Annotated in this window: 93 protein-coding genes, 1 tRNA gene and 1 pseudogene (2 of these 95 cut by a window edge); 49 read left to right on the forward strand and 46 right to left on the reverse strand. The window is 45.6% G+C overall.

Annotation, left to right across the window (positions count from 1 at the left end; translation table 11 throughout):
- The 5 genes from NGM44_RS01395 to nrdB form a co-directional block, all read right to left on the reverse strand.
- Positions 1-262, reverse strand: the 5' portion of a protein-coding gene (locus NGM44_RS01395) for an integrase arm-type DNA-binding domain-containing protein (RefSeq protein WP_253223907.1). Its footprint begins 935 nt before the window's first position; only the first 262 of its 1,197 coding nucleotides appear in the window; it begins with the start codon at positions 260-262; its stop codon lies beyond the left edge, outside the window.
- Positions 263-435: 173 nt separating this feature from the next.
- Positions 436-522: transfer RNA gene (locus tag NGM44_RS01400), tRNA-Leu, on the reverse strand.
- A gap of 267 nt (positions 523-789) precedes the next feature.
- On the reverse strand, positions 790-1,533 hold the full coding sequence (locus NGM44_RS01405; protein ID WP_253223908.1) for a hypothetical protein: 744 nt from the start codon (positions 1,531-1,533) through the stop codon (positions 790-792).
- A gap of 2 nt (positions 1,534-1,535) precedes the next feature.
- A complete protein-coding gene (locus tag NGM44_RS01410; protein WP_253223909.1) occupies positions 1,536-1,862 on the reverse strand; it encodes a 2Fe-2S iron-sulfur cluster-binding protein in 327 nt (108 codons plus the stop codon).
- Positions 1,863-1,947: 85 nt separating this feature from the next.
- Complete coding sequence (nrdB, locus tag NGM44_RS01415; RefSeq protein WP_253223910.1) at positions 1,948-3,078, reverse strand: class Ia ribonucleoside-diphosphate reductase subunit beta; 1,131 nt, start codon at positions 3,076-3,078, stop codon at positions 1,948-1,950.
- 264 nt (positions 3,079-3,342) lie between these two features.
- Here nrdB and NGM44_RS01420 point away from each other — a divergent pair, with 264 nt between their 5' ends.
- Positions 3,343-3,768 carry an adhesin gene (locus NGM44_RS01420; protein WP_253223911.1) on the forward strand — a complete coding sequence of 142 codons (426 nt, stop codon included), beginning with the start codon at positions 3,343-3,345 and terminating at the stop codon, positions 3,766-3,768.
- A 72-nt stretch (positions 3,769-3,840) separates the two neighbouring features.
- On the opposite strand, the gene NGM44_RS01425 is transcribed toward NGM44_RS01420, so the two are convergent.
- Positions 3,841-5,091: an O-succinylhomoserine sulfhydrylase gene (locus tag NGM44_RS01425; RefSeq protein ID WP_253223912.1), complete on the reverse strand. Its 1,251-nt coding sequence runs from the start codon at positions 5,089-5,091 to the stop codon at positions 3,841-3,843.
- A gap of 331 nt (positions 5,092-5,422) precedes the next feature.
- Here NGM44_RS01425 and NGM44_RS01430 point away from each other — a divergent pair, with 331 nt between their 5' ends.
- Positions 5,423-6,469 (forward strand): sulfate ABC transporter substrate-binding protein, encoded by a 1,047-nt coding sequence (locus NGM44_RS01430; protein ID WP_253223913.1) that lies wholly within the window; start codon positions 5,423-5,425, stop codon positions 6,467-6,469.
- A 182-nt stretch (positions 6,470-6,651) separates the two neighbouring features.
- Complete coding sequence (locus NGM44_RS01435) at positions 6,652-7,704, forward strand: sulfate ABC transporter substrate-binding protein (RefSeq protein WP_253223914.1); 1,053 nt, start codon at positions 6,652-6,654, stop codon at positions 7,702-7,704.
- 60 nt (positions 7,705-7,764) lie between these two features.
- Here the strand turns inward: NGM44_RS01435 and NGM44_RS01440 are convergent, their stop codons facing one another.
- The 4 genes from NGM44_RS01440 to dcd form a co-directional block, all read right to left on the reverse strand.
- Positions 7,765-8,334 carry a DUF4126 domain-containing protein gene (locus NGM44_RS01440; protein ID WP_253223915.1) on the reverse strand — a complete coding sequence of 190 codons (570 nt, stop codon included), beginning with the start codon at positions 8,332-8,334 and terminating at the stop codon, positions 7,765-7,767.
- A complete protein-coding gene (gene dacB / locus NGM44_RS01445; protein WP_253223916.1) occupies positions 8,331-9,809 on the reverse strand; it encodes a D-alanyl-D-alanine carboxypeptidase/D-alanyl-D-alanine-endopeptidase in 1,479 nt (492 codons plus the stop codon). The genes NGM44_RS01440 and dacB overlap by 4 nt, the downstream gene beginning before the upstream one ends.
- Before the next feature lie 2 nt (positions 9,810-9,811).
- The gene (locus tag NGM44_RS01450; protein WP_253223917.1) at positions 9,812-10,108 is read right to left on the reverse strand and encodes a polyhydroxyalkanoic acid system family protein; all 297 of its coding nucleotides are present in this window, start codon (positions 10,106-10,108) and stop codon (positions 9,812-9,814) included.
- Between the two features lie 151 nt (positions 10,109-10,259).
- Positions 10,260-10,835 carry a dCTP deaminase gene (gene dcd / locus NGM44_RS01455; RefSeq protein WP_253223918.1) on the reverse strand — a complete coding sequence of 192 codons (576 nt, stop codon included), beginning with the start codon at positions 10,833-10,835 and terminating at the stop codon, positions 10,260-10,262.
- 260 nt (positions 10,836-11,095) lie between these two features.
- Between dcd and NGM44_RS01460 the strand changes: the two genes are divergently transcribed.
- The 5 genes from NGM44_RS01460 (at position 11,096) to NGM44_RS01480 (ending at position 17,493) form a co-directional block, all read left to right on the forward strand.
- Positions 11,096-12,907, forward strand: coding sequence for a DUF294 nucleotidyltransferase-like domain-containing protein (locus NGM44_RS01460; protein WP_253223919.1), 1,812 nt, complete (start codon positions 11,096-11,098; stop codon positions 12,905-12,907).
- A 12-nt stretch (positions 12,908-12,919) separates the two neighbouring features.
- Positions 12,920-13,534, forward strand: a complete 615-nt coding sequence (locus NGM44_RS01465; protein WP_253223920.1) for a 3'-5' exonuclease — start codon at positions 12,920-12,922, stop codon at positions 13,532-13,534.
- Positions 13,535-13,921: 387 nt separating this feature from the next.
- Complete coding sequence (locus tag NGM44_RS01470; RefSeq protein WP_253223031.1) at positions 13,922-14,914, forward strand: IS110 family transposase; 993 nt, start codon at positions 13,922-13,924, stop codon at positions 14,912-14,914.
- Between the two features lie 545 nt (positions 14,915-15,459).
- On the forward strand, positions 15,460-15,717 hold the full coding sequence (locus NGM44_RS01475; protein ID WP_253223921.1) for a DUF4212 domain-containing protein: 258 nt from the start codon (positions 15,460-15,462) through the stop codon (positions 15,715-15,717).
- A 3-nt stretch (positions 15,718-15,720) separates the two neighbouring features.
- Entirely contained in the window at positions 15,721-17,493 is a 1,773-nt protein-coding gene (locus tag NGM44_RS01480; protein WP_253223922.1) for a sodium:solute symporter family protein, read from the forward strand.
- Positions 17,494-17,687: 194 nt separating this feature from the next.
- On the opposite strand, the gene folD is transcribed toward NGM44_RS01480, so the two are convergent.
- From folD to NGM44_RS01505, 5 genes are all read right to left on the reverse strand, one after another.
- Positions 17,688-18,542, reverse strand: a complete 855-nt coding sequence (folD, locus tag NGM44_RS01485) for a bifunctional methylenetetrahydrofolate dehydrogenase/methenyltetrahydrofolate cyclohydrolase FolD (RefSeq protein WP_253223923.1) — start codon at positions 18,540-18,542, stop codon at positions 17,688-17,690.
- Between the two features lie 71 nt (positions 18,543-18,613).
- A complete protein-coding gene (hpt, locus tag NGM44_RS01490; RefSeq protein ID WP_253223924.1) occupies positions 18,614-19,150 on the reverse strand; it encodes a hypoxanthine phosphoribosyltransferase in 537 nt (178 codons plus the stop codon).
- A gap of 45 nt (positions 19,151-19,195) precedes the next feature.
- Positions 19,196-20,461, reverse strand: a complete 1,266-nt coding sequence (locus NGM44_RS01495) for a serine hydrolase (RefSeq protein WP_253223925.1) — start codon at positions 20,459-20,461, stop codon at positions 19,196-19,198.
- 31 nt (positions 20,462-20,492) lie between these two features.
- Positions 20,493-21,386, reverse strand: coding sequence for a MaoC/PaaZ C-terminal domain-containing protein (locus NGM44_RS01500; RefSeq protein WP_253223926.1), 894 nt, complete (start codon positions 21,384-21,386; stop codon positions 20,493-20,495).
- A gap of 82 nt (positions 21,387-21,468) precedes the next feature.
- Positions 21,469-22,839, reverse strand: a complete 1,371-nt coding sequence (locus NGM44_RS01505) for a 3-oxoacyl-ACP reductase (RefSeq protein ID WP_253223927.1) — start codon at positions 22,837-22,839, stop codon at positions 21,469-21,471.
- A 276-nt stretch (positions 22,840-23,115) separates the two neighbouring features.
- On the opposite strand from NGM44_RS01505, the gene NGM44_RS01510 reads away from it, so the two are divergent.
- Entirely contained in the window at positions 23,116-24,402 is a 1,287-nt protein-coding gene (locus NGM44_RS01510; protein ID WP_253223928.1) for an acetyl-CoA C-acetyltransferase, read from the forward strand.
- 63 nt (positions 24,403-24,465) lie between these two features.
- Here NGM44_RS01510 and hemE read toward each other — a convergent pair whose 3' ends face one another.
- The 9 genes from hemE to NGM44_RS01555 all read right to left on the reverse strand — a co-directional run bounded on the left by hemE (position 24,466) and on the right by NGM44_RS01555 (position 42,616).
- Entirely contained in the window at positions 24,466-25,536 is a 1,071-nt protein-coding gene (gene hemE / locus NGM44_RS01515) for a uroporphyrinogen decarboxylase (RefSeq protein WP_253223929.1), read from the reverse strand.
- 72 nt (positions 25,537-25,608) lie between these two features.
- Positions 25,609-26,739, reverse strand: a complete 1,131-nt coding sequence (gene proB, locus NGM44_RS01520) for a glutamate 5-kinase (RefSeq protein WP_253224591.1) — start codon at positions 26,737-26,739, stop codon at positions 25,609-25,611.
- Positions 26,740-26,748: 9 nt separating this feature from the next.
- Positions 26,749-27,963 (reverse strand): Obg family GTPase CgtA, encoded by a 1,215-nt coding sequence (cgtA, locus tag NGM44_RS01525; RefSeq protein WP_253223930.1) that lies wholly within the window; start codon positions 27,961-27,963, stop codon positions 26,749-26,751.
- 337 nt (positions 27,964-28,300) lie between these two features.
- On the reverse strand, positions 28,301-28,912 hold the full coding sequence (locus NGM44_RS01530; protein WP_253223931.1) for a hypothetical protein: 612 nt from the start codon (positions 28,910-28,912) through the stop codon (positions 28,301-28,303).
- A gap of 87 nt (positions 28,913-28,999) precedes the next feature.
- Positions 29,000-29,743 (reverse strand): IS21-like element helper ATPase IstB, encoded by a 744-nt coding sequence (gene istB / locus NGM44_RS01535; protein WP_253223932.1) that lies wholly within the window; start codon positions 29,741-29,743, stop codon positions 29,000-29,002.
- 5 nt (positions 29,744-29,748) lie between these two features.
- Positions 29,749-31,386 carry an IS21 family transposase gene (gene istA / locus NGM44_RS01540; RefSeq protein WP_253223933.1) on the reverse strand — a complete coding sequence of 546 codons (1,638 nt, stop codon included), beginning with the start codon at positions 31,384-31,386 and terminating at the stop codon, positions 29,749-29,751.
- 768 nt (positions 31,387-32,154) lie between these two features.
- Positions 32,155-32,298, reverse strand: a complete 144-nt coding sequence (locus NGM44_RS01545) for a hypothetical protein (RefSeq protein ID WP_253223934.1) — start codon at positions 32,296-32,298, stop codon at positions 32,155-32,157.
- Positions 32,299-32,673: 375 nt separating this feature from the next.
- Positions 32,674-33,009: a hypothetical protein gene (locus NGM44_RS01550; RefSeq protein ID WP_253223935.1), complete on the reverse strand. Its 336-nt coding sequence runs from the start codon at positions 33,007-33,009 to the stop codon at positions 32,674-32,676.
- A gap of 10 nt (positions 33,010-33,019) precedes the next feature.
- On the reverse strand, positions 33,020-42,616 hold the full coding sequence (locus NGM44_RS01555) for a hemagglutinin repeat-containing protein (RefSeq protein WP_253223936.1): 9,597 nt from the start codon (positions 42,614-42,616) through the stop codon (positions 33,020-33,022).
- 376 nt (positions 42,617-42,992) lie between these two features.
- On the opposite strand from NGM44_RS01555, the gene NGM44_RS01560 reads away from it, so the two are divergent.
- The 3 genes and pseudogenes from NGM44_RS01560 to NGM44_RS01570 all read left to right on the forward strand — a co-directional run.
- Entirely contained in the window at positions 42,993-44,036 is a 1,044-nt protein-coding gene (locus tag NGM44_RS01560) for a ShlB/FhaC/HecB family hemolysin secretion/activation protein (RefSeq protein ID WP_253223937.1), read from the forward strand.
- 26 nt (positions 44,037-44,062) lie between these two features.
- Positions 44,063-44,716, forward strand: coding sequence for an IS1595 family transposase (locus NGM44_RS01565; protein WP_253223938.1), 654 nt, complete (start codon positions 44,063-44,065; stop codon positions 44,714-44,716).
- An 87-nt stretch (positions 44,717-44,803) separates the two neighbouring features.
- A pseudogene (locus NGM44_RS01570) lies at positions 44,804-45,640 on the forward strand (ShlB/FhaC/HecB family hemolysin secretion/activation protein); the annotation flags it as partial.
- A 420-nt stretch (positions 45,641-46,060) separates the two neighbouring features.
- Here NGM44_RS01570 and NGM44_RS01575 read toward each other — a convergent pair.
- Positions 46,061-47,413, reverse strand: coding sequence for a glyceraldehyde-3-phosphate dehydrogenase (locus NGM44_RS01575; RefSeq protein WP_253223939.1), 1,353 nt, complete (start codon positions 47,411-47,413; stop codon positions 46,061-46,063).
- Positions 47,414-47,663: 250 nt separating this feature from the next.
- Entirely contained in the window at positions 47,664-48,695 is a 1,032-nt protein-coding gene (locus tag NGM44_RS01580) for an NUDIX domain-containing protein (RefSeq protein ID WP_253223940.1), read from the reverse strand.
- Positions 48,696-48,925: 230 nt separating this feature from the next.
- On the opposite strand from NGM44_RS01580, the gene hemP reads away from it, so the two are divergent.
- On the forward strand, positions 48,926-49,093 hold the full coding sequence (gene hemP / locus NGM44_RS01585; RefSeq protein ID WP_253223941.1) for a hemin uptake protein HemP: 168 nt from the start codon (positions 48,926-48,928) through the stop codon (positions 49,091-49,093).
- 96 nt (positions 49,094-49,189) lie between these two features.
- On the opposite strand, the gene NGM44_RS01590 is transcribed toward hemP, so the two are convergent.
- Both NGM44_RS01590 and NGM44_RS01595 read right to left on the reverse strand, forming a co-directional pair.
- Positions 49,190-54,232, reverse strand: a complete 5,043-nt coding sequence (locus NGM44_RS01590; RefSeq protein ID WP_253223942.1) for a translocation/assembly module TamB domain-containing protein — start codon at positions 54,230-54,232, stop codon at positions 49,190-49,192.
- Positions 54,233-54,342: 110 nt separating this feature from the next.
- Positions 54,343-57,135, reverse strand: a complete 2,793-nt coding sequence (locus NGM44_RS01595) for an autotransporter assembly complex family protein (protein WP_253223943.1) — start codon at positions 57,133-57,135, stop codon at positions 54,343-54,345.
- A 262-nt stretch (positions 57,136-57,397) separates the two neighbouring features.
- On the opposite strand from NGM44_RS01595, the gene NGM44_RS01600 reads away from it, so the two are divergent.
- The 3 genes from NGM44_RS01600 to NGM44_RS01610 all read left to right on the forward strand — a co-directional run bounded on the left by NGM44_RS01600 (position 57,398) and on the right by NGM44_RS01610 (position 62,116).
- Complete coding sequence (locus NGM44_RS01600) at positions 57,398-58,726, forward strand: MFS transporter (RefSeq protein ID WP_253223944.1); 1,329 nt, start codon at positions 57,398-57,400, stop codon at positions 58,724-58,726.
- A gap of 177 nt (positions 58,727-58,903) precedes the next feature.
- A complete protein-coding gene (locus NGM44_RS01605; RefSeq protein ID WP_253223945.1) occupies positions 58,904-59,731 on the forward strand; it encodes a M48 family metallopeptidase in 828 nt (275 codons plus the stop codon).
- A gap of 198 nt (positions 59,732-59,929) precedes the next feature.
- Complete coding sequence (locus tag NGM44_RS01610; protein ID WP_253223946.1) at positions 59,930-62,116, forward strand: triacylglycerol lipase; 2,187 nt, start codon at positions 59,930-59,932, stop codon at positions 62,114-62,116.
- A gap of 94 nt (positions 62,117-62,210) precedes the next feature.
- Here the strand turns inward: NGM44_RS01610 and adk are convergent, their stop codons facing one another.
- From adk to NGM44_RS01640, 6 genes are all read right to left on the reverse strand, one after another.
- Positions 62,211-62,867, reverse strand: a complete 657-nt coding sequence (gene adk, locus NGM44_RS01615) for an adenylate kinase (protein ID WP_253224592.1) — start codon at positions 62,865-62,867, stop codon at positions 62,211-62,213.
- A 238-nt stretch (positions 62,868-63,105) separates the two neighbouring features.
- Positions 63,106-64,365 carry a c-type cytochrome biogenesis protein CcmI gene (gene ccmI / locus NGM44_RS01620; RefSeq protein WP_253223947.1) on the reverse strand — a complete coding sequence of 420 codons (1,260 nt, stop codon included), beginning with the start codon at positions 64,363-64,365 and terminating at the stop codon, positions 63,106-63,108.
- A 9-nt stretch (positions 64,366-64,374) separates the two neighbouring features.
- On the reverse strand, positions 64,375-64,875 hold the full coding sequence (locus tag NGM44_RS01625; RefSeq protein WP_253223948.1) for a cytochrome c-type biogenesis protein: 501 nt from the start codon (positions 64,873-64,875) through the stop codon (positions 64,375-64,377).
- A 9-nt stretch (positions 64,876-64,884) separates the two neighbouring features.
- Entirely contained in the window at positions 64,885-65,463 is a 579-nt protein-coding gene (locus NGM44_RS01630; RefSeq protein ID WP_253223949.1) for a DsbE family thiol:disulfide interchange protein, read from the reverse strand.
- Between the two features lie 2 nt (positions 65,464-65,465).
- Complete coding sequence (locus NGM44_RS01635; protein WP_253223950.1) at positions 65,466-67,469, reverse strand: heme lyase CcmF/NrfE family subunit; 2,004 nt, start codon at positions 67,467-67,469, stop codon at positions 65,466-65,468.
- Between the two features lie 121 nt (positions 67,470-67,590).
- On the reverse strand, positions 67,591-68,913 hold the full coding sequence (locus tag NGM44_RS01640) for a hypothetical protein (RefSeq protein WP_253223951.1): 1,323 nt from the start codon (positions 68,911-68,913) through the stop codon (positions 67,591-67,593).
- A gap of 308 nt (positions 68,914-69,221) precedes the next feature.
- Here NGM44_RS01640 and NGM44_RS01645 point away from each other — a divergent pair, with 308 nt between their 5' ends.
- The 18 genes from NGM44_RS01645 (at position 69,222) to NGM44_RS01730 (ending at position 86,624) form a co-directional block, all read left to right on the forward strand.
- Positions 69,222-69,671: a hypothetical protein gene (locus NGM44_RS01645; protein ID WP_253223952.1), complete on the forward strand. Its 450-nt coding sequence runs from the start codon at positions 69,222-69,224 to the stop codon at positions 69,669-69,671.
- Positions 69,672-69,770: 99 nt separating this feature from the next.
- Positions 69,771-70,370: a 16S rRNA (guanine(966)-N(2))-methyltransferase RsmD gene (gene rsmD, locus NGM44_RS01650; RefSeq protein WP_253223953.1), complete on the forward strand. Its 600-nt coding sequence runs from the start codon at positions 69,771-69,773 to the stop codon at positions 70,368-70,370.
- Positions 70,371-70,396: 26 nt separating this feature from the next.
- Positions 70,397-70,588, forward strand: a complete 192-nt coding sequence (locus tag NGM44_RS01655) for an NF038104 family lipoprotein (RefSeq protein WP_253223954.1) — start codon at positions 70,397-70,399, stop codon at positions 70,586-70,588.
- Between the two features lie 221 nt (positions 70,589-70,809).
- On the forward strand, positions 70,810-71,241 hold the full coding sequence (gene rplM, locus NGM44_RS01660; protein ID WP_078254213.1) for a 50S ribosomal protein L13: 432 nt from the start codon (positions 70,810-70,812) through the stop codon (positions 71,239-71,241).
- Between the two features lie 9 nt (positions 71,242-71,250).
- On the forward strand, positions 71,251-71,637 hold the full coding sequence (rpsI, locus tag NGM44_RS01665) for a 30S ribosomal protein S9 (RefSeq protein WP_078254214.1): 387 nt from the start codon (positions 71,251-71,253) through the stop codon (positions 71,635-71,637).
- Between the two features lie 588 nt (positions 71,638-72,225).
- Positions 72,226-72,810 (forward strand): ubiquinol-cytochrome c reductase iron-sulfur subunit, encoded by a 585-nt coding sequence (gene petA / locus NGM44_RS01670; RefSeq protein WP_253223955.1) that lies wholly within the window; start codon positions 72,226-72,228, stop codon positions 72,808-72,810.
- Positions 72,811-72,833: 23 nt separating this feature from the next.
- The gene (locus tag NGM44_RS01675; RefSeq protein WP_253224593.1) at positions 72,834-74,039 is read left to right on the forward strand and encodes a cytochrome bc complex cytochrome b subunit; all 1,206 of its coding nucleotides are present in this window, start codon (positions 72,834-72,836) and stop codon (positions 74,037-74,039) included.
- Positions 74,039-74,764, forward strand: coding sequence for a cytochrome c1 (locus tag NGM44_RS01680; RefSeq protein WP_253223956.1), 726 nt, complete (start codon positions 74,039-74,041; stop codon positions 74,762-74,764). The genes NGM44_RS01675 and NGM44_RS01680 overlap by 1 nt, the downstream gene beginning before the upstream one ends.
- A 136-nt stretch (positions 74,765-74,900) precedes the next feature.
- Positions 74,901-75,530, forward strand: coding sequence for a glutathione S-transferase N-terminal domain-containing protein (locus tag NGM44_RS01685; RefSeq protein ID WP_253223957.1), 630 nt, complete (start codon positions 74,901-74,903; stop codon positions 75,528-75,530).
- Positions 75,527-75,946 carry a stringent starvation protein B gene (locus tag NGM44_RS01690; RefSeq protein ID WP_253223958.1) on the forward strand — a complete coding sequence of 140 codons (420 nt, stop codon included), beginning with the start codon at positions 75,527-75,529 and terminating at the stop codon, positions 75,944-75,946. Before NGM44_RS01685 ends, NGM44_RS01690 begins: the two co-directional genes overlap by 4 nt.
- A 47-nt stretch (positions 75,947-75,993) precedes the next feature.
- Positions 75,994-77,439 carry a TolC family protein gene (locus tag NGM44_RS01695; protein WP_253223959.1) on the forward strand — a complete coding sequence of 482 codons (1,446 nt, stop codon included), beginning with the start codon at positions 75,994-75,996 and terminating at the stop codon, positions 77,437-77,439.
- Positions 77,440-77,475: 36 nt separating this feature from the next.
- Entirely contained in the window at positions 77,476-78,633 is a 1,158-nt protein-coding gene (locus tag NGM44_RS01700; protein WP_253223960.1) for an HlyD family secretion protein, read from the forward strand.
- Positions 78,634-78,674: 41 nt separating this feature from the next.
- Positions 78,675-79,868 (forward strand): ABC transporter permease, encoded by a 1,194-nt coding sequence (locus NGM44_RS01705; protein ID WP_253223961.1) that lies wholly within the window; start codon positions 78,675-78,677, stop codon positions 79,866-79,868.
- On the forward strand, positions 79,865-81,016 hold the full coding sequence (locus tag NGM44_RS01710) for an ABC transporter permease (protein ID WP_253223962.1): 1,152 nt from the start codon (positions 79,865-79,867) through the stop codon (positions 81,014-81,016). The genes NGM44_RS01705 and NGM44_RS01710 overlap by 4 nt, the downstream gene beginning before the upstream one ends.
- A gap of 63 nt (positions 81,017-81,079) precedes the next feature.
- The gene (gene metG, locus NGM44_RS01715) at positions 81,080-83,143 is read left to right on the forward strand and encodes a methionine--tRNA ligase (protein ID WP_253223963.1); all 2,064 of its coding nucleotides are present in this window, start codon (positions 81,080-81,082) and stop codon (positions 83,141-83,143) included.
- Between the two features lie 114 nt (positions 83,144-83,257).
- A complete protein-coding gene (locus tag NGM44_RS01720; RefSeq protein WP_253223964.1) occupies positions 83,258-83,962 on the forward strand; it encodes a TIGR04219 family outer membrane beta-barrel protein in 705 nt (234 codons plus the stop codon).
- A 57-nt stretch (positions 83,963-84,019) separates the two neighbouring features.
- The gene (gene dinB, locus NGM44_RS01725) at positions 84,020-85,081 is read left to right on the forward strand and encodes a DNA polymerase IV (RefSeq protein ID WP_253223965.1); all 1,062 of its coding nucleotides are present in this window, start codon (positions 84,020-84,022) and stop codon (positions 85,079-85,081) included.
- A 232-nt stretch (positions 85,082-85,313) separates the two neighbouring features.
- On the forward strand, positions 85,314-86,624 hold the full coding sequence (locus NGM44_RS01730) for an MFS transporter (protein ID WP_253223966.1): 1,311 nt from the start codon (positions 85,314-85,316) through the stop codon (positions 86,622-86,624).
- 156 nt (positions 86,625-86,780) lie between these two features.
- Here the strand turns inward: NGM44_RS01730 and ndk are convergent, their stop codons facing one another.
- The gene (gene ndk / locus NGM44_RS01735; protein WP_253223967.1) at positions 86,781-87,212 is read right to left on the reverse strand and encodes a nucleoside-diphosphate kinase; all 432 of its coding nucleotides are present in this window, start codon (positions 87,210-87,212) and stop codon (positions 86,781-86,783) included.
- Between the two features lie 143 nt (positions 87,213-87,355).
- Here ndk and NGM44_RS01740 point away from each other — a divergent pair, with 143 nt between their 5' ends.
- From NGM44_RS01740 to NGM44_RS01790, 11 genes are all read left to right on the forward strand, one after another.
- Complete coding sequence (locus tag NGM44_RS01740) at positions 87,356-88,009, forward strand: IS1595 family transposase (protein WP_253223938.1); 654 nt, start codon at positions 87,356-87,358, stop codon at positions 88,007-88,009.
- A gap of 451 nt (positions 88,010-88,460) precedes the next feature.
- A complete protein-coding gene (locus tag NGM44_RS01745; RefSeq protein ID WP_253223968.1) occupies positions 88,461-88,796 on the forward strand; it encodes a DUF485 domain-containing protein in 336 nt (111 codons plus the stop codon).
- Positions 88,797-88,843: 47 nt separating this feature from the next.
- Complete coding sequence (locus tag NGM44_RS01750; protein ID WP_253224594.1) at positions 88,844-90,508, forward strand: cation acetate symporter; 1,665 nt, start codon at positions 88,844-88,846, stop codon at positions 90,506-90,508.
- Between the two features lie 144 nt (positions 90,509-90,652).
- Complete coding sequence (gene ychF, locus NGM44_RS01755) at positions 90,653-91,744, forward strand: redox-regulated ATPase YchF (protein WP_253223969.1); 1,092 nt, start codon at positions 90,653-90,655, stop codon at positions 91,742-91,744.
- Between the two features lie 168 nt (positions 91,745-91,912).
- Positions 91,913-92,449: a hypothetical protein gene (locus tag NGM44_RS01760; protein ID WP_253223970.1), complete on the forward strand. Its 537-nt coding sequence runs from the start codon at positions 91,913-91,915 to the stop codon at positions 92,447-92,449.
- A gap of 192 nt (positions 92,450-92,641) precedes the next feature.
- Positions 92,642-93,358, forward strand: a complete 717-nt coding sequence (locus NGM44_RS01765; protein ID WP_253223971.1) for a TetR family transcriptional regulator — start codon at positions 92,642-92,644, stop codon at positions 93,356-93,358.
- A 281-nt stretch (positions 93,359-93,639) separates the two neighbouring features.
- Entirely contained in the window at positions 93,640-94,467 is an 828-nt protein-coding gene (locus NGM44_RS01770; protein ID WP_253224595.1) for an exodeoxyribonuclease III, read from the forward strand.
- Positions 94,468-94,774: 307 nt separating this feature from the next.
- Entirely contained in the window at positions 94,775-95,731 is a 957-nt protein-coding gene (locus tag NGM44_RS01775) for a glutamate/aspartate ABC transporter substrate-binding protein (protein WP_305884152.1), read from the forward strand.
- 82 nt (positions 95,732-95,813) lie between these two features.
- On the forward strand, positions 95,814-96,560 hold the full coding sequence (locus tag NGM44_RS01780) for an amino acid ABC transporter permease (protein WP_253223972.1): 747 nt from the start codon (positions 95,814-95,816) through the stop codon (positions 96,558-96,560).
- Positions 96,553-97,218 (forward strand): ABC transporter permease subunit, encoded by a 666-nt coding sequence (locus NGM44_RS01785; protein WP_253223973.1) that lies wholly within the window; start codon positions 96,553-96,555, stop codon positions 97,216-97,218. The genes NGM44_RS01780 and NGM44_RS01785 overlap by 8 nt, the downstream gene beginning before the upstream one ends.
- A 108-nt stretch (positions 97,219-97,326) precedes the next feature.
- Positions 97,327-98,055: an amino acid ABC transporter ATP-binding protein gene (locus tag NGM44_RS01790; RefSeq protein ID WP_253224597.1), complete on the forward strand. Its 729-nt coding sequence runs from the start codon at positions 97,327-97,329 to the stop codon at positions 98,053-98,055.
- Positions 98,056-98,164: 109 nt separating this feature from the next.
- Here NGM44_RS01790 and thiI read toward each other — a convergent pair whose 3' ends face one another.
- From thiI to mtgA, 4 genes are all read right to left on the reverse strand, one after another.
- Entirely contained in the window at positions 98,165-99,616 is a 1,452-nt protein-coding gene (thiI, locus tag NGM44_RS01795) for a tRNA uracil 4-sulfurtransferase ThiI (protein ID WP_253223974.1), read from the reverse strand.
- Positions 99,617-99,798: 182 nt separating this feature from the next.
- Positions 99,799-100,287: a YchJ family protein gene (locus NGM44_RS01800; RefSeq protein ID WP_253223975.1), complete on the reverse strand. Its 489-nt coding sequence runs from the start codon at positions 100,285-100,287 to the stop codon at positions 99,799-99,801.
- Complete coding sequence (gene ppk1 / locus NGM44_RS01805) at positions 100,284-102,377, reverse strand: polyphosphate kinase 1 (RefSeq protein ID WP_253224598.1); 2,094 nt, start codon at positions 102,375-102,377, stop codon at positions 100,284-100,286. The genes NGM44_RS01800 and ppk1 overlap by 4 nt, the downstream gene beginning before the upstream one ends.
- Before the next feature lie 321 nt (positions 102,378-102,698).
- Positions 102,699-103,379, reverse strand: coding sequence for a monofunctional biosynthetic peptidoglycan transglycosylase (gene mtgA, locus NGM44_RS01810; protein WP_253223976.1), 681 nt, complete (start codon positions 103,377-103,379; stop codon positions 102,699-102,701).
- 123 nt (positions 103,380-103,502) lie between these two features.
- Between mtgA and NGM44_RS01815 the strand changes: the two genes are divergently transcribed.
- The 3 genes from NGM44_RS01815 (at position 103,503) to NGM44_RS01825 (ending at position 107,765) form a co-directional block, all read left to right on the forward strand.
- Complete coding sequence (locus NGM44_RS01815; protein WP_253223977.1) at positions 103,503-103,883, forward strand: hypothetical protein; 381 nt, start codon at positions 103,503-103,505, stop codon at positions 103,881-103,883.
- 667 nt (positions 103,884-104,550) lie between these two features.
- Positions 104,551-106,305 carry an L-lactate permease gene (locus NGM44_RS01820; protein ID WP_253223978.1) on the forward strand — a complete coding sequence of 585 codons (1,755 nt, stop codon included), beginning with the start codon at positions 104,551-104,553 and terminating at the stop codon, positions 106,303-106,305.
- Positions 106,306-106,556: 251 nt separating this feature from the next.
- On the forward strand, positions 106,557-107,765 hold the full coding sequence (locus tag NGM44_RS01825) for an alpha-hydroxy acid oxidase (protein ID WP_253223979.1): 1,209 nt from the start codon (positions 106,557-106,559) through the stop codon (positions 107,763-107,765).
- 123 nt (positions 107,766-107,888) lie between these two features.
- Here the strand turns inward: NGM44_RS01825 and NGM44_RS01830 are convergent, their stop codons facing one another.
- The 7 genes from NGM44_RS01830 to rsmG form a co-directional block, all read right to left on the reverse strand.
- Positions 107,889-108,875 (reverse strand): DNA polymerase III subunit delta', encoded by a 987-nt coding sequence (locus NGM44_RS01830; protein ID WP_253223980.1) that lies wholly within the window; start codon positions 108,873-108,875, stop codon positions 107,889-107,891.
- A 10-nt stretch (positions 108,876-108,885) separates the two neighbouring features.
- On the reverse strand, positions 108,886-109,659 hold the full coding sequence (kdsB, locus tag NGM44_RS01835; RefSeq protein WP_253223981.1) for a 3-deoxy-manno-octulosonate cytidylyltransferase: 774 nt from the start codon (positions 109,657-109,659) through the stop codon (positions 108,886-108,888).
- 136 nt (positions 109,660-109,795) lie between these two features.
- Positions 109,796-110,905, reverse strand: a complete 1,110-nt coding sequence (gene lpxK / locus NGM44_RS01840) for a tetraacyldisaccharide 4'-kinase (protein WP_253223982.1) — start codon at positions 110,903-110,905, stop codon at positions 109,796-109,798.
- Positions 110,906-111,131: 226 nt separating this feature from the next.
- Positions 111,132-112,166, reverse strand: a complete 1,035-nt coding sequence (locus NGM44_RS01845) for a ParB/RepB/Spo0J family partition protein (RefSeq protein ID WP_253223983.1) — start codon at positions 112,164-112,166, stop codon at positions 111,132-111,134.
- 57 nt (positions 112,167-112,223) lie between these two features.
- Entirely contained in the window at positions 112,224-112,751 is a 528-nt protein-coding gene (locus NGM44_RS01850; RefSeq protein WP_253223984.1) for a DUF4573 domain-containing protein, read from the reverse strand.
- Between the two features lie 8 nt (positions 112,752-112,759).
- Entirely contained in the window at positions 112,760-113,536 is a 777-nt protein-coding gene (locus NGM44_RS01855; RefSeq protein ID WP_253223985.1) for a ParA family protein, read from the reverse strand.
- Between the two features lie 48 nt (positions 113,537-113,584).
- Positions 113,585-114,259 (reverse strand): 16S rRNA (guanine(527)-N(7))-methyltransferase RsmG, encoded by a 675-nt coding sequence (gene rsmG / locus NGM44_RS01860; RefSeq protein ID WP_253223986.1) that lies wholly within the window; start codon positions 114,257-114,259, stop codon positions 113,585-113,587.
- 233 nt (positions 114,260-114,492) lie between these two features.
- Between rsmG and NGM44_RS01865 the strand changes: the two genes are divergently transcribed.
- Positions 114,493-115,343, forward strand: the start of a protein-coding gene (locus NGM44_RS01865) for an ATP-binding protein (protein WP_253223987.1). It continues 1,531 nt past the right edge of the window; the window shows 851 of its 2,382 coding nt (coding positions 1-851); it begins with the start codon at positions 114,493-114,495; its stop codon lies beyond the right edge, outside the window.

Consider the following 115,343-nt stretch of genomic DNA (forward strand, 5'->3'; position numbering starts at 1 on the left):
GATCGATATTCTGAGCAAGTAATGATAAACAATCAGAGCGTACTTGCCTGGCTTGAGATAGGGATACCTCTGGGTAGCGTCCTATTTTATACATATCTTCTTTAGACTCATAGGGGCGCCGATATTTTAAATACCAAGTTTTGGTACCTGATACAGCAATAGAAAGCAATAAACCATCGCCATCATAAAGCCGATAGGGTTTATCTTTGGGTTTTGCGTTCGCAATCTCGGTAGCAGTGAGCGGTTTTGTCGTCTTAGCCATAAGGGTAAAAAATTTGCCGGTGATAAGGGTAAAATAGCTTTTACCCTTAATTTTACCCTTATTTTTACGGGATTACTAGGGGGTAAAAAGGAACCCACCGGACAACAAAAAACCCTTAAAGCTATATACTTCAAGGGTTTTTGTGTATTTTCGAATCCTATCGGACTCTTAAATGGTACCAGTGGTCGGACTCGAACCGACACGCTTTTAAGGGCAACGGATTTTGAATCCGTCGTGTCTACCAATTTCACCACACTGGCATGTATGGTTAAGCTCATTGGCTTATGAGTGCGTATTATACACGAAGATTTTGGGGTGTCAAGCATATTTTTGAATTTTTTATTCAAGATTTTCATATTGGAAAAATTTGCCTTATCCATCCTAAAATCTCTTTATTTTCAATAGATTAAGCCCAATTCTTTTTTTTTGCTTTATCAACCATTCAAGCATTTAACCACTTTCAAAATCATCCCACTGCACGAACCTTCATCATCATTGATAAAAAGTGACTGGCAGAATAAACCCCACTATACCACCCCTTCCACGATCTGCTGCAGCACATCTATCAAAAGCTGGCGATCCACAGCCTTAGTATTGATCACATAATAGCGATCTTTGGCAACTAAAGTTGCGCTATGGTACACCACACCCTTTTTATCGGTAAATCGTTCAAGACTGACAGGTACACCAAGCACTGATTCATTCAGCGTCTCAGCAATCATCTCCACAGGCCGATCTGCCGTGATTCGTGTTTCAAAAATCTCAATGCGTGCTTTATTTATAGGATTTTCGAACAATCGGTACAGGCTTTGATATGCACCATTAATAAGATTACCTTCATATTCTCGCCCTGTAAGCACAAAACCCTGACTTGTCAATATTGCAGGTCGCACAGGCTCAAAAGCCAATTTTTGCCGCCTGCCAAAGCGATAAGTCATCTTGGCATGAGTGGCTTGTTTAAACTGTGTGGTCAGCACACCTTTTAGACTGCCTACAGCATGTAATCTCTTGATGTCATCAGCAGTGATGGCATAATTTTGCGCCGCATTTGCCAAAGCCACATAATGCACATACACAGGCTCGGTGCTTTCAGGTGCTGTTTGCAAGCTTGTCACCACAGGCTCAACCACGAGCGGCGCATTGTCCGCCTTACCCCCGCGCCAAAATACCACGCCAGAGACACCGACCACCGCGACCGCCACGCCAAGCGCGATGGCAAGTTTTTTATTACTGACCTTTGGGACGATATCAGTTTTGGGAAGTAATTTCATGCTCAGTCATCCATCGGCGAAGGCTTGGCAAACAGCGATAATTGCTCGGTCGGCGGCAGGTAACTGACCTGCAAACTGCCCGATGCCACACAGCAGCACGCCAACACTTCATCATCAGCCAGCTGCACCAAGGGCGGTAGTCGATGATAAAATCCACCCGTCTTGGCAGTCACTCGCATCCGACACGCGCCGCAATAGCCCTGCCGACATTCATAGCGCACCTGCTTATGCTCGGTGCGAATCATGCCGTCCAGCAAGGTTTCGTTCTCATGCAGATAAAATCGCATCTCGTCTGTAAATACCCAGCCCATGCCCATGCCTATTAACATCAAGGCGCACCAAATCACAACACCCTATCGCGAATGTCACACATTTGGCACGCCCAAGAAAATTTAATTTTTTAGTAAAATTTAATTATAATTCAAAATCATCCAAATCCACATCGTCCAAATCGGCATCAATCTGACCGACCAAATAAGTGGTGATTTCGGTTTCTTGAGGCGCAACCTGCACATTGTCCGATGACAGCCACGCATTAATCCATGGAATCGGATTGCTCTTAGTCTCAAAAATCGCAGGCAAGCCAATCGCCGCCATACGCGCATTGGTGATAAACTCAATATATTGACACAAAATATCGCGGTTTAAGCCAATCATCGACCCATCTTTAAACAAATAATCCGCCCATGCTTTTTCTTGCTCGGCAGCACTTTTAAAAATCTCAATCGCTTCATCTTGACAAGCCGCCGCGATCTTAACCATCTCAGGGTCATCTTTGCCTTGACGCATGAAATTGATGATATGCTGCGTACCATTTAAATGCAAAGCTTCATCGCGTGCGATCATCTTGATAATCTTGGCATTGCCTTCCATCAATTTACGCTCAGCAAAGGCAAAGCTACAAGCGAAAGATACATAAAAACGGATGGCTTCTAGCACATTCACCGCGACGATGCACAGGTACAATTGCTTTTTCAGATTTTTTAGATTGACTTCATAAGTGACGCCATCGACAGTATAACTGCCTTCGCCGTGCAAATCGTACAATTTGGCACAAGTATGCAAATCATCATAATATTTGGCGATGTCAGTGGCGCGCTCTAGGATATATTTATTATCAATAATATCATCAAAAATCTTGCTTGGGTCATTGACAACATTGCGGATAATATGCGTGTAGCTGCGCGAGTGAATGGTCTCAGAGAACGACCAAGTCTCAATCCAAGTTTCAAGCTCAGGAATAGATACCAATGGCAATAGCACGACATTCGGGCTGCGACCTTGGATGCTATCAAGCAGCGTTTGATATTTTAGATTACTTAAAAAAATATGCTGCTCATGCGCTGATAATTCCGCAAAATCAATGCGGTCTTTTGAGACATCAATCTCTTCAGGTCGCCAAAAAAATGACAGCTGCTTTTCGATCAATTGTTCAAAAATCGGGTGCTTTTGTTGGTCGTAGCGTGAGACATTGACAGGCTGACCAAAAAACATCGGCTCTTTGAGCGCATCGTTTTTATTTTGGCAAAAAATAGAATAATGCATGGCAAAAATCCAAATATAATTAAATTCCCAATGCCAAATAATGGCGATTTATGACTTTTTTAAACCGATAATCTTACCACAAAATAGGGTATTTTTTCCAACCTGTGACAGATTTTTCTTGTGTGTCAAATTAGCGGATAAACTTGCAACATTCGTTTACATTTATGCCACTAAAGAGCCAAATATTCTTCTATACAATAAACTTACCAAATATGATTATTATTCTTGTTTGGTAAATTTTCTCAATTAAATAGGTGATTAACAATGAAAAGCGTTATTAAATTTATCCCTGTAATCGCGCTTATGCTTGGCAGCACAGACGCTCTAGCAAACACCGCACCACATTCTGATGCCGATCAAGCGCGCAAAAGTGCAGTTAAAACTCGCACAGTCAATTACACTTGCCAAAATGGCGAAAAAGTGTCGGTCAAATACGGCTTTAACAAACAAAACCTACCGACTTACGCACAAGCTTCATTAAATGGCAAAACTCGCTTCATGCCAATCAACCCATATCGCACCGATGATGTCGGCACTGTATTCGGAGATGAAGACAATTTCAGTCTGAGTGGCGGCGTTGATGCCAATGCCCTAGCCCTAACCTACAAAAATATCCGTAAATCAAGCATTAATGTTTTAAGCCCAGCTTCAGAAATCATTCATAAAGGATGCCATGCGGTTAAGAGATAATCGCCTACATATCAATAAATCAGCAAAAAAAGGTTTGAAAGGTAATTTCAAACCTTTTTACATAACTAAAGCTTAAAGCGTATCCAATCCACGCGCCAAATCTTTGATAATATCTTCAGCTGCTTCAAGCCCCACAGACAGGCGAATCAAGCCATCATTCACCCCTGCTTCTTGTCTGGCTTCAGGCGTCATACGAAAATGCGTGGTCGTCGCAGGGTGCGTGATGGTTGATTTTGCATCACCCAAATTATTAGTAATACTAATCACTCGTGTGCTGTCGATCACCTGCCAAGCTGCCGTTTGATCAGCAACTTCAAAGCCAATAATCGCACCGAATGCGCCTGTAATCGCGCCACCACTGACATGATTCAGCGCGGTGTGCTGACGCTTAGCGACTTCATGGCTAGGATGCGTCGGCAAACCTGAAAAATGCACGGCTTTAACCTTTGGATGATTGACCAAAAATTCTGCCACACGATTGGCATTTTCGCAGTGTGCTTTCATGCGAAGCGATAGTGTTTCCAAGCCCTTTAATAGCACCCACGCATTAAATGGCGATAAGCTAATACCACCTGTGCGCACCACGCCAAAGGCTTTTTCCATCAACTCATCTGAGCCAACCAACGCACCGCCCAATACACGCCCTTGCCCATCGATGTATTTGCTCGCCGAATGAATGACCACATCCGCACCCAAATCCAGTGGCTTTTGGATCGCAGGGGTGGCAAAGCAGTTATCGACGATCAACAGTGCATCATGAGAATGTGCAAGATTACTTAAAAATGATAAATCAGCAATTTGCGCCAATGGGTTCGATGGACTTTCACAATACAGCACGCGCGTATTTGGCTGAATTGCCGCTGCCCATGCATCGTTATCAAAGCAATCCACATAGCTGACTTCAACGCCAAAAGCCTTAAAATAAGTATCAAACAACGCCACCGATGAGCCAAATAACTGCTTGGCACACAGTAAATGATCGCCTGCTTTTAGATAAGCAAGACACATAGTCAAAATCGCCCCCATGCCGCTTGCAGTCGCCACACAGCGTTCACCATTTTCAAGCAATGCTAAACGACGCTCAAAAGCGCGCACGGTTGGATTGGTATGGCGGCTATAGACATTGCCTTTTTTATTGCCATTAAAATGATCGGCAGCATCGGCGGCAGATTTATACACATAGCTACTGGTGGTGAAAATCGCTTCGCCATGCTCGCCTTCATCCGTGCGATGGTAGCCACCACGCACCGCCAAAGTCTGCTCAAAAAAACCAAGGCTTGGGTCAAGCGCATCAGATTGCCAATTTGGGTCTAGCTGTGTCATTTGTTATCCTTATTTTGTCAAGAATCGGTGATAAAATCGCCCCTAGCATATCATATTTTTGGCAAAATAAGTAGCCAGACAAAAAACCACAACAGCCACTTTTAAGCCAATAAATCCAATCACTGTCCGCTTAAAGCATTTATACAAAATTTCCATCACTGATTCATTCATCCATAAATTCCTGAATGGAAAATATAAAGTCAATTTTGTTGTTAGAATTTCATATTGATTTTTTGTACAGTATGCTTGTTTGTTGTGCCAGTGCTTTATTAATGTTTATTTATCAGTACTCAGCTCAATATTTCCTATTCAATATTTTAGGAGAACTACAATGACAACTTTAAAAAATGGTAAAATTCTAGCCGTCGCTTTGGGTGCAAGCCTTGCCCTAGCTGCCTGCTCAAAAACCGAACAAAAAACCGAAACCAGCAGCACAGGCGGTATTGAGCTATTAAATGTATCTTATGATGTGGCGCGTGATTTTTATAAAGATTATAACGAAATCTTCAAAAAGCACTACACCACCACCCATCCTGACGCCAAAATCGAAATCAAACAATCGCATGGCGGCTCAAGCAAACAGGCTCTATCTGTTAAGAATGGCTTACAAGCCGATGTCGCAACCATGAACCAAGGCTCTGACATCGAACTGCTTGCCGATGCCAAATTGGTCGATGCCAACTGGCGTCAAGCCTTCCCAAATAACGCCATTCCATTTACGAGTACCATCGTATTTTTGGTGCGTGAAGGCAATCCAAAAGGTGTAAAAGACTGGAGCGACCTTGCCAATCAAGGCACAGAAATCGTCATCGCCAACCCAAAAACCACAGGCAACGGTCGCTATGCTTTCCTTGGTGCGTATGGCTATGGCTTGCACACTTTCAATAAAGACGAAAATAAGACCAAAGAATTTGCCAAACAGTTATTGGGCAATGTCAAGGTATTTGAAAATGGTGGACGCGCAGCGACGACGACTTTTGCTCAGCGTGGCATCGGCGATGTGCTGATCACCTTTGAAAACGAAGCCAATGTCATCAAAGGTAAATTTGGCAATGTTGATATTATTTATCCTAGCTACACAGTCAATGCTGAGAACCCTGTCGCGGTGGTAAAATCAGTCACTGACAGCAAAGGCACGACCGAAGCAGCGACCGAATATCTCAACTACCTATACAGCGACGAAGCGCAAGAGCTTGCGACCAAATTCTACTTGCGCCCAAGCAATCCTGATATCCTAGCCAAGCACAAAGACAAATTCCCAGAGATGACTACTTTCTTCCCAAATGATGTCTTTGGTGATTGGGCAAGCATCATGAGCACCTACTTCAGCGAAGGCGGTATTTATGATCAACTTGCTGTCGCATCACAAAATAAATAAGTAGCAAATCTTTAGAATCAGTCAGGTGAAAATCTGGCTGATTTTTTTGCTTGCGCAAATCTCGTTATTCTTATTTTGAATAATCATTGCAAGTTTCTGCGTTTTGAAAATCTATAAATTTTCGCTAAATTAAGCACATCAAATGACCACTAATCTTAGTGATGATTTTTAAGGAAACCCGTATGAAATTTGCCAAAAGTTTCACCATTGCCGCGCTGAGCCTTGCAAGCTTATTTAGCATCTCTGCCTGCTCAAATGCCGACAGCAAGACAGCTAATGCAGGCTCAACTGTCGCTGATCGCATTGAACTATTGAATGTCTCTTATGATGTTTCACGAGATTTTTATAAACAATTCAATGAGTTATTCATCGAGCATTATAAAACGAGCAATCCAAATATCACGGTTAGTATCAAACAGTCACACGGCGGCTCAAGCAAACAAGCGCTATCCGTAGCAAATGGCTTGACTGCCGATGTCGTTACCATGAACCAAAATTCAGATATTGAGCTCTTGGTTACTAAAGGGCTCATTGAGAATAATTGGCAAGATAAACTGGATAATAAAGCCGTGCCTTTTACCAGCAGCACCGTCTTTTTGGTGCGCAAAGGCAATCCTAAAGCCATCAAGGACTGGGCAGATTTGACGCGCCAAGATGTGCAGATTATCCTACCTAGTCCTAAGACTTCGGGCAATGGTCGCTATGCATTTTTGGCAGCCTATGGCTATGGCTTGCACACATTTAATAATGACACCGCACAGACAGATGCTTTTGTCAAAACGCTGCTTGGTAATGTCGCGATCTTTGATGGTGGTGCGCGTGCTGCGACAACGACTTTCACGCAGCGCGGTATTGGCGATGTGCTGATCACACCAGAAAACGAAGCCAATCACATCGCCCATCAGCTTAATCAAGGTGAATTTGAAGTCGTATATCCAAGCTATACTGTCGCTACCGAAAATCCAGTCGCCGTCGTCGATCGTGTCACTGCCAAAAAAGGCAGTGAAAAAGTTGCGCATGATTATTTAGCATATCTGTATAGCGATGCAGGACAAGAGCTTGCTGCACAGCTTTATTTACGCCCAAGCAACCCAAATATCCTTGCCAAATATCAAGATCGCTTTCCTGCCATCACCACTTTCTTGGTCAATGATGTCTTTGGTAGCTGGGATGATGTGATGACGACCTATTTTGCCGATGGCGCTAAGTTTGATCAGCTGGCGTTGCAGAAGTAAATTATCAAAGCAAACAAAAACCGCACCATTGAATGATGCGGTTTTTTTAGTTGGTATAAATTATTGTGCCATTTTCTTTTTAATGCGCATTCCAAGCCAGATCAAGCCAAAAAACGCAATCAGCACCGCAATAAAGCCCAGCACAGGCACAAAGATCGATAGTGCCGATAGTCCAATCGCCGCAGTAGTTTCAGCCGCGCCGAATGCTGGATTTGCCACGCCTGCCGTTGTCGCGGTCGAGACTGCGCGCGTCGCTGCTGATGTCGTCTTGATCGTCGCTGCCGCCCCGCCGCCTGCAACGATCGCAAGCGCCCAAGTCATTGCAGGGCTAAAGTCTGTCAATGTGCTTGCCATCACCAAAGTCCCCGCCACGCCTGCCAATGGCACAGCAATGGTATCAAGTAAATTATCCACCACAGGCACAAGGTAGCCCAAGGCTTCGATGACACTTGCCACGCCCAAAATCACTAATGCCGACAAGCTGCCCACCCACATCCAATCTTCATTCAGCGGAATGATGCCAAAATACGCCGCCAAAGACAGTCCGAACAGTGGTACAAATACGCGAAAACCTGTACTCGCCGCAAGTCCTACGCCCAAGCAGATACTGATCAGCATTTCTATGGTCATGGTGATTCCTTGTGTGTTGTTGATTGATTTGGATAATTGGCGATGCCGTTCAGCACTTCATCAAGCGCCAAAATCACATCATATGTCATCTGCGAACTCGGCGCATTGATCATCGCACTCACCGCATACCATTCGTCATTGGCATCTTTGGCAAAGCCTGCGATCGTATGCACGCCATCTAAAGTACCTGTTTTCATCCACGCGCGCCCGATGGCTAGGCTTTGGGGTTGGCGTTTGGCAAACTCTGCCATCGTGCCTGTCTGACCGACCACAGGCAAGGACGCCAAAAACGGCTCAAAATTCGGTGAATGATAAGCAAAATTTAACAAACTGACCATCGCACTCGCACTGACTTTACAGTCGCGGCACAAGCCTGATGCGCGCGTCATCTCAGGCGGTGTGGTTGATAATTTGCTTTTCCACCACGATGTCAAAAAGGCAAACGCTTGTGGATAATCCGACTGCTTAGCACCTTGAGTCAATGGCAAACTCAGTGCCATCTGCTCGGTCATGACATTATTAGAATACAGATTAATGTCTGCGATTAAGCTTTTTAGCGATTTAGAATACCAAGTGACAATCGGTAAATGCGCACCGCCCTGCGCCTTGATATCCCAAGCTTGCTGTGCGATAATGACTTGACCTGTGAAAGCTGGATCAATTATTTGCCACTCGCCCTGCGCCGCTTTAACGGCAAGTGCATTGGTATCAGCAAAGGCAAGCCAAAACTGACTGGCGGCACATTGATTGGACATCACACCGCGCACGCTGAGTGCTTGGGTAGTCAGATCAAAATTGGGTGAATTTGCCTTAGTACAAGTCGCAGATACCATCGGCATCTGCTCAGGTGCAGTGAAATTTGCTAAGCTTGGCTTAACAGTGATGCTGGCTTGGGTGTTGCTCTTTGGTGTGACAGAGACTTCGATCGTGCCAAAATTCACAAGCAAGGCATTGGGCTGTGCATTATACGCGCGCAGTGCTTGCCGATCGAACGATGCAGTATCAAATGACGCACCTTTAAAAGCAAGATTATCAATGATGATATTGCCATGAATGTGCTTAATACCGCGCTGCTTGATTTTTTCAAATAGGCTTGTCAAAGCATCATAAGTCAATGCAGGATCGCCTGCGCCAACGATGATCAAATCACCATACAAAGTACCGCCCATCACCGCCCCATGCTGATACACGCGCGTCTGCCAACGATAGTCCGCACCCAATGTATCTAGCGCGGCAAATGTCGTCACCAGTTTCTGAGTCGATGCCGGCACCATCAGTGCCGAGTCCCGATGACGAATGCGCAGCTCACCCTTACCAAGCGGCTCAACCACCAAGCTCATGGCGGCATCATCCACGCCTGCCGCTTTTAGCCGTGCGCTGATATTGGCAGGTAATTCTGCCTGTGCACTCGTACCAACCACCATCGCCATGATCAGTGGCAGCATGGCAATACGGCAGCGCAATTTATGAATCATTTTCATGCTGCACTAACAAAATACTTCTGCAAACCTTCACCAATGCCTGAGCTAATGGCAGATTTTAATGGCTTGGCAAAAAAGCCCAATGACGCTTCAAAAACAATCTTATCAGCAGTCAAAGTTGCCTTAGCATCAACACCCGCCTTTGAAATGCTCGCGGTATCAGCTGTCTCACCTTCGATATAATCAGCCTTTAGCCCAAATTGCGACTCAGCTTCGCTCAGCCATTTTTTGGCTTGTGCGCGTGCGGTGGCAAAATCAAAACCATGGGCTTGTTCAATGCGAATATCTCTCATAATTACTCTTTTGTATGTAAATAAAATTTGCCCTATTTTATAGCATCGATGGTAAATTTTCCGTGGCATTTTGTAACTGTTACAATATTACAAATAAAAAGCCCTGTAAAAACAGAGCTTTAGCAAGTGCTATTTGTCATCAAGCCGCAGATTAAGTCTTTGGCAAAGTCACACCCGTCTGCCCTTGATATTTTCCGCCGCGATCCTTGTAAGAAGTCTCGCAGACATCATCGGCATCCGATTGGAAAAACAGCATCTGCGCCACGCCTTCACCAGCATAAATGCGCGCAGGCAAATTGGTGGTATTACTAAATTCCAAAGTCACATGACCTTCCCATTCAGGTTCAAGCGGCGTGACATTGACGATGATGCCGCAGCGTGCGTAGGTCGATTTGCCAAGGCAGATGGTCAAGACATCGCGCGGGATTTTGAAATACTCAACCGTGCGTGCCAGTGCAAATGAGTTCGGTGGAATGATACATTCATCACCGACGATGTCAATAAAGCTTTTTTCGTCGAAATTCTTCGGATCAACGATCGCTGAATGTACATTGGTAAAGACCTTAAATTCATTGGCGCATCGGACATCATAACCATAGCTAGATGTGCCATAGCTGACCAGCTTATCGCCCTTTTCATTATAGCGCACTTGATTTGGCTCAAATGGCGCGATCATGCCGTGTTCTTCGGCCATTTTTCGGATCCAGCGATCGGATTTGATAGACATGGTTGTACTCTTTAGATAGTTTTCTAGATGGCTATTATAAGGCATTTATCAGCATTTGAGTAGTGGCAATTGCATTTGAAATTTGGCAAAATTTGACGCTGAATTATCAATGGATCTTTTAAATTTATCACCGCCAAAATTATTTATCCTTGATTCAAACTCTTGGAAAATTGCTTATACCACTTGGCTTCATCTTGATAATTTGCTAACATAAGACTTATTCATTTGCTACAAAAATTGTTGTAAAAAAGGATGTTTCGATGAATCGTTTTGACTTTAGCACCGCGCCTTATAATGCACTCACCACCAGGCAGCGCACCAAGCTTGAAAAAGCCACTGACATCGTCTTTTTTGACGATCATGCCACAGTCATCAGTCCCCAAGACGCCGTCGAAACGCTCTACATCATCATCAAAGGCATCGTCCAAGAAGTCGATGCCGATGGCGAAGTGCTTGCCATTTATCACCCATCGGACAGCTTCGATACGCGCGCGCTGTTTGAGCAGTCGTATCGCCACAGCTTCATCGCCGCCGAACAAAGCCTGCTGTATGCCATTCCAAAAGCCGTGATTCGTGAATTGATCGAGAAAAACAGCGAATTTGGCGCGTATTTTTTCGCCAATATCGCCGATAAACTCAAAGCACAAACCGGCAATAAGCGCGAAAATGAACTGGCTGGACTGTTCACCGCCAAGATCAAAGACGCCTATCGCCCTTATGATGAGCTGCATTCAGGTGAAATAAGCCTGATCCAAGCAGGCAAAATCATGCAAGAAAATAAGAGCAAATCGCTGCTAATTCATCATAATGGCAAAATCGGTCTGGTGGCAGAATCGCTGTTTCGCGATGTGATGATCCAAAGTGGTGATACGCTCGATCCGCACGCGCCCATTCATCAGTGGGCGTGCTTTGAGCTGATCAGCGCTGATGTCGATGATTTTATGTTCACCGCACTGCTTAAGATGATGAATCATCGCATTCAGCGCGTCGTCGTCACCAAAAATGGCGATCCCATCGGCATGCTTGAGCAGATTGATATTTTAGCATTTCTATCCAATCACAGTCATCTTATCGCGGAGAAACTGGAAGTTGCGACAAGTCTTGGCGAGCTTACCCGTGTCGCCACACAGATGAATGCCACCATCGCTGCTTTATTTAGCAATGGCATGCAGGCTAAGCAGCTGGCTCAGCTGATGCAAGTACTGAACGCGCGCCTATTTGAAAAAGCTTGGCGATTGATCGCACCTGAACATATCATTGATAAGTCTTGCTTGATTGTCATGGGCTCTGAAGGTCGTGGCGAACAAGTGCTAAAAACCGATCAGGACAATGCGCTGATTTTTGATGATGATTTAACCCTTGAAGAAGTAATGCCTTATACGCAGGCATTTTCGGCGGTGCTTGATGATTTTGGCTATCCGCCTTGCCAAGGCAAAATCATGGTCAATAACCCCAGTTGGTGTAAGCCTATTAGTGAATTTAAACAAATGGTCGGCTCATGGTGTCGTACAGCAAGCGGTGAGAACATGATGAATCTTGCGATTTTTATTGATGCCAAACCCATCACAGGCAAGCAAGAGCTTTTCTATGAAGTTAAGGATCATTTACAATTTTATCTACAAAATGATGTCGGTATGCTGATGAGCTTTGCGCGCGTGGTGAATCAATTTAATGAAGATGGGCAAGGGTTTTTTGCGCAGATTCTGGGTCAAGAAAAGCGCAAAATGGACATCAAAAAAATGGGTACTTTCCCCATCGTGCATGGCGTGCGCTCCTTGAGTTTACAGGCGCGTATCACTGAGACCAACACTTTTGAGCGCATCAATAAGCTTGCTGAGATGGGAATTATCGAAAAGCAGCTGAGCCAAGATGTCGCCGAAGCACTTGCTTATCTGATGCACACGCGACTAAAAAATGGCTTATTTTCTATTAAGCATGGCTTAGAAGTGCAGCCCAACCAAGTCGCCACCGAAAACCTCTCCACGCTTGAGCGTGACCTACTCAAAGACGCCCTGCAAGTAGTCAAACGCTTCAAGCACATGGTCAATGCGCATTTTCATTTGAGCAACTAAAGGGGCGATTTGATGAAGTTTTTTGACAAATTGCGCCACAGTTATTATCGCAAACAGCTTAAAAATCCTGATTATGATTTTTTGTACCAAAGCCATCCTGATGAGCTCGTGAGTTTTGATTGTGAAACCACAAGCCTAAATGTCGCCGAAGCACAAATCATCTCCATCGGCGCGGTAAAAATTCGCGGTAATCGCATTTTGACCAGTGAAGCTTTTGAGATTCTGATCAAGCCTGAAGGCATGATGGAAGCGACCAATGTCACCATTCATGGACTTCGCCCCAAGGATCTGAGCAGTGGCGTGACGATTGAAGCGGCATTAGAAGAATTTCTGCACTTCGTCGGTGGTCGTCCGCTCGTTGGGTATTTTTTGGAATATGATGTGGCGATGGTGAATAAATTCTTAAAACCGATGCTTGGTATCATCCTGCCCCAAGAGCAAATCGAAGTCTCGCGGCTGTTCCACGCCCAAGAAACCAAGCACAAATATTATGATGCAGAAGTGGATTTGACCATGGCAAATATGGTGAAAACCCTTGGCATTCCTGACTTGCCACGCCATGATGCACTCAATGATGCCATCAATGTGGCAATGATGTATCTTGCGCTCAAGCATCGGCGTGTGTAGTTTGTTGCTTTTTTTAAAAATCCCACTCTGGCTATAGGGTGCGTTCAACGCACCAACAAGCAACTTAGTGTCAATTTACAAAACTACTTAATATAAAATCAGACACTTTTGATGAATTACCATGTGGGACGCGCCTTGCTTTTTGTGACAAAATGGTGCGTTCAACACACCCTTGTATCTTACCACCTAAGACTAGCTATCTTGGTGGTAGCATGGTAGATTATACCATCAACCTAAGTTACTTGTGAGTTTTTACGCACCCTAAGTACTTTGATGCTGTTTTGTAGATTAAACCCAAGTAACTTCCTTTTCATCGTAAATCTGAATGGTATCCAAGCACTTGATTGTCATACAATTAATGATGCTGAATGAACAAGGATAGATGCAATGACTTATTACATCGGTGTTGATGTCAGTAAACATAAACTGGATGTGGCTTGGCTCAAAGACTTATCAAGCATGAAAGTCAAAACCAAAATCTTTGACAACACACTTGAAGACTTTATACAGCTTAGCGATTGGCTAGCAGACAATTTGGGTTCTGATGTCAGTTTTAACGACATTCACATCGTCCTAGAAGCCACAGGAGTATATCATGAAAACCTAGCCTATTACTTATATGACTTAGGCTTTCAGGTGAGTATTATTAATCCTGCTTTTGTCAAACACTATGCTGACAGCTTGGGTGTTAGACAAAAGACCGATAAAAAAGACAGTATCATCCTTGCCAAATACGGTGCAACCACACAGCCCGATATCTGGATTGCCCCAAGTCATGAAGCTCGTCATTTAAAATCTCTGCTGTCTCGTCTTGATGCGTTACATGAAGACTTACAACGAGAGGAAAATCGTAAAGAAAAAGCAGAGGCAACTGACACACCAAAGGCAGTCAAAGATTCCATTGATGCGGTTATTGCCTATCTGAAACAAGCCATCAAAGCATTAAATGACGATATAGATAATCACATCAAACGCCACCCCAAACTCAAAGCTGATCAGGCGTTACTACAAAGCATCAAAGGTGTAGGACAAGTCATCTCAAGACAAATGCTTGCTTTGTTTAATACCAAACAATTTAATAATGCTAAGCAAGTATCCGCCTTTTTAGGACTAATTCCCAAGCAGCAAGAATCAGGCTTATTTAAGGGCAGGTCAAGACTGGCTAAAACCGGCAATTCAAGCATTCGTGCCAAATTATACATGGCAGCAGTGGTGGCTACTCAATACAATCCTGATATTAAAGACCAGTATGAACACTTACAACAAAATGGCAAATGCAAAATGCAGGCTTTATGTGCGTGTATGCGTAAATTGGTTCAAATCTGTTTTGGTGTGATTAAGCACCAAACTCCCTACCAACCACAAATTCAGGCAATTTAGGGTTTGACTTTGGGGTTGGGAGATGGTATCTACGCATTTTTTTAATTTTATTAAATTACTTCATTAAAAATTCATCTTAAAAATTGCTAAAACCCATCATTACCCCACCCCTGTGTCTTGCACAATCTACATAACTTAAAAAATTTCTGCATAATTCAAGTATTGATGTTATAACTTCCTAAAATATTAACTCATTGATAAATAAGAATATTTTTATAAATTTTCTCATTACAACCCGTTACAAATTGGCAAGTTTTAACAATTTTTCGATACAAATGTATTGCAATTGCCACAAGTTGTGTTATGCTATAAACATCCGTTTTTGTATAATCAATCTTTATGAATGAGTTATCAAGTGCTGGTTCAGACTGACTGATTGTTGATCAATTTTTTCACCACAATGATGGAATATGATGTTCTTGAGTGTGTTGTTGTTATTGAATGATTAAAAGCGGATCGACAACAATGGAATAATTTGCAGGGATTTGCAATTCACTTCACCGTTTTGGTTCCAAATCCCTGCGCTTTCATAAGGAGTGATTTTTATGTCACAACATGATGCACAAGGATATTGGAAAGCCAATGTTCGCTTAATTATCCTTTGCCTTGTTCTTTGGCTACTTTGCTCGCACGGCTTTGCCATTTGGCTACGCCCGATGCTTGCCGGTATCCAAGTAGGTGGTTCTGATTTGGGCTTTTGGTTTGGTCAGCAAGGCTCTATGATTGTCTTTATTTTATTGATTTTCTTCTATGCATGGCGCATGGGCAAAATCGATAAAGAATTTGGCGTGACGGAGGACTAAGCCATGAGTCAGTTTTGGATTAATATTCTATTTGTTGGTGCGTCGTTCGCGCTGTACTTCGGTATCGCGATTTGGGCGCGCGCTGGCTCTACCAAAGAGTTCTATGTCGCTGGTGGTGGCGTACACCCTGTGGTCAATGGTATGGCAACAGGCGCTGACTGGATGAGTGCGGCTTCGTTCATTTCGATGGCAGGTATGCTTGCCATGGGTGGCTATGCCGCATCGGCATATTTGATGGGTTGGACAGGTGGTTTCGTACTACTTGCGCTACTACTTGCGCCGTATCTGCGTAAATTCGGTAAGTTCACCGTACCTGATTTCATCGGTGATCGCTTTTATTCTAAGACCGCGCGCCTTGTCGCTGTCGTGTGCTTGATCCTAGCGTGTACCACTTATGTTATCGGTCAGATGACTGGTGCAGGCGTTGCGTTCTCGCGCTTCTTAGAAGTTGATAGCACCACAGGTCTATTGATCGCGGCTGTCGTTGTACTTTTCTATGCTGTACTTGGTGGTATGAAAGGCATCACCTATACTCAGGTGGCGCAGTACATCGTTTTGATGATTGCTTATATGGTGCCTGCGATTTTCATCTCGCTGAACTTAACTGGCAACCCAATCCCACAAATCGGTATGTTCGGCACAGATGTCGCAAGTGGTGTACCGCTGCTACAAAAGCTTGATATGCTGGTCACCGATCTTGGCTTTGATCAATACACCGCTGATGTGCCAAATAAGCTTAATATGTTCCTACTGACCATGTCATTGATGGTGGGTACTGCTGGTTTGCCACATGTTATCATCCGCTTCTTTACTGTACCAAAGGTCTCTGATGCGCGTACTTCGGCGGGCTGGACACTGTTCTTCATCGCCCTACTGTATACCACAGCCCCTGCGGTCGGCTCTATGGCGCGCCTAAACATCATCAACACCGTCTATCCAGAAGGTCGCGATGCCCCTACGCTTGTCCATGCTGAGCGTCCTGAGTGGATGACCAACTGGGAAAATACTGGTCTATTGAAGTTTGAAGACAAAAACGGCGACGGTCGTATCCAGTACTATAATGACAAGAACGAAGAGTTCAATAATACTGTCGCTGCCGAAAAAGGCTGGGCTGGTAATGAGCTAACCGTAAACAACGACATCTTGGTACTAGCAAACCCTGAAATTGCAAACCTACCAAGCTGGGTTATCGGTCTGATTGCTGCTGGTGGCTTGGCTGCTGCACTATCTACCGCTGCAGGTCTGCTACTTGCGATCTCATCTGCGATCTCGCATGACTTGATCAAGAAAACCATCAAGCCTGATATTACTGATAAAGGTGAATTGATGGCGGCTCGTATCTCAATGACTGTGGCAATCGCTGTTGCGACTTACCTAGGTATCAACCCACCAGGATTTGCCGCTCAGGTTGTTGCTGTTGCCTTTGGTATCGCAGGCTCTACCCTATTCCCTGCCTTGATGATGGGTATTTTCTCAAAACGCATCAACTCTGCAGGCGCAACAGCAGGTATGATTGTTGGTGGTGCGATTACTTGTATCTATGTATTCTTGTACATGGGCTGGTTCTTCATCCCTGGTACCAACACCTTCGAAAACGTCGAAGCAGAATGGATCATGGGTATCTCACCACTATCATTTGGCGCTATCGGTGCTTTGATCAACTTCGTGGTTGCGTTCATCGTGTCATCTATGACACCACCGCCACCAAAAGAAGTACAAGACCTAGTCGAAAGCGTCCGCTATCCAAAAGGTGCTGGTGCTGCTGTTGATCACTAATCAACCTACCCACCTTCTCAAAAGTCGTCCACTTGGGCGGCTTTTGTTTTTGGTGACTAAGTCGCAATTATTACTATCACATCACCCAAAAGCATAAATCAAAACCAATCCAGCCAAAAAGACAACGACACAGATAAGTTGCAAAAAATGCACCCAATTGATTGAGTGCATGGATCATCACAACAAAATGATGATTAAGCCAATCCTGCTTCTTTTTCGGCAGCTTCGACTGTTTGGCGAATCAGAGTGTTGATCGTCATTGGACCGACACCACCTGGTACTGGTGTGTATGCCGATGCCACCGCTTCGATACCACCCAGCTCGATATCACCGCAGCCGCCTGTATCCGTCGGGTGAAAACCTGCATCCACCACCACAGCACCAGGCTTGATCCAGTCTTTTTTGATTAGCTCAGGCACGCCGACCGCACCGACGACGATGTCAGCATTGGCGATATGGCTTGGCAAATCTTTGGTCTTAGAGTGGCAAATGGTAACGGTGCAATTGGCGTTCAGCAGCATCATTGCCATTGGCTTACCAAGAATGGCACTACGACCGACGACGACAGCGTGCTTACCAGCCAACTCAACATTGTAGTGATTCAGCAAGTGCATGATGCCCTGCGGTGTGCATGAACCATAAGCAGGCTCACCCATCGACATATTACCAAAACCTAGACAGGTCACGCCATCGACATCTTTGGCCAAGCTAATACGGTCAAAGCACGCACGCTCATCAATCTGAGCAGGCACTGGATGCTGTAGCAAAATCCCATGCACATCACGGTTGGCATTGAGCTCATCAATCTTGGCAAGTAGTTCTTCAGTCGTCGTGCTTTCAGGCATCTCGACACGAATGCTGTCCATGCCCACGCGCTTACAGGCATTGCCCTTCATGCGCACATAAGTCGCTGATGCTGGGTCGTCACCCACCAAAATCGTCGCCAAAATCGGCGTACGCGCAGTCTTTGCCTTATAAGTCTCAACACGCGATTTTAATTCATTTTCAATCTGTGCTGCCAATGCTTTGCCGTCTAGTACCAATGCCATAGCTCACCTGTATAAGTTTGGGTTAAAGATTGGGAAATTATAGTCAATTTGAGGGAAATTTGCTAGTCGTATCACAACCCAATCTCACCAATGAAAGGTAGATGGCGATATTTTTGGTCATAATCCAGACCATAGCCCACGATAAAGCGGTCTTCAACTTCAAAACCCATAAACTTGACAGACATCTCAATCTCACGGCGTGATGGCTTACTCACCAAAGTGCATAGCTCAATTGAATTTGGCTCACGAGTTTGTAGGATTTCCACGACTTTTGACAAGGTGCGACCAGAGTCGATGATGTCTTCAACAATCAGTACATCTTTGCCTTTGATTTCGCTGTCCAAGTCTTTGATGATTTTAACATCGCCACTTGAGACAGTACTTTTGTTAATATAACTTGATACAGTCATAAAATCAATTTCATGTGGCTTAGTGACTTCACGGCACAAATCCGCCATAAAAATCACCGAACCACGCAGCAAACCCACCAAAATCAGCTCTTTATCACTGTCTTTGTAATGAGCATTGATCTGCTCGCCCAATTCTTTAACACGCTTTGAGATTTCTTCAGCAGAAATCATGACATTCATCTGACGCGGTTCGCTCATGGCTACTCCTAAGATAAAATTGTGATACTTATAAATTAAGGTGAATCATTGTGCAATACCCAATGCCATCTCTGATAATGCAAATTGGCGAATATCATTAAGCATCGTGGTATCAAAATTATGAATAAAAACAAAAGACAGCTTGCGAGTAGGGTCACAAAACGCCACCGAGCCATTATAACCCATGTGTCCATAGGCGGCGTCGGTGTTTTGTAGACTAAACACACGATGAAAACCCATTCGCCAACGCATATTAGCAGGCATGACCGCATCAAATCCATCGGTATGCACCGTGCGCATCTGTGATAAAGTATCAGCATCGATCAGCACCTTATCATCCACCACGCCATTATTGGCGTGCATGGCGTAGATTTTGGCAAGTGCATTAGCGGTAGAGACGCCGTTTGCCGCAGGAATACACGCCATCAGTACATCGGAGCGGTGATATTCTAGCCCATCGCGACTGTTTGGCATGAGTGCATTTTTATAATTGGCAAGGTTCATGCGACTGGTGTCAAAGTACAAGCGATTCACCGCAGCAGTGCTGATCGGCGCATCACCGAGTGCAGGCTGCCAAAGCTGTGCTGCTGGCAAATGCGCAAGGGTCGCAAGCGTCTCTGGGCTATCAGGCTTCAGTACAGGCTTGCGGCGCGGTGTGTTTTCGGTTGGCAATTCATAAAAATAGCGTTCTGGCTTGGCAATCTGTGCCACCAACGACTCAGGTACACCATAAAACAGCTCGGCCGATACGCCCAAAGGCTGTGCCAAATAAGTATCCAGTGCATCATTGACGCTCATGCCAGTCACGCGCTCGACCACACCGCCCAAGACCCAACCTGAGACCAAAGCACTGTACGCGCTGGCATACTGCTGCTCCGCTTGTCCGCGTGGCACACCCACAGGCATGGCGGCGATTTTACTTGTCATACCTTGCCAATCAAGCAAATCATTGGCATCGGTAGTGACGCTTGTGATGTCAAATAAGCCTGCGCTATGAGTTAAAACATCTTGCAGGCGGATGTCTTGCTTGCCATTTTGGACAAAGTCTGCCCAATAAGTCGCAATCGGCACATCATAGCGCACAAGCCCACGACTGACCAAAACCGCGATCAAAGTCGCCATCACGCCTTTACCGATCGAAAAATTCACCGATAAAGTTGATGATGACCACGGCAGCTCAGGCAGCGCTTGACCCACAGCGGTATCGACGACTTTTTTGCCTTGATGATAAATCACCAAAGCACCGCCAGCAGGCGCATCGTCGAGTTGTAATTTTTTTAAAATATCTTCAAAATCTTGCCAATTTGACATAATCTATTCTTTTATTATTATTTACAATCAATCACAAAAAAGCGATGCTGCCGACCAAATGCGGCTTATCGCTAGAGACGGCATACAGCCCAAATTCAATGCCCAAATCACACGGCACATCGCTGATCAGCTCAGCTTTCGATGGCAAAAAGACAGGCTGCTTGAACGCCACTTCCACCGTATAAGCAGCAGGCAGTTTATAGGCTTTGGATAGCAGTGCCAGTGATTTGGCTTTGGTCCACATTCCATGCGCGATCGCCTTTGGAAAGCCGAACGCACGCGCTGACAATGGGTGTAGGTGAATTAGGTTAAAATCCCCTGAGACAAACGCATAACGGCGACCGATGTCTTCAGGTACATCAACCACAGTATGCAGTCCGCCTTCGATCACTTCAGGCTTAGGGTTGGCTGTCTCAGGCTTGGCAGGATTGGCAGCGCGTTCTTGCTTGCTCTTTTTTTGGCGCGACAGATAAGTCGATACGCCTTGCCAAATCACTTCATCACCAATCGATACCGTGGTGATAAAGTCAAACTGCTGCCCCTTATCATGTGCCTTAAGATTATCCAATCGTACCGCCATCGACACCGTCTCGGTATCGAAAATCACGCGATGCTGCGTAACGCTGTTGTGGATATGCACCAGTCCTAGCATCGCAAAAGGAAAATCAGGCTTTGCCATCATATTCATCTGCAAAGTCTGCGACAGCACCGCAAAATAAGTCGCAGGCACACGCCCATCATCCATAAAGCCGCAAATCTTGCGATACTCGCGCAGATTACCCTGGTCGATCACCAGTTTCTCGACGCTATACACCGCCGTCGGCAACTCGCTTGCCTTGCTGTCACCATGCGGCAATAGGCTTTTGATGACATTGGCATAAGTTGTGTGTATTTTTGGCAATTCTTTAAATTGCAAATCTGACATAACACTTCCTTTTGGCTTTTGATCGTGCTGATTATATTAAGTGTATTAGCATAATCAGCACGATTTATTTATAAATACTAAATTATGCACCCAATAGGCTCTGACCACAGACGCGGACGATGTTGCCATTGATGCCGCCTGCTTGTGGCGCGATCATCCATGCGATGGTCTCAGCGACATCCACAGGCTCACCACCTTGGCTCATTGAGTTCATACGACGGCCTGCTTCACGGATGGCAAATGGGATTTGACCTGTCATCTTGGTCCCGATAAATCCAGGGGCGACAGCGTTAATCGTACGCGCCGAATCAGCAAATAGCTTGGCGGTCGCTTCCACAAGCCCAATCACCCCAGCCTTACTCATCGCGTAGTTGGTCTGACCCAAGTTCCCTGCAATGCCTGAGATGCTTGACACGCAGACGATGCGCGCAGCGTCAGATAAGCCATTGGCATCAAGCAGATGCGCATTGATATTGGCGATGGCAGCAAGGTTGATATTCATCACCAGATCCCACTGTTCATCACTCATCTTCGCCAAAGTCTTATCGCGCGTCACGCCTGCATTATGCACGACGCCATCCAGCACGCCGCACGCTTTGATGATTTGGCTACCCGCATCTGGATCGGTGATGTCAAGCGGCAATGCAAAACCGCCAATCTCGCCTGCCACCGCTTGCAAATCTGCCAAAGCTTGTGGCACATCTAGACAATACACCTTCGCGCCATCACGCGCCAGCACTTGGGCGATTGCTTTGCCGATACCGCGACTTGCGCCTGTGACTAGCACCTTTTTGCCTGCCAAAGTATCACTTGTGGCTTGGGCAGATTTTTTGATCACCACCGCTTGACCTGAGACATAGGCAGATTTGGCTGACATGAAGAAATTCAGCGTATGCGCAAGCTCAGATTCCGCGCCTTTTTGGACATACAGCACTTGGGCGGTGATGCCTTTTTTGAACTCTTTGCCGATCGATTTGACAAAGCCAAGCAGTGCGCGCTGAGCCATCGCAAAGCCAATGTCTGTACCTGTGCAGCACTCGGGACGCGCAATGACAATCACTCTGCCTGATGATTTGATCGAACGGGCGATCGCGTGGAAAAATTCATAAGCCTGCTTAAGCTCGGCTGCCGTGCGGATATTGGTCGCATCAAAAATCGCCACTTTAAAGCGCGCGTTCTCATCCGTCAATCGCTCGCTTAAACTACCTGCCTTAGCGGTGAAAATATCAGCCTGATTACAAGACACCTTGGCATCATGCCCTGCCAAAATACGCGCCAACTCATCGCGCACACTGCTGTCATCACCAAGTGACAATCCCAACGCCACTTCGCCGCGCACCACAGGCTGTCCCAGCTCATAGCGGTCAAGCTTAATCGGCATCGGCAGGCCCAGATTTTTGGCTACTTTTCTGCCGATTGATGACTGTACCAATTCACCATAACGATCGCTCATATTTTGCTCCTTTGTTATTAAATCGCCCTTTACCGCCAAGGCTGATCGATGTTTATTCTTGATAAATTACAAATAATAACTGTTTATTTTATCACAGTTAAGCCCTATTATTACAAAAATCTTGACGATGTACAGCCAAAATTCATACCTATAAAAATTTGGTTTATAAAACTCAATTTTTCATAACTATTTATTATAATAGGTGAAAACTTTTCGCATTTAAGCAGTAAAGGTGGTATGCTTAGGATATTCAATCATTTTTTAAGGAAGAATCTCATGAGCCAAATCAAAAAAGTCGCCATCATCGGCGGTAATCGCATCCCTTTTGCGCGCAGTAATGGCGCGTACGCTGACGCAAGCAATATCGATATGCTCACCGCTGCCTTGGATGGCTTGATTGAGCGATTTGATTTGGCTGATAAGCCAATCGGTGAAGTGGTTGCAGGTACTGTACTTAAGCATAGCAATGATCTGAACTTGACGCGTGAAGCGGTGCTGAACACGCGTCTGCCTGCCACCACACCCACTTATGACATCTCGCAAGCGTGCGGCACAGGGCTGCAGTCTGCCTTTGCTGTCGCGAATAAAATCGCGCTTGGCATCATTGACAGCGGCATCGCAGGCGGTACAGACACCACATCGGACGCACCGATTGCACTCGGTGATGGACTGCGCAAAGCCTTGATCCGCCTTGGCAATGCCAAAACTGCCAAAGATCGCTTGACGGCACTTGCCAGTATCAATCCAAAAGACTTAATTGCCTTTCCACAAAATGGTGAGTCTCGCACACAGCTATCCATGGGTGAGCACCAAGCCATCACAGCACTAGAATGGGATATCAGCCGTGCCGATCAAGATAAGCTTGCCTTTAATAGCCATCAAAATTTGGCGCGTGCTTATCAAGAAGGGTTTTTTGATGATTTGATTACGCCATATAAAGGACTGACTCAAGACAATAACTTGCGTGCCGATACCACGCTAGAAAAGCTTGGTACGCTAAAACCTGCTTTTGGCAAAAAGAATGCCAATCCAACCATGACCGCAGGTAACTCCACACCGCTGACCGACGGTGCCTCTTGTGTACTGCTATCTAGCGAAGCATGGGCGGCGGAGCATGGCTATGAACCACTGGCATATATCACCCATCAACAGACAGCTGCAGTGGATTTTATTGGTAAAAATCGTCTTACCGAAGGTCTACTCATGGCACCTGCCTATGCCGTACCGCAGATGCTTGCCAAGGCGGGTCTGACACTCCAAGACTTTGATTTTTATGAAATTCATGAAGCTTTTGCGTCACAAGTACTATCCACACTGGAAGCTTGGGAAGATGAGAATTTTTGCAAAACTCGTCTAGGATTGGATGCACCGCTAGGGGCGATTGACCGCAGTAAGCTGAATGTCAATGGCTCAAGCCTAGCTGCAGGACATCCATTTGCAGCGACTGGCGGTCGCATTTTGGCAACTGCTGCCAAGCTACTTGCCCAAAAAGGCTCGGGTCGTGCATTGATTTCTATCTGTGCAGCTGGTGGTCAAGGCGTGACTTGTATTTTGGAGCGTTAAGATATTTAACCCACAATAAAAAAAGACTTGGCACATACCAAGTCTTTTTTAGTCCGACGCTGTTTAAATCTGATAGTCATGCACCGCATCGATAAAGGCTTTGGCATGATCAGGATTTGACCACTGAGTGATGCCATGCCCGAAGTTCGCCACATAACCTGTCTTATCCAGCACATAAGCATCATCCAGCATACGCTTGACTTCAGCTCGGATGGCATCAGGTGTGCCGTAGATGGTCGCAGGGTCTAGGTTGCCTTGTAGGGCTTTTTTGGCGTTCAGTGCTGATAGTGTATGGCGTGCCTTATCCAGTGGCATCGTCCAGTCCAGTCCCAGTGCATCGGCTTGGCTGTCGGCTTGGATATCTAGCCACAGCCCACCGCCTTTGGTGAATAGTACCACAGGCACTTCAGGATGGATGGCTTTTAGACGCTTGACGATATCTTTGTTGTAGCGATGGCTAAATTCGGCAAATTGGTGATGACCAAGCGCTCCACCCCAGCTATCAAAAATTTGCACAATCTGCGCCCCTGCACGGATTTGGGCATCCAGATAATCCACCACCGCATCAGCAATCTTGGTCAGCAGTGCGTGCAGTAGCTCAGGTGTGGCATACATCATCTGCTTAGTATGACGAAACTCACGGCTAGAACCACCCTCGACCATATAAGTCGCCAATGTCCACGGACTGCCCGAGAAACCAAATAACGGCACTTGACCATTCAATGCTGTGCGAATGCTTGTTACTGCTTTCATCACATAATCCAGCGATGAATTCATATCAATCTTTGGCAAGGCGGCGATGTCCGCTTCGGTGCGGACGGTCTTTTTAAGCTTAGGGCCTTCACCTTCGGCAAAATATAGACCCAAATCAAAGGCATCAGGAATCGTCAAAATATCACTGAATAAAATTGCCGCATCCAACTCAAAACGACGCAGCGGCTGCAAAGTCACTTCGGTTGCCTTATCAGTGTCTTTACATAGACTCAAAAAATCCCCAGCCTGCGCGCGGACTTCTTTGTACTCTGGCAAATAACGCCCTGCTTGACGCATCATCCACACAGGTGTCGTATCCACAGGCTCAAAGCGAATGGCACGCAGTAGGCGGTCATTTTTTAGTGGAGCAAATTCGGTCATAGCTTATCCTAAATTAGCAAATCATTGGTGATCATTAGCAAGTGTTAATTTTAAAATTTCTCAACTCAATCGTTATAAAATCGCCATCTCATCTCGATGCACCATCACGGATTTTTCATCGATATGCGGTAAAATGGCCTTGATTTGGGCGGAGTTTTTTTGGATGATTAATTTAGCATCCTCTGATGAAAAGCCGACTTGACCGACAGCAATGCGAGTTTTGGCAGTATCGACGATTTGCACCACACTGCCTGCATCAAAATCACCCTGCACCTCGATCACACCAATCGGCAACAGGCTCTTGTGATTGGTCGTGATGGCGGTTTTTGCCCCATCATCGATAATCAGCGTACCTGCCATGCGGATATGTGCAGCCAGCCATTGTTTTTTGGCAATCAGTTTATCCGTGCTATCAGTCGTCAGTAGCGTGCCGATACGCTCGCCACGAGCCAAGCGGATAATCACATCATCCACCTTGCCACTGGCAATCACGGTTTGGCATTGACTCATCGCAGCTAGACGTGCGGCACGGATTTTGGTCAGCATACCACCACTACCCCATTTACCACCATCACCTGCGACATCGAACAAATAATCCGCCATCGCGCACTCTTGCTCGATCAGCTTAGCATCAGGATTGGTGCGGGGATTGTCGGTAAATACGCCATCTTGGTCAGTCAAGATGATATACAAATCGGCATGAATCATCGCCGCTGCCATCGCCCCAAGACTGTCATTATCCCCAAACTTAATCTCATCATAGCTGATGGTGTCATTTTCGTTAATCACTGGCACGACACGCCACTCCATCAGCTGAGCGATGGTCTGTGAGATATTCAGATAACGAGAACGATGGGATAAATCATCATGGGTCAGCAGTACTTGTGACGACTGCACGCCTTTTTGGATCAATGCTTGCCACCAAGTCTCAATCAGCCCCATCTGCCCGATGGATGCACACGCCTGCAAGGCTTCTAGCTTTTTGGGCCGCTCAGGCAGATTCATTCGCACCACCCCTTCAGCCACCGCACCGCTTGAGACCAGTAGCACTTCATGACCGCTGTTTTGTAGCTCGGCGATTTGTCTTGCCCATTCATAAATCGCCGTGCGATCTAGCCCCCGACCGTTGTTGGTCAGAAGTGATGAGCCGATTTTTACGACGATGCGTTTGGTGTTCATGCGCTTATCCATCATGCCATCCATCAAGCCCAATCAGTACGGTGCGTACTCGACTTTGACATCATAATCATCTTCATTAAAATCGTCATCGTCATCATCACTGATGCCTTCACGCTGTGCTTTACGCATCGCACGATAGGCTTCTTTTTGGATTTCGGTGTTGTGACGCACTTCTTCTTCAAGACGACGGAAGCGTTCGGCCTGCGCTTCGGCAAAGATTGGGTCTTCGATTTCACGCTCACGCTCTTCTTCGATGGCGCTCATCAGATGAAACTTCACTGCATCCACACCATCCCCAGTCAGGGTCGATGTGCGAAACACCATACCCGTCCAGCCTAGGCGAGCGACGATGTCGGTGCAGACTGCATTTTGTTCTTCTTCAGGGATTTGGTCAATTTTATTCAATACCAAAATCTGCGGTAGCTGTGACAACTCATGCGAGAATTTCTCAAGTTCATTTAGAATAATCTCAGCGTTCGCTACAGGATCTGAGCCATCAATCGGCTGTACATCGACGATGTGGAGCAGGCGACGAGTACGCGCCACATGCTTAAGAAAACGAATACCAAGACCTGCGCCATCGGACGCACCTTCAATCAGACCTGGAATATCCGCCATCACAAAGGACTGGTGCGTGCCGACATCGACCACGCCAAGATTTGGCACAAGCGTGGTAAATGGATAATCTGCTACTTTTGGGCGAGCTGCCGACACTTGACGGATAAAAGTTGATTTGCCAGCATTTGGCAGACCAATCAAGCCGACATCAGCGACGACTTTTAGCTCAAGCTTGATGTTTTTGGCTTGACCTGGGAAGCCCGGTGTGGCTTTCCGCGGTGCTTGGTTGGTACTGGATTTAAAGCGGGTATTACCAAATCCGCCGTCGCCCCCTTTGGCGATGAGAATTTTTTGGCCTTTTTCGGTCAAATCACCAATCACCAAATCCAAATCGGTATCAATAATCGTCGTACCAATCGGCACCGCCAAATAAATATCATCCGCGCCTTTGCCTGAGCAGTTTTTGCTGCCGCCATTTTCGCCACGGCGAGCTTCGAATTTACGGGTATAACGATAATCCACCAACGTATTGGTATTATCATCAGCGATGGCATAGACATCACCGCCTTTGCCACCATCACCGCCATCTGGCCCACCTTTTGGGACAAATTTCTCACGGCGAAAACTCACAATCCCATTACCGCCATCACCTGCTTTGACGCTGATCACAGCTTCATCAATAAAACGCATATCTTTTCCAACTAACTAAATTCTGACTAAATAAAAAATCTTTCGCCCGTGCGACCACCCACCGCACAAAATTTGGGCATAGTAATGTATTTTAGCACAGTTTGGCAGATTTTGGGGGATTATTGAGCAGACAAAGCAAAACCACCAAATTGGGGTATTTGGTGGTTTTATCCAGCCATTAAAATCGCTTACTTGATACACTAAATCAGGATTAATTTTTTCTTAAAAAAACTACACCTTTTCAAAAGCGAACTTATTATTTTCCAACTTTTCTTAAAGATACCATTATAAAACAAACAAAGGAGAGATTTTTCACCTCATCACATATTGTTTAATTTTAATTCCATCCGCAAGCATGACCTGCAACCAGCCAATTACCTGTGCCATACTGGTCACGCAATCTCACTTGGCAAGTACTTGCTTCGCCTGAAATCATTGACGAATAAATAACTTTAAATTCTAAAATATTTTGAGCGGGTTTTTTGAATCCACCCATGCTTTGTGCAGTTGCACAGCGATCTTTTGGATGGTGTGGCATTCTAGACAAAACACCCTTCCAACCCATCATTTGCTCATCAGGCGATTGAATAGCACCAAAATTAAGATTCCAATTATCTGAACAGGACGCCAATAGCATCATTTGAGCGATATTTTCTTTAGCCTCATCCAAACTTTTATCCACTTCAGGAACGCCAGAGCGAGTCATAGCAACTTTAACAATTTGCTCAACCTGCTCATCAGTTGCATCTGCGAATACACTATCAGAACTTTTGCTTGCAGCCTGTGTAGTGGAAGCTGTGCCACTCACAGCACCTAAAACCTGACCAACCTTTCCAAGCCCCTTATTTAATTTATCCAAAAAATTTGCATGAGTCGCATTTGGTAGCATCAAAACAGATGACAGAATCAATGTTGCAAACTCTCCTCCTAAATGCCCGCCCATTCTCATTTATCGTGCCCATATACTCGCATTCGTTGTGATCAGGTATTCTCATATAACATGACCGGCAAATTGTTCATCTACCGGTCATGTTGATTATTTTGTATGCTTACGAGTGGTGTGTCGTTTTCTTAATGATTCCCCCTGTAATTGCACTCGATGTGCTCGATGCACAATTCTATCCAAAATGGCATCTGCCAAAGTTTTATCTTGAAATAAACCATGCCAAGTTTCAATTGGATACTGGCTTGTGATAATCAAGCCACCGACAAAGGATTGCTTCTCAATGATGCTTAAAAGCGCCGTACAAACATTTGCTGGTATGCCACCAACACCAAAATCATCAATGATAAGCACTTGTGCCTTGGCATATTTTTGTTGGGTTTTAAGCAAAGTACCATCCATTTGCGACAAGCTGATATCCTCAAACAGCTCGTGTGCACTAATAAATAATACTTTTTTAAAATTTCTGCATGCTTGGTTGCCCAAAGCGCACGCAAGCCAAGTCTTACCAGTGCCTGTGGCACCCAGTATGGCAACAGCTGCACACTCACCAATCCAATAATCATCAAATAAATAATCAATTTGTGCTGTTTTACCAGCATAGCCGTGATGCATTGATTCAATGGATGCGTTGGGGTAGCAGAATTTTGCAGCTTTGATCAGCTTTTTGATTGTATTATTGCGCCTAGCAGTGATTTCGCAGGTTAATAACTCATCCATAATCTGCATTGGATTCATTTGCTGTTTTATCATACGTGCATAATGGTTATCAAAATAGCGTGCCATATGGCTGAGTTTCAAACTTCTTAATTGCTCAATAATCTGTTGTTTTAACATGGGCATTAGTCCAATTTAAATTCATGATTGTAAGGCATAATATCGGCATAATAACCCGCACCTCGCAGATTATCATGAGTCTGGGCTTTGTGACCGACGCCCAGCTTGGATGTATCATCCATCGCATCCAGGGCAGTGCTATGTGATGTGCCAGAGAACCCGCTTTTAAGATATGCTCTTTGTTTAAACAGATTAATCACTCTGTCAATCTGTGTAATCCGACATTCATGCGCATATACAAATCCTTGCTCAATCAGATTGTAAGAAAGGTTATTATCTATCAAATAACGCTTAAGCTGATTGAGCTTTTTAAGATTACTGGCATAATTGCGATGATTGTGCAAATAATTATCGATGGATAAGTGGGTATAATGACCCACCTGCGCCGCCCAGTGCAATAAGGCTTCTGGTTGCATCTGCTGAGACAGCTGATGGTTTTTGGGCATATGCTCAAACAAGATACTACTGCCACTGGCAAGCTTACGATGTGTTGCAACACAAATACCATGGTGATAAAGATACACTGTAGAGCAGGTGATTTTAGCATCCACTCGACTACCGATTAAGGCATGGGGTACAGAATACTCTGCTTGATTGATAGTAACGGTATAAAACTCGCTCACGCGCAGGTCGTATTGCCAATGACACACCTCATATGCTTGTGTAGGCAAAGGGTTTAGATGCATTTTTTCAAACGCATCAAAGTTGTGTCGCCGCCCCTTAGGGTAGGTTTTGGTGATTTTGTTGTTGAGTTGCTCTAGCGGTGCTTCTATGGCACGATTGAGCTCGTCTAAGCTAAAAAATCTACGGTCTCGCATCATTGCCAAGATATTTTGCTGTACAGCCTTAACAGCAAGCTCAACCATGCTCTTATCCTGTGGCTTTCTAGCTCTAGTGGGTAAGACAATGAATTGGTAGTGATTGGCAAGCTCTGCAAATGATGCATTGATGATTATTGTCTCTCGATTATTTTTGATGACCGCTGATTTTAGGTTGTCTGTCACCAGTTTTAATGGCACGCCACCAAAATACTCAAACATACGGATATGACACAGTTGCCAGTCTTCAACGCCTTGTGAAGCAACGGCAGTACAAAATATCAACCCTGAAGCTGGCAATACGCCGACAAAGATTTGTGCCGATATCGTGACACTGCCTGCCTTGGCATCATAAATGGATATGACACTCCCGCAAAAGTCCACTTGCGCCATGTCGCCTGCGGTATAATGTTGTCTTTGTGAGAGTTTTAAGGATTTTTTGTGTTTGGCGTAGGCCTTACAAAATTGCGAATATGAAATACCGTCTGGATGAGCCTGTCGGAATTCCTGCCATAGTCGCTCTAACGTGACATTGGGTCTGTGCATCTGTTCATGGATGTACTGCCAGTCTGGATGGGGTTTGATTTGATGCAAAGTGCGAGCATTGTTTGAGACTGCCAAGCCAAGCTTCTCACGCAATTTTAACTCATCCAAGCTAAGCAAATGCTCATAATCTACCTGACCATCATAGCTTTGCTCACATAGCCGTCGTACTTTGCGTGCTGTATTGGCAGAAATCATCAATTGACGACCGATTGCACGATTGCTCATACCAAGTGCCAACTGTCTGATGATGTTTTGAATCTTCTTTATAGGGAGTTTCATTACATATCCTTAGAATTAATTAATACATAAATTCGCTTTTTTAAGGATACAAAAGCCCCAACAGGGCTTGACAAGTCAAACACTGTTTGGGATAATGAAACTGTCGCTTCAGACAACTTCATCATAAAAACGCTACCAATTGCAGTTGGTGGCGTTTTTGCTGTGTATCCATCACTGTTTTATAACTAAGTCATGGCGAGCTCCTTGTTTTTCTATCTGAAAAAAAATCAATCAAAGCCAAGCATCAATGCGGCTCTGTAATAAACCATAGTTCTTTTGAATATTAGCACAAAGCGTTAAGTAAATAAAGGGTAAAATTAATTTATATTAGTTTAAATAATTTAAACTCAAAAACACATAAAATTACTAAGGATACATAGTAACCCATGATCTTAACCCAAAATTCCTTAGCTACTGATGTATAATGAGTTTTTTAATTATTAAATAAACTATATAATTAAACACGAGGTTACTATGTATCCCTAAACCGCTTGATCAAAAAAAACAAAAAACCACCATCGAAAAGATGGTGGCTGTGTACCGGCCAACTATTTTCAAACAACCCCTATCAATATCAAGCTCTATTCTCGCTATATCAATAAACCTTGCATGCAGGTTGATTAATATAGAGTTCATGGGTACAAACACCTCCTTTTAACGGGCCGCTATGTTTATAACCCAATTTTTCCATGCATTGATTTGCTCGTATGTAAGCGTCTTCCGTCATGTAAGCTGTATTATTTGAAGTGTTATTAAAACCACATTTTTTCATATCATCTGCAACAACCTGAAAGGAAGTGTCATTTTTTTATTTTTATAAAACATCTCCCATGCATAAGGTGGCGGCTGCATGGCTCTTGGCAAACAACCAGTGATTAATAAGATGCTTGTAAGCATAATTAAAATTTTCATGGCTTGTCTCCTTATGACTGACTAACTAGATTTACAAGTCTAGTTGGTGTTATTACACTTTTGCTTATCGGTAGATGATGAGTTTGTACACAAACTAGGGTTTTGTGGTGTAGTTGGTGTGGTATCTTGTTCTGATTTGTAGACAGGCTCCCATTTCATTGGCTTACCGTTTTCAAGCAAGCCCTGCTGTTTACAATCGTCAGTTCCCACCCATAACAGTTATGAGCGGTAGTTTCTTTACCTAAAATACTTCTACCAGCTTCTTTGATAACTCCCAAAACATTATTTGGCTTGGTTGTACCGCCTGTACTTGAGTTTAACAACTACGGTTTAACTGCCTTGCACCGTGCATCATGCATACGGAAGCAGCAATTATCAATCTTTAGCACAAGCCATTTGGTTTTGATACACCTCATGAGTACAAATGCCTTTTGGGTAAATCAAATGCTTGAAACCACGAGATTCCATACATTGGCTAGCTCTGATATAATTATTTATATCATTAGCACGCATCTCCGTGTTATCTTTTGAACTAGAGAATCCACAGCTTAGCATGTTATTTTCAACAAGCTTTTGCCGTTTGGTGGTTGTCGGTTTTTTATTGTTGTATGTCCACTGCTTCCAAGCAAACGGATATCCAAAAGAATATTCACCAAGTGTTGAACATCCAAAAAGCATAAGCAAAAGAACTGAAACGATGATAATTCTCATGATAACTCCTTTATTCATTGTTTAAGCTGGGTTTGTAAACTGGTACCCATACTGGTAAGTTGTTCTCATTTGACACCTCAGTATTCCAGTATTTTTTATCACCACAGTCAGCATTCCCTACCCCATAACAACTATGCACCGTAGCTGGATTACCAATCATATTTTTCCACTCACGAATGGTTGAGGTGCCTTCGGAGTTATTGCCACCTGTCGGCTTATTCCATCCAATGACCGTGTGAACAAAATCAGATTTATGTCCTTGCACATGAATGCTCATGTCTGATTTTTCAGCTTCTGTGTAAGCGGGCTTAAATTGCGCTGTGTCATTCATAGGGTCAGTGCTAAGCACTTCACCATTTCTACCTTGTAGCTCTGCCAGTTTGTCGTCTGCATTTTTGACATTGGCAGCAGCACCGACCATGTCGGTGCGTAGGTTGCTGTATTTGCCAGCATCGCCATCATTGAGTAATGATGAATAGGCATTGGTGATGGTGAGTGTACCACGACTATGCCCATCGATTTGCAGGCTTTCAGAGCCACGCTCTTTGATGATGGATTTGATTTCTTGGGTGGCATTGGTTAAGCCCAGTGTATCACTTTCTAGATATTTTTGGTAGGCAGCAACCATCATCTCCGATATAAAATTGTTGGTTTTTGGGAAATGGACGAAATAAATCGGAGTTTCATTCAAATCAATCTCTTTGCCCACTTTCTCATTATCCTTTTCTCTGCGGTTTTGTATCGCATATTTGCCTGCTGCTTCAATGCCATTAAAGATACCGTTGGTGAAAACGCGCGGTGAAGTGTCTTTCTCACTAAGCAAGTTTTTCTTTTCTTCTCCCTCAATTTGAGTGTAAACAAAATTGCCTTTTTCGTCTTTGGTGACACGATATAGAGGTGCTTCTGCGATAAACATCTTACGATGAGCTTCATCGCTGTATTTAAACAAGGTGTCAACAGTCGCATCTTTGATGAACTGCTGCGCCTTGGCATCCGCCATCATCTCATCAATATTGGCAGGTGCGATATATCGATGCGCATTCGCCGTGTCATGACTGATGGTATTGAGGCGTGCTTGCGAGTCCGTATCTTTAGCAACCAGCTCACCGTCTGCAATGGCGCTGATGGTCTGACTTGTCTCATGATGATTGACATCGCTACCTTGATTGCCTACCGTATTGGCAATTATTGTCTTGGCTAGTGGGTAGAAGTTACCCGAGAATGCCTGGCTATCGATTCCATAGCTTTTCACGGTGCTTTCTGCTTCACTGATATTGGTGATGTTAGCAGAGCTAAAGGCAGTGGTTGTAAGCCTGTTTTTGTCACGCGTGGCGTCGGAGGCAATCACAGCACCCAAAAGATCTGTATTGCCACCAACAGCAATATCAAAACCGCCTTTACCAGCGTAGATGCCACTTTGTTCACGCACAGCCTGGTAATTGACTTGGCTGTCGCCTAGCTCTGCACTTACACTACCACTAACAGGCATTTTAGCACCAAGACTCACATTAATTGAGCCACCATATTGACGCTGCTTACCTTCAAGCTGATAGTTATCTGACCGACTGTGGATGTTTAGATCGCCGCCTGCACGAGCAATCACTTGTTCAGCTTTGGCAGTAGCGCCCTTGATATTGGTATCATTAGCACTATCCAAGATCAGCAGATTTCCTGCCAAAACTTGGCTGTTTGTTTGTGTTTCACCGTTAGAGTCAGTATTGCCACGACCAACACCACCTGAGGCTGTAAAGCCAAAGCTGGTGTCTGCACCAACACTGACATAAGCACCAACACCGGCGCTATGGTTTTTATTATCACTGTCGCTATATTTTAGCTGTGTACTAGATAAGATATTGATGTCATTGTTGGCCAATAGAGAAGTGTTATCCTTGGATATCACTTGGCTACCAACAATGTTTATATCGCCATCATTATCGCCAAACGCATGCAATGTAATATTTTCTGCTTTGACACTTGAGGCTTTATTGGATTCTTGGTAACTGATTGAGTTAGCTTGGCTGGACTGCGAACCAATGGTTGCGGCGACCTTAAAATCAGTCAGTGTATTATTACCTTTTTCACCCCTGTTTGGATTATTGACTTGCGTCTTTTGTTCCTGATATTCAGACCAGGTCATCCAACCATCACCGGCGACGGATAATGCCGCTAGTCTCTTGGAACGTTCATCATCTGTTTGCTCAGCTGCTTGATACATGTTGTATGCCTGCATACCCAAGTCAACGACAGGGTTGCTGATGGAAACGCTCACACCACTTTGCTTGAACCTAAAGTCATTGGTGGTGGTTTGTGAATCAGTGGCATTCTCCACATTAATTGAGCGTGCAAAGATATCAACATTACCACCTTCTGATGCAGTTCGCTCCTGAATGGTCTGAGCGTTTGTGTTATCAGGTTTGAAGGCTAGGACATCACTGCCCGTTTGCTGATAGGATTGATTTGCGACAATGGTAACATCACCGCCTAGCGCTGCAACTGTTGAGCCTGTATGTGTTTTCAACTCAGCCTTATTGGTTTGATCTGTGGTTTGGCGACCAATAGTTACACTGGTTGGACTAATATCTACCAATCCAGATTTTTTGACAGCACTTTGCTGATGGATGGTTTGATGATTCACCCCAGCATCAATAGAGATCTTGCCATCAGACACCAAAGTTACATCACGGTCCGCCAAGACTTTTGTTGCCACAATCTGCATATCCCCACCTGATTTCATCAGTACAGTCTCACCACCCACCATACTTTGAATACCGCTATTGCTATCCATCTGATAGGCGGTTTGGGTGGTCTTTTTGCTTAATAAGCCTTTGTCGGTGAATTTACTTGCGGTATCCAGGCTTTGGGTAGCACGGCCTTCAGTGATGCTGATATCGCCTGTGGCAATCAGTGCTGTGGTGCTAGTGGCATTTAGATGTGAGCCTTGAATGTTAATACCAGCCCCTTTACCTGTTGTGGCTATCGTTAGATTGCCAGCACTGGTGATGGTTGAACCCACATCGGTGCTTTGGCTGTAGTTAAAGTAGTTATTGGGATCAGCGACAGCATTGATGTGATTGCTTGTGGTGAGGGCTGTGATGTTGATGCCGTTTTGGGCGGTGATTTGGGTATTACCGCCGCTATGGATATTGCTACCTTGGTTTAGGACATAGTTACCCGCTTGGACGCTAAGCGTGGTCAATGGATTGCCATTGTCATCTGTTTGGTCTTTTAATCCATCTCCCACACGGATGGTGGCGATGCGTGTGATGGCGGTGTTGGATGAAGTGCTTTGCCCTTGTTTATTGTGATGGGCAGTAGTTTGGCTTTGGCTGGTGATGTTATTGCCAGCACTTAGCGTCATGGCAGCGTTGGCAGCAAGCGCCCCACCTAAATTATTAATATCTTTGGCAGCAGTGATGGCAACAAACTCACCTTGGATACGATTGGTATTGGTGATGGTGTTGGCATCAATATTGACAGCGTTATGGGCGACAAGATTGCCATTGTTATCCAAATTGCCAGTCAGCTGTATATCCATGCTTTTGCTAGACATGGCAGCATATCTACCATCAGGAGTAAGCGCACCTGTAGCGATATTGGCAGAACGCAGATACAGCTTGGGTACCAGAACATCTTGGGTTTTGGTGATGCTATTGCCATCTTTGTCTTTGGTGGTATAGGTAATAGGCTGTTTAACCAGCCAAACGATGTCAGTGGTTAAGTTTGCCATCTGCTCGGCGGTGAGTGCGGTGCCAAGCGTGTAGCCGAAGGCTTTGGCTGCCGTGATGCCATTATCCATTAAGGTTTTGTAGGCTTCTTCGTTACTGCGGTAATCGGTATTGATATGTCTGCCTGTCAGTAGATAGTACTGATCTTTAATACGCTCTTGTTCACCATAACCATCAGATAAGCGTTTGTGGATGTGATTTGGGTCTGATTGTAGTGCTTTTAGCATATAATCAGACGATAGCCACTGTTTGTAATCGGTGAACGCAGGGTCAGTTTGAACCAGTGGTAAGTTGGGGTCGTCGGCATTGATGATGTATAAGGCTGAGCTAGGGATAGTCAGCTGTGATAGGCCTGAACTTATCACAGAGGCTGGTTTGGCATCAACGCTTTGAGACAATGCTTTGGTCAACTCTGATAAGATTGCTTCATCAACAGCTTGTCCTTGCTCTTTGTCAGCAAGTAGCTTTGATAGCTGTTGCTGAGCATCAAGGGATAAAGCAGCTTGATTGGCTTTTAGGGCAGCAAGCACCGTCTCCACATCACCACTGGCTAGGGCTGATTGGTCAATTGTCATGACCGATGGGGTTTTGTTGATGGTGGCGTTTAAGATGGGGAGCTCATACGTTGCTAGTGGTGCAAAGGATTGCGTAAAGCTACCACCACCAATTGCTCTGCGCTTGTGGCGGTTAATTCCCGAGGGAAATACGCTATATCGGGTAAAGCGACCATTTTCAGTGACTTTGGTTTTTTCACCATGCAAGCCATTGTCAGGTGTTTGAATGACAGTATCGCCAATCACTGCAAAGCCTGCGCCTGCATTCATTTGGCTTTTATCATTAATCAGAGTGTCGCCATGTATGACAAGATTTTGTCCTGCTACCATACGAGCTGGGTCAGAAGCTAGGGTTTTATCTTCATAGACGACAAAGTCAGTAGTAATGACATCTACCTCTTCGGTAACAAAGTGGAAATTACCATTGGCGTCTTTGACATACAAAGCACCATCTGGCGCACCTTTTTTGCTGGTTGGTCCAAGTTTTGCTTCACCGGTGGTGTAGATATTTAGGGCTAAATCAACATCGCTTTTATTTGTGGTAAATTGGCGATTATACTCCCTGATAGCCAGTTCTAATGATTCAATGGCAGCGGCATTGTCCTCTTCCCATTTTAATAAAGGACCCATGACCTTGGTATAATTGGCCAATGCTTCATTATACTGTGTGCAAGCTTGGTTGCTTGCCTCTGCCAACGCACAACTTTCAGCGGTTTCATTCTCTGGCAAGTCAGGCTCATCCAAGCGGTTTTCGACAGCAATGACTGGTGCAGGCTCAGCTGGTGCTGCAATGTTAAAGTACGACCAAATTGTAGAGTCATAATCATAATTGACAATACACTCACTACCTTCAGGGCAGTCAAATAAACCCGCCATTGGCTTGTTGCCCAAATCAGCAACATCAGTGCTTTTTTGGGCGGTGGGGATGGTGTCCGCTTGTTTGTGAGCACGGTAAAGCGTTTGTTCATAAACAGATTCTGCTTCTACCTTAACCGTATGCTTTTTAAAGTCAGCATTGGTGTTTAGCAAAGTTTTGGTGCTAACCTGCATCTGTCCTGCTGATTCAATCGTCGCACCTTTATTGACCACCGTCTGTGCTTTGCCTGTGGCGTGATGGTTGTCATCTAGACTGCCGCCAATGTGCAGACTGCCAAGACTTGTGATTAAAGCTTGATTGTCGAAATCTTCGTTGAATTTGCCTGCTCTGTCAGGGTTGGGGTTGTTGTTTAGGGTGTTAACACCAATGTCCAGACGCTCTCTTGCGGCAATCACAGGGCTTGTATGATGGTCATTTTCTTGATTGGTTTGTTGGTTGGCAGCTTTTGCTGGCGTATTATTCAGCGTGTCAGCTTGGATGGCAAGATGTGTGCCATAGATACGGCCACCAGCAAGATTGTTGATGGTATTTGTGGCTTTCACAATGGTCGTATCACCATTAATTAAGCCTTGGTTTGTGATGTTTGTTTGGCTGGTAATCTGTGTGTGATTGCCGCTTGTAATGGTGGCATCTTGGTGGTTGTGGATGCTGGCTGCTGTGAGCGTCAGGCTGTCTGTTGCCCCAAAGCTGTGCTGATTGCTAAAGTTGCCTTGAGTGGTGAATGTCAGCGTATCAGCAGTTAAGGTATCATCACTGGTATGTGTATAATCCTTAGTTTGGCTAATCGTCAGTTCTTTGGCGGTGATAACCCCACCATTTTGTAAAGATCCAGTATGGATATCTACGGTTTTAGCTGTCAGATTGCCCGCTTGATTGCTTAAAACGCCTTGGGCATTGTTGATGCGGATGTTTTGTGCAGCCAAGCTTGTGGCGGTGTGATGGGTGATATCCCCTTGGGAGTCATAGCTGATGCTGTCTGCTTCATTGTGTGAGTCAGTCAAATCAAGCGTGGCAGCAGTGGCGCTAAAACGATTGCCCACCAAGGCGTTACCATGATGGCTGAGGTGTCCTTGGCTGCGTAGTGTCAAATCCGTACCTGCATACAGACTGCCTGTCGCACGGTTGTTCAGTGCATCCTTAGCATGAATACTGGTTGCTTCTTGACTGCTGATGCTACCGCTATTGTTGATGGTATTAGCATCTACAGTTAAGGTTTTGGTGCTGATTTGTCCTGTATTATCCAACGTGTTGACACTGATGGCCAAAGCGCCCAGTGTGGTAATGGTGGCGGCTTGTGTATCGGCATTGGCATTAACATTGCTATTGCCATTGGTGTTACTTAAATTGCCAGTTAACGCAATGCGGCTTTGTGCTGTTTCATCAGTAGCAAATACGCTGCCTTGATGGTTGTTAAGTGCTTTGGCATCCATAGTAAAGCCGCTTGCTTGAATGATGCCTTGGTGGTTATTGATGTCATCTTGAGTGCTCAAAGACTGATTGGCAGTGCTAAGTAGCTTGCCTTGGTGGTTATTGATACTTTGAGCACTGATTGCTAAAGCATCTGCTTGAATGATGCCTTCAGAGTTATTAATATCTGTAGCCACCGTAAGACTTTGATTACCAGTGCTAAGTAGCTTGCCTTGATGGTTACCTAGATGCTGCGTACTCACAGTAAGCGTACTGCCTGTATGAGCAATACTGCCTTGTTGGTTGTTTAAAGCGGCTGTACCTGTGTTGATATCAAGTACCTGGCTGTTACTGCTGATACTGCCTTGGCTGTTGTCCAGACCTTGATTGAAGCTTAATGTCAGCGCCTGTGTACCGCTATGACTGATATTGCCTTGATGGTTGATGAGTTTACTGCCATCAAACACTAGCTGTTTGGCGGACAATTGCCCTTGGGTGTTATTGAGCTGACCAGGCGTGCTGATGTGTAGTGTATCAGCAGCAATGGCGGTAGCATTGGTGGTATTGACATCAGTTTGGCTATTTAGGTTGATATTGACCGCTTCACTATGGCTGTCGCTTAAGTCAAGCATGTTGCCTGTCATCACCATCGCTTGGGTGGCAATGTGTGTGCCTGTGCTGACTAGATTGCCTGTGCTTTGGATGCTAAGATTGGCAGGCTGTCCTAATTTGCCTTCACGGTCCATGCCAGCGATGATGCTGCCGGCATGAGTGATGGTATGAGCACTGATGGTGGTATCACCACCGCTGGCAATCAGTCCTGTTTGACTGTTGCTTAGGGTCTGTAAAGCAGTCAGGGTGGTGCTTTTACCCCCATAAACCTGACCGCTGTTTGTCAAATCTTGGCTATGGGTGGTTAGGTGTTGATTACCAAAGATATTGCCATCATGATTGCTCAATGCTGTCCCAACGCTCAATGTGGTATTAGCTTGTGCAGAGATGACGCCTTTATCATTAGTTAACTTATCTTTGCTGGCAACGGATACATTGCCAGTACTCATGATAGTACCAGCCTGATTATTCACACCATCAGCACTGATAGCAGTATCACCACCACTTGTAATCACCCCTTGGGTATTATCAAGCACGCCAACAGCAGATAGCGCCACAGTATCAGTAGCAGATAATTGACCACCTGTATTGATCATATCAGAACCACTGTCAATCACCATGCCATTTCTGGCAGTGATACTGCCTTTGCTGTTATCAAAGCGAGTTAATTGCCAGTTGATATCATCTAAGGCGATTTTACTGTCGGTATTGACAAGGGTGTTGGTATTTAGGCTTTGTACATCAATCGATGCTTGCTTGGTGTTACTGGTTTGATTAGCACTGATACCAATATCACCTGTGGCGGTGATGAGTGCTTGATCGCCTGTGTTGTGAATACTGTTGGCAGCAATGATATGACCACGAGCAGTTGGGATGGGTTTGGTTTGTGCGTTTGCACCAGAGTCACTTAAAGCAGGTGGCTGTAGGTCTGTCCCCACATTACCTGTACTGCCTGCTGTATTATCTGCCAGCTCACTGCTAATACTGCCAGCACTTTGATCGCTACTTGGGGTAGAAGGTGTAGGTACAGTGGTTTGCCCATACAGACTTTGACCGATAACCGCTTTATCAGTGTTGATCAGTGTATCGGTGGTGATATCAAGCTTGCCTGTACCAGTTTGGATAAGCTGACCGGTGTTATCAAGCTTATCCGTATGAACTTGCAAAACACCGCCATAGACACTGCCAAGGTTTTCAATCGCTTGTTTGGCTGCAATCTTGGCAGTTTGGGTGCTGTGAATGATGCCTGCGTTATTGAGTTTGGCTGTGCTAATAGCAATATCAGCTTGTTCACTTAACAGGGTGCCGTCGTTTTGAGCAGTGTTATCATGGGTGTTGATGGCGACAGCATCTTTGGCTAGGATTTTACCAGTATTAACAAGATTGCCTTGACTGTCCAAGGTGAGTGTACCTGTGCCAAGCGGTTGTCCCTTGCCAGTTGCTGTGATGACCCCTTGGTTATTAACCCCAAAGCCTTTATCCGTACCAATCAGATGGATTTTACCTGCATACATTCCGCCAAGATTTGAGATATCTAATGCCAGTGTTGGGGCGGTACCTGTTTGGTTGGTGCTGCTGACACCATTGTTTTGATGAACGGCTGATAACTGATTGAAGTTGCCATCTTGTAGGCTGACCTGATTTTCACCCAGGATAACATCAAGTTGTTTGCCTGCATAAATCTCATCATTGATTTGGGCAGTCTTGGCAATGAGTGTGGCATAATCCGTGCCTTGTAGGTTTAATTTGCCATGGGTGGCAATATGACCTGTGCCAACTTCATAACCTGTTACTTGTCCTTGATTGACCTGGCTGTTTGCTGCTGCCAGATGCACATTGCCAGCATTGATAAACCCAGCACCATTGATTACTAAGCCTGATGGATTGGCAATGATTACATCCGCCTTTTTACCTGCCACTTCAATAAAGCCACCCAAATGGCTTGGATTATTGGAATTAACCTGGTTTAAGATGGTAGAAGCTTCCCCACGAGCCATATAGGGGTTGGCTGCCACAAAGCCTGCGATCTGGGTACCCACTGCTTTACGGTTGTTATTTAATACAGCACCTGTACTACCGACATCAAACTGGCTGTAATGGTTATTGGATAAGCCACGAGCATTAGGGGTGGCGATATTAACAGACACAACACCACTTGCGGTATTTAATACAATCGGCTGTAAGGCTTTATTGGCGGATTTATCTGCAATGATGGTGGTGGGGGTGTTGGCATGGGCTGTCAAGCCTAGGCTAAGAAGAAGCGATAATGAAAGAGTTTTTAAGCCAAAGCCCAAACCCCATCTTGACGATGATGTTGTGCTACCACCCACGCTTGGGTTGTCAGATTTGCCTTGCGTTCTTGTCTTTTCAGAAACCACCACAAGTCTTCCAAGACTTTTACTAAAGATCACACGATAACAAAAACGGTTCATGGCAAACCCCACCTTTTATTCCAAGTTTATATCCAATCTAACTCAATTTCATCCGCCAAATTGCCAATTTACAGCAACAAAGCAGAAAGATTATCAGGATATTAGCACAGATTATTTGTGATAACAAGAAGAAGTATATTACTTATTGTTAAGTGGTAGAATATGGCATTTTCGATGAAAGGCGGAGTGGTGTAAAAAAGGATACATTGTATCCTATTGAAAATCATTAGGATTAATTTGGTGTACCATGTAACCAATCAATCAGCCTAAAAGCCCATATCAAATTTTATCATGATAAAAAACTACACAAATAGCACTTGCAATCATTGGGATGAATAGTTACAATCTAGTAACTTTAAACCATCAATGGATGACCATGACACGCTTTTGTTTAAACCCGTTAACCCTAACCACTTGGATTGCTTTAGGAGTTATCCCACCAATCAATACCGCACAAGCGGCGGATGATTTCTTGACCACCAACACCACCAACCAAACCCTAATCCAAGCTCAAGATGCTCGCAATCAGGCATTGCTAGAGCAATTGGTGCCAAATCCAAGCGTGGTGGTGGATACAGTTTCCACTGATACCACCACCCAAACCCAAGAACAACCAACAGCAGATAACGCCATTTGCTTTGATATTCATAAGATGGGTTATTCGGTGTTATCACAGGATGATATTGTCTTTGCCGACAAGCTTGGCTTTGCACTTGTGCCTGAAATCATGGGCGGCAGCAGTGTATTGGGTAAGTGTATGACAGTCACTGACATCAATGCCATTGCCACTCGTGTGCAAAACCGCTTAATTGAACAAGGCTATGTCACCAGTCGTATTATGGTAGGTGATCAGAATTTGGCGGATGGTGAGCTAAGATTAACCCTAATCCCAGGTAAGATTGCTCAGGTGGTGGTGAATACAGCGGATAGTAAAGTGCCTGTCTATGTTAAAAACACAGTCAAAGACACAGCCAATCAGTCTTATCCTGTTATCTTAGACACAGCACTCACCACACAACCAGGCAAGCTATTAAACATCCGTGATTTAGAAACCACGCTTGAGAATTTTAAACGCGTGCCAAGTGCTGATGCTACTTTTAAGATTGCACCGTCTGATGAGTTACAAGTGATTGGCATTGGCTTTAGTGATATTTTAATTGATTATACTCAACACCGCCGCATTCGTGGCAGTCTAAGCATTGATGATTCAGGCTCTAAATCTACAGGGAAATATCAAGGCGTGGCAACGCTTAGTGTAGATAATTTGGCAAATTTAAACGATTTATTCTATCTTAGCTTTGGGCGAGATTTGGGTAATCAAATCAATGATGACAAAGACTATCCGTCTGATAAGAGCAAAGGCTCTAAGAATTATGGCATTGGCTACGTTATTCCAATAAAAAATAGGGGGCTGTACTAGATTAGCAACAATGCTATACTAGTTTTATGAAGATAACCCGTTGTAAATTAAGTAAAAAAGTTCAAGTTAAACTGCTTGAATTTTTTGTGCTTGAAGTCACCGCAAGATCAGCTGCTGATTTGTTAGAGATACATCATAATTCAGCTGCTTTGTTTTATCATAAAATTCGCTTGGTGATTGAATATCGCTTAAACCTTGAAGCTTGTGAATTATTTGACGGTGAAGTAGAATTGGATGAAAGCTATTTCGGTGGCATTCGTAAAGGCAAGCGTGGGCGTGCTGCTGCTGGCAAAGTTGCCGTATTTGGTCTTTTAAAACGCAATGGTAAGGTTTATACTGCCTGTGTTAAAGATACCAAAGCTAAGACATTAATGCCTATTATTGCCAGTAAAATCAAACCTGATAGCGTGGTTTATACAGATAGCTATCGAAGTTATAATGCTTTAGATGTGAGTGATTTTAAACACTTTAGAATTAATCATTCCAAAGAATTTGCAAACAATCATAATCATATTAACGGCATTGAAAACTTTTGGTCGCAATCCAAACGCATTCTAAGAAAATATAACGGTATTGACAAAAAGCATTTTCATTTATTTATCAAAGAATGCGAGTTTAGATTTAACTATGGCACACCATCCAATCAATTAAGATTGTTAAGAAAATGGTGTGGGGTTTAGGGATTTATCTAGTACAGCCCCAAAAATAGTTTATTACAACTAACTGCCAATCGCTACACCTATCATCAAACCGTAGCAGGTAGCACCCAAGATTATATCTATGGTGGTAAATCCAGTGGGTACAGCGCCAAGCTGTCTCATCTGGTACACAGAGATGCTCATAGCAAAAGCTATGTATATGCTGGTGGTTATGTCAAATCCCAAGAAAGTGATATTGATGGCACAATCATTGATGTACAAACCCGTAAAACCGCAGGTTATTTATTTGGCATCAGCCATGAAACTGCTTTTGGCAAACAAGCCAATCATAGCCTAAGCACTGATATGTCTTATAAACGTGGTACCGCTGCTTTTAATGCCTTACCCTCACCAGAAGAGCTGTTTGATGAAGGTTCAGCCCGTGTTGGCATTTATCAATTAAACGCCAATCTAACAAGTAAATACAACCCAAGTATTAACAATAAACCACTGCCCATCATCCACAGCACCACACTCAAAGCCCAATATGCCACAGACAGTCTAACACCAGATTTAAAGATGGCCATTGGTGGCAGATACACCGTCAGAGGCTTTGATGGGGAGCGTTCATTATCTGCGGATAATGGTATCTTGGTAAGACAAGACATCAGCTTTTATCCAAGCTTTTTAAATCAGCAAAAAGCAAACAGCCAATCCAATCATGCCATTTATCTAGGATTGGACGCAGGCTACGTCACCAACCACGACAAGAGCCAAAATGAGCTATTACTTGGACAACACTTAGTAGGTGCTGCCATAGGTATCAAAGGACAATACACACCAAATACAAATAACCCCTATCTAAGTTTTAATTACGACATTTTCACCTCAAAAGCAATCAGTGAACCCACGGGTTTTTCAAACAAAGATTGGGTCAGTGGTGTAAGTTTGGGGGTGAGTTTTTAAAAGCAAGTTGACATCAAACCAATCAATCAGAAAACCATCAGTTGAGCAAATTGGCTTGACTGGTGGTTTTTTTATGGGTGGTCAAACAAGAGTGGAATAAGTGGTCACGTGAAAAGTGGAATGGGTGATCATTTGGAGTGGAATATGCACAATGTAGCAGAAATTGAATTAAACTTCATTTTATTCATGATAATTCTCCTATATTGGTTTAGAAAAAAACTTGAATTATATTAGCACGCCATTTAGGATAATTTCAATAAGCTTTCATAAAATTCATTTTATTTGCTCAAATTATAAACAATTTATTAGCTCATTGTATTATTGCGGCACACGTATCGCTTATAAAAAAACTGTATTTATTTAAAAACCACCAAACAGCTTTAGCCATTTGGTGGTTTTTGTTAATTAGCAATTAAGCGATTAGTAACGCACGCCTGCCATTTCTTCAGCGACACGGATAACTTGGGTGCTATAGCCCATTTCGTTATCGTACCAGATGTACATAGTCGCACGATTGCCATTGGCGATGGTTGCTTTGGCATCAAAAATCGCCACTTTTTCAGAACCGACGAAGTCCGTTGAGACTGCTTCTGGTGAATCTGAGTAGTTGATTTGCTCTTGCCATTGTTCGCTTTGGGCGACAGCTTTCATAAAGGCATTGAGATCATCAGCGGTGCCGACTTCTTTTTCGAAGTTCAGGTTCAAGATTGCCAATGAGACATTTGGTGTCGGTACACGGATGGCATTGCCTGATAGCTTGCCTTTTAGCTCTGGGATGGCTTTTGAGACAGCAGATGCCGCGCCAGTAGAAGTCATCACCATGTTCAGCGGTGCAGCACGGCCACGGCGGTCGGCTTTGTGGTGGTTATCCACTAGGTTTTGGTCATTGGTGAAAGCGTGAACCGTTTCCATATGACCATTGACCACACCAAAGGCATCGTGTAGTACTTTTAGTGTTGGGGTGATGGCGTTGGTGGTGCAGCTGGCTGCTGAGACGATTTTGTCATCGCCGATGGTGGCATGGTTCACACCATAGACCACATTTTTGATGTCGCCTTTGGCGGGTGCGGTTAGTAGTACTTTTGCTACGCCTTTTGAGGCTAGGTGCTTTCCTAGACCTGCTTCATCTTTCCATTTACCAGTGTTGTCGATGACCAGTGCATTATCAATACCATAAGCGGTGTAGTCGATTTCGCTTGGGTCAGCTGCATAGATGACTTGGATAAAGCGGCCATTGGCGATGATACCGTTATTGGCTTCATCGATGCTCACGCTACCATCAAACCAACCATGTACTGAGTCACGCTCTAGTAAGCTTGCACGCTTGGCAAGGTCGCCTTCACCTGCTGGACGCACGACGATGGCTTTTAGTTGTAGGCCTGCTGATGATGCAGGACGGCTCATCAATAGACGCGCTAGGATACGACCGATACGGCCAAAGCCATACAGTACGACATCTGTCGCCGCTGCTGTGCCTTGAGCGAAATCTGCTGCTGACTTACCTGCTTTGATGGCTTGACCTAGGTCAATACGAGTAGTCGCCGTACCCTGTGCAACCAAGCTTTCTGCTAGTGCCAATGATGCAGCCACATCCACGCCGTGCTGATCATGCAGTGCCAACACCTTGGCAACAGACAATGCCACACGCTCACCAAAGAACGATACGGTTACATCTTTTGCTGCCAACAAGCTTAACGCTGCAATAAGCTTGGCTGCGGTTGCTTCTTGGGCTTGGCGAGTTGCCAAATGAGATTGGTACAAATTAGCAGACATACGACCACCTTGTTGTAAAAATATAGTTAAAATCACCGATTTTGTTATATAATTCCAAAATATACAAAAATCGACCGCGAAATTTCCAAATCTAGATGATTGTAAAACAAAATAACCGTTTTCGCAATTTTAATTTATTTATAAAATGGCAGTATTTATATAAACTATGTGATAAAGTATTGATTTGCTTGAAATTTATGCAAAATTTCTGCTTTTATTTAGATAATATTTTCATACAATTTAAAATAATTTATAAAAAGCCACGAATACCGCTGATGGCGATCGCGCCGTGCTGTTTTGCGGTGATATTATCACACAAGGATAACCCACCTAGGGCGATCGCAGGCATACTTAATTGACTTGCCAATTTTTCAAAACCATCCCAACTCAGTGCAGGCGCATCAGGATGGCTTAAAGTCGGCAGCACAGGCGAGACTAAGCCAGCCAGTACGCGCGCGTTAACCGCCAAGCGATTAGCGCGCTGCACTTCTACTTCATCATGCACACCCAGTAGCAATCGCACATCTTGTGGTATGTCTTGTGGTATATCTTGTGTTAAGCCAAACGCCACATCTTCACATTGCGCCAAAGTCTTAGCAGATATTTTCACCACCACGCCTGCCATCTCATCTTGATAAGCGCGGTACAGCCCATCACCGGCAATCATCTGCACATCAGCGCGCTTACTTCTCATCGCGCGATAAATCTGCATGGTGGTCACAAGATCAGCCTGTGGTCGCAGATAAAACCATGCATGATTTGGTAGCTTATCTACATAATAATTAATAAATTCATCAATACCTGCAAAGTGCGCTAATGCGTGTGAAATGATGATCTGTGATGGCATGGATAACCAATCTATAATCCGAACATTTGCCTTAGGCAGCCTATCAGCACTTGCTAATAATTCTGATAATCCAAGCCAATGCAAACTTTGCCCTTCTGTGCCATGTGTGCGATGTCGAAACTCTTGGTATTGATGATTATTTAAATTCGCTTGATAAATATGCAGCTCAACAGATTTATCAGGATAATCATGACGAATAACGCCAAAACGAACCAACTGGTCGGTTTGCAAATCCAAGCCAATCTCTTCTTGCACTTCGCGGATGAGTGCTGATGGTGCTGATTCGCTCTGTTCAATCTTGCCGCCGACAAATTCAAGCTTACCGCCTTGGTGCTGATGAGCCTTGCGCATCGCAAGCAAAAACTCATCCTTATGGCGAATGACTGCCACTGCGACACGGATAATTGGGTTAGTGTGGGGATTTTGCAATTTCATAAATACTTTAAATTCAATAAGTTATAGACTTTTTTGATAAATTTTCTCAATAATGGCAATTTGGATTTGCAATTTATCAAAAATCTGCTATCATAAACAAAAATGATAATTATTATTGTTTGATAAGATTTATCATGAACAATCGCAAGAATCTGCTTAATCAGCAGCAGTTTTAGTTTAGCTTTTCGGCTTGGGAAAATACCCAATCCCCGTACACAAGGAAATTTGCCATGACTATCTCTATCGCGCGTTATTTTAGCAATCGCACGCACAGCCATTTGCCGACGCTGTATTCACAAAATCTGTTCGCCATGACCAAGGAAGTGCGTATCGAACATCAGGGTGAAGAATATCGCTTGCGTTTGACGCGCAACAATCGCTTGATCTTGACCAAATAACCATTTGATTTATATAAACTTTCTCCAACTTAAAAAGCACTGCTTGCATGGGCGGTGCTTTTTAAGTTTTGGGTTTTGGAAAAATGAATTTTTGGGTTAAAACTTCCAACGATAAATCACATCCACCATATTTTCAGCAGCACTGGTCGCTTCGATATATACACGGCGCGTCAGCTGGTAGCGCATCGATAGACTGGATTCGGCATTGAACACGCCAACGCCATAGCGGATGTACAGATCAGGCGTGATATAGCCTGTGACATTGACATTGGTATCGCTTGCGCTGCCTGATGCATCGATGGTCAGGCTTTGCAAGCCAAGCGCTTGACCGATTTGATTGGTTAGATTGCGCGTGCCAGATAGCCCTAAGCTTAAGCCTGCTGCCGCGAGCTGATTGGTGACTTGTGAGCGGAAACCCTGCTCGGTGATTTGTGAGTCGGTGGTTTCGTTAATCCGCCCTGTCACCAGTGCATTCATCGCTTGCTGTTCGGTCAAACCTGCGTCATTAAACACCGTAATATCAGGCTCATTCGCCGTGCCACGGATACGCACACCAATGGTCTGCCCTTCGATTTCTTTTTCACCTTCGATCGACAGATACGGATTGAGCATATCGCCATTAAAGCGAATCTGTGCGTAGTTGAGCTCAAGGTTTTGCCCAATGCCATCAATAGTCGTACGCTTGGACACCTGCACCACGCCCAGCGCACGCATCGCACCTTGTCCTGACTGCGTCAAATGCAGCGCACCCGCCAAAGGCAGCGTCGCGCCAAGTCCGCGAAACTCCACTTGACTGCCCAGATCGACACCGATATTGGCATTAATATTCCACGGCTCAACCACTGACAAAATCTGCTCGACATTGCCCGTGATACGACGGTCAAGCACGGTCACATCAGGCGATTCGCTGACGATGTCGGCTGTGGTCTCAGGCGGTCTCAATGTCGCTACAGGGATACTGATCACCCCTTGTACATCGACATATTTGGATAATGGCTTGACGATGATCTCAAGATCAGGATCGATCTGTGCCACCACCAATGGCGGCTGTGCGATGGATAATTTCTCGCCAGAGATGCCCAGTTTGGCTTGTACTTCATCCGCCCAATCCAGCGCACCATCAAGCCTGCCCGTGCCATCACCACCTTTAAAGCTGCCTTCTAAAGTCGCATTAGTGCCGCGAATATTCATCACTGCATTGATGTCAGTCAGTGGCAGTGGCACGCCTGCGATGCTAAGCGCGCCATTGTCTAAATTGGCATTACCAAAGAATAATGGCTTGGACAAAGTACCGCCCAGACCGCCAGCGAGTGCCACTTTACCTGTCAAGGTCTGAATACTTGGGAAAAATGGTCGCAATACCGCAAGGTTCAAATCATCCATCACCAGTGCGCCAGAGATCGGCTTATTCTCTTGATAGGGATTGATCACGATATCGGCATAGCCCTTACCTGCTGTGCCTGTGACATCGGTGCGGATTTTTAGCCCTTTTGCGACGCTTTGGGCGATGATCGAGAAGCGTTTATACGGCATCTCGACATAGCCTGTATCTTCTTGGGTCAGCCCTAATCGCCCATCATCCGAGTACAGCACGGCATCAACCACAGGCTCAGCGCCTTGTCGCCATGATACCTTAGCATGACCATTCAGCATCGATTGCCATTCGATGTCACTTGGCAAGGCAGCTGAGAATACTTGAGTGTCAAGATTTTGAATCACGACATTGACATTGCCTGATGTCGGTGTGTAGCTCAGCGTATCTTGTAGGCACAGTACGCCCACGCCATCATCAGCAATATGCGCCGACTGCCAACAATGCGCCGCTATTTTCAGCGCGCCATCATTGAGCCCATAGCGAAACTCGGCAGGCTGTCGCTGTGCCATCGTGCCAAAACGACTGGTGATATGGCTATCATCCAACACCCCTGTATAAGCCATAGTCTCGCGATCAAACGAGCCATGCACTTGGCTTGCTGCTTCGATGTCGCCGCTCTGGGTCTCGACAGACAGCAGATGATCACTCTCTGTGCCCGAGAAATCAAGGCGCGCAGATTTGATCACCTTACCCATGACAATGATGTCATTACCCTGCATGAGTAGCTGACTTGGGCTATTGCCAAGGTTATTGATTTTGCCGATCGCTTGTGCATTTTGGATCACAAGGCTTGGCGCGCGCACTTGGGCGGCACTGACATCGATGTATAAGGTTGGCAAGGCATTGTCATCATTGATCAAAATCACGCCGCCTTGGATACGCCCTGCTGCTTGGTTGATGATTTGGGACAAATCAACGATATTGACACTGGTGGTCAGCTGTGACTCATCGCCATTCATTGCCACATAGTTTTCGCCGATTTGTACTTTTAGATTATTGGCGTCAAGTTTGCGGATGATGCTTTGGGTTTGGCGCGCGTTATTATCAATGCGATTACGCAAGCTGATCAACTCTTCGCGCGTGCGTGGTCGGCGACTGGTTTGTTTAATGCGATCGATGTAGCCTTGGATGTCTTTTGGCAAGGCAAGCTCAGCATACAGCGAGCCTGTGGCAGATAGTGGTCTGCCATTGAATACACCTGTGATCGCCAAATTCTCAATCTGCACAATCTGACGCACACTGCCCCAATCGCCCGACAAGCGTACTTTGCCTGTCATATCACTGTCGATACCTTGGACGAACGCCCCAAGATCGAGCGCCGCCATGTCTGCATCCAGTGCCCATGCCGCGCCATTATTCAGATCAAGCCAACCGGTCGCATCAACACGCCCTGCATCACCATCATGATGTAAGCGTTTGATTTCAAAGCGGTTATTCTTACCTGTCGCATTAAAAGCAAGCGTACCTGCTGGCAGTTTATCATTGATCACTTGACCATCAAAGCTCAGCGCCACATCTGCTAAGGTCTCATTGCGATACACACCGCGACTTGCCACATCACCGCTGATGATCGCTGCCAAGCTTTGATCTGTAACCAAGGCTTTGGTATTGACTTCATCTAGGCGACCTTTGATATCCCAACTGATACCATCGCGTAAGCCGACATCACCTGCGATCGATACTTTGCCTTGATCATTGACAAGGGTCGCACGGCTAAAGCTTAGCTTATTCAGATCACCTGCCACGCTCACACCGATGTCTGCCTTGCCAAGCTGTGGCAGATAAGCTTGGGTCAATTGTCCATCAAAATCCGCTCGCAGCGCGGTGATCTCACTACCATTAAGCACCAGTTGCGATGTACCCGCACCGCTTAGCTGCACCGTCTCACCTGTCGTCATCACCGCCGTCAGATCACTGTCGGTGATGGTGATGTCATGTAGGCTGTTCTTGCCATCATCACGCATGATACCGCGTGCGACCACTCGCCCTGTCACTGTGTCAAATGGCGTCTGTTCAGGTGTATCAAAATAAGCATTGGGCTTGATCGGCTCTGCGATGGCATCGATCTGCCAAGTCATCGGCTTGGTCGTGGTGGCAAAGTCAAGCTGACCTGTGCCGCGCAGCTTACCGATCACTCCTTGATAATCAAAGCCTGTCAGATAAACGCGCTCACCTTTATCGATATTCGCTGCCAAGACATAATGACCAGCAGGCGCGGCATTGAGCGCATTGATATTTGCATCAGCTGTGATGAAAGTACGCCCTTCTTCTAGGCGCAAGCTTGCCTGTCCGATGCGACTGTCGATCACACCGATCTGCGGAACATCGCTGCGTTTGAAATTCAGCCAATTGGCATCGATCAGCCACGGCATATCAGGCGATGATTGATTTTGGCGCAAGGTGGCACGCACGATCTCGCCATCTTTTTGGGCAAGGCCAAATTCAAAGCGCGTCTCATTATTGGTCGTATCAAGCAGGCGGTATTTGACACCGAGCGTGCCATCGAGCGACTTAGGTAGATAAGCTTGATAATCGCGGTATTCAGCAGGCATCGCCGCGCGCACATCAAAGCCATTACCTGCGATGGTCGCATCAAGCTCATATTCATCCGACCATTCCATCTTACCTGTGGCGGTGAGTGCGCCATTTGGTGTATCGGCGTGCAGATAAGGAATGTCCATACCGCCATCACGCACGATACCGCGTCCACGATACCGACCAGACGGTATGTCTTTGGCGCTTAGATCGGTATTGATGCGCAGTTCGATATTTGACACCACGCCATCAGCAATGATCGTGCCATTAGACAAGGTGATGTGCTGCTCTTCAGCATAGGGCAGCAACACTTTATCAAAATCTAGGCGCGCAGAAAATGGCGAGTTCTCATCTAAGCCCTGCGCGATGAAGCTGCCTGTCACTGCTGATTGATTGTACTTACTGCTCAGCGTGCCGACCGTGCGCTTGAGCGTGCCTGTCGCCTTGACAGATAAAGTATCAAAATACACAGAATCCAGCGCGTGAATATGCACATCAGCGTTCAGATTCAGCGGATATTGTCCTGATAATTCGATCTCACCTGTAGCACGACTGACATCAAGCACATCGCCATAGCGAAGCTTGCTGTCTTCTAAAGTGATCTTCTCACCTGCCCAGGTGCCACTTTGGATATGAATATCGCTAAGCACTACAGGTTCGGCGGTGGCTTGCAGATAGCGCACTTGTCGCACGCTAGAATTTTCTAGGCGGATATCCACGGGCAGGCTGATGGTCGCATAATCAAAAGGCTCGCCTGTCGGTGGTTTTTTGTTAATGACTTCAACGGTATCAATATCTGCATTGACCAAATGCACTTGGCGCGCCAATACCGCACGCCAGCCCATCTCAATATAAGCGCGGTTAATGCTGACGGTAATGTCTTCACCTTGGGCGATCTTGACATCACTCACCCACAAGCCATCACGCAGATTACCTTCACCATAAGTCAGCGTCGTGCCAGTCTCTAGCGCGATTTTTTCGACCAAAAACTTCGTGCCCTGATCCGTGCCTGCCATATAAAATAACGCAAGCAACAAGATCATCACCGCCACCAAAGCCGCGACAATCAGACGCAGTAGCCAAATCATCCACGATGGCTGTGGACGCTTGGGCGGACGCGCATTCGGTGAGCTGCCTTGCGCACTGTTCGGTGAATTGGCGGCGTGACTTACCGCATCAGTACCGCCATCGGACTGAGTGTGTGTCGCCAAACTGTAAGCCATCGCCATAAAAATCCTTGAAATTGAATAAATTTACCAAACCTGCACGCATCACGCACAAAGTGTATTTAAATTATGTCTAAATCATGCATTCAAACCATGCATTGTAACCGATTCGTCTAAAAAGGTGAACCGATAAAAAAGTGCAGCTTAATCGGCGTGTCGTCTTCATTGACCCCTGTGGCGACATCAATACGCAACTGACCCACAGGTGATGCCCAGCGTACGCCCACGCCTGCACCGATCTTAGTATCGTTACTAAAGTCCTTATTATACGCATTACCGACATCACTAAACACCGCAAGGCGCAGATCTTTCATCACTTCATAATTATACTCAAAGCGACCCACTGCCAATGCCTGACCACCGACCAGATAGCCTGTATCTGATAATGGTGATAAGCTGTTATAATTATAACCGCGAATGCTCTGATCACCACCTGCGAAGAATCTGAGCTTATACGGCACTTTATCAAAATCCCTTGCCCAGATATAACCTGTGTCAATCCCTGCGATCAGCTGATGCGCGCGATCTTTGCCATAGGCATTATCCCCAAAACTATAAATACCACTGATACCAGCACGCGCGATCGCAAGATCTGTCTCACTGACCACACCATCTGCGCCTGCTTCGAGCGAATAATACTGCCGATAGCCGCGCATCGGATTGACCAGATCATCGGCGACAGTTTTATTGATTGCAACGCCTGCCAGCAGCGCTTCTTGGCTGACACCCCCTGCGACATAATCCACAGGTAGATCCTGCCAAGTATCTTGTGGCGCGCGACTTTCAAGCTCATCCATGCGATAGCGCAGTGAATATGTGCGATTCCAGCCGTTTTTGGTGATGATATTACGCGCCACGCCCTGCTCTAGTGTGCGCGATTTCAGATCGTATTTGCCGATTTGATCCAATGTTTCTTCGCCATAGTTCAATGACGCCACCAAGCGATCGTTCAGCGGATGGCTCAGTGGCTTAGAGCCGTAGAGTTTCACGCCTTTATCTTTTTGGGATAAGCGCACTTCTGTCCCTGCTTGATAGCCGTCGCGGTTGATCAGATTGTGCTCAAACTTGGTAATCGCACGCGCACCTGTATCTGACCCCCAACCCAGACCGATCTGTGCATCGCGCGGCTTATCACTGGCGACGAAGACATACAGCGGTACTTTTTTGTCTTGATATACTTGCTGCGGGGTTTTGCGATTGGCAAGTTCAGGTCGCTTACCATCTTCGTTTAACAGATCAAGCGTGGTGTCATCTTTGGTCTCATCAGGTAAGATGGCTTTGGCGATGCCTGAGACTGCATCACTGATACGCGCAAGGATCGACTTATCCTTCTCGGCAGTATCGGTCGGCAGCACGCGATCATCAGGCAGGTTATACAGCATATTGGCTTTTTGGGCGACTTGATCAAGCTTATCGCGGATCGCTTGGGATGCACTGAACTCAAGTGGCGCGATCTCAACGCTGATACCATCACCAAGATCCACCGTCTCCGTCACAGGTGCTGTTGGCTCTGGGGTGTCTTTGGGTGTATTTTCAAAATTCACTTCATCTTGCTTGGCAAACTTCTCAGGATACACAGGTTCGGTATTAACCGCATTAAAATACCCTGTGGCAAGCAGATCATTGGACAGTTGGCGCACCGCTTGGCGATTATAGGCATCGCCCATCTCGAAAGTCAGTAGCTTTTCTAGAAGTTTGGATTTGACAGGCAATTTATCAGGATCAGTGGTCAGTTCGCCTGTATCAGGATCAATGGTGAAAAAGACCACTTGGTCAAACTGATATTGCTGACCTGTATCATACACCAAGCTGACATCAGCGACATTATCCGGCAAGACCACATCCACCGAATTATTCAGCCAACGCCCATCCAGATAGCCTTCCTCGCCGCTCACCGTCTCGATGGCAAGCTTACTTGCTTCATACTCGCCGTGATGGAATACATCACCTGCTTGTAAGGCATTAGAATTGACCACCGCTTGATAATTTTGATTGGCCGTGCCATCGCCGCGCACTTCGATGGCGCGATTCTCGACACGCACAGGCTCGCCCAGATCATCGATGATGACATTGATCTCGCCTGCTTGCACCTTGGTGATGTGCAGCTTGACATCATAATAACCGACCGCGCGCGCTGCAGCTTGTGCCGTCTGACGCAGGCGTGCTTGCGATCCTTGAAAATCACGCACCGACTCAGCGGTGATGTCTTCTAGCGCAGCTTTGATATTTTGGTATGGTTCGTACTTGACATCTCGGCGTGACAGCTTATCTTCATTGCCTTGGTTATCGCTCAAGATGACATTGACCTTCAGGCGTGGCACTTTACTCACGCCATCATTGAACAGTCGATCATAAGTGCGGCGAAGCAGATTGGGCTTGACCACTTCATCTTCGACGATGACCACTTCATCGCCTGTCGTACGCCCTGTATCGACATATTCAGGAATGTAGTCATCAGGATTGGTGGCATCAGCATTCGCCTGATCGATGCCCAATGTCGTCAAGCTGTTCGGCGTCGGCGCAGTATTGGCGATCAGCGCATCCAGTCCGATCGGCGGCGTACCATCATCGATACGCGACACAGGCGTGTCAAGTGCGGTAGTATCATCGAAATTCGTCGGACGCAAGATTCGCTCTGGCGACTCGCGGCGCACATCACGCAGCCGCTGCTCGATCTGCTCAGGGGTCAGTAGCGATATATCCAGTGTCTGTGCGGCACTGGCATTTGTGCCGATAGCAATGCTTGCCGCTGCACCTGCCACCTGCTCTGTGCGATGACTGGCATCTACGCCTGCTGCTTGCGCTTGACTGATCGCAGACAAGCAGGCAAGCCACAGCAGCGCACGCGGTGATGGTGGCGATTTGATCGGAAACGCAAAAGTCGTATTGACAAGCTTTGGCGGCATGATACACTCACAAAAAACACAAAAGTTAAAAAATGTCAATGTAAGATTTGCATGACAATTGTCCACAATCCTTAGTAATTTTGCAAATCTAGTGACATTTTCGCTGTAAATTCCTGTATTATAACAAAACTCAAAAGGGGTTGGTTGATATTCGCCAAAAATAACTTGCTTAAATACAAGGTGTAAATCACCAAATCACTGTAGCATATTTTCACCCCAATTACACCCCGAAAACCAATTTTAGTTCCAGCAAAGTAATTTTATGGCAAGTCAGCTCTCTTTGTTCCGTCGTCGTGCATTCAACTCGATGTTTTTTACCCAATTTTTTGGGGCGTTTAATGACAATGTCTTTAAACAAGCCTTGATTTTGATGCTCACCTACAGCGCGGCTGCCAAGCTTGGCATGGAAGTCAGCTTACTCAATAACCTTGCCGCTTTGCTCTTTATCCTGCCGTTTTTTTTGTTTTCGGCATTAGCAGGTCAAATCTCGGACAAATACGAAAAATCTTGGCTGACACGCCACATTAAGCTGCTTGAAATTATCATCATGAGCATGGCGGCGATTGGTTTTATTTATGAGATTTATTGGCTGCTATTCGTCTGCTTGTTCTTTATGGGTGCGCAGTCCACTTTCTTTGGGCCGATCAAATACGCTTATCTGCCCGAAGCCATGCCAAAAAATGACCTAGTCGGTGCCAATGGCTTATTCCAAACCAGTACAAGCCTTGCCATCTTGACAGGCATGATGACCGCAGGCGTGCTGACGCAGTTGTACTTTTTAGAATATTGGCTCAGCGTTTTGACGATTTTCATCGCCATCTTAGGCTATATCGCTGCGCGACAAATCCCCGTGACCACCATCCATGCCGCCGATCTAAAGATTGATTGGAATATTTTTCGCACCAGCTTTGACATCATCAAATACTTATACAGCTTACCGCTGTTGTTTTTCATCATCATGGGTAACAGCTGGTTTTGGTTCTATGGCGCGACTTTTTTGACGCAGACACCTGAAGTGACCAAGAGCATCTTGCACGGTGATGAATCGGTGGTGATTTTCTTACTAACTTTATTTTCAGTCGGTACGGCGATCGGCTCGCTACTGTGCAAGACTTTGACCAAAAACCAAGTCAGCTTCAGGCTATTACCTGTCGGTATCGCAGGTTTGTCCATCTTTGCGGCGGCATTGTATTTCTCACTGGGCAATCTGAGCATCAGCGCCGATGCACCGATGACGCTGGATATGCTGTTTAAGATCGATGGCGTAATGCCTGTCTTTGCTGAATTATTCTTGCTTGGTCTAAGCGGTGGTCTGTACATCGTGCCACTGTACACCAGTATGCAAGCCTATGCACCAATTGAGCATCGCTCGCGTGTCGTTGGCGCGAACAACATCTTTAATGCCATTTATATGGTTGTCTCAGCGGTATTTGCGATTGTGATTTTGACGATTTTGGGCTTAAGCTTGGGTCAGCTGTTTTTGATCACTGGTATTGTAAATTTGATCTTTGGTGTGATTTTATACTTGAAATTACAACAATACAAAAACAGTCTGCCGATCAGTGCCGATGATACGCCGATGCTTGGCTAAAAGCATAAAATCGGTAAAAAAATCAACGCAACATCGCCGCATGGTTACAATAGGGATACAAACTTAAAGCGTGTTGTATAAATTTTTTACCCCATTGGCTCAAAAAATCTGCTATGATTTGAGCCAATTTATTTTTTCTTTTTTATCCTATTTTTCTAAACCGATGGACTTTATTTTATGAAAAAATTGACACTATCTCTTGCGCTTGCAGCCTTGACCACTTCAGCAGTTGCAGCGACTGGCACCTACCAAAGCCCTGCACTACGCGGTGAAATCACCCAAGCCATCAAGCCACAAGACACCATCAATTTGCTTGAAAAATCTGTCAAAGGCTTGCCAGTGCCAAGCATCAGCGTCAGCGAAGTTAAGACCATCCCAACTGTCGCTATCCCTGCCAACACATCAGGCAGCACCATTTTGGATGTCACTTTGGTCGATGAGCTGCTTGACGATGTCGCGCCAAATGCTCGCCACTACCCAACCAATTTCCCAACGCGCACCAGCGAATATTTGGTGAAACAAAACATCAAGCACCTATCTGACTGGATCGAACCATATGCCAGCGCGCCTGATGCATCGGCAGAAACGCTACTACGCGCCGCAAAAATCAACGGCATGGCGCGTAACCTAAACCTAGGCAACGACTACACCGTACGCGCAGGCAATCATATGCAAAAGCTACTACAAGTCGATCCGAACCACACCGAAGGTAACTTCCTATTTGGTATGATGCTGTCAGAATCGGGCGCGTTTAAAGAAGGTCGCAAATACCTAGACAAAGCGGTCGCGGCAGGCTACACCGAAGCAGAACAAAGCATCGCACAAGCTGAACTACTGGGCGATAACCGTTCTGGCGCACTAAAACGCCTACAAAAGCTGGCAGCAGCCCACCCTGACAATGCACAAATCGCAGAGCAAGTGCGCATCGTTGAAAATGGCGGCTACTACATTTGGAACATTCCAGATGCCAATCTGAACATCAAAGCGCCACAAACAGCGAAATAATGCGAAATCAGCGGTAAACTGATACCGTTTTTCCCAAACAATCCGTGCAGCTGCTTGTGCGGATTGTTGGTTTTTGGGCTTTTGGTTTATAATGAGAAATTGGCACTTGTCATTGGCAAGTCATTGACGCATGATCAATTTATACTCAAGGCAAAAAAAAAAGCAAAAATGGATGATGATATGAAAAAAGCAAACAGGATGAGTATGGCAAAAAAGACATTAGCAAGTGCGATATTCTTGGCACTGTGCGGCAGTATGAGTGCGTGTAGTCATTTGGCATCACCCAAACAAAATGTCTCGCAATTCGTCGAACAAGCGCGCAGCAGTATCATCACCAGTTATTCGGTCAGCGCGCTGTCGCGCAGCGCTTTGATTAATGCAGGTTTCAACCAAGACAGCTGCATGAGCGATTTTGATGCTTGCATCAAGGGTATTCATGACAGCACCTTTGAGCACAATCGCCGCGAAAATCTCTCCGTTGTTGCTGAGCTTCACTATGCCCGCGCACAGGCTTTGGCACTACAAGATGCCTGCCGCACTGAGCTTGACCGTCCGCCGATTGACCCATATTATGCCAATGCACCAAAATCCCCCGATGAGATCAAAGCCTATAAACAAGCCAAAATAAACTGCGCCAGTGAGTACCGTGAAGCCTTGTACCAGACACTGCGCTACAGTTATGCTTATCTGTTTTATCCTGAGCTTACTGGTACAGCGCGCGGCAATAGTTTTGCTAGCGAGTCCGATGTCCGCGCCCAAGATCTGTATCAGCTTGCAGTCAATGACATCATCGCGCAAGTCTATCGCTTCAAACAAGGCGCGTTCGGCGGGGCGATCGAGACGGTGTATAATCTTGACAAGCCAATCATCGAGCCGAAGTTTGATCAAGTGATCGTCGCAAAACTCACCAGCACCCAAGCCAATCAGCAAACTGATTTGATCGTGTCGATGGATAATAATCCGTATTACATCGCCAAGGTCAATGAAGGTCGTCAGCAGACCTTTTCTGAGCTGATTCCTGCTTATGATCCGCGCTTGTCCAAGCTTGATATCACATCACGGCGTGCAGGCTTGGGGGTGAATTTCGTCGGCTCAATGCAAGATCGCTACATCGCTAGCATCGCCAATAAGCTTGAAGCCAATCGCACAGACACTCTACCATCACCAGAAGACCCCAAGTATCAATCGCGCATTCATCAGCTTGGGCATATGCTGATCACTGCGGTGATCCTGCCCGAAGGCAAAAGTATCGATGAAGTGCTGCACAGTCGCAAGTTTCACGCGCATCTATTCGACCCACTGCGCCATCAGAGCATCGATGTACTTGGTACAACTCAGCCACTATCCGCCAATTTCTCAGCAGGCTATGCGCTGTGGCTGTCCGAAAATCAGCTTAAGCCGCTCAGTATTTTAAATATGCTGGCGCGCCACGAAAACGCCACACTGCCTGATCTGTATATGCTAGAGCCGTACAATCCGAACAAAAAAGTCATCATCATGCTGCATGGCTTGGCATCCAGCCCTGCCACTTGGGTGAATCTGACCAACACCCTGCTGTCCGATCCTGTGCTGGGTGCAAATTATCAAGTCTGGCAAGTGGCATATTCGACCAATTTGCCGATTTTAGAAAATCGTTATCAGATCGAAAATCTCATTCAAGCCGCCTTCAACTCAGTCGATCCGCACGCTCAAGATACCGCAAGTCACAACGCCCTGCTCATCGGTCATAGCATGGGTGGTGTCATCTCGCGTCTGCTCGTCTCTGATGATGATTTGGTGGATAAATTACAAACGCTCGATAAGACCAAAGAATACCGTCTGATCAGTAAGCTCAATGACGATCAGCAGCACGCCTTGGCATCACGCCTAAAACTATCGCGCCTGCCACAAGTCGATGAAGCGGTGTTCATCTCTGCGCCGTTTCGCGGTACAGACTATGCCGATCGTTGGTTTACGCGCACGGCACGGCGGATCATCAGCTTGCCAATTGGTCTGACCCAAAAAACCATCGATGCACTCGATAAGGTCAGTAACAGCGCGAATAAAGATGGCTTGGTCGGTTCATTATACCTACAAAATGGTGCAAGTCAGCTGTCGGATCGCTCGACATTCGTCGCATTGACAGGTGATGTCAAGATCAATCCTGCCGTCAGATATCATACCATCGTCGGCGATCATAAAGGCGTGATGGATGGTGATTTGATGTCGTCAGGTGCGGCGGTCAGTGACAAAATCTCTGATGGTATCGTGCCTTATAGCAGCTCACATTTGGACGGTGCTGCGAGCGAAACCATCATCACAGGCAGTCACAATATCCACGAAAGCCCAAAAACCGTGCTACAGCTGCGTAAGATCCTGTATCAGCACATCAAATCGCATGAATGATATATAAAAAGCTGATTTTTATCAGTTTATCAAAACCAAAAAAAATCCCTAAGCCATTGACAAGCTTAGGGTTTTTTATTAATTTGATAAAGGATTATTTGCTTTTTAATACCGCAAAAATCTCATCACGCACGGTGTCGATAGCTTTTGTGCCATCAAAGTCGTGATACGCAGGGGCGTTCTCGCCTGATTGGGCGACTTGTTGATAATGACCAATTAGGGTTGCAGTCTGTGTATGATAGACCGACAGACGGTCACGCACGACTTCTTCTTTGTCATCGTCACGCTGTACCAGTGGCTCACCAGTCACATCATCGACGCCTTCGACTTTTGGTGGGTTATACACCACATGATAAGTACGACCTGATGCAAGGTGCGCACGGCGACCCGACATACGGCTGACGATTTCATCATCAGGCACGCTGATTTCGATAACAAAATCAATATCCACGCCTGCTGCCGCTAGTGCTTCTGCTTGTGGAATCGTACGCGGAAAACCATCAAAAATACAGCCGTTAGCACAGTCTGGCTGACTGATACGCTCTTTGACCAGATTGATAATCAGCTCATCAGACACTAGCTGACCTGCATCCATGACACTCTTGGCAAGCTTACCAAGCTCCGTGCCTTCTTTGATGGCGGCTCGTAGCATATCCCCTGTTGAGATTTGTGGAATGCCGAACTCTTTTGAGATAAGCTGTGCTTGAGTGCCCTTGCCTGCACCTGGTGGGCCTAATAGAATGATACGCATCATAATAATTCTCCGAATGTTGTCATGAATGGCGGATAGTCGCCCGATTGCCCTAGCTACTATAAAGCACGATGCCAAATTGTTCAAGTAATTTTATGACAAAATCTAATAAAGTGTGCGATTTTTGTGAACTTATCAGTTTATAATAAATATATGTTATAAATAATAAAAAACTTGCACCATTTGGCGCAAGTTTTATTGATTACTCAAATCTGCAAATCACATCAGATTACCAAGATTATGGCACGACCTGCGAAATCGTCAAGGACACCGCCGACTGCTTATCAAGCACCACCGGATTGGCTGACAAATCACCCGATTGGGCGATGGCATTGCCTGAGCTACTGATGCGTGCATTGACCACCAAGACCTTGCCCGATGCACGGCCACTTGAGAGTGTGCGTGATGGCATCATCGCATCCAAATCGCTAAGACTCACCACCACTTGATTGGCGCTTAGCTCACTGGCTGATAGACGCTTGACCGCATACGGTGCACCGCCTGTCTGCTCGCCAATTGACACGAACAGCACATCTTCAGGCTTGATTTGTGATACCATTGCTGGGCTGATGGCGACAGTCACCGCCACACCTTGAGCGATTTGTGCTTCTTGGGCATCGATATTTGCCACAAGCTTATCAAGGCTTGCCAAGGCTTCAGAGCGGTCGCCCGAACTTGCCACCAAGCTTGAGCGTAGGCGTGCAATCCATGCTTTGGCCTCGCTAAAGTTACCTGCTTTGGCTTCACCCATTGCCATCATCATCAGCGCACCTTCGTGGGTTGGTGTTTTTGCCAAAATGCTAAGTAGTGCATTTCGTGATGCTGTATCTAGCTTACCATCATTAACAAAAAAACTGGTCTGAGCAAAGGTCAGCGCAATCTCATCATTATCAGGCTCTAGGCGATTGGCTCGTGCCAATGCTTCCATAGCCTGCGGCTTGGCATCAAGCATCATAAACAGCTCGGATAGACGCATCCAGCGATTGGCATCATAGGCATGATGATGTACATTGGTCTGCATGGCAGAGATGAGCGCCGCTGAGTCTTTGGTCGCCCATTCAGGCGGTGTATCAATCTTACCGGTCAATAAATCATCTGCCACTTGCCCTACCGTATCTTGAGCTTGCCATAGCGCAAACACAGGCGTACGGTCAGCTGTCGTCAGATACGCCACCGCCGCCAAAATCGGTATCCAGATCATCACAATGGCACGACCTTTTGCGCCGACTGGCGCATGGCTTTCGGCGACTGTCTGTGCATCGAGTAGCTGGCGTTTTAGCTCGGTGATTTGCGCTTGATAATGTGCATCATCAATCAGCCCTGCCGCCTTGTCCGCATCAAGCTCGGCGATACGCTCGCCAAAGACCTTGACATTGACCGACATCAACTGATTGTCTGTGGCTTTTTTTGCCTTGAGCCAAGGAAAAATCACCACCAGTGACAATAGTACCGTCAAGACAGCACACAACGAAAAAAATAAAACCAAACTTTGTGTCATATACTGCCCTTATTGTTGTTTGTCATCAGTCTTGCCGCCATGCTGAGCCAAAATCTTGGCAAGCTTGGCTTCTTCGCTACTACTCAAGGCCTGTGTATCATCAGCTGACAGCTGACTGCGACCTTTACGCGCCTTATAAATCCAGCCTAGAATCAGTAGCACCAATAGCACAGGCGGGAAAAACCACAAAATCCAAGTCGATGGACGCACAGGGGGTTTATAACTGATAAAATCCCCATAACGCTCAAACATATAGTTACGAATCTCGGTATCACTGCGACCGTCTTTGACCATTTCATAGGTTTTTTGTTTTAGGTCTTGGGCGATGGGTGCATCTGAGCCTGCGAGATTTTGGTTTTGGCATTTTGGACAGCGGAACTCTTCAATCAGCCCACGATATTGCGCTTCTTGTTGTGACGAATCAAATTCATAAATATCAATACTTGCCATCGCCATCGTACTGATACTCATGCCAAGTAGTAGCGCCATGATTGAGTGATTTAATTTCATCTAGGACTCCTACTCACACGCTGCCAATTTAGCATCTTTGGTCAATGATTCATCAGCCACACTTGTCATACACGCCTGCAGACTTGGCCAATTTTTCTCACCAATCTCACCCAACACATGCTTATATACCACGCCATCCGTGCCGACAATCATACTTTCGGGCGCACCTGTCAGACCCAATTCCAAGCCATATTTGCCTTCATAATCTTGGATGGTATAGATAAATGGGTTTTGGTATTTATCAATATAAGCCAACGCATTGGCAAGTTCATCTTTATAATTCACGCCAATCATCGGCACGCCTTTTGCGTGTAGCTCCATCAAAAATGGATGCTCAACATAGCAAGTCTGACACCACGAACCCCATACATTGAGCAAAAATGGCTCTTTTGGCAAATCACTATTGGTCATCGTGCGTGCAGGGTCGGACAGCAGTGGTAGGCTAAAAGCAGGCAACGGCTTACCCACCAGCTGACTGGTCTGCACATCAGTTTCTTTGCCTAGTCGCATAAATAGCATGATAATCAATCCGACAAAGATAACAAGCGGAATGATAAAAGTAAGCAAGCGTTTGTTTGACTTTGCCATATTTATGCTCCTTGATTGATGTGTTTTGCTTTTGATTTGCCAAGACGATAACGCTTATCAATGATGGCGATAAACGCACCGGCAGCCATGATAATCGCACCGAGCCAAATCCAGCGTACCATCGGCTTGACATAGACACGCACCGCCCAAGTGTTGTTATTGATTTTGCCTTTGGCATCAGTGATGGGCTCGCCGAGCGCCACATAGACTTCTTTTAATAAGCTTGGACGCATACCGACTTCGGTCATAGGCATCATGCTGACGACATAATCACGCTTTTGTGGATACAGTGTGGTGATAAGCTTGTCATTTTCTTTGACAGTGATGGTTGCTTGAGTGGCATCATAGTTCGCCCCTTTCACCTGTTCAAAAGCTTGTAGATGAAAATCATAACCTTGTACATGAACACTGTCACCGACCGTCATGGCGACATCTTTTTCGATACTCATACTGCTTGTACCCGCCACACCAAGCACACAGATTAGCACGCCTAGATGGGCAATTTGCATCCCCCAGTAGCTTGGTGATAGCTTGGTTAAGCCTTGAGCGATACCACCTTTGTTGTGCTTAAGCTTATCTTTGATGTCAAACACCATAAAGGCAAGCACCCACACGCTAAGAATACCTGTCACATACACGCTATAATCAAATGTTGGCTCTTCGGCTAGCTGCGACATCAACCACGCCACCGATGCACCAAGCACCAAAGCACTGACGCCATACGCCATCATTGTCGCTAGTAGCGGACGGCTGTCATATTTATAGCGCATCACTGCACCCACACCCATAAAGCCAAGCAGCAGCCAAGTCAAAGGCACAAACAGTGCATTAAAATACGGTGGGCCAACAGAAACTTGACCAAGCTTAAAGAAATCAGCGATGATTGGATATAGCGTGCCAAGTAGCACGACAAGCGTTGCCACAAGCAAAATTAGGTTGTTAATAACCAGCACGGTTTCACGAGATTTTAGCTTATAGCTACTCTCCACGGTCAATTTCCAACCACGCAAAGCAAACATCAATAAGCCAAAGCCAATCACCACCGCCAAAATCGCAAGCACTGCCAAACCACGAGTTGGGTCAGCGGCGAACGAATGTACCGAAGTAATCGCCCCCGAACGCACCAAAAAAGTACCCAGTAGGCTTAGTGCAAACGAAAAAATCGCCAGCATAATCGTCCATGCCTTGAACACGCCACGCTTTTCGGTTACGGCAAGCGAGTGAATCAGCGCAGTAGAAGCCAGCCACGGCATCAATGAAGCATTCTCAACAGGGTCCCAGAACCACCAACCACCCCAGCCAAGCTCATAATACGCCCACCAAGAGCCAAGTGCGATACCCAGCGTCAAAAACGCCCAAGCGGTCAGCGTCCACGGACGACTCCAACGAGTCCATACGGCATCAAGTCGCCCTGCCCACAGCGCCGCCATACAAAATGCAAACGGCACAGCCAAGCCCACATAGCCCATATACAGCATCGGCGGATGGAAAATCAGTCCCGGGTCTTGAAGTAGTGGATTTAGGTCAGCGCCATCGACAGGTAGATTTGGCAACACTCGGTCATAAGGCGATGAAGTAAAAATCATCATCGCCAGCATCATCGTCTGCACCGCACCTAGAATCGACAGCACACGAGCACGCATATCCAGGGGCAAGCCACGACTAAATACCGCAACGAGCATACACCAAGTCGCCAAAATCGTCATCCATAATAGTAGCGAACCTTCGTGCCCACCCCAAGTCGCTGACAATTTATAATACCAAGGCAGCAGACTGTTTGAGTGCTTGGCGACATAAACCAAGCTAAAATCATTGTACAAAAACCCTGCAATCAGTGCGCCAAACGACACCATCATCGCCAAAAATTGCGCCGTCGCTAGGCTTGGTGCCAGTCGTTGCCACTGCCCTTGGTGCTTGATTACGCCAATGGCAGGCAAAATCGCCTGTAATATCGCGAGCACAAACGCAAGCAATAGCGAAAAATATCCAAGTTCTGTTATTAACATCGTAAATGACTCATGTTACTGTTGCAAATTACTGTGCAAAGTTTTTGCAGTGTTTTATAAATGGCTCATTGATGTCATGCATCAATTAAGCAAAAGACTTGGTTGGTCAGATACCATTTTCCTAAAAAAACACCATCACCAAGTGCAACCAACCTGCCAAAAAGCCCGTAATCCCCCCAAGCACAATGAGCGTCATCTCATCTTCTTGGAAAGCAGGTCTTAGCAGATTTTGAAATTCTTTGGGCGTCAGCGCACGGATTCGCCCTTCAAATAACCCAAAAATCTTACTCGCTCTAGATGTATTGAGCTTAGGGTCACGGATAGGTACCATCGTCGCATCGATGGATTTATCCAAGATGGTATCTTTAAAATCATCCAAAGTACGCTCATCCATACCCACCTTGAGCGTCGTTGCCACCACAGGCGACTCCAGCATCTCATACAGATGCGATTTCATCAGCTCACGGGTCTTATGCGCTCGTAGCCCATACATCATCTCATGCATGATATTCTCAAGTGTTACAAGCTCATTGACGACGATTTCGGCAAACACGCTTGATACTTCATCTTGGCGTTTCATAAAACCGCCTTGCCATGAATAGCGATGCCAATGCGGACGCATCCACACCACTTTTTTGGTATCGCCATCCATCTCATAGCGGAATAGACGAATAAATGGCACATGGCGTGGCTCAACAGGATTAAACACCATCCAAATCGCAATCCAGTTGGTCAAAGCGCCCCACACCATCGCAAAAAACGGTACTGTCCAATGCTGCGGCACAAAATAAAACAGCACCATCTGCACCACACCAAAGCCAAAGCCAATCAGCGCACTAATTTTCCAAATAAAGTTAATCTCTTTTTTACCAACTCTTAGAAACATATCCACCATCAGCTTGCGGTCTTTTTCCATCTTGCTGACAATCATCGCACGCATATCGACCAGTTCTTCGACATTATAAGTCAAATCCATGACAAGCGATTTCATGATATCTGGTAGCTTGGCGTGCACATGGGCGTAGATACGACGGCGAATGGCATACGGCATATGCGTCCACAGGGCATACGAACGCTCAAGCATGATTTCATCAATCAAGCTTTCTAGGTTCTTATCCACCGTCGCCGTGATAAATTCCGCCATCTCTTCAGGCTCCATTGCCTGAAAAAATTCATCGAGCGAACCAAGCTTTGAGAGCGTCTGGTCAACAATCACGCCCGAGATTTTACCTGCTTTGGCAGGCACAATCCCCTGCCAGCCCAAGCCTTTGAGCCCAAATGGCATATTTTTGATGGCGATGCCCCAAAACTTAATCGGACGAAACAGCATCTCAAGCGCCATCCACACATGCGCCCAAGTGACAAAAGCCGTCACAGGCGGAATGGTCAGCATGGCGATAAATTCAGGATGTTCGGTCAGTGTTTGCCACAGGGTCGAAAACATGGGTTTGGTACAATCTTTGTGAGTATATTAAATGGCGATAATTTTAGCATAGTTTTTGTAAAGATGGTTGCATTCATTTATCCAAAGCAGGCTCAAAAGGCGCTCAAGACAGGTTTTGTAAATAAATTGATACATCTATTTGGGTTATAAAAACATTTCTAGCAATTTTTGCCAAGCTTGACTATAATAAACCGCATTGATTTTGCAAGTATTTATCAAAATCAGCACCTTAAGCTTTTTGGATGGCTTATTGATGCAGTTGGTAAAATGACTGATGAACAACTGATTAACAAAAGGATACGACAACAATGATGTTTTGGGAAATTTTGGCAACCGTATTTTCAGGGTTTTTGTTTGCAGGGCTTGTACTGCCAATTCGATTGTTTTATAAAAAAACGCCAAAATGGATTGTGCCGGCTGCTGCAGGTATTGGCATGATTTGCTTTCAGGTGTATAGCGAATACACTTGGTTTGATGATACCAAAGCCAAGCTACCCGCAGGCAGTGTCATAGTCGCCGAAGTCCCAAAAAGCACTTGGTTTCGCCCTTGGTCGTATATCAAGCCACAGGTGTTTCAGTTTGTTGTGCTCGATACCGCCAATGTCAGCACCAATGGTACGCTAAAATCAGCCAATTTGTATTTTTTTGAGCGTCGTGCACTGGCTTATCCATTGGGTATCAGTGTTGATTGTAGCGCGCCCAAGCTTGAATTTGACCCCAAGATGAATGATGCGATTGTCAAGGCGTTGTGTCAATAATTGACGGCGTGATTTTGCAAATCATAAAATACACTGCTTTACAAACTGTACAAGCTGTATAATGTATAAACAGTTATAAAAGCCAAGATTTAGCCATTTATGAAAACCAAAAAAAATAACGACAAAAAAACCAATCAAGTACGCATCATCGGCGGTGTGCATAAGCGCCGCCTTTTATCCTTTATTGATGCCGATGGACTGCGCCCAACACCTGACCGCTTGCGGGAGACATTGTTTAACTGGCTGATGGGTGCGCTTACTGACGCTCGTGTACTTGATGTCTGTGCAGGCAGTGGCGTGCTTGGCTTTGAGTGCATTTCTCGTGGTGCAGGCAGTGCTGTCTTAATCGAAAAAAATCCCATACAGGCTAAACAGCTCACCGCCAATGCCAAGCTACTTCACATCGATACCACAACACGCATTATCAATGGTGATGCGCTGGTAGTGATTGAGACATTGGGCACGCCTTTTGATATCATCTTTATCGACCCGCCCTACGCTGCGATGCTGTGGCAACCACTGATGGATGTACTACAGGCTCGTCAGCTCATGCATAGCGATACGCTGATTTATCTTGAAGCGGATAAGCCGATTGATACCGTGCTCAACGAACAAACACTTCAGCAATTTGACACCGTCAAATACACCAAAGTCGGACAAGCGCACGCCTATTTACTCACGCCTGTTGCCACGCTATAATAGCATAGCACATCATTGGATAATTTATGAAAACCATCTTATTAATCAGTTTATTGTCAAGCGCACTATTATTACAAGCTTGTGTTCATAAAGTCGTCACTGTACCCGCCAAAATCGCCTACAAAACCACCAAAGGCGTCATCAAAGGCACTGTCGCCGTCGGCAAAGCCATCATCCCAGGTGATAGCGATGATGACGATGATGACAAGAAAAAGTGATACCCAATCACGGTATTTATATCATTTATCAGTGACAAATCTTGACAAAAAAAGTTTATCAAATGCCAAATAGCACTTGCATTGGTGCTATAAAATTTGGTAAAATGGGGACTGTTTTTTGAGAGCCCTTCGTTTCCCCAACTTAAAAAACAAATAAAATCAAGCTTATGGCTTGAGATTTTTATTTGTCTATCTCTCAAACTCAACTAAATAGGTTTTATATGACTACTACTATCAGTGCCAAACCCGCTGAAGTTGTACATGACTGGTATGTCGTGGACGCTGAAGGCAAAACACTAGGTCGCCTAGCTTCTGAAATTGCTTCTCGTCTACGTGGCAAACACAAGCCATCGTACACTCCACACGTTGATACTGGCGATTATATCGTTGTGATCAATGCTGACAAAATTGCTGTAACTGGCAAAAAAGCTCAGGACAAGAAGTACTATCGCCACACTGGTTATCCAGGCGGTATCAAAGAGACTAACTTCACTAAACTTCTAGCACACAAGCCAGAAGATGTGTTGCACAAAGCTGTAAAAGGCATGCTTCCAAAAGGTCCTTTGGGCTATGCAATGATCAAAAAGCTAAAACTGTATGCGGGTACTGAACACCCACACGCAGCTCAGCAACCTAAAGTACTAGACATCTAAGGAGACATTATGGAACGCAATTACGGCACTGGTCGCCGCAAGACTTCTACCGCTCGTGTCTTCTTGTCTAAAGGCACAGGTAACATCGTTGTAAACGGTAAATCACTTGACGAATACTTTGGTCGTGAAACTTCTCGTATGGTTGTTCGTCAGCCACTAGAACTTCTAGACCTATCTAACAGCGTTGATCTATACATCACTGTTGTTGGTGGCGGTATCAATGGTCAAGCAGGTGCAATCCGTCACGGTATCACTCGTGCATTGATCGAACAAGACGAAACTTACAAGCCTGCACTAAAAGCAGCTGGTTTCGTTACTCGTGATGCTCGTGAAGTTGAACGTAAAAAACTTGGTCTACGCAAAGCACGTCGTCGTCCACAGTTCTCAAAACGTTAATTTTACGATTATCGTTCAAAAAAACTCTCGATTGTTATCGGGAGTTTTTTATTATCCAGTTTTGATAATTTACCTTACAAGAGTAACTTATCAAGTACTACTAAAATCTCAAATGACACGCTTAATTTATTTCCATTTATATTTTTAACAGCTTGTAAAAATTTAGTTAGTATCACTATAATTATTTTGGTTATCTATAAATCAATTAATTTATATTTTCTAATAACAAATCGTCAATTTGTCTAATTTTTACACAATTTTGGCTTAGCAAAGTAGAAATATTGGCGAAAATAAAGTAACATATGAGAGATGAAAATTGGCTTATTTTTTATGATTGTTCTATAAATTATTAAACAGTGATAATTATAGATTAACAAAAGCCACTTTTTTGTTAATTCATTAAAATTTTTGCGACTTTTTTTCGAAACTTTGTAAGAGAAGAATTTATTTTATTACAAAAATAGCTTAAAATAGTCATATTTAGCAAAATAGGCACAGCAAATGTGGCATCTATAATAAAATTGTTTTATTATAAATGCCACACACCCAGTATGGGATACTCCCATTCTTTTTCTGGAGGAAGTTTTAATGAGCCATGCCGAAGGCGTGAATGTTAAACGCCGTAGAGTACTAATCGCAACCACTGCTGCCATCGGTGCAGTCGGTGTGGGTGCGATTGCCACCCCATTTGTGCGTTCTTGGTATCCAAGCGCCAAAGCGGAAGCCGCAGGTGCTGCTGTCGTTCAAGACATCGCTGGTGTTGAGAACGGTCAAATGATTACCGTGAAATATCGTGGCAAACCAATCTTTGTCGTAAAACGCACCGAAGAAATGGTGGCAAACCTTGAGAAAGTAACCCCTAAACTAAGCGATCCAAATTCTGAGCTATCGGTTCAGCCTGAAGAATGCAAAAATGCAACTCGCTCTTTGACTCCAGAGGTTCTGGTGGTTGAAGGCGTTTGTACGCATCTAGGCTGTGCACCGACATTCCGCCCAGAAGTGGGCGCTGCTGATCTTGGTGGCGCTGATTGGTATGGCGGTTTCTTCTGCCCATGCCACGGTTCGCTATATGACCTAGCTGGACGTGTTTATAGCGGTGTTCCTGCCCCTACAAACCTACCAGTGCCAATCTATAGCATCAGTGGCACTATCTTGACCGTTGGGGAGGCATAATCATGAGTATCGCTAAGAAGTTTATGAGCTGGGTGGATGCACGCTACCCTGCGACTGAGACTTATGAATATCATATGTCGAAGTACTATGCGCCAAAAAACTTTAACTTTTGGTACTTCTTCGGCGTATTGTCAATGGTCGTACTAGTGAACCAATTGGTTACTGGTATTTGGCTAACCATGATGTTCAACCCAAGCGCAGAAGGTGCGTTTGCATCGCTTGAATACATCATGCGTGATGTCAAAGGCGGTTGGTTGATTCGCTATATGCACTCAACTGGTGCATCGGCATTCTTTATTGTCGTGTATCTGCATATGTTCCGTGGCTTGCTATACGGTTCTTATAAGAAACCACGTGAGCTAGTATGGCTAATCGGTATGGGTATCTACCTATGCTTGATGGCTGAAGGCTTCTTCGGCTACCTACTACCATGGGGTAATATGTCATACTGGGGTGCACAGGTTATTTTGAACCTACCTGCAGCGATTCCATTCATTGGTGATGGTTTGGCTGAATGGGTTCGTGGTGACTACCTAATCTCTGGCATCACACTTAACCGTTTCTTCGCCCTACACGTAATCGCTATTCCGCTAGTGTTGGTTGGCTTGGTATTTATGCACCTAGTTGCACTGCACCATGTCGGCTCGAACAACCCAGACGGTATCGACATCAAGAAACTAAAAGACAAAAACGGCGTGCCACTAGATGGCGTACCTTTCCACCCATACTACACCGTGCATGACATGGTTGGTATCGTGGTATTCTTCATCTGTTTCTTCGCTGTGGTATTCTTCGTACCAGAAGGTGGCGGCTACTTCCTAGAAAAACCAAACTTCGAAGTTGCTAACGGTCTAAAAACTCCACCACACATTGCACCAGTTTGGTACTATATGCCATTCTACGCAATCCTTCGTGCTGTACCGCACAAGCTAGGTGGTGTTATCGCGATGGGTGCTGCGATTGCTGTATTGTTCGTACTACCATGGCTAGATCGTTCACCTGTACGCTCTATCCGCTACAAGGGCATTCTATCAAAAATCGCTTTGGTGATTTTCGTAATCAGCTTCATTATCCTAGGCTACCTAGGTGGTACAGCTGCTAGCCCAACAGCGACGATCGTTGGTCGTATCTGTACTGTACTTTACTTCTTGTACTTCCTATTGATGCCGTTCTACACATCAATTGAAAAATGCAAACAACCACCTGAGCGTGTTACCGGAGGTCACTAATGAAAGCTTTTAAAACTCTAGCCAAATTTGGTGCAGGTGCCGCTCTTGCGACCGCTGCCGTAATGGCAAGCCCAAGCGCAATGGCTGCAGGTGGTGCAGGCTGTGGTACTTATACTGAAGCTGACGGCACAGTGACGACACTTCAGTGCAGCACAGCACCGATTGACCTGACCAACAAAGGCTCGCTACAACGCGGTGCGGCAATGTTCATGAACTACTGTGTTGGTTGCCATACCGCACAGTATGTCCGCCACTCGCGTCTGGCTCAAGACCTTGAGATTCCACCTGAGTTGGTTGAGAAGTATTTGATGGTGACATCTAATGCCATCGGTGATCACATCACTGCAGGCATTGATCCTGAACTACAAGCCAGCTGGTTCGGTGCACCTCCACCAGATCTATCACTAGAAACGCGTCTGCGTGGTGATGACTGGGTATATACTTACCTACTAAGCTTCTATGAAGACCCAAGCCGTCCTTGGGGTGCGAACAACTTGGTACTAGCAAACGCTGCAATGCCACATGTACTGCACAATATGCAAGAGCAGCTTGGTCAAGAAGAATACGAAGCACGCGTTGGTGATTTGGTGAACTTCATGGCATGGATGGCTGAGCCAGTCCGCCATGACCGCAAAATCTACGGTGCATTTGTCGTGCTATTCCTACTTATCCTACTAATTCCTGTTTACCTGTTGAACAAAGAATTCTGGAAAGATGTGAAATAAGCACCGATTCCGTATCAAAAAGACCGATTGCTTAGCAGTCGGTCTTTTTTTTATTTGGCGATTTATCAAAGATATTTTTTACACATAACAACAAAATTTTGCTAAACTAACAGCGTATTTATCCAAGCAGTGTCCAATGGAAAATTTATCGCAACTCCCACCAACACAATTTATCCTATATGCCGACCAAGGGTTGAACAGCCACTTGGTGCGTCTGTTGTTAGAAGAAAAGCGATTAAACTACCACCTGCATCCGATTGATGATGAACGCCCTGAAGAGCTTAGTGAGCTCAATCCATACCGCACCCTGCCCGTACTTGCCAATCGCGATGTGGCACTGTATGAGATCAATGTTATCTTTGAATATTTGGAAGAGCGTCATCAATTCCCAAGATTGCTACCCATCACACCCAAAGAACGTGCCCAAGTTCGCCTACTGGCTTGGCGATTACAAAAAGATTGGCTGTCTGAAGCTTATACCCTACTTACTCACCCTGACAGCTATGACGACCAAAAGGCTGCCAATGCCAAAAAATCACTATCAGACTCACTCATCACGCTTTCGCCCTTATTTGGGCATAAACCCTATTTTATGTCCGATGACTTTGGGTGGTGTGATGTGATTTTACTACCTTTATTATGGCGACTGCCGCAAATGGGAATTGAACTTCCCCAGCGTCTTTGCCGTCCACTCATTGAATATCAACAGCGTCTATTTGACCGAGAAAGTTTTAAAGCCAGTTTGGTTTTTAAGGATTATCCATGACCACACCCAGCCCAAAACGTCCTTATATCGTCCGTGCTTTTCATGAATGGCTAGAAGATAATGATTTCACCGCCTATATCATGATTGATGCTACGCACGCAGATGTCGTCGCACCACTTGAATACGCCCAAGATGGCCGTTTGGTGCTTGCTTGCTGTTATCAAGCGACGCATAATCTTATGATTGATAATGATGCCATCAGTTTCTCTGCACGCTTTGGTGGCGTCTCACATGAACTGTGGATACCGATGCAGGCGGTGATGGGCATTTATGCCAAAGAAGACCCTGAGCATGGGGCATTTTTTGACCCGGCAGAATACGACGGCTATCAAGCCGAGCAAGCAGATAGTGCATCTGATGACGATACCGGCAACGAATCATCAAGCAAAGGTACAACCTTACGCATCTTGGATTAGATTATGCTTATCGTCTGTATTGAAATTTCATTCAAGTGGTGAGAGTTATGCGGCTTTGTGCACAATTTATTGGTGTCCTAATTGGCATTGCAAGCTTATCGACAACAGCGTACAGTTATAGCTTTGAGCAGGCTGAATCCGACTTGCTCACACAGTCAAATCGTGTACAGGCATCGGCATTGCTTAGCCAAGCTAGCGAACAAGAAGTCAAAGCCGTGCAGGGTTTAGGCAGGCCGACGGTATCGCTTAATATGCGAGCGCTTAGCTATCATCAGACCGCTGACATCTCAACGCAAGCACTCAAAAATCAGCTGGCTCAAGATATTGGTCAGCAGCTTGATCAACAAAGCGCCAATCTTGGCAATCTTGGTCTGGACGCAATCAGTGCAGAAATTGTCAATACCACAACACATACGCTACTAAATCGTGCCGTCTCTCGCCTGCCAAACGAAGTACATCTTGATGCAAAAGATAGCTCATTCACACCAAGCATCGCTGTGACCATGCCAATCTATACAGGTGGTGCGATTCATAGCAGTCAGCAAATCGCCAAACTTGGTGCGCAGCGTCAATCATTGTCTGAACTTGAGCAAATTTCGCTTGAGCGGCTCAATCTGATTCGCTTATATTTTGGTGCAAAATTACAACAAGCATTACAGCACAGCGCAAAAGCACAATATGATGCGATGCAACTTCATGTCAATAATGCACATCAACTTGAGCGAGTGGGTTTTATCAGTCGTGGTCAGCGGATGCAGTTTGAAGTAGCACGCAATCACGCTCAGCAGCTGTACCAAAATAGCATTCTAACTTATGAACAAAGCCTGTTTCAATTACAAAGCTTATTAAACAGCCAGCACATCAGCGCACTTACGACGCCATTATTTATCAATCACACCCTACAGCCAAATTGGGATAGCTTGGTAAATAAGTTCAACACCAATGCGCCCACCAGTCAAAAACTTGCCAAAGACATCGAGCTTGCCAACGAGCGTGCTAGTTTGGCAAAATCCGCCAAAAAACCCAAAGTGTTCGCCCTAGGTGAATACACACCTGATGACGGTGACTGGTTCGTCGGTATTGCTGCCAATTACACGCTATACTCTGGGCTTGATCGTGATGCCAAAATTCAAGCAGCCAACCTGCAAGCACAAGCCGCTGCCTTAAGCGCCACACAAGCAACAACCGACCTAACAAGCGCCATGCACCTATCTTATCTAGAGCTACAACATGCGCAGCGCACACAGTCGCTACTTGCACAAAATAAATCAGCAGCCATCGAAAATCTGCGCATCCAAAGACTTGCTTTTAAAGAAGGATTTGGTACTGTCGCTGATGTCGTCGATGCCGAGACTCGATTACAACAAGTTGAAAGCGAGATGGCGACGAATGCTTATCGCTATGTGATGGCATTAGCAAATTTACTTCATCACACAGGCGAGCTTGATCAGTTTAGCCACTATCTACATCAGGCCGATGTCATCACCTTATAATTATCATACACTATATAATTATCATACACTATCGCCATGATCAAAACACCCAAACCTTCAAAGCAGACAGACGAAACCCAAATCACTGAGTATAGCGAACCGCAAGCAGCTGATGCCACTTATAAAAAACGAAACAAAAAACCCATCGTGATTTTATTAGTGGCGGTCTTGATCGCATCGCTACTACTACTCATTGCTTATGGGCTGCTAAAAAGCTATGAAGATACTAGCACTGCACCACACCCAGCCAATGAATCTAATAGGTTTATCGCCAAAACCAAAAACAAACTCGTGGGCGATGATATCATCACCTTACAAGGGGAAGTTGATGGTGAAACCGTCAACCTTAGCACCAAGCTACCAAGTCGCATCGATGCCATCTATGTCAAAGAAGGACAAATGGTGAAAAAAGGCGAAATACTAGCCAAACTCATTAGTCCAGAAATCGAAGCCAAAAAACAACAGGCTGATGCCGCCTTGCAATCTGCACTCGCAGCACAGCAAGCAACCATGCGTGGCACTCGCCAAGAAAATACCGATAGTCTATATGCCAATTGGCAAAGTCTGCAAGCCCAAGCCAAGCTCGCTCACGAAACTGCCAATCGGGGAGAATACCTATATCAAGAAGGTGTCATCAGTCGTCAGCGTCGTGATGAGATGATGGCAGCCAAGACATCATCGGCTGAGATGAGTGAAGCTGCACACCAGCAGTATCTCAAGGCAAAACATGGTCGTAGCGATGAAGCCAAATCCAGTGCCGATGCGCAGGTGCAAATCGCCAAGGCCGCTGTCGCTGAAGCACAAGCGCTCGATGCAGAGACAACGCTCATCGCCCCAATTGATGGTACGATCAATAAAATCTATGCCAAACCAAGCGAGCTTGTCGCCATCGCCGTCCCTGTGATTAGCATGATTCACCCAAGCGAACATGTGCTGCTAAGCGTGCGTGAAGACTACCTACCGAGCATCCGTAGTACCGACACTTTGACAGGATATATCCCTGCGCTGGATAAAAAAATCGATTTTCGCATCAGTCATATCGGCGCTGAAGGAGAGTTTGCTACCATCAAAAGCAACAAGCAAACCGGCGGTTATGACATCAGAAGTTTTGAAGTGACACTCACACCAACCACGCCAATCGATGGACTGATCACAGGCATGAGTGTCATTTTTGATATTCGACTAAATCGTTAGAATCAAGTACATCAACATCATGGTCGCCATTTAGCTTTTTTATGACATACCCACCCAAGCCATCCGCATTTTCTCGATTTTTGACAGGATTTTGTGACAGCTTTTTTCGTGAAGTGCGCAAAGTCTCTGATAGCCGTTGGGATTTGTTTGCGCTATTTGGCATACCACTATTGGTGATTGTGCTGTTTGGAAGTATGTTCATCCATACCAAAGCCGAACATCTACCCATCATGGTCATCGATCGAGATCAAAGCGAGCTAAGCCATCATATTGTCCGCCATATCAGCCATCATCAATCGCTGGATGTCGTCGCAGTCAGCCAAAATCCACAAGATGCAGAGCGTGCCATCAACACACTTGACATCGGTGGCTATCTATATATCCCAAAAAATGCCGAAACTCGTTTGGTCAATGCCGAAGATCCTGGACTGCTTTTGGTTTACAATCAAGCCTTATACAGCATGGGCAGTGGTAGCGCATCAGCGATGTCATCCGCTGCATTATCAGGTGTAGAGTCGTTTTTAAGTGAGTCGTATTTGGTTAACACCCTACCGTCGTTGCACTTAGCATTACCTACTGTTAAGGTGACAATTTTATTCAACCCCACACTAAGTTATGAGCTATTTTTATCGCCGTTTGTGGTAGCGGCAGTATTGCATCTACTCTTAAGCTGTTTGGTGGCGTATGCCATAGGCATTGAATTTGCCGACGGTACAGCTAGCGATTGGCTCAAGGCTTCACCCATTGCCGCTTTGCTTGGTAAAGTAAGTCTTTACACGCTAGTGATAATCCTATGGGCGGCGATTTGGCTTACTTGGATGATTTGGGTGCGCCAATATGCCATCGCAGGTAGCGCACTGTGGTTGATGATGGCGCAGGTGCTATTTTATGGTGCTTATGCACTATTTGGTGCTATGGTTGCTCTAGTTGTTCGTGATGCAAACAAAAGCTTTGGGCTGCTCGCGGTCTATGGCGGCTCATCGATGAGCTTTGCCGGTGTGTCATTACCGCTCAATAATGCGCCGACATTTACGCAGTTTTGGTCAAACATCATTCCATTTACTAGCTTTGCCAAGCTTCAAACCCAAAGCTGGATTGTTGGCAGTCCTTGGCAGTCTATGTTGCCAAATTTACTCATCTTACTGCTATTTGTCTTTCTCTTTGGTAGTATCTGCTTGATACTGGTGTGCAAAATTGCCAACAATCTAGTCACCAATACAGGCGCATCATCATGAAGCAAGCGATTTTTACACTATTTCAAGACTGTATTGCAACTTTTCTTGCAATACTAAAAAACCGCTCTATTTTATTGACGATGGTGCTCTCAATCGGCTTTTATGGCATTTTTTATCCCACCGCTTATCATGCCGAGCATGCACAGGCACTCCCCCTAATCATCGTCGATGAAGAACAAAGCGCACTCAGCCACACCATCATCCGCACTACATCACACAGCCCAAATGTTGAAGTTATTGACATCACAAACAGCCTACCCCAAGCGCTAAAACAAGTACGAAATATGCACGCTGAAGGGATTTTATACCTACCAAAGACACTCAGCCAAAGTATCCATCATGGCGAAACTGGTGGTATCGGACTGTATCTGAGTGGGGCTTATCTGCTTAGAACACAGACAGTAAGCACAGGTCTGATCAGCTCGCTTGAACAAGTGCTTTTTGATGAGATGGCTAAATTTACCCAAATCAGCCATCTACAGCTGCCGACACTTATACACAGACAGCCACTATTTAATACCACAAGCGGGTATGGTAGTTATGTTTTTCCCGCCATAGCCCCTTTGATTGTTCATCAGACGCTACTACTTGGTGTCGGTATGCTTATTTGCGGTTTTCAACAAACACATCAAAGACTACGCATCAGCCAACTCATCTCTGTATATCTCGTAGCGGGAATGATTGGCACTTTATCAAGCTGGTATCTGTATGGCTTTGTGTTTTGGCAGCAGGACTATCCCCGTGGTGGCAATTTTTGGGGCATGGTGCTTGCGACACCGATTTTTGTCGGTGCTGTCATTGCCATCGCATCAGCACTGTCATCATTTTTTGATCGCTCTGAGCGAGTTGGGCAACTGTTGATTTTTTCATCTGTGCCACTGTTTTTATTATCAGGGCTTGCCTATCCTTTTGTTGGTATGCCAAAGTTGCTTGTCAGTTTTGCCGAGCTTCTGCCGAGCACACAGGGTATTCAGATGTTTGTACAGCTCAATCAAATGGGCGTCCCTACCCAGCTCATCGCACCCAAGCTGTTTTATTTATTTGCCGTCATGCTCATCATGAGCCTACTTGCCCTATGGCGGCTGTGTCTTAAGCCAAGTCTTAAACCAAATGATCAACAACCAACCATGCCAACGAATTTTAGATGATTTTTCTACCGATTTACGGTATGATAGAAAGATTTTCATTTGAATAATTTTTGGGGTAAATTCATGAGCGCCAATCGCAAAATTCTTGTTACCAGTGCCTTGCCTTATGCCAATGGCCCGATTCACTTAGGGCATTTGGTGGAATACATCCAAACCGACATTTGGGTGCGAGCCATGAAAGCCATGGGTCATACCGTCACCTATGTCTGCGCCGATGATGCGCACGGCACTGCCATCATGCTAAAGGCTGAAGCCAACGGCATCACCCCCGAAGAACAAATCGCCACTATCAAAGCATCGCACGAAAAGGACTTTGCAGGCTTTCATATCGGTTTTGATAATTATTACTCGACGCACAGCCCAGAGAATGAGCAGTTCTCCCAAGAGATTTACACCAAGCTTGAGCAAGGCGGCTATATCTTTACCAAAGATGTTGAGCAATTATTCGACACCGAAAAAGGTCTATTTCTAGCCGACCGCTTTGTCAAAGGCGAATGCCCTGAATGCGGCGCAAAAGACCAATACGGCGATAACTGCGAAGTCTGCTCAAGCACCTATAACGCCACCGAGCTGAAGAATCCGTATTCAACACTCAGCAATTCAACGCCTGTGGTCAAATCATCCAAGCACTATTTCTTTGATTTGCCAAAGTTTGAAGACTTTTTAAAATCATGGACAAAAGGCGACAACCGCTTGCAATCAGCGATTTATAATAAGCTGTCTGAATGGTTTGACGCAGGTCTTGCCCCGTGGGACATCAGCCGTGATGCACCGTATTTTGGCTTTAAGATTCCAAATACGCCAGCGGGCGAACCTGATAAATATTTCTATGTATGGCTAGATGCCCCTGTTGGCTACATGGCAAGTTTTAAAAACTTGTGCGAGCGTACAGGGCTTGATTTTGATGAATATTGGAAAAAAGACAGCACAACCGAACTGTATCATTTCATCGGTAAAGACATCGTTTATTTCCATGCGCTGTTTTGGCCTGCAATGCTTGAAGGCGCTGGGCTTCGCACACCGACAGCGGTCAATGCACACGGCTTTTTGACCGTCAATGGTGAGAAGATGAGTAAGTCGCGCGGTACTTTTATCAAAGCAGAAACTTATCTTGAGCATCTGAATCCTGAATATCTTCGCTATTATTTTGCCAGCAAACTATCTGCAAGCGTCGAAGATCTTAACCTTGATCTTGATGACTTTATGCAAAAAGTCAATTCGGACTTGGTCGGTAAAGTAGTGAATATCGCCAGTCGCTGTGCAGGCTTTATCCACAAGAACAATGGCGGTAAACTTGCTGACAGCCTTGCCGAACCTGCCTTGGTGCAAGACATCATTGACGCTGGCGATGAGATTGCCAAAGCTTATGAAGCGCGTGAATTTGGTCGTGCGACGCGTCTGATCATGGCGTGCGCGGATAAGGCGAATGAGTACATCGATCTGCACAAGCCGTGGGCATTGAACAAAGAAGGCAAGAGCGATGAAGTACAGGCAGTATGCAGCGTTGCGCTGAATATTTTCCACAAGCTTGTGATTTATCTTGCGCCGATTTTGCCTGTTTTGTCAGAAAATGCACGCACTTTCTTGAATATCGATAGCCTTGCTTTTGATACGCGTCACACCAATCTTTTTGGTCATACCATCAATGCCTTTAGCCCACTGATGAGCCGCGTTGAGAAAGACAAAATTGATTCTATGGTGAGTAATTCTAAAGAATCACTGGATACCAAAGCCGCCGATAAATCAGCTCAAAAGACCGATAAAAAAGCCGATAAAACCAAAAAAGACGCCACCGATGGCGAGTACATCGGTATTGATGACTTTGCCAAAGTGACCATGAAAGTTGCTCATGTCATCGAGTGCAACTCTGTCGAAGGTGCGGATAAGCTTTTGCAATTCACTCTAGATGTCGGCGAAGACAAGACGCGTAATGTCTTTAGCGGTATTGCTAAGTTTTATAAACCTGAAGAGCTGACAGGCAAAAAAGTCGTCTGTGTGACCAACCTTGCACCGCGTAAGATGAAATTTGGCATCTCTGAAGGCATGATCTTGTCCGCAGAAAAAGACGGTAATCTCACCGTCATTACCCTGCCGAACACCATGCCAGTGGGTGCAACTTTGGCATAATGTCCATGAAACCATTTGCAAGCTGATGGTGATTTTTGGCACTTTTTCAGCTTGCAGATGGTTTGCAGATCAACTTTGTAAAATAATTTTTTAACAACTTTTAAGATATAAATTATGAAAAAACTACTATTATCAAGCCTAATCCTAGCCACTGCCGCGACCACCGCCCATGCTGATACCTTGTACGGCCTATATGTCGATGGTAACTATTGGCACACTTCTGCTGACATCACCGATGATGGCAAAGATCGCAATTTCGATGACAAAGGCAACTTTATGGCATCGGCAAGCTTTGAGCATGGCGTGCCACTTGTGCCAAATGTCCGCGTGCGCTATGCGTCATTGAACAGCACTGAGCCGACTTTGACCAGTAGTAATGAGATTGATTTTACCAGTACTGACGCCATCGCTTATTATGAACTGCTGGACAATGTGGTGAGCCTAGATGTCGGCTTGGGTGCAAAGCGCATCTCAGGTGATGTTAAATACGCAGGCGGCAGCACGATGGATTTGGACAAAACCATGCCAATGGCATATGCATCTGTGGGCGCAAAATTGCCATTCACTGGCCTGTCTGCCAAAGCCGAACTGGGCGTGGGCGTGGGCAGTAATGTCAAAGCCACTGATGCGCAAGCTGAAGTGAAATATGACTTTATCAAAACTCCAGTATTTGACCTAGGTCTAAAAGGTGGCTATCGCATCTTGTCAGTTGATTATGACGAAACCAAAGTTAAGTATTTAGGCAGCATCTTTGGTGAGCAAACTCCATACAAGGCGGAGTTCAAAGGTCCTTATGTCGGCTTAGAAGCACATTTTTAATCCCATTTCTCATCAAGCGTATCGATTATGATACGCTTTTTGCTAATGGCGCGTTTTATGCGAAAAATCATTCACATCGACATGGATGCATTCTTTGCCAGTGTCGAACAGCGCGACAATCCAGCACTGCGCGGTAAGCCCATCATCGTCGGCGGCGACCCTGATGGGCGTGGTGTCGTCGCTGCCGCCAGTTATGAAGCGCGCCGATTTGGCATTCATTCGGCGATGCGCTGCAGCCAAGCGCGACAGCTGTGCCGTCATGCCATCTTTGTGCGTCCGCGTTTTGATGTGTATCGCACTGTCAGCCGCCAAGTACAAGCCTTGATGCACGCCATCACCCCACTGGTCGAGCCTGTCTCACTCGATGAAGCTTATTTGGATGTCAGTGCAGTTTGGCAGGATTTTGGCTCAGCCACCGCCCTTGCTGAACGCTTGCGAGCAGACATCCATCGCACCACAGGTCTGACCGCGTCCGCTGGCGTCTCGCACAATAAAATGCTTGCCAAAATCGCATCAGACATCAACAAGCCCAACGGTATCACCGTCATTCCACCTGAACATGCCCAAGCACTGATTGACAGCCTACCGATTGAGCGGTTTCATGGTATCGGTCGTGCTAGTAGTGCACGCCTGCACGAGATTGACATTCATACAGGGCGAAGTCTTCGCATGATGCCACTTGAAAAGCTTGTTGAGATGTTTGGCAACAAGCGCGGTCGCTATTATCACGACATCGCGCATGGAATCGATGAGCGTATCGTCAATGCCGAACGCATCCGCAAATCCATCGGCACTGAAATTACCTTTGGTGAAAATACCCAAGACGACGCCGTGATTTTATCCACGATTCATAAGCAAACCTATGATGCCTTTGCTATCTTAACCGAGCGAAAACTCACCGCACATACCGTGACACTGAAGCTAAAATTCGCCAATTTCACCCAAATCACCCGTAGTCACAGCCAAAAACAAGCCTACAGCAGCGCTGAGCAAGCCTATGAATGGCTCACAGCATTATTCAGTGATGTCGATCGCACACTTGCCATTCGCTTGGTTGGTGTGACCTTTTCAAATTTCGGCGATCAGAATGACGCCCAGCAATTAAGCTTATTTGAATAATTTATCAAAAATTTTCGTTTTTTATATTTACAAAATTTTTAAACTCTGTACAATACCAAGTTATATTATTTCAAGAGCAACAGGGATGTTTGCTGTGCTCTGCTGGTTTTTTAGCTGGCAGGCGTTCGTTTGTCAGCAGTTTATTGTACGGTTGTCAAGCCAAGAAATGCACTCGTGCATTCCACTGTTTGATGACCAAACCGCCTACAAACCCACACAAGGAGTTTAGTGTATGTCTCAAACCATCAATGTCAATGAAGTGATTGACAACGCAAGGTTTCAGCCTTTTCATTGGCAAGTTCTGTTTTGGTGCTTATTGGTCATCATCTTTGATGGCTATGATTTGGTCATCTATGGTGTCGCCCTACCACTACTGATGGAACAGTGGTCATTGACTTCGGTTCAAGCAGGGATGCTGGCAAGTTCTGCCTTGGTCGGCATGATGTTTGGTGCGATGATTTTTGGTGGCCTTGCGGATAAATTCGGCCGCAAAAAAATCATCATGGTCTGCACGGCATTTTTTAGCGGCTTTACTTTCTTAGGTGCGTTTGCGCCATCACCGACCGAATTTGCCATCTTGCGCTTCTTGGCAGGCTTAGGTATCGGTGGCGTTATGCCAAACCTAGTCGCACTGACATCTGAATACGCCCCGAAAAAATCACGCGCCACGATGGTCTCGATCATGTTCAGCGGCTATGCGGTCGGCGGTATCATCTCAGCTTTGCTTGGCTCATTCTTGGTCAAAGACTATGGCTGGGAGATCATGTTCTACTTAGCAGGCATTCCATTGGCAGGTTTTCCGCTGATTTGGAAATTCTTGCCTGAGTCACTCACCTATTTGGTTAAGGACAACAAACAAGGGCTTGCACGCCACATCATCAAAAAAGTCGAGCCATCACTTACCGTTAATGATGATGCTTTGCTAATCCTAGCAGAATCAAGCGCACCGCCTGCAAGCCAAGGCAGCTCATCGTTCAAGCAGCTGTTCACCGAAGGTCGCGCCTTTGGTACGCTGATGTTCTGGGTGGCGTTTTTTATGTGCCTATTGATGACTTATACGCTGTCAAGTTGGCTGCCTAAGCTGATGCTATCAGCTGGTTACTCATTGGGCGCAAGTATCCTATTCTTATTCGCGCTGAATATCGGTGCGATGATCGGCGCGATCGCAGGCGGCTTCTTGGCAGATAAATTCCACCTAAAGCCTGTCATCGTCACCATGTGCGCCCTAGCCGCACTGTCGATCTCGGCATTGGCGTTCAACTCACCGCCATTTATCCTATATAGCCTAGTCGCAGTCGCAGGCGCAACCACCATCGGCACATCGATTCTGCTGTACAGCTATCTTGCGCAGTTTTATCCACTACATATCCGTACCACAGGTATCGGTAGCGCATCGGCGGTCAGTCGCATCGGCGCGATCGTAGGTCCGATCATCACAGGTTTCTTGTTGTCATTGAATCTGCCGCACGCATGGAACTTCTGGTCAATCGCCATCCCTGCCCTGATTGCAACGGTAGCGATGGCTGTGCTAAAACGCGCGTAAATTTTACCGTTAATTAAAACAAAAGCAGCTTGATATGATATTTGATGGGTTATTCAAGCTGTTTTTCTCACCCCTTATTCTTGCAATAAAAAATCCCTTAAGTATCACTACTCAAGGGATTTTTAGTAATTTATAATTTGATCAACAAATAACAAATTAACGAGTGCGTGGGAAGATCTCGTCTGCACCGAAGAAGTAAGCGATTTCACGCTCAGCTGAAGCTACAGAGTCAGAACCATGTGCCGCGTTCTCGTCGATGCTTACTGCGAAATCTGCACGGATAGTGCCAGCAGCTGCTTCTTGTGGGTTGGTTGCGCCTAGGATGTCGCGGTGTGCAAGCACTGCGTTTTCACCTTCTAGTACAGATACCACAACTGGGCCTGAAGTCATGAAAGCTACTAGGTCAGCGAAGAAGCCGCGCTCTTTGTGCTCAGCGTAGAAACCTTCTGCTTCTGCTTGAGTTAGGTGCTTGTATTTCATCGCAACTGGCTTAAGACCAGCTTTTTCAAAGCGAGCAACGATTTCGCCGATGTGGTTTTTGCCAACTGCGTCTGGCTTGATGATAGATAAAGTGCGTTCGATAGCCATGGGATCATCCTTTTGCTAAATGGTTAAGGGGAAAATTATCACAAAGATTATAGCAATTTTTTTGAACAATTTACAGTCCTGTGCGTGCTTTATATAAAAATAATGGGGCTGTACTAGATTAGCAATAATGCTATACTAGTTTTATGAAGATAACCCGTTGTAAATTAAGTAAAAAAGTTCAAGTTAAACTGCTTGAATTTTTTGTGCTTGAAGTCACCGCAAGATCAGCTGCTGATTTGTTAGAGATACATCATAATTCAGCTGCTTTGTTTTATCATAAAATTCGCTTGGTGATTGAATATCGCTTAAACCTTGAAGCTTGTGAATTATTTGACGGTGAAGTAGAATTGGATGAAAGCTATTTCGGTGGCATTCGTAAAGGCAAGCGTGGGCGTGCTGCTGCTGGCAAAGTTGCCGTATTTGGTCTTTTAAAACGCAATGGTAAGGTTTATACTGCCTGTGTTAAAGATACCAAAGCTAAGACATTAATGCCTATTATTGCCAGTAAAATCAAACCTGATAGCGTGGTTTATACAGATAGCTATCGAAGTTATAATGCTTTAGATGTGAGTGATTTTAAACACTTTAGAATTAATCATTCCAAAGAATTTGCAAACAATCATAATCATATTAACGGCATTGAAAACTTTTGGTCGCAATCCAAACGCATTCTAAGAAAATATAACGGTATTGACAAAAAGCATTTTCATTTATTTATCAAAGAATGCGAGTTTAGATTTAACTATGGCACACCATCCAATCAATTAAGATTGTTAAGAAAATGGTGTGGGGTTTAGGGATTTATCTAGTACAGCCCCAAAATAATTTTTACCAAGTCATGTAATTGTATTACAACTTATTCTCTTGATGTCGCACCAGTATTGGTGTTGATCAAATCACCGTTGCGAAGCTGCTTATAATTAATGACTACCATTTATTTTAAAAATAGTGGAAATTTTTGTAATGTCTATACAAAATAAGTGTAGCATTGTTCACTTTGTTGTGGTAGTATGGCAATGTTATTGAAACATTTGTTCTGTTTGCTTTACAATAAATCTGCAATGACTTGAGAGTTTGGTTAAGAATCATAACTTCACCATTTCCATGATAAGCCATTGATTTATTTGCGGTATTTTTGAAATATTTTATTCCAAATACAGTTCAGTGTTTGATAATAGGGATAAATGATTATCTCTTTTTCATTATAACCTGTAGGCATAGTGCCGAATTATTTCATGGAGAAAGGTTATGAACGAAGCTCAAGTCAAGAGCATTCTTGAAAATCCCAAATTCAAAACTCTGGTCGCCAAAAAGCGTAACTTAAGCTGGAGTTTGACTGTCTTAATGCTATTCATCTACATCGGTTTCACCCTACTGGTTGCTTACAATCCAGAGTTTTTGCGCACTTCAATCTCAGGCGGTGTGATCACTTGGGGCATTCCTTTGGGCATTGGCGTGATTGTCATCTCATTTGTATTGTGCGGCGTGTATTCATCGATCGCGAACAATTCATTTGATAAATTGAACAAAGAAGCCATCGAAGAAGTGGAAGCCATCGCCTTTGACAAAGGAGCGTCAAAATGAAACTCGTCCAATTTAAACTGGCAGGATATGCCTTGCTTGGCAGCCTAATGTCAAGCCCAGTCTTTGCCGCTGCACTAGAAGGCGAAGCTGAACAACAAGCGACCAACTGGACAGCGATCATCATGTTCGCCATCTTCGTTGGCTTCACCCTTTTCATCACCAAATGGGCAGCCAAGCAAACCACTTCTGCCAAAGATTTCTACACCGCAGGTGGCGGCATCTCAGGTTTCCAAAATGGTCTTGCGATTGCCGGTGACTTCATGTCAGCGGCATCTTTTTTAGGCATTTCGGCGATGGTATTCGCTTCAGGCTATGATGGTCTGTTGTACTCATTAGGCTTTATGGTTGGCTGGCCAATCGTTCTGTTCCTAGTCGCTGAACGCCTGCGCAACCTTGGCAAATACAACCTATCGGATGTGGTGTCATTCCGCCTAGATGAAAATCCTGTGCGTAAGATGGCAGCCTATAGCTCGCTTGTGGTTGTTGCTTTCTACTTGATCGCACAGATGGTCGGCGCAGGTCAGCTGATCAAGCTGCTATTTGGTCTGAACTATAACATTGCCGTTGTGATCGTTGGTCTATTGATGATGGCATATGTGATGTTTGGCGGTATGCTTGCGACCACTTGGGTACAGATCATCAAAGCAGTGATGCTGCTATCAGGTGCAACTTTCATGGCGTTCATGGTCATGAACCATGTGGGCTTTAGCTTCTCTGGTATGTTCGCGCAGTCTATCGAAGTGTTCTCAAATGTCCACAACATCAGCGTAGAAGAAGCATCGAAAATCATGGGCCCAACCAGTCTTGTTAAAACCCCACTGGATGCAATCTCACTGGGTTTGGCATTGATGTTCGGTACAGCAGGTCTACCACACATCTTGATGCGTTTCTTCACTGTATCTGACGCTAAAGAAGCGCGTAAATCTGTCGTCGTGGCAACTGGCTTCATCGGCTATTTCTACCTACTGACTTTCATCATCGGCTTTGGTGCGATCCTACTTGTCGCTCAAAACCCAGCGTATCTTGATGCAGCCAAGATGGTTATCACTGGCAACCTTGAACTACTAGGCGGTAGCAACATGGCAGCGATCCATCTAAGTCACGCTGTCGGTGGTGACCTATTCCTAGGCTTCATCTCAGCTGTTGCTTTCGCGACCATCTTGGCGGTTGTGGCAGGTTTGACCCTATCAGGTGCGTCAGCGATCTCACACGACCTATACGCCAATGTCTATCGCAAAGGCAAAACCACGCCAGAATCTGAGCTTAAGATGTCAAAGATCGCAACTTTAGGCTTGGCAGTTCTTGCAATGATCCTAGGTATCTTGTTCGAGAAACAAAATGTCGCGTTCATGGTAGGTCTGGCTTTCGCGGTTGCAGCATCAGCAAACTTCCCAGTGCTTGTACTGTCTATGTTCTGGAAAGGCTTAACCACACGCGGTGCGGTGATCGGTGGCTTTGCAGGCTTGGTAAGTGCGGTGATCCTAATCGGTCTGACCAAAGCAGTTTGGGTGGATACGCTAGGTCTTGGCACTGAACCTGTGATCAATATGAGCAACCCTGCGATCTTCTCAATGGCAATCTCATTCATCTGCGCATGGCTATTCTCAGTCACTGACAAATCAGCACGCGCTGAGCAAGATAAGAAAGCCTTTGATCAGCAGTTCGTCCGCTCGATGACTGGTATCGGCATCTCAGGTGCATCAGATCACTGATCTTAAGCATCTGTTTTCAAAAGCTCTCGATGGTTCGGGGGCTTTTGTTTTTGGATTTGTTTGCTTAATAGTAGGAAAGCCAATAAACATTTGCTATAATAATCAGATTATCCTTGTTAAATTTTCAACACAAAAGAGACTATCATGGGCTTTAACTGCGGTATCGTCGGCTTACCAAATGTCGGCAAATCCACCCTTTTTAATGCATTGACCAAAGCAGGCATTGCAGCGGAAAACTTCCCATTTTGTACCAAAGATCCGAACACAGGCATCGTCCCTGTGCCAGATCCACGCCTAAAAGCCTTGGCAAAAATCGTCAATCCTGAGCGCACTATCCCAACAAGCATGGAGTTCGTCGATATCGCAGGCTTGGTTGCGGGCGCGTCAAAAGGCGAAGGCATGGGCAATCAGTTCCTAGCCAATATCCGCGAGACCGACGCCATCGCCCATGTGGTGCGCTGCTTTGATGATGACAATGTCATCCATGTCGATGGTCGCGTCAATCCACTATCAGACATCGAGACCATCAATACCGAGCTTGCTCTAGCTGACCTTGATGCGGTCACACGCGCCATCACCAACCTAAACAAAAAAGCCAAAGGCGGCGATAAAGATGCGCAAGCAGCACTGGCTGTATTCCAAAAAATCGAGCCATTCCTAGCCGATGGCAAGCCTGCGCGCCTAGCAGGCGTCGATGATGATGAGCGCAAACTGATCAAAAGCTATGGTCTAATCACCCTAAAACCTGTGATGTACATCGCCAATGTCTCAGAAGATGGCTTTGAAAATAACCCATACCTAGACCAAGTGCGTGAATTTGCCGCAGCAGAAGACGCCATCGTCGTCCCACTATGCAACCAAATCGAAGCTGAAATTGCCCTACTGGACGAAGCGGACAAAGCAGAATTCCTAGAAAGCCTAGGCATGGAAGAAGCAGGTCTGGACCGCGTCATCCGCGCAGGCTATGAGCTATTAAACCTACAAACCTACTTCACCGCAGGTGTCAAAGAAGTACGCGCATGGACGGTGAAAGTCGGCGCAACCGCTCCAGAAGCTGCTGGCGTGATCCATACCGACTTTGAGCGCGGTTTTATCCGTGCTGAAGTAATCAGCTATGATGACTTCATCGAGCATGGCGGCGAAAAAGGCGCAGCAGCAGCGGGCAAATCTCGCTTAGAAGGCAAAACCTACATCGTCCAAGACGGTGATGTGATGCACTTTAGATTTAATGTGTGATCATTGAGCGTTTCATCAATCCATCAAGTCATTGGCTTGGTGGATTTTTTGATGTTTATACCATCTTACAAAATCAATTGTTATAAATATGATGGTTTTTTATTGCTAAGATTGATTATCATTTATCATTTCGGTTATACTATCACCTTTTCAAAGTTGGAGTTATTCATGAAAAATCAAAAAATCATTTTGGCAAGCCTATTTGCAGCCTTTACACTAGCAGCATGCTCAAAGCCAAGCAATGATACCAAAACCGCACAAAACGACGCACAGCCTGCCGCCACTACCCAAGCTGATACCGCCGCAGAAGATGCCGCTAAAGCAGAAGACAAAGCCGATGAACACGGCGAGCATGATGCACACGACGGTCATGATCATGAAGGTGAAAATCATGAAGGTCACGATCATGAAGGGCATGATCATGGCGATCACGCAGGACACGACCATGCGCACGCGGGCGATGCTTATCAATGCGGCGATAAGACCGTCTATCTTGCAATCCATGACCACGAAGGCGAGATGGAAGCGCACCTAACGACCGATGACATCGAATACGACCTGAACCAAGACCCAGCCAATGCCAACCGCTACACCACCGATGATGGCATCACAGGCGGCAGCATGGCGATGACAGTTGCAGGTGATAAAATCAAAGTCACTGGCGCAGACAACGCCGTTTTGCTTGACTGCAGCAGAAAAAGCTAAGTTAATCTTGATTCAACAAACCTTAAATCCATTCATTGCACAATGAGTGGATTTTTGTCTTAAAACACAACTTTATACAATTTTTTGGGAAAATTTTTCGGATATTTTCGCTGAATTATCGCCAAACACTTGCAAGCGCAGATGATTTTAAAGATAATATACAGTCATTCACTCAAATCTTAGGGATAACCCATGAGCGTCGAAAAATCCACCAGTCGTGAACAAAAAAAACGCCAAACCCGCCAAGCTTTTTTTAATGCCGTGCTAGACCTGTGCATGAGCGGTCAGGGCTACAGCTCGATCAGCTTGCGCCAAGTCACGCGTGAAGTGGGTGTCGTGCCGACGGCATTTTATCGACATTTTGATGACATGGAAAGCCTTGGTAAAGCCTTGGTCGAAGATGAGCTTGGCGGTGCGCTTGCCATGTTGCGCGAGCATATGCAGCTTGGGCGCAAGCGCAGCTTTGATCGTCAGATTGCCAAAAGTGTGCAGCTGTTTTTTAAGGCGGTCAATACTCAGCCACGCTATTGGCAGTTCATCGCATCCGAACGCTTTGGCGGCTCTGAAGCGGTGCGCCGTGCTATCAGTGAGCAGATTGCCACTTTTGCCAAGATCATGAGCGAAGACCTTGGCATGCAGCCTGCCTTTGAGCATATTTGTGCCGAAGATCGTTATTTGCTTGCCAAAACTGGCGTAAATTTGTCTTTTTCTTGGATTATCGATTGGCTGGATTTGACTTATATGCCTGAATTTTTGGACGAAGAAGACCGTCCAAGTAAAGAAGAGCTAGAATCTAAGAAACAAACCATGCTTCACCGCTGCACTCGCCAAATGCAAATGGTGCTGTACGGCGCGTACAACTGGAAATCCAGCGAAGAAACCTTACTGGATGAACAAATCCAAAACTGACCTTCCAAGCTTTAGGGCAAGTGTTCGCCCTTTTTTATTAAATGTTATTAAAATTTGTTATTATGATTGTAAAATCTATTTTAAATAAACCCAAATCTATTTTAAATTCCAAAACCACCGAGACCACCGCACAAAGCCCCAAAACAACAAAATCTGCAACGATCGAAAAAACAGAAAAACCCGCCGCCATCAAGCCCAAACGCGTGGCAAAATCCGCCACCATAGGCGCGCCCAAAGCATCAGGCGAAAAGCCAAGCTTTGATGTCAAGCCTAACGATGTCGTGCCATCCAAAGCCATCTATGACGACCCTGCCAAAGTACTGCGCGTGGTGTCGATCAATGTCAATGGCTTGCGTTCTGCCGAGAAAAAAGGCTTTTTTGAGTGGCTTGACCAATCCGATGCTGATGTCGTCTGCATCCAAGAATCGCGCATCACCCATGAGCAATGGACGGATAAATTCAAACCCGATGGCTGGCACACCCACCTATTTCCTGCCGAGCGTGCAGGCTATGCAGGCACAGCGATTTATAGCCGCCTGCCTTTCGTGAGCGTCGCAGATGGCTTGGGTTTTGAGCTTGCCGACAGCCAAGGCAGATTCATCACCGCCGCTTTTGATTTATCCGCGCATGGGATTGACACGCCCGTTCACATCGCATCGCTGTATCTGCCATCGGGCTCATCAGGCGATGACGCCCAAGCGCGTAAAGATCATTTCTTGGAGCAATACCGCCATATTCTAAAGGCATGGCGTGACGCGCACAAATCCATCATCGTCTGCGGCGATTATAACATTGTGCATAAGCGCATCGACATCAAAAACTGGTCAGGCAACCAAAAAGCTTCAGGCTGTCTGCCGCATGAGCGCGCATGGCTTGATCACATCTATGATGAGCTTGGCTATGTCGATACTTTTCGCGTGGTGCGCCATGATGCCGACATCTATTCATGGTGGTCAAATCGCGGTCAAGCGCGTGCTAAGAATGTTGGCTGGCGGATTGATTATCAAGCCTGCTCACCTGATTGGAAAGAGCGCACCATTGGCGCTTGGGTGTATAAAGATCAATGGTTCAGCGATCATGCTCCAGTGATTATTGATTATCAATTGTAAATTTATTATACAATTTACTGATAAAATAGCGAATTTTTTATCATTATCTTAACAAATTTAAGTTAGTTTTAATAAATTTACATTTTATAAAATCCATCGAATTCGGTGGATTTTTTGTGCCAATCGGTAAATTGTTTCAAAAGTTACAAAAAAGTTGTCTATATTACTTGTCTTAGCTATTGCATTCACTCAAAAATTACATTATTGTAATGCTTAAGGAAATTTTTTACCCTTGGTATGCCGCAATATGTACGCTGATCATATTGCGTGTTTGCATATCCCACCGTCAGTTATAAGGATATTATCCATGTTTCAATTAAAATCTCTTTCTATGGGTCTAGCGATGGTTGCCGCTGTTGGTCTGAGCGCCTGTTCAAAACCTGCCGAACAAGCTGCTCAAGGTACGGATGCCGCCCCAGCTGCCGCTGCCACCCAAAGCACTTTGGAAAAAATCAAGCAATCAGGTACGATTGTACTAGCGCATCGCGACTCATCTATCCCATTTTCTTATATCGCGGATAATCCGAACCAACCTGTCGGCTATGCGCATGACCTACAACTAAAAGTGGTTGAAGCGGTCAAAGAAAAGCTACAAATGCCTGATCTGAAAGTCCGCTATAATCTTGTAACTTCACAAACGCGCATTCCATTGGTGCAAAATGGTACTGTTGATCTTGAGTGCGGCTCAACCACCAACAACGCCGAGCGCGCACAACAAGTGGATTTCTCAGTAGGTTTCTTTGAAATCGGCACGCGTCTATTGACCGCAACCGATTCTGGTATCAACAGCTTTGAAGATCTTAAAGATCAAACCCTGGTCACCACCGCAGGTACGACTTCTGAGCGTTATATCCGTCAATTCAACGATGAGAAAAAGCTGAACATCAACATCATCTCAGCCAAAGACCACGGCGAAGCGTTCTTGATGCTTGAAAATGGTCGCGCCAAAGCCTTTATGATGGACGATGTCCTACTAGCGGGCGAAAAAGCCAAAGCCAAAGATCCTGCAAAATGGCACATCGTTGGTGAGCCACAATCATTTGAAATCTATGGCTGTATGGTTCGTAAAGGCGATGCTGAATTCAAGGGTTTGGTTGATGACACCCTAAAAGCAGTGTACAGCTCAGGCGAGATCAACAGCATCTATGACAAGTGGTTCACTCAGCCGATCCCACCGAAGAATGTCAATATGCAGTTCCCGATGTCGGACAACCTAAAAGCACTGCTTGCTGCACCACACGATCAGCCAGCACCTGCGCAATAATCCCTACCCAATCTACACCAAATCAGCACCCATTTGCGGTGCTGATTTTGGGTTTGTGTTATCTTTTTAAGGGGTAATTTTTGTGAATTATCAATGGAATTGGAATGTACTTTGGCAATCGACTGGGATTGGCAATGAGCTGTATTGGCATTGGCTGGTCACGGGTTTTAAATGGCTATTGATCATCGGCACGAGTGCGTGGATCATCGCCATGGTGATTGGTACAGTGCTTGGCATCATGCGTACACTACCGAGCAAAACAGCGCAGACCATTGCCAAAGTATATGTCGATTTTTTCCGCAATGTGCCACTTTTGGTGCAGTTATTCTTTTGGTTCTATGTCATGCCAAATCTGCTGACCGAAGGGTTTCGCACCTTTTGGTATGGACTTGAACCAAACACATCAGCCGCCATCAGTGCCGCTTTGGGTTTGGGACTATTCACCGCCGCGCGTATCATCGAGCAGGTGCGTACAGGCATTCAGTCTTTGCCAAAAGGTCAAGCCAATGCCGCTGCCGCCCTTGGCTTTAGCACCGCGCAGTCTTATCGCTATGTGATTTTGCCACAGGCGTTTCGCGTGATATTACCACCGCTAAGCTCAGAGCTGACCAACTGTTTTAAAAACGCATCCATCGCATCATTGGTCGGTGTTACCGAGCTGATCAGCCAAACCAAAACCATCAGCGAATACACCCAAAACAGCTTTGAAGTTTACACCTTTGCCACTGTGATTTATTTGGCATTCAACCTAACGCTCATCTACGGCATGATCGCCCTTGAGAAAAAACTAAGAATCAAAGGTCAAATCGATGGGGGTAGCCATGCTTAATGAATTACAAACCGCCATGCCAATTTTGCTGTCGGGCATCGCCATCACCTTTAAGGTACTGATTTTGGCGGTGATTGGCGGCTTGACACTCGGCACGATTCTTGCTTTGATGCGCTTATCGAGCAAATCATGGCTTGCCATTCCTGCCAAGATTTATGTCAATTACTTCCGCTCTGTGCCGCTGCTATTGGTGCTTTTGTGGTTTTATTTTGCCGTACCGATGATGTACAGCATGGTGACCGGCAATTATCTGACCATTGACGCAAAATTCGTCAGCTGTACGATTGCCTTTATCATGTTTGAAGCGGCGTACTTTGCCGAGATCGTCCGCGCAGGCATTCAGTCGATTGGCAAAGGTCAAATCAACGCCGCCAAAGCCCTTGGTATGACTTATTCTCAGACCATGCGCTTGGTGATTTTGCCACAAGCATTTCGCAAGATGCTGCCACTGGTACTGCAACAATCGATCATTTTATTCCAAGATACGACGCTGGTATTTGCCGTCGGTCTGGTCGATCTGTTCCGTGCGGCATATGTACGCGGCGAGCTGATGGGCTATTTAGAATATTACATCCTTGGTGCAGGTGCGGTGTACTTCATCATCAGTCTAATCGCATCCAAAGGCGTGGCACGACTACAAAAGAATTTACGAGTTTAAATAGATTGAGAGCTACTTATGGCAATCCAAACACAAATTGACGCAAGCACTTATATCAACGAATTTGGCGGCTTGGTCACGGACAATGGGCATAATTCTGATGAGATCATGATTAAGCTTAGCAATGTCACTAAGCGCTATGGCGATTTTCAGGTTCTAACCGACTGCACCGCCCATGTGCATAAAGGCGATGTGACTGTCGTCTGCGGTCCATCAGGCTCGGGCAAATCAACGCTGATTAAGACCATCAACGGACTTGAGCCATTCCAAGGCGGTCAAATTCTCGTCGATGGCATCAGCGTCGGCGACAAGAACACCGACCTGCCTAGGCTTCGCAGTCGTGTCGGCATGGTGTTTCAGCATTTTGAGCTGTTTCCGCATCTATCGATCATTGACAATCTGACCATCGCACAGATGAAAGTACTGGGTCGCGGCAAAGATGAAGCCACCAAAAAAGGCATGGGCTACCTTGACCGCGTAGGCTTGGCTGCACACGCCAAAAAATTCCCTGCTGAGATGTCAGGTGGTCAGCAGCAGCGTGTCGCCATCGCGCGCGCCCTGTCGATGGATCCGATCGCCATGCTGTTCGACGAGCCGACTTCTGCACTTGACCCTGAGATGATCCAAGAAGTACTAGAAGTCATGGTGGATTTGGCACGCGAAGGCATGACGATGATGTGCGTGACGCACGAGATGGGCTTTGCGCGTCAAGTGGCAAGCCGCATCATCTTTATGGATCAAGGGCATATCGTAGAAAACTGCAGCAAAGATGAGTTTTTCCAAAACGCCAAATCAGACCGCGCGCAGTCGTTCTTGAGTAAGATTTTAAATCATTGATTTGTTTAAAATCTTACAAAAAAAATCAGCATCCAAATTTGGGTTGGGTGCTGATTTTTTGTTTATAGATTTGCTTGATATGCTATTTTCACAAGCTTTAATCGCTGCCCTACTTTTTAATCTTCAGCACTTTGACATTATCAAAACCATCTGCCATTAGCTGCCCTGCCTGTAGGCGGCTCATCACCCCTTGCTGGCAGTACAACAGATAAGTTTTACTCTGATCTAATGCACCAAACTGGCTGCGAAGTTTATAAAACGGCAGCTCAAGCACTTGGCAAGCTTCATCAAGCACAAGCGGCAACTCATCAATCTCATCACTGCTGCGGATATCAATCACCACTTCACCTGCTACTGCCATCTCGACCACATCAGGCAGCTTAATCTCATCACTCACCACAAGGCTTCTGATGTCCACCACCTTGGCAGTCTCAATAGCGGTATCTAACACGCCAAAATCAAACTCACTTTCGGTGGCGATGATTTTTGATTCCACCGCCTTGACCGTTGGCGATTTTGAAATCACACCACAGAATTCAGGCATTGATTTGGCGATCTCGAAAGTGCCTATTTCTTCGGTAATCTTAACAATCTGCTCTTTATCATGAGTAATCAACGGGCGCAATACCAAGCGTGTCGCTGCCTTATCAATCATATGCAGATTGGTCAAAGTTTGGCTTGCCACCTGTCCCAATGCTTCGCCTGTGACGATGGCTTCAATACCCATACGCTCAGCGATTTGGCTTGCGGCACGCACCATCATCCGCTTTAGGACCACACCCATTTGCCCATCATCAATACTGCGCAAAATCTCAGCCACCACCGGCTCAAAATCCACCGTGACAAATTTCACCTTGTGCGATGATGAATAGCGTGACCACAGATGATACGCCATTTGCTTGACGCCGATCTCATGCGCCTGACCACCAAGATTAAAAAAACAATAATGCACACGGCTACCGCGACGCATGAAAGCAAAACTTGAGACACTCGAGTCAAAGCCCCCAGAAATCAAGGATAGCACATCTTCTTGGGTGCTCATCGGATAGCCACCCAAGCCTTCATGTCGCGCTTTTACCAGCATCATTTTGTCATTTTCAATCTCGATACGCACGACGACATCGGGGTCTTTGAGCTTGACTTTGGCTGATTCTATGTGCTGTTTTAGCCCACCGCCGACATATTGCATCACCTGCATCGAGTCAAAATCCTGCGTGCCGCGGCGTTTGACACGCACACAAAAAGTCTTATCAATCAGCTTATCTTGATATTCCGCTAAGGTCTGTAGAAAAATATCGTGCAAATCCGTATAAGGCGTCTCATCAACTTCCAGATAATGATGAATGCCAGAAATCCGCGCCAACGCGTCTTTTAACGCATGGCGTTTGGACTCATCATTGCTGCGCACTTCGATGAAATCCCAATGACGCACCACGACCATAGTCTCATCAATTCTGTGTAGAATTTCTTTAATATTACCGGTAAGGACTTTCACGAACCGCTTGCGGACGGTTTCGCTTTTCATGATGATTTCGGGAAATAGTTTGATGATGAATTTCATAAAAAAATACGCACAAGTGAAAAGTTGTGCGTATTTTACAATATTTTCTCTAGAATTTGTGATGTTTCAGCATGGTTGTATAAAAACAAAAGATCAAAGATAGTACAAGCAGCACAACGCTGTATTATTTTAAATTTATAAACCATACTTTGGCAAAATGCCCAAGTCATAAGCTTATCCAGTTATAAAAACTTCCCGCAGCAAGCCTTGAACTTCTCGCCACTGCCGCACAGACACGGCTGCTTATTGGTCAGATCGCACGGCACGGTCGGATCAAGAAAATACCAACGCGTCACGCCCGCATCATCTGCCACACGGACAAAGGCGGATAATTCATCATGCTCGCCTGCCTGCCCATCATGGATAAATTTGGCAATAAAATGCACTTGCGCGTGGCGTCTGCCAATCTTTGACTGATGGCTTTTGATGGTCAAATCCGTCCAAGTCATCTCATCTGCCCAAGCTTGTAAGGCATTGCGATCAAGCAGCGGAGCTTGAGCGGGCAATGTGGTAGCGATGATATAATCAATATTCCCCACCTCAAAAGCACTGTAGCGTGAACGCATGAGTACTTCGGCGCTCTCAGCCACTTTGCCAAGATGATACACCTGACAGCAATCAGCAAACGCACGCCCTGAGCCACATGGGCAAGCACCAGTCACACCATTCATCCTGTGATCTTCTCAAGCAAGGTCATCTGCGCATCATGCCCATTCATCACCGCCAGTGAATGCCACTCGCCCGTGCCGGTCAGCTGCCACGCCTGCACGGTATCTTGCAGATAATTGATCAAACCATCTTGATAGATCAGCTTAAATAATTTCTTGTCAAGAATTGGGAATGCTACTTCCACGCGGTGCAACAGATTGCGATCCATCAAATCAGCACTTGAGCAGTACAAGCGTTCTTTGCCGCCATTTTTGACATCATTGCCAAAATAATACACGCGCGTATGCTCCAAGAACCGCCCCACCACCGAGCGTACGCGGATATTCTCAGATAAGCCCGCCACCTGCGGACGCAAGCAGCAGATCGAGCGGACGATCAAGTCAATCTCCACACCTGCTTGACTGGCTTCATACAGCTTATTAATAATGCGGCGTTCGGTCAAGGCGTTGAATTTCATGATCACGCGGCCTTTTTTGCCCGCCTTGGCATGAGCGATCTCATCATCGATAAGCTTCATCAAAGTCTCATGCAAGGTAAATGGCGCATGCAAAATCTGCTTAGATGGCAATGGTCTGCCCATGCCTGTCAGCTGCTGAAACACGCCTGCAACATCTTCACAGACTTCAGAATTGGCGGTGAATAGTCCATAGTCGGTATAAGCTTTGGCATTGCCTGCGTGGTAGTTGCCCGTGCCAAGGTGTGCATAGCGGCGAATTTTGCCATTTTCGCGGCGGACGATCAGCATCATTTTGGCGTGTGTCTTATAGCCGACGATACCATAGACAACGACCGCGCCTGCTTCTTGTAGCATATTGGCGACCGCGATGTTACTGGCTTCATCAAATCGCGCACGCAGCTCAATCACCGCGGTGACTTCTTTACCATTACGCGCCGCTGCTGCCAGTGCTTGAACAATCTCAGAGTTCACCCCAGAGCGATAGATGGTCTGCTTGATGGCAAGTACATTCGGATCTTTTGCCGCTTGCCACAGCAGATTCACCACAGGGCTAAAGGCATGAAACGGATGATGCACCAATACATCTTGCTTGGCAATGGCGGTGAACATCGAACCTGTTTCATTCATATCTATCTCACGAAACGCCTTTGGAATCGCTGGAGTAAATGGCGCGAATTTTAATTCTGGACGATTAAAATCCGTCAAAAGTCGCGTCAAATTCACCGGCCCATTGACGCGATACAGCTGCGAATCTGACAGTTCGAACTCTTCTAACAAAAAGTCGCTGATCTCTTGTGGGCAGTTGGTGGTGACTTCTAGGCGCACTTCATGACCGAAGCGGCGATTATCAAGCTCACCTTCTAATGCCTTAGCAATATCATCAACATCATCTGCCAGTGCAAGATCAGCATTTCGCGTCAAGCGGAACTGATAGCAGCCTGTGACTTTCATACCAAGGAACAGCTCGCCGACATTTTCATGAATCACTGCCGAGAGCATGACATGATGCTCTTTACCATCAGTCAGCTCATCAGGCAGACGGATCACGCGCGGCAATGAGCGCGGCGCAGGGACAATGGCGCGGTTGATATCGCGACCAAAGGCATCTTTACCTTCTAGGCTAACGATGAAGTTCAGTGATTTATTGACAAGGCGTGGAAATGGATGCGCAGGATCGATACTGATCGGCGTCAGAACAGGCATTACTTGGCTTAAGAAATACTCACGCACCCACGCACGCTGTTCATCATCAAGCTCATCGCGCTTAAGATAACGAATCTCATATTTGGCAAGCTCAGGCAAAATATCTTCGTTCAAAATACGATACTGCTCATCGACCGCTGCGTGCGCAATGTCGCTGATCTCTTCGAGCAGCTCGCTTGGCTTACGGCCATCTAGGCTGCTGACTTTATCGCCTTGCTTGAATTTTTGTAATAATCCTGCGACACGAATCTCAAAAAACTCATCCAAATTCGATGAAAAAATCGTCAAAAAGAACATCCGCTCAAGCAGTGGATGATGCGGATTGACCGCTTGTGCCAGTACACGCAGCTGAAAGCGCAGCGCCGATAAATCGCGATTGAAATAGCATTCAGGGGTGAATTGTCCATCTTGATCAACCACCGCAGAAAGCATGGTCAAATCAGATACAGACGCGGTCTGTGTGGTCGTGTCGGTTGCGTCCATCAGCGCATCCATCGGCTCGGCGTGTGAAGTGGTGTGCATAGCTTTATCCCTAATATCCTGAATGAAAATTTTGGCTTGAGCGATCGCCATCGCTAGTGGCGATAATCGTAAAATTGTGCGATGTTTCATAAATCAGCTATTGATAATCTGCATCAAAAAATGCGTCTCTTTAGATAGTTTACTGGATTTATACAGGCAGTTCAATGATCATCACTGATATAAATTTGCTAATAATATCATCACCTTATGACAGTTTGATGACAAATACTCTTAAGATGCATTGGGTAAAATCGCACCATTCATCCGCCGCATGATAATGCGTTGTTTATTCTTTAGGCGTTTTGCGCCCAGCCGTTTGCCATAATATTTTGGATTGGGTAAAAGACTGATCAGTAGCGCCGCTTGATCGCGATTGAGTTTACTGGCAGGTTTTTTAAAATAATGCCACGCCGCCGCTTCGATGCCGTAGATACCTTCGCCAAATTCCGCGACATTCAGATACACTTCCAAAATCCGCTGCTTGCTCCACAGCGCTTCCATCATCACCGTGATGATCGCTTCTTCGCCCTTGCGGATGTATGAGCGGTGCGATGTCAAAAACAGATTTTTGGCAAGCTGCTGACTGATGGTCGAGCCACCCGCTGAGATCTCACCGTCACTTTGATTGGATTTCATCGCCGCTTGAATGCTCTCAAAATCAAAGCCATTGTGCGTGGCAAATTTCGCATCTTCGCTGACGATCGCTGCCTGCTTGACGCTTTTGGCGATATTGTCATAATCCACCCACGACTGTGTCACGCTACCGCCACCGATGCGATGCCACATCATAAATGCCGAATTGGTCACTGGCACGACACTACCGACTGCAAGCAACCCTGCCACCATGATATGAAATCCCAAGAATAAGCCAAGCAGCGGCGCCAAAAGCCATTTAAAAATTGATCGAAACACGCTACAATACCCCTAAATTGATCGGATTATTGTACATGATTTGTGCTGATAATAGCGATTTTTTAACCACAAAAACCACAACTTTTTCCACTTTTATGGAAGAATAACTACAGAAGAATAACGATGATTTCATTAAATAATAAAATTCATTTATCAAATCTAAAAAATAACCGCCATGCAGTCGCAGGATTATCCGCCGATGATTTTACACACTTTCGCCAAGAGCTACTGACCTGCCTACAAGTCGATGACATCCGCGATGACACTTGGTATCTGATCGGAACGGACGGCTGTCATCTGTGCCAAGATGCACAAACTTGGCTTGGCTTTGTGCTAAAAACCGTCACGCCATCGCCAGCCTTGATCCGTCTTGAGATTATGAACACCCAAGATATCACCTTGCTTGACAGCCTTGGCAAATACCTGCCGATTTTGATCACGCCAAATCAGCTATTATGCTACCCATTTTCTGTGATGGATGTGCAGCGTATTTTGATGAAATAATCTAATCTTACTGATAATTTTAATTAATTAAAAAGCATCGATAAACTTCACATCGGTGCTTTTTTATTGGCTAAACTGATTAAAATTTCACCAAATATTTGTCAAATCTCGCCATAACTTTTGGAAATATTATAACCAACCATTTGGAATAAAATGAAATTTGATATCAAAACAACTGTTATAAATTATCAATAATTATCGCCAATTGCTGCGCTAAAGTATGCTAAATTTACATAATGTTGCAAAAATACTGGCTCGTTTACAAAAAATAAACAAATTTGATTATACAAGTTTTTATTTCATAGAAAAATGCCTAAGTCTTGATTTATATGGCTTGGATGGTGATTTTGCATAAAAAATATACCGATTATTTATATAAAAAATATCAGCTATACAAATTTGGTAGCATTGAAATCTATTCCTTTTTGATGAGTAAATCGGTAAAATTGCCGACGATTTTTATATCAGTGTACTATCATCACGGTTGATTGGGTTTTTACAGTCGATTTGTTGTACAGATTGCCTGTGAATGTCGATGCCGTGATGATTTTTTATTTTGCAATTTTTATCGACTTTATCAATGCGCCCTGTCGCTATTTGCTTGGCAGAAAAGCCACTGATAAATCTTGAATTATTTTTCGTCTTGTGACGAGTACAAGGAGTGAGTATGTATACATTTTTGGCGATGTTGCCAATCATTATCGTATTCGTGCTACTGGTCGTCATGCGTCTGCCTGCAAAATATGCCATGAGCTTGGCGTATCTTGCGACGGCGGCATTGTCGTATTTTGTGTGGCATACCAGCGGTAATCAAGTCGCTGCTGCAACCATTCACGGTGTCTTGACCGCGGTCAATGTTCTATTCATCGTATTCTCTGCGATTTTGATCCTAAACACCCTTAAAGAAAGCGGTGCGATCACTGCGATTCGCCGCGGCTTTATGGACATCTCGCCTGACCGCCGCGTACAGATGATCATCGTCGCTTGGCTGTTCGGCTGTCTGATCGAAGGTTCTACCGGCTGGGGTACGCCATCAGCGGTCGCAGCGCCACTACTGCTTGCACTAGGCTTCCCTGCGATGGCGTGTGTGATGGCGGTATTGATTATCCAATCGACGCCGGTATCTTATGGCGCGGTCGGTACGCCACTTCTGATCGGTGTCAATTCAGGTCTTGAGAACAAAGAAGATGTGATGAGTGCATTGGCAGGTATCAATAAGGATCTGCCAGCGTATATCTTTGATATTTCGGGCAATGTCGGTCTGATTCATGGCTTGGTTGGTTTCTTGATTCCGCTGATTCTGTGTGGTTTCTTGACGCGCTTTTTTGGTCAAAAACGCTCTTTCATCGAAGGTTTGAAAGCTGCGCCATTTGCTATCTTTGCAGGTCTTGCCTTCACTGTGCCTTATGCATTGACCGCTAAATTCATCGGCCCTGAGCTACCGTCAATCGTTGGTTCAATCGTTGGTATGGCATTGGTAATTCCTGCTGCTAAGCGTGGCTTCTTGACACCAAAAGAAACCTTTGACTTCGGCCCTCGTGAATCATGGGATAAAGAGTGGGTAAGTGAACTTGCTGTAACCAATACTGATGACAAAAACACACCAAATTTCAGTGTGCTGCGTGCATTTGCGCCTTACTTGATCATCATCGCGATCTTGATCGTGACTCGTACTGTCAAGCCACTAAAAGCATTCTTGAACTCAGATGCAGTCACCATCGCTTATAGCAATATCCTAGGTACGACCATCACCAACAAGACTCAGCTACTTTACTCTCCAGGTAGTGTACTGCTACTGGTGTCGATCATCTGTATCTTCTTGTTCAGCATGAAAGGCGATATGGTAAAACGCAGCTGGTCAGCATCAGCTAAGACCATGCTTGCTGCAGCGCCTGCACTACTGTTCTCTGTACCGATGGTGCAAGTATTCATCAACTCAGGTTCAGCGCCTGATGCAGCAGTACAGATGCTTGCGATGCCAAAAGTATTGGCAACGGCAGCTGCTGGTGCCTTTGAAGGTATGTGGCCACTGGTATCACCGTGGATCGGTGCATTGGGCGCGTTCATCGCAGGCTCAAACACTGTATCGAACATGATGTTCGCTCACTTCCAATGGGGTACAGCAACCCAAATCGGTCTGGATGTAGTCGCTGCAGGTAAAGTCGTCGCTCTACAAGCGGTCGGCGGCGCTGCAGGCAACATGATCTCAGTACACAATGTCGTCGCTGCCTGTGCGGTCGTCGGTCTTGTGAACCGTGAAGGTTATGTCATCCGTAAAACTTTGATTTCTATGACTTATTATGTCGTACAAGCAGGTCTGATCGGTATGGCGCTGATCTTTAGCCCAATGTGGTGGATTGGTGCGGTGGCTTGGCCAATTCTGTTCTTGATCGTCATGAGCAAAACTGGCGCGAAAGCATAAGCCTTGTTGCAAACAAGTGGGTTTGGATTTTCAAGCCCACTTTTGCACTTTTAAATTTTCATCTTTTTACCTTTATGATTGATCCATGTTTTCAATTCTTATACGAAATGATTTATAAATCATTGGCGATAATCACAAAAAGCAGGTAAAATACGCAGCTTACGAATGCGTTTTATTCTGATAATCAATTGAATCCGTTGCTTATCAGAATAAAATCATCCCGCCCATCTGATTTAAGTTAGAGAATTATTATGGCAGATTTAAGCAAAATCACCGAAATCGAAGACCTGCGCCGTATTGCTGAGCGCAAAGTACCGCGTATGTTCTATGACTATGTGGACTCAGGCTCATGGACGCAGACCACCTATCGCAACAACGAAACCGACTTTGACCGCATCAAGCTGCGTCAGCGCGTACTGGTGGACATGGAAGGTCGCAGCCTAGCCACGAAGATGATCGATCAGGATGTGTCTATGCCTGTGGCGATCGCGCCGACTGGCTTTACAGGCATGATGTGGGCAGATGGTGAAATCCATGCTGCACGCGCTGCGGAAAAATTCGGCATTCCATTCTCGCTATCGACGATGTCTATCTGCTCAATCGAAGATGTCGCGGAGAATACTTCTAAGCCGTTTTGGTTCCAGCTGTATGTCATGCGCGACAAAGAATTTATGGAAAACTTGATCAAGCGTGCCAAAGCTGCCAACTGCTCGGCACTTATTTTGACCGCAGATTTGCAAGTTTTGGGTCAGCGTCATAAAGACATCAAAAACGGTCTATCAGCACCACCAAAGCCAACCCTAAAAAACATCCTAAACTTAATGACCAAGCCTGAATGGTGCTTTAATATGCTTGGCACTAAGCGCCACACTTTCCGCAATATCGCAGGTCATGCTAAGGGTGTTACCGACCTATCAAGCCTATCGTCATGGACGGCTGAGCAGTTCGACCCAAGTCTAAACTGGGACGATGTCGCACGCATCAAAGAGTTGTGGGGCGGCCCGCTGATTATCAAAGGCATCATGGAGCCTGAAGATGCCATCCTGGCTGCCAAATCTGGTGCAGATGCGATGGTTATCTCAAACCACGGCGGTCGTCAGCTTGACGGCGCACCATCATCGATCGCAGCTCTATCTGACTGCGTACAAGCAGCACATGCTGAAAATTCAAACTGCGAAGTGTGGCTAGACTCTGGCATCCGCTCAGGTCAAGATGTCCTAAAAGCCATCGCTCTAGGTGCAAAAGGCACAATGATTGGTCGCTCATTCCTGTATGGTCTTGGTGCGTATGGTGAAGACGGTGTCCGCCGTGCACTTGAAATCATCTACAAAGAGTGTGACATCACTATGGCATTCTGTGGTCATACCAATATCAATACCGTGAACGAAGATATCTTTGTCAAAGGTACTTATGAGCACCTAAAATCAGGCAACCCACACATCACGCCGATTCGTTGGTAATTATCATTGACGGCATATAAAAAAATCAAGCCCAAGTGTTTTGTTTGGGCTTGATTTTTTATATGATTAATAAGCTTTAAAACCATCTATTTTACAAATCTTCAGCAGATACAAAATAAGAACTCACCCAACCATCGCCACCATCAGCCGATCGTAGGCGATTTTTTCTTGGATATTTTGGCTGATGGCGGATTGCACATCATCCAAAGTCTGTGATAAACGATCTAATACAGCCGTATTTATCGCACCGCCTTGGAATAATGCGTGCAAATCCAAATCGGTATGTAAACATGGCAAGCTTGAAGCGTATCGCCACAGCTCAAGCACCATCATCCGCGACAAGTGGATAAACTGCGCCAAGGGCAATTTCTCCTGCCAAAAACTACTCGCCTGCGATGGGGTGCGCATACCACTTTGTAGTGCGATCAAGGTCTTCAGCCAAGTCATCCGCTCAGCGAACCACGCTTCATCAGCCAGCATCTGCGCCATCAAGGGCGCACCTTCGGCAATATCAAGTAGCATTTGCGCATTGGCAACGCCCTGCTCGTCTAGATAAGCATTCGCTGCCGCTGTGTCAATCTGCGTCAATGGCAACAGCTGCACGCGGCTTTTGATCGTCGGCAGCAGTCGCGATGGATAATCACTGATTAATATCAAAAACACACCATAGCGCGGCTCTTCAAGCGTCTTGAGTAGCGCATTAGCAGCTGCGATCGTCAGTGTGTCAGCATGATCAAGCACAATGACCTTTGCACCATGACCTTTTGACTGGCTATATACCTGCAGTTCGCGAATGTCATCGATTTTGATCGTATCATCGCCACCATCCGCACCAAGCTTACTGGCAGCAGGCAAGACCATCAGATCAGGATGCGTACCCGCCATCAGCCAGTGACAGCTGTCGCACGCACCACACGCGCCCTGCTTATTGCGGTTTTGGCACAATAGATAGGCGGTCAATCGCCATACAAATGCGCGCTTGCCGATACCTGCCATGCCTGCCGCCAGCAATCCATGTGGCAGATGATGACTCACAAACTGCCCTGTCAGCTGCTGCCATGCCTTATGCTGCCAAGTTAGCAGCGGCGCAAAGTACAAATCCGTACTCATTACAATCCCATCAGTCAAATGCCATCAATGCTTCGATCGGCATGGCGTTCAATCGCTCAAGATCTTCTGGCGTATCCACACCAGCAGGCAAAGCGACTTTGGCGACATCGATGGCAATGCGCTCGCCATTTTCTAATACGCGCAGCTGCTCAAGGCTTTCTAGCTTCTCAAGCACGCCCTGCTCCCAGCCTGTGAATGCCTTGAGCACTCGCACACGATAGGCATACAGTCCTAGATGGCGAAATGCTTGCTTTGGTGTCGTTTGCCCTGCCATCACGCCATCACGGTCATGCGGAATCGGCGCACGGCTAAAATACAGCGCACGATGCGCATTATCCATCACCACTTTCACCACCGATGGGCGCGCAAATTCATCGCTATCAGCGATTGGCTCACACAAGGTCGCCATCGCACAATCAGGATTATCAATCAACAGCTGCATCACCTGCTCAAGCAGCACAGGCGGCACAAGCGGCTCATCACCCTGCATATTGATGACAATATCATCATCATCAAAGTCCAAATCTGTCGCCACCTGCGCCAAGCGATCCGTGCCAGATGGGTGCGCACCATCGGTCATCACCACATTCACACCTGCATCTTGGCAAGTGGCATAAATGCGCTCATCATCGGTTGCCACGCAAACAGTATCAGCAAAGCTTGCCTGCATTGCTTTCGCCGCCGTCCATAGAATCATCGGCTTGCCATGAATCGGCAGTAGCGGCTTGGCAGGTAGGCGCGTGGATTTATAACGAGCAGGGATAACTAGATGAATTTTTGGCATGGGATAATCCTTATAAAGATAACCACAGGGTGCATTACGCACACCATTAAGAGATAGAATATATTAAATTTACCCAATTTTTGGATAAATGCTTTTGGTACATTGATGTGAATACCGCACGATTTTAGCTAAATTATTATTGGTTGATTAATTCAAATCGCTCAATCAATGCATCCATCTGCTGATATGCCGCTTGCGATAATTGCGCTGATACAGGCAGCACCCAGATATTCTCAAAAATCGGATGCATTTGTTCTTTGGCAAGGGTGCGTAATTTCACCGCGTCTTTTGCTGTAATAATAATCGGCAAATCAGCAAAATCAACCACATCAGCCAAAACAAACTGATGATGATCGCCAAACGCCACCGGTACGACATCAAAGCCCAATTCACCAAGCGTATCAAAAAACCGCTTAGGATAGCCGATACCACTGATGGCATAAATACGATCGCTTGCTTGCGGTGGTTTTTTTGTAGAATTAGGCAATAATGGCACAAGCTCTGATGGGCGAAGATACATGGTCAAATCATCTGCACTGTAGTAAGCTGGACTGGTAAATTTCTCATCTAGGCTATAATGCGCGGTTGAAAATTCACCTGTGAAACTTGCCAAGCGCGCATCATGATAGACAATGGTCGCACCATCAAGGCGACTGATCGGCTCGCGCAATAAGCCTTGTGGCAACAGCTTGCCATTACCAAAGCCACGCGCAGCATCGACGACGATCCACTCGACATCGCGATGCAGTGCATAATGCTGTAAGCCATCATCGCTGATGATTAGGCTGACATTCAGGTGGGTACTTAGCAATAATTCGATGGCAGCTTTACGATTTGCACCCACCACCATAGGAACGACATCACCCGTCTTGGCAAAAATACTTTGGACAATTAGGCAAGGCTCATCACCAACCTGATCAGGCGCACTATCAGGCATTACCATGCGCGGCATTTGGCTACTATCGCCACCATAGCCGCGGCTGATGACACCCACTTGCACGCCTTTAGCAAGCAGATATTCAAGCATGGTGATGATCAGCGGTGTTTTGCCACTGCCACCGACAGTGATATTACCAATCACCAAAACTGGTACTGGTGCGCGATACATATCGAAAATATTCTTATGATACAAGGACTTACGCGCAGAACTCACCGCGCCATACAGGGCAGATAAAGGACTTAATAGACTTAGATATGGCGATTTATTTTGCCATGCTGTTGTCAGTGTTAGTTCGGCTTTTTTCATGACAAATCGCTTTTTGGGTTGGATGGTTAATTTGATGATTTAACGGGTTTTGCAATTGTCTTTTATAGAGTTTACCGTAGGATACACCGAGCGCACTGTTAAAGTACAAGATGCATCGATTTTATCAAAAAGTTCGTGAAAATTATTTCTTTAAAATCAAATACTTTTATCGCCTTGGTGCGTATAACGCACCCTACTTTTTATAGACTACTTTTTATAAACCAAGTCACTGACTTAATTTAGCAATCAGCTCATTTAGCTCATCATGGCTATAAAAGAAAATTTCCACACTGCCTTTGCCATCTTTGCCTTGTTTAAGCTTCACTGTTGCACCAAGCGCATCTGAGATTTGTTGGCTTAGGGCAAGAATTTCGTGATCTGGCTGTGTGGCGACTTTTGGTTCAGGATCTAGGATGGATTTGACCAATCGCTCAGCATCACGCACGGTCATGTTACCATCGACGATTTTTTTGGCGATAATGGGCTGCTGCGCATCTGATAGTGATAACAATGCACGGGCATGACCCATATCCATCGCACCATCTAGGATGTATTGTTTGACTTCATCATGTAGATGATTTAGGCGAAGTAGGTTTGAGACCGTGGTGCGCGCCTTGCCTACCACAGATGCGATCATTGCATGGCTCATGCCAAATTCGGTATGAAATCTTTGTAATGCCGCTGCTTGCTCAAGCACATTAAGATCTTCACGCTGGATATTTTCAATCAAAGCCAGTGCAATAGCAATCTCATCAGACAAGACGCGCTCAATGGCGGGAATGCTCTCAAGCCCCGCCAATTTCGCTGCGCGCCAACGACGCTCACCTGCGATGATCTCATGCGTAACCGTGTCGCTTGTCTTATCTTCATCACTCAATAGCGGACGGATAACGATCGGCTGCATCACGCCGTGCTGCTTGATGGATGATGCCAATTCATTCAGCGCATCTTCGTTCATATCGCGGCGTGGTTGATATTTGCCTGATTGCAGGCGGTTGGTGGCGATTTGTACCAGCGCCACTTTTTCGCCATCTTGGGCGACGACTTTATCCGCTTGATTATCGATGGCGGATTTGGTTGTCTTTTTGGCTTTGTCCTTGCTTGCCTTTTGGGCTGACTTGACAGGCTCAGATGGCGTGCTGACAGGTGCAGGCTCATGGCTTGGCGTGTGTGTGTCTGCGATGATTTTTTTCTCCGCATTGATACTACCAAGAAGTGCGTCCAATCCACGGCTACTGCCCAATCCACGCTTTTTTGTCATGATATCTAAGCCTACTTTTTAAAATCTTTACAAAATCTATTAAACTAGCCGATCGCCCTATTCGGCATCCATTAAGCCAAATTGCCAAAACCGCTTAATCTCGCGCTGCTCATACGCCGACAGTGAAATCATCGGCGGTTCAACTGGTTCAACTGGTTCAACTGGTTCAACTGGTTCAACTGGTTCAACTGGTTCAACTGGTTCAACTGGTTCAACTGGTTCAACTGGTTCAACTGGTTCAACTGGTTCAACTGGTTCAACTGGTTCAACTGGTTCAACTGGTTCAACTGGTTCAACTGGTTCAACTGGTTCAACTGGTTCAACTGGTTCAACTGGTTCAACTGGTTTAACTGGTTTAACTGGTTTAACTGGTTTAACTGGTTTAACTGGTTTAACTGGTTTAACTGGGGCAGTTTGCGCCTTTGGAATGAGTGTGTCAAGCCCTTTTTCGCTTGATTTTTTGGCAAGCGCTGGCGTGGCGTGGTGCACATCTTTCACCACTTCATTGAGCTGTCGCCCCGCTTGAATATTGGCAAGCAAGCTGTCCAAGCCCCGATTTGACCCCAATCCGCGTTTTTTTGACATGCTCTATCCTATCGAGCTGCCGTCTGTGTCAGCACTTCATTCATCAGCATATGATAAGCGATCGCGCCTTTGGATGATTTTTCATAGCCAAAAATCGACTGTCCAAAACTTGGCGCTTCAGCAAGGCGAATATTGCGCGGAATGCTGGTTTGGTATACCAAATCGCCAAAGTGCTTGATAAGCTCAGCCGAGACATCTTGCGCCAAGGTATTGCGGTTATCAAACAAAGTGCGCACCACGCCGCGAATGTGCAGCTTGTCATTGATAGATTTTAACTTCTCAATGGTTGCGATGAGATCCGCCACCCCTTCTAGTGCATAGTATTCGCACTGCATCGGAATGATGACGCCATCAGTCGCCGCAAAGGCATTGACCGTAATCATGCTTAGGCTAGGCGCGCAGTCCATGATGATAAAATCATAATCAAGCTTGCCGTCTTTTTGTGCTTGTTCTAAGGCTTGCTTTAACAAAAACGGCGCATCACTCACCCCTGCCAATGACACATCGATGCCCGCCAAATCACGGTTTGCACCAATGACATCAAGCCCTGTTTCGGTCGTGATGATCGCATCTGCCAACGCCACGCCATCTAGTAGCACATCCGCCATGGTGTATTCCAAGGCATTTTTGTCCAAGCCAACACTGGTGGTGGCATTGCCTTGCGAATCCAAATCAATCATCAGCACTTTTTTCTTGGCAATCAGTGCCAGAGCAGACGCCAAATTAACCGTGGTCGTGGTTTTGCCAACGCCGCCTTTTTGGTTGGCAATTGCGATAATATCCATAATAAACCTAAAATAATACTTATAAATTAAATAAAAAATTTTACAAAATTAGCGGTTCAAATACACCACGCAGCGATCATCATTAAGCTTTGGCACTTGAATGGTTTTTACGCTAATTTGCCATGCATCCAAGCCTTGCTTTTCATCATCGCTTGGCACTTTGCCTTTCATCGCATACAGCATACCATTATCGGTAAGACAAGGCTCAGCAAGTTTTACAAAGTCACTAAGACTTGCAAAAGCTCGCGATGTGATCACATCATAAGCTTGTGACTTATCCTCGTGGTGATGCTCGATACGGCTTGCGATCGGCGTGATATTTTTAAGTCCGATTTCACTGGCGATCTGACGAATAAAGCGGATTTTCTTAGAGTTACTATCCAGCGCATCCACTTGCCAATCATCACGAATGATGGCGATAATCACCGATGGCAAGCCTGCGCCTGTGCCGATGTCAAGCAACTTGACGCCTGCACGCTCAGCAAACGGCAAATCAGGAATAATCGCCATGCAGTCAAAAATATGCTTAATCAGCGCATCATCAGGATCGGTGATCGCAGTCAAATTATACGCCTTGCCCCACAGCAACAGTCCATCCAAATAGCGCAAAATCTGCAAAGTCTTGTCATCATTAAGCGCGATACCAAGGCTTGCGGCAGCGTCCTTGATAGCGGCAGCGAAGGTGTCAGCTTTGTGCGAAATTTTTGAAAATTTGACAGTCATCGTCATCCAAAACAGCAAAGAAAAATGAAAGTAAAAACTACCCTATTTTATCATGCTTTAATCTGCTAAAATAGCCTTTTTGATGGCAGTGTGCAAGTTTTTGACAAAATGTTGGTGCTTTGGCGATATTTTGTGAAATTTTTACTTAGATTGTGTATTTTTATAAAATTATTTATTTAGTTTTATAAACCCCACCTGACCATCACCAGAATTTAAAAACACCACAACGATTTATGAAACCCGAAGATTATCAAAATTTACTAAACTCTCATAAGCTAGAAATCAGCGCGCTCAAACGCTACACCAATCCCGAGAGCCTACCCAAAAATAGCCGAGTAAAACTACCAAAGCCTGCCATTGACTTTGGACAAAAACGCGCCATCAAAGCGATCAACACCGCGCTTGATATTCGCGCTAATGGCTATCATGTGTTCGCCGTCGGTGAAAATGGCTTGGGCAAACGCACGCTGATCACGCGTCTATTATCCGAGCGCGCCAAAGCCATGCCGACGCCCAATGACTGGGTTTATGTGCATAATTTTGCTGATTCGCGCCGTCCAATTGCCATTGATTTTCCGGCAGGATTGGCGGCAAGCTTTCAATCAAAGACGCACAAACTATGGCAGATGGCGAAGAAAAAATTGGCCGCCAAATTGCTTGGCGACACCCACCAAAGCCACATTGACGCTATCAAAAATAACATCACCATTGCCCAGAATGAACGCTTTGCCGCGATCAATGCCAAGGCGGTGAATTTTAACTTAATCTTAAAATCATCTGCTGATGGTCGTACGCAGTTTGTCGCCATCGATGAGCATAAACCCATTGACACCGATGCACTTGCCAAGCTACAAAAACAGCTTGCCAATGCACAGCTTGAGCTAGAAGATCTGGAAGATGCGACGCATGACGCACTTGATAAGCTGCACCAAAGCACAGCAGAAAAAGTGCTTGAGCCGATGTTTCGCCCTGTCTTGACAGCGTTTAAAGATTTTCCAAAAGCCATCCGCCACTTGCACGCCATGCGCGATGACATGGTCAAAAATATCGCACGCATCATCAATGAAGATGATGAAGATTTCGT

Source organism: Moraxella sp. FZFQ2102, assembly GCF_024137865.1.
GTDB lineage: Bacteria > Pseudomonadota > Gammaproteobacteria > Pseudomonadales > Moraxellaceae > Moraxella.

Coding starts and splice junctions, on each gene's coding strand:
- NGM44_RS01405 (WP_253223908.1), bottom strand. CDS start 1,533: ATGAAATTACTTCCCAAAACTGATATCGTCCCAAAGGTCAGTAATAAA.
- NGM44_RS01410 (WP_253223909.1), bottom strand. CDS start 1,862: ATGTTAATAGGCATGGGCATGGGCTGGGTATTTACAGACGAGATGCGA.
- nrdB (WP_253223910.1), bottom strand. CDS start 3,078: ATGCATTATTCTATTTTTTGCCAAAATAAAAACGATGCGCTCAAAGAG.
- NGM44_RS01420 (WP_253223911.1), top strand. CDS start 3,343: ATGAAAAGCGTTATTAAATTTATCCCTGTAATCGCGCTTATGCTTGGC.
- NGM44_RS01425 (WP_253223912.1), bottom strand. CDS start 5,091: ATGACACAGCTAGACCCAAATTGGCAATCTGATGCGCTTGACCCAAGC.
- NGM44_RS01430 (WP_253223913.1), top strand. CDS start 5,423: ATGACAACTTTAAAAAATGGTAAAATTCTAGCCGTCGCTTTGGGTGCA.
- NGM44_RS01435 (WP_253223914.1), top strand. CDS start 6,652: ATGAAATTTGCCAAAAGTTTCACCATTGCCGCGCTGAGCCTTGCAAGC.
- NGM44_RS01440 (WP_253223915.1), bottom strand. CDS start 8,334: ATGACCATAGAAATGCTGATCAGTATCTGCTTGGGCGTAGGACTTGCG.
- dacB (WP_253223916.1), bottom strand. CDS start 9,809: ATGATTCATAAATTGCGCTGCCGTATTGCCATGCTGCCACTGATCATG.
- NGM44_RS01450 (WP_253223917.1), bottom strand. CDS start 10,108: ATGAGAGATATTCGCATTGAACAAGCCCATGGTTTTGATTTTGCCACC.
- dcd (WP_253223918.1), bottom strand. CDS start 10,835: ATGTCTATCAAATCCGATCGCTGGATCCGAAAAATGGCCGAAGAACAC.
- NGM44_RS01460 (WP_253223919.1), top strand. CDS start 11,096: ATGAATCGTTTTGACTTTAGCACCGCGCCTTATAATGCACTCACCACC.
- NGM44_RS01465 (WP_253223920.1), top strand. CDS start 12,920: ATGAAGTTTTTTGACAAATTGCGCCACAGTTATTATCGCAAACAGCTT.
- NGM44_RS01470 (WP_253223031.1), top strand. CDS start 13,922: ATGACTTATTACATCGGTGTTGATGTCAGTAAACATAAACTGGATGTG.
- NGM44_RS01475 (WP_253223921.1), top strand. CDS start 15,460: ATGTCACAACATGATGCACAAGGATATTGGAAAGCCAATGTTCGCTTA.
- NGM44_RS01480 (WP_253223922.1), top strand. CDS start 15,721: ATGAGTCAGTTTTGGATTAATATTCTATTTGTTGGTGCGTCGTTCGCG.
- folD (WP_253223923.1), bottom strand. CDS start 18,542: ATGGCATTGGTACTAGACGGCAAAGCATTGGCAGCACAGATTGAAAAT.
- hpt (WP_253223924.1), bottom strand. CDS start 19,150: ATGAGCGAACCGCGTCAGATGAATGTCATGATTTCTGCTGAAGAAATC.
- NGM44_RS01495 (WP_253223925.1), bottom strand. CDS start 20,461: ATGTCAAATTGGCAAGATTTTGAAGATATTTTAAAAAAATTACAACTC.
- NGM44_RS01500 (WP_253223926.1), bottom strand. CDS start 21,386: ATGTCAGATTTGCAATTTAAAGAATTGCCAAAAATACACACAACTTAT.
- NGM44_RS01505 (WP_253223927.1), bottom strand. CDS start 22,839: ATGAGCGATCGTTATGGTGAATTGGTACAGTCATCAATCGGCAGAAAA.
- NGM44_RS01510 (WP_253223928.1), top strand. CDS start 23,116: ATGAGCCAAATCAAAAAAGTCGCCATCATCGGCGGTAATCGCATCCCT.
- hemE (WP_253223929.1), bottom strand. CDS start 25,536: ATGACCGAATTTGCTCCACTAAAAAATGACCGCCTACTGCGTGCCATT.
- proB (WP_253224591.1), bottom strand. CDS start 26,739: ATGGATGGCATGATGGATAAGCGCATGAACACCAAACGCATCGTCGTA.
- cgtA (WP_253223930.1), bottom strand. CDS start 27,963: ATGCGTTTTATTGATGAAGCTGTGATCAGCGTCAAAGCAGGTGATGGC.
- NGM44_RS01530 (WP_253223931.1), bottom strand. CDS start 28,912: ATGAGAATGGGCGGGCATTTAGGAGGAGAGTTTGCAACATTGATTCTG.
- istB (WP_253223932.1), bottom strand. CDS start 29,743: ATGTTAAAACAACAGATTATTGAGCAATTAAGAAGTTTGAAACTCAGC.
- istA (WP_253223933.1), bottom strand. CDS start 31,386: ATGAAACTCCCTATAAAGAAGATTCAAAACATCATCAGACAGTTGGCA.
- NGM44_RS01545 (WP_253223934.1), bottom strand. CDS start 32,298: ATGAAAATTTTAATTATGCTTACAAGCATCTTATTAATCACTGGTTGT.
- NGM44_RS01550 (WP_253223935.1), bottom strand. CDS start 33,009: ATGAGAATTATCATCGTTTCAGTTCTTTTGCTTATGCTTTTTGGATGT.
- NGM44_RS01555 (WP_253223936.1), bottom strand. CDS start 42,616: ATGAACCGTTTTTGTTATCGTGTGATCTTTAGTAAAAGTCTTGGAAGA.
- NGM44_RS01560 (WP_253223937.1), top strand. CDS start 42,993: ATGACACGCTTTTGTTTAAACCCGTTAACCCTAACCACTTGGATTGCT.
- NGM44_RS01565 (WP_253223938.1), top strand. CDS start 44,063: ATGAAGATAACCCGTTGTAAATTAAGTAAAAAAGTTCAAGTTAAACTG.
- NGM44_RS01575 (WP_253223939.1), bottom strand. CDS start 47,413: ATGTCTGCTAATTTGTACCAATCTCATTTGGCAACTCGCCAAGCCCAA.
- NGM44_RS01580 (WP_253223940.1), bottom strand. CDS start 48,695: ATGAAATTGCAAAATCCCCACACTAACCCAATTATCCGTGTCGCAGTG.
- hemP (WP_253223941.1), top strand. CDS start 48,926: ATGACTATCTCTATCGCGCGTTATTTTAGCAATCGCACGCACAGCCAT.
- NGM44_RS01590 (WP_253223942.1), bottom strand. CDS start 54,232: ATGGCGATGGCTTACAGTTTGGCGACACACACTCAGTCCGATGGCGGT.
- NGM44_RS01595 (WP_253223943.1), bottom strand. CDS start 57,135: ATGCCGCCAAAGCTTGTCAATACGACTTTTGCGTTTCCGATCAAATCG.
- NGM44_RS01600 (WP_253223944.1), top strand. CDS start 57,398: ATGGCAAGTCAGCTCTCTTTGTTCCGTCGTCGTGCATTCAACTCGATG.
- NGM44_RS01605 (WP_253223945.1), top strand. CDS start 58,904: ATGAAAAAATTGACACTATCTCTTGCGCTTGCAGCCTTGACCACTTCA.
- NGM44_RS01610 (WP_253223946.1), top strand. CDS start 59,930: ATGAGTATGGCAAAAAAGACATTAGCAAGTGCGATATTCTTGGCACTG.
- adk (WP_253224592.1), bottom strand. CDS start 62,867: ATGCGTATCATTCTATTAGGCCCACCAGGTGCAGGCAAGGGCACTCAA.
- ccmI (WP_253223947.1), bottom strand. CDS start 64,365: ATGACACAAAGTTTGGTTTTATTTTTTTCGTTGTGTGCTGTCTTGACG.
- NGM44_RS01625 (WP_253223948.1), bottom strand. CDS start 64,875: ATGAAATTAAATCACTCAATCATGGCGCTACTACTTGGCATGAGTATC.
- NGM44_RS01630 (WP_253223949.1), bottom strand. CDS start 65,463: ATGGCAAAGTCAAACAAACGCTTGCTTACTTTTATCATTCCGCTTGTT.
- NGM44_RS01635 (WP_253223950.1), bottom strand. CDS start 67,469: ATGTTAATAACAGAACTTGGATATTTTTCGCTATTGCTTGCGTTTGTG.
- NGM44_RS01640 (WP_253223951.1), bottom strand. CDS start 68,913: ATGTTTTCGACCCTGTGGCAAACACTGACCGAACATCCTGAATTTATC.
- NGM44_RS01645 (WP_253223952.1), top strand. CDS start 69,222: ATGATGTTTTGGGAAATTTTGGCAACCGTATTTTCAGGGTTTTTGTTT.
- rsmD (WP_253223953.1), top strand. CDS start 69,771: ATGAAAACCAAAAAAAATAACGACAAAAAAACCAATCAAGTACGCATC.
- NGM44_RS01655 (WP_253223954.1), top strand. CDS start 70,397: ATGAAAACCATCTTATTAATCAGTTTATTGTCAAGCGCACTATTATTA.
- rplM (WP_078254213.1), top strand. CDS start 70,810: ATGACTACTACTATCAGTGCCAAACCCGCTGAAGTTGTACATGACTGG.
- rpsI (WP_078254214.1), top strand. CDS start 71,251: ATGGAACGCAATTACGGCACTGGTCGCCGCAAGACTTCTACCGCTCGT.
- petA (WP_253223955.1), top strand. CDS start 72,226: ATGAGCCATGCCGAAGGCGTGAATGTTAAACGCCGTAGAGTACTAATC.
- NGM44_RS01675 (WP_253224593.1), top strand. CDS start 72,834: ATGAGCTGGGTGGATGCACGCTACCCTGCGACTGAGACTTATGAATAT.
- NGM44_RS01680 (WP_253223956.1), top strand. CDS start 74,039: ATGAAAGCTTTTAAAACTCTAGCCAAATTTGGTGCAGGTGCCGCTCTT.
- NGM44_RS01685 (WP_253223957.1), top strand. CDS start 74,901: ATGGAAAATTTATCGCAACTCCCACCAACACAATTTATCCTATATGCC.
- NGM44_RS01690 (WP_253223958.1), top strand. CDS start 75,527: ATGACCACACCCAGCCCAAAACGTCCTTATATCGTCCGTGCTTTTCAT.
- NGM44_RS01695 (WP_253223959.1), top strand. CDS start 75,994: ATGCGGCTTTGTGCACAATTTATTGGTGTCCTAATTGGCATTGCAAGC.
- NGM44_RS01700 (WP_253223960.1), top strand. CDS start 77,476: ATGATCAAAACACCCAAACCTTCAAAGCAGACAGACGAAACCCAAATC.
- NGM44_RS01705 (WP_253223961.1), top strand. CDS start 78,675: ATGACATACCCACCCAAGCCATCCGCATTTTCTCGATTTTTGACAGGA.
- NGM44_RS01710 (WP_253223962.1), top strand. CDS start 79,865: ATGAAGCAAGCGATTTTTACACTATTTCAAGACTGTATTGCAACTTTT.
- metG (WP_253223963.1), top strand. CDS start 81,080: ATGAGCGCCAATCGCAAAATTCTTGTTACCAGTGCCTTGCCTTATGCC.
- NGM44_RS01720 (WP_253223964.1), top strand. CDS start 83,258: ATGAAAAAACTACTATTATCAAGCCTAATCCTAGCCACTGCCGCGACC.
- dinB (WP_253223965.1), top strand. CDS start 84,020: ATGCGAAAAATCATTCACATCGACATGGATGCATTCTTTGCCAGTGTC.
- NGM44_RS01730 (WP_253223966.1), top strand. CDS start 85,314: ATGTCTCAAACCATCAATGTCAATGAAGTGATTGACAACGCAAGGTTT.
- ndk (WP_253223967.1), bottom strand. CDS start 87,212: ATGGCTATCGAACGCACTTTATCTATCATCAAGCCAGACGCAGTTGGC.
- NGM44_RS01740 (WP_253223938.1), top strand. CDS start 87,356: ATGAAGATAACCCGTTGTAAATTAAGTAAAAAAGTTCAAGTTAAACTG.
- NGM44_RS01745 (WP_253223968.1), top strand. CDS start 88,461: ATGAACGAAGCTCAAGTCAAGAGCATTCTTGAAAATCCCAAATTCAAA.
- NGM44_RS01750 (WP_253224594.1), top strand. CDS start 88,844: ATGTCAAGCCCAGTCTTTGCCGCTGCACTAGAAGGCGAAGCTGAACAA.
- ychF (WP_253223969.1), top strand. CDS start 90,653: ATGGGCTTTAACTGCGGTATCGTCGGCTTACCAAATGTCGGCAAATCC.
- NGM44_RS01760 (WP_253223970.1), top strand. CDS start 91,913: ATGAAAAATCAAAAAATCATTTTGGCAAGCCTATTTGCAGCCTTTACA.
- NGM44_RS01765 (WP_253223971.1), top strand. CDS start 92,642: ATGAGCGTCGAAAAATCCACCAGTCGTGAACAAAAAAAACGCCAAACC.
- NGM44_RS01775 (WP_305884152.1), top strand. CDS start 94,775: ATGTTTCAATTAAAATCTCTTTCTATGGGTCTAGCGATGGTTGCCGCT.
- NGM44_RS01785 (WP_253223973.1), top strand. CDS start 96,553: ATGCTTAATGAATTACAAACCGCCATGCCAATTTTGCTGTCGGGCATC.
- NGM44_RS01790 (WP_253224597.1), top strand. CDS start 97,327: ATGATTAAGCTTAGCAATGTCACTAAGCGCTATGGCGATTTTCAGGTT.
- thiI (WP_253223974.1), bottom strand. CDS start 99,616: ATGAAATTCATCATCAAACTATTTCCCGAAATCATCATGAAAAGCGAA.
- NGM44_RS01800 (WP_253223975.1), bottom strand. CDS start 100,287: ATGAATGGTGTGACTGGTGCTTGCCCATGTGGCTCAGGGCGTGCGTTT.
- ppk1 (WP_253224598.1), bottom strand. CDS start 102,377: ATGCTTTCTGCGGTGGTTGATCAAGATGGACAATTCACCCCTGAATGC.
- NGM44_RS01815 (WP_253223977.1), top strand. CDS start 103,503: ATGATTTCATTAAATAATAAAATTCATTTATCAAATCTAAAAAATAAC.
- NGM44_RS01820 (WP_253223978.1), top strand. CDS start 104,551: ATGTATACATTTTTGGCGATGTTGCCAATCATTATCGTATTCGTGCTA.
- NGM44_RS01825 (WP_253223979.1), top strand. CDS start 106,557: ATGGCAGATTTAAGCAAAATCACCGAAATCGAAGACCTGCGCCGTATT.
- NGM44_RS01830 (WP_253223980.1), bottom strand. CDS start 108,875: ATGAGTACGGATTTGTACTTTGCGCCGCTGCTAACTTGGCAGCATAAG.
- kdsB (WP_253223981.1), bottom strand. CDS start 109,659: ATGCCAAAAATTCATCTAGTTATCCCTGCTCGTTATAAATCCACGCGC.
- lpxK (WP_253223982.1), bottom strand. CDS start 110,905: ATGAAAAAAGCCGAACTAACACTGACAACAGCATGGCAAAATAAATCG.
- NGM44_RS01845 (WP_253223983.1), bottom strand. CDS start 112,166: ATGACAAAAAAGCGTGGATTGGGCAGTAGCCGTGGATTGGACGCACTT.
- NGM44_RS01850 (WP_253223984.1), bottom strand. CDS start 112,751: ATGTCAAAAAAACGCGGATTGGGGTCAAATCGGGGCTTGGACAGCTTG.
- NGM44_RS01855 (WP_253223985.1), bottom strand. CDS start 113,536: ATGGATATTATCGCAATTGCCAACCAAAAAGGCGGCGTTGGCAAAACC.
- rsmG (WP_253223986.1), bottom strand. CDS start 114,259: ATGACTGTCAAATTTTCAAAAATTTCGCACAAAGCTGACACCTTCGCT.